The sequence below is a fragment of the Bradyrhizobium sp. AUGA SZCCT0160 genome (assembly GCF_018130105.1).
GTDB lineage: Bacteria > Pseudomonadota > Alphaproteobacteria > Rhizobiales > Xanthobacteraceae > Bradyrhizobium.
This window is the reverse complement of sequence record NZ_JAFCMD010000001.1, coordinates 338,487-452,690: the sequence shown is the minus strand read 5'-3', so window position 1 is coordinate 452,690 and position 114,204 is coordinate 338,487. Positions and strand designations below refer to the sequence as shown.

The 114,204-nt window shown below is 62.9% G+C and carries 108 protein-coding genes and 1 pseudogene (2 of these 109 running past the window's edge); 53 read left to right on the top strand and 56 right to left on the bottom strand.

Annotated elements, in window-relative coordinates:
- Positions 1–62 carry the 5' portion of a DUF1491 family protein gene (locus JQ558_RS02210; RefSeq protein ID WP_192737438.1) on the bottom strand. The gene continues 283 nt to the left of window position 1, outside the view, so only the first 62 of its 345 coding nucleotides appear in the window; it begins with the start codon at positions 60–62; its stop codon lies beyond the left edge, outside the window.
- 271 nt (positions 63–333) lie between these two features.
- Between JQ558_RS02210 and JQ558_RS02205 the strand changes: the two genes are divergently transcribed.
- From JQ558_RS02205 to JQ558_RS02190, 4 genes are all read left to right on the top strand, one after another.
- Positions 334–957, top strand: coding sequence for a TetR/AcrR family transcriptional regulator (locus JQ558_RS02205; protein ID WP_212205401.1), 624 nt, complete (start codon positions 334–336; stop codon positions 955–957).
- A gap of 9 nt (positions 958–966) precedes the next feature.
- Complete coding sequence (locus tag JQ558_RS02200) at positions 967–3,078, top strand: alpha/beta hydrolase (RefSeq protein WP_212292709.1); 2,112 nt, start codon at positions 967–969, stop codon at positions 3,076–3,078.
- Positions 3,079–3,106: 28 nt separating this feature from the next.
- Complete coding sequence (locus tag JQ558_RS02195; RefSeq protein WP_212205391.1) at positions 3,107–4,189, top strand: class I SAM-dependent methyltransferase; 1,083 nt, start codon at positions 3,107–3,109, stop codon at positions 4,187–4,189.
- Positions 4,190–4,424: 235 nt separating this feature from the next.
- Positions 4,425–6,065, top strand: coding sequence for a hypothetical protein (locus tag JQ558_RS02190; RefSeq protein WP_212292708.1), 1,641 nt, complete (start codon positions 4,425–4,427; stop codon positions 6,063–6,065).
- A 9-nt stretch (positions 6,066–6,074) separates the two neighbouring features.
- Here JQ558_RS02190 and JQ558_RS02185 read toward each other — a convergent pair whose 3' ends face one another.
- Together JQ558_RS02185 and JQ558_RS02180 are read right to left on the bottom strand one after the other, a co-directional pair.
- On the bottom strand, positions 6,075–6,827 hold the full coding sequence (locus JQ558_RS02185) for a peptidoglycan-binding domain-containing protein (protein ID WP_212292707.1): 753 nt from the start codon (positions 6,825–6,827) through the stop codon (positions 6,075–6,077).
- On the bottom strand, positions 6,820–8,664 hold the full coding sequence (locus tag JQ558_RS02180; RefSeq protein ID WP_212292706.1) for a PAS domain-containing sensor histidine kinase: 1,845 nt from the start codon (positions 8,662–8,664) through the stop codon (positions 6,820–6,822). Before JQ558_RS02180 ends, JQ558_RS02185 begins: the two co-directional genes overlap by 8 nt.
- A 427-nt stretch (positions 8,665–9,091) precedes the next feature.
- On the opposite strand from JQ558_RS02180, the gene JQ558_RS02175 reads away from it, so the two are divergent.
- The gene (locus tag JQ558_RS02175; protein WP_212292705.1) at positions 9,092–9,514 is read left to right on the top strand and encodes a DUF5330 domain-containing protein; all 423 of its coding nucleotides are present in this window, start codon (positions 9,092–9,094) and stop codon (positions 9,512–9,514) included.
- Positions 9,515–9,618: 104 nt separating this feature from the next.
- Positions 9,619–10,047 (top strand): SufE family protein, encoded by a 429-nt coding sequence (locus JQ558_RS02170; RefSeq protein WP_212205381.1) that lies wholly within the window; start codon positions 9,619–9,621, stop codon positions 10,045–10,047.
- Between the two features lie 49 nt (positions 10,048–10,096).
- On the opposite strand, the gene JQ558_RS02165 is transcribed toward JQ558_RS02170, so the two are convergent.
- Both JQ558_RS02165 and JQ558_RS02160 read right to left on the bottom strand, forming a co-directional pair.
- On the bottom strand, positions 10,097–10,510 hold the full coding sequence (locus JQ558_RS02165; RefSeq protein WP_192737430.1) for a MucR family transcriptional regulator: 414 nt from the start codon (positions 10,508–10,510) through the stop codon (positions 10,097–10,099).
- Positions 10,511–10,709: 199 nt separating this feature from the next.
- Positions 10,710–11,591, bottom strand: a complete 882-nt coding sequence (locus JQ558_RS02160; protein WP_312014941.1) for a DUF308 domain-containing protein — start codon at positions 11,589–11,591, stop codon at positions 10,710–10,712.
- Positions 11,592–11,970: 379 nt separating this feature from the next.
- Here JQ558_RS02160 and JQ558_RS02155 point away from each other — a divergent pair, with 379 nt between their 5' ends.
- From JQ558_RS02155 to JQ558_RS02145, 3 genes are all read left to right on the top strand, one after another.
- On the top strand, positions 11,971–13,620 hold the full coding sequence (locus tag JQ558_RS02155) for a glycosyltransferase family 39 protein (protein WP_212271978.1): 1,650 nt from the start codon (positions 11,971–11,973) through the stop codon (positions 13,618–13,620).
- A 111-nt stretch (positions 13,621–13,731) separates the two neighbouring features.
- Positions 13,732–14,511 carry a class II aldolase/adducin family protein gene (locus JQ558_RS02150; protein WP_212292703.1) on the top strand — a complete coding sequence of 260 codons (780 nt, stop codon included), beginning with the start codon at positions 13,732–13,734 and terminating at the stop codon, positions 14,509–14,511.
- A gap of 39 nt (positions 14,512–14,550) precedes the next feature.
- Positions 14,551–15,534, top strand: coding sequence for an NAD(P)-dependent oxidoreductase (locus JQ558_RS02145; RefSeq protein WP_212292702.1), 984 nt, complete (start codon positions 14,551–14,553; stop codon positions 15,532–15,534).
- 156 nt (positions 15,535–15,690) lie between these two features.
- Here the strand turns inward: JQ558_RS02145 and JQ558_RS02140 are convergent, their stop codons facing one another.
- From JQ558_RS02140 to JQ558_RS02120, 5 genes are all read right to left on the bottom strand, one after another.
- Positions 15,691–17,172 (bottom strand): aldehyde dehydrogenase, encoded by a 1,482-nt coding sequence (locus JQ558_RS02140; protein WP_212292701.1) that lies wholly within the window; start codon positions 17,170–17,172, stop codon positions 15,691–15,693.
- Between the two features lie 23 nt (positions 17,173–17,195).
- Positions 17,196–18,599, bottom strand: coding sequence for a M20/M25/M40 family metallo-hydrolase (locus JQ558_RS02135; protein WP_212292700.1), 1,404 nt, complete (start codon positions 18,597–18,599; stop codon positions 17,196–17,198).
- The gene (locus JQ558_RS02130; protein WP_212292883.1) at positions 18,599–19,876 is read right to left on the bottom strand and encodes a glycosyltransferase family 87 protein; all 1,278 of its coding nucleotides are present in this window, start codon (positions 19,874–19,876) and stop codon (positions 18,599–18,601) included. The genes JQ558_RS02135 and JQ558_RS02130 overlap by 1 nt, the downstream gene beginning before the upstream one ends.
- Positions 19,877–20,058: 182 nt before the next feature.
- A complete protein-coding gene (locus JQ558_RS02125; protein WP_212292699.1) occupies positions 20,059–21,486 on the bottom strand; it encodes a glycosyltransferase family 39 protein in 1,428 nt (475 codons plus the stop codon).
- A gap of 160 nt (positions 21,487–21,646) precedes the next feature.
- A complete protein-coding gene (locus tag JQ558_RS02120; RefSeq protein WP_212292698.1) occupies positions 21,647–23,272 on the bottom strand; it encodes a helicase HerA-like domain-containing protein in 1,626 nt (541 codons plus the stop codon).
- 340 nt (positions 23,273–23,612) lie between these two features.
- Between JQ558_RS02120 and JQ558_RS02115 the strand changes: the two genes are divergently transcribed.
- The 8 genes from JQ558_RS02115 (at position 23,613) to scpA (ending at position 30,876) form a co-directional block, all read left to right on the top strand.
- A complete protein-coding gene (locus tag JQ558_RS02115; protein WP_212205350.1) occupies positions 23,613–23,978 on the top strand; it encodes a DUF2267 domain-containing protein in 366 nt (121 codons plus the stop codon).
- A 42-nt stretch (positions 23,979–24,020) separates the two neighbouring features.
- Complete coding sequence (locus JQ558_RS02110) at positions 24,021–24,428, top strand: DUF4332 domain-containing protein (protein ID WP_212271972.1); 408 nt, start codon at positions 24,021–24,023, stop codon at positions 24,426–24,428.
- Between the two features lie 74 nt (positions 24,429–24,502).
- Positions 24,503–25,363, top strand: a complete 861-nt coding sequence (folP, locus tag JQ558_RS02105; RefSeq protein ID WP_212292697.1) for a dihydropteroate synthase — start codon at positions 24,503–24,505, stop codon at positions 25,361–25,363.
- Positions 25,360–25,731 (top strand): dihydroneopterin aldolase, encoded by a 372-nt coding sequence (gene folB / locus JQ558_RS02100; protein WP_212205344.1) that lies wholly within the window; start codon positions 25,360–25,362, stop codon positions 25,729–25,731. Before folP ends, folB begins: the two co-directional genes overlap by 4 nt.
- A 1-nt stretch (position 25,732) precedes the next feature.
- Positions 25,733–26,230 carry a 2-amino-4-hydroxy-6-hydroxymethyldihydropteridine diphosphokinase gene (folK, locus tag JQ558_RS02095; RefSeq protein ID WP_212292696.1) on the top strand — a complete coding sequence of 166 codons (498 nt, stop codon included), beginning with the start codon at positions 25,733–25,735 and terminating at the stop codon, positions 26,228–26,230.
- 111 nt (positions 26,231–26,341) lie between these two features.
- Positions 26,342–28,207, top strand: a complete 1,866-nt coding sequence (locus JQ558_RS02090) for a methylmalonyl-CoA mutase family protein (RefSeq protein WP_212292695.1) — start codon at positions 26,342–26,344, stop codon at positions 28,205–28,207.
- 2 nt (positions 28,208–28,209) lie between these two features.
- Positions 28,210–28,674 carry a GFA family protein gene (locus JQ558_RS02085; RefSeq protein WP_212271968.1) on the top strand — a complete coding sequence of 155 codons (465 nt, stop codon included), beginning with the start codon at positions 28,210–28,212 and terminating at the stop codon, positions 28,672–28,674.
- A 45-nt stretch (positions 28,675–28,719) separates the two neighbouring features.
- Positions 28,720–30,876: a methylmalonyl-CoA mutase gene (gene scpA / locus JQ558_RS02080; protein WP_212271967.1), complete on the top strand. Its 2,157-nt coding sequence runs from the start codon at positions 28,720–28,722 to the stop codon at positions 30,874–30,876.
- Positions 30,877–30,878: 2 nt separating this feature from the next.
- On the opposite strand, the gene JQ558_RS02075 is transcribed toward scpA, so the two are convergent.
- Complete coding sequence (locus JQ558_RS02075; RefSeq protein WP_212292694.1) at positions 30,879–31,349, bottom strand: SRPBCC family protein; 471 nt, start codon at positions 31,347–31,349, stop codon at positions 30,879–30,881.
- A gap of 217 nt (positions 31,350–31,566) precedes the next feature.
- Here JQ558_RS02075 and JQ558_RS02070 point away from each other — a divergent pair, with 217 nt between their 5' ends.
- The 6 genes from JQ558_RS02070 (at position 31,567) to JQ558_RS02045 (ending at position 37,892) form a co-directional block, all read left to right on the top strand.
- The gene (locus JQ558_RS02070) at positions 31,567–32,559 is read left to right on the top strand and encodes a tripartite tricarboxylate transporter substrate binding protein (RefSeq protein ID WP_212271965.1); all 993 of its coding nucleotides are present in this window, start codon (positions 31,567–31,569) and stop codon (positions 32,557–32,559) included.
- 46 nt (positions 32,560–32,605) lie between these two features.
- Entirely contained in the window at positions 32,606–33,091 is a 486-nt protein-coding gene (locus tag JQ558_RS02065; protein WP_212205330.1) for a tripartite tricarboxylate transporter TctB family protein, read from the top strand.
- A 3-nt stretch (positions 33,092–33,094) separates the two neighbouring features.
- Positions 33,095–34,603, top strand: coding sequence for a tripartite tricarboxylate transporter permease (locus JQ558_RS02060; RefSeq protein ID WP_212205328.1), 1,509 nt, complete (start codon positions 33,095–33,097; stop codon positions 34,601–34,603).
- A gap of 51 nt (positions 34,604–34,654) precedes the next feature.
- Positions 34,655–35,644 carry a methylmalonyl Co-A mutase-associated GTPase MeaB gene (gene meaB / locus JQ558_RS02055; RefSeq protein ID WP_212292693.1) on the top strand — a complete coding sequence of 330 codons (990 nt, stop codon included), beginning with the start codon at positions 34,655–34,657 and terminating at the stop codon, positions 35,642–35,644.
- Entirely contained in the window at positions 35,641–36,294 is a 654-nt protein-coding gene (locus JQ558_RS02050; RefSeq protein ID WP_212292692.1) for a pyroglutamyl-peptidase I, read from the top strand. The genes meaB and JQ558_RS02050 overlap by 4 nt, the downstream gene beginning before the upstream one ends.
- Before the next feature lie 227 nt (positions 36,295–36,521).
- Positions 36,522–37,892, top strand: a complete 1,371-nt coding sequence (locus tag JQ558_RS02045; protein ID WP_212292691.1) for a TIGR03808 family TAT-translocated repetitive protein — start codon at positions 36,522–36,524, stop codon at positions 37,890–37,892.
- Positions 37,893–37,979: 87 nt separating this feature from the next.
- Here JQ558_RS02045 and JQ558_RS02040 read toward each other — a convergent pair whose 3' ends face one another.
- The gene (locus JQ558_RS02040; protein WP_212292690.1) at positions 37,980–38,474 is read right to left on the bottom strand and encodes a TIGR03809 family protein; all 495 of its coding nucleotides are present in this window, start codon (positions 38,472–38,474) and stop codon (positions 37,980–37,982) included.
- Positions 38,475–38,613: 139 nt separating this feature from the next.
- Here JQ558_RS02040 and JQ558_RS02035 point away from each other — a divergent pair, with 139 nt between their 5' ends.
- Complete coding sequence (locus tag JQ558_RS02035) at positions 38,614–38,949, top strand: hypothetical protein (RefSeq protein WP_212205318.1); 336 nt, start codon at positions 38,614–38,616, stop codon at positions 38,947–38,949.
- Here the strand turns inward: JQ558_RS02035 and JQ558_RS02030 are convergent.
- The 3 genes from JQ558_RS02030 to JQ558_RS02020 are packed head-to-tail and all read right to left on the bottom strand — an operon-like array spanning position 38,939 to position 42,112.
- A complete protein-coding gene (locus JQ558_RS02030; protein WP_409410480.1) occupies positions 38,939–40,807 on the bottom strand; it encodes a S8 family serine peptidase in 1,869 nt (622 codons plus the stop codon). The two genes, JQ558_RS02035 and JQ558_RS02030, sit on opposite strands and share 11 nt — an antisense overlap.
- 31 nt (positions 40,808–40,838) lie before the next feature.
- Positions 40,839–41,546 carry a hypothetical protein gene (locus JQ558_RS02025; protein ID WP_212205316.1) on the bottom strand — a complete coding sequence of 236 codons (708 nt, stop codon included), beginning with the start codon at positions 41,544–41,546 and terminating at the stop codon, positions 40,839–40,841.
- A complete protein-coding gene (locus JQ558_RS02020) occupies positions 41,543–42,112 on the bottom strand; it encodes a sigma-70 family RNA polymerase sigma factor (RefSeq protein ID WP_212205314.1) in 570 nt (189 codons plus the stop codon). The genes JQ558_RS02025 and JQ558_RS02020 overlap by 4 nt, the downstream gene beginning before the upstream one ends.
- A gap of 419 nt (positions 42,113–42,531) precedes the next feature.
- Between JQ558_RS02020 and JQ558_RS02015 the strand changes: the two genes are divergently transcribed.
- Positions 42,532–43,674: a GGDEF domain-containing protein gene (locus JQ558_RS02015; protein ID WP_212292689.1), complete on the top strand. Its 1,143-nt coding sequence runs from the start codon at positions 42,532–42,534 to the stop codon at positions 43,672–43,674.
- Positions 43,675–43,742: 68 nt separating this feature from the next.
- Positions 43,743–44,849: a DUF2336 domain-containing protein gene (locus JQ558_RS02010; protein ID WP_212292688.1), complete on the top strand. Its 1,107-nt coding sequence runs from the start codon at positions 43,743–43,745 to the stop codon at positions 44,847–44,849.
- A gap of 79 nt (positions 44,850–44,928) precedes the next feature.
- On the opposite strand, the gene JQ558_RS02005 is transcribed toward JQ558_RS02010, so the two are convergent.
- Together JQ558_RS02005 and JQ558_RS02000 are read right to left on the bottom strand one after the other, a co-directional pair.
- Positions 44,929–45,567 (bottom strand): NrsF family protein, encoded by a 639-nt coding sequence (locus JQ558_RS02005; protein WP_212205310.1) that lies wholly within the window; start codon positions 45,565–45,567, stop codon positions 44,929–44,931.
- Positions 45,568–45,569: 2 nt separating this feature from the next.
- A complete protein-coding gene (locus tag JQ558_RS02000; protein ID WP_212205301.1) occupies positions 45,570–46,115 on the bottom strand; it encodes a sigma-70 family RNA polymerase sigma factor in 546 nt (181 codons plus the stop codon).
- 307 nt (positions 46,116–46,422) lie between these two features.
- Between JQ558_RS02000 and JQ558_RS01995 the strand changes: the two genes are divergently transcribed.
- Together JQ558_RS01995 and JQ558_RS01990 are read left to right on the top strand one after the other, a co-directional pair.
- Positions 46,423–47,055: a hypothetical protein gene (locus tag JQ558_RS01995; protein WP_249119640.1), complete on the top strand. Its 633-nt coding sequence runs from the start codon at positions 46,423–46,425 to the stop codon at positions 47,053–47,055.
- Between the two features lie 143 nt (positions 47,056–47,198).
- Positions 47,199–47,978 carry an enoyl-CoA hydratase gene (locus JQ558_RS01990; protein WP_192737398.1) on the top strand — a complete coding sequence of 260 codons (780 nt, stop codon included), beginning with the start codon at positions 47,199–47,201 and terminating at the stop codon, positions 47,976–47,978.
- A 147-nt stretch (positions 47,979–48,125) separates the two neighbouring features.
- On the opposite strand, the gene JQ558_RS01985 is transcribed toward JQ558_RS01990, so the two are convergent.
- Positions 48,126–49,976: an acetyl-CoA hydrolase/transferase C-terminal domain-containing protein gene (locus JQ558_RS01985; RefSeq protein WP_212292687.1), complete on the bottom strand. Its 1,851-nt coding sequence runs from the start codon at positions 49,974–49,976 to the stop codon at positions 48,126–48,128.
- Between the two features lie 238 nt (positions 49,977–50,214).
- On the opposite strand from JQ558_RS01985, the gene JQ558_RS01980 reads away from it, so the two are divergent.
- From JQ558_RS01980 to JQ558_RS01960, 5 genes are all read left to right on the top strand, one after another.
- Positions 50,215–51,633, top strand: a complete 1,419-nt coding sequence (locus JQ558_RS01980; protein ID WP_212271953.1) for a TolC family outer membrane protein — start codon at positions 50,215–50,217, stop codon at positions 51,631–51,633.
- A gap of 136 nt (positions 51,634–51,769) precedes the next feature.
- Positions 51,770–52,741: an alpha/beta fold hydrolase gene (locus JQ558_RS01975; protein WP_212292686.1), complete on the top strand. Its 972-nt coding sequence runs from the start codon at positions 51,770–51,772 to the stop codon at positions 52,739–52,741.
- 34 nt (positions 52,742–52,775) lie between these two features.
- Positions 52,776–53,198: a hypothetical protein gene (locus tag JQ558_RS01970; RefSeq protein WP_212205293.1), complete on the top strand. Its 423-nt coding sequence runs from the start codon at positions 52,776–52,778 to the stop codon at positions 53,196–53,198.
- Positions 53,191–54,291 (top strand): hypothetical protein, encoded by a 1,101-nt coding sequence (locus tag JQ558_RS01965; RefSeq protein ID WP_212292685.1) that lies wholly within the window; start codon positions 53,191–53,193, stop codon positions 54,289–54,291. The genes JQ558_RS01970 and JQ558_RS01965 overlap by 8 nt, the downstream gene beginning before the upstream one ends.
- A gap of 82 nt (positions 54,292–54,373) precedes the next feature.
- Positions 54,374–54,625 (top strand): hypothetical protein, encoded by a 252-nt coding sequence (locus JQ558_RS01960; protein WP_212205289.1) that lies wholly within the window; start codon positions 54,374–54,376, stop codon positions 54,623–54,625.
- Here the strand turns inward: JQ558_RS01960 and JQ558_RS01955 are convergent.
- The 4 genes from JQ558_RS01955 to JQ558_RS01940 all read right to left on the bottom strand — a co-directional run bounded on the left by JQ558_RS01955 (position 54,620) and on the right by JQ558_RS01940 (position 62,264).
- Positions 54,620–56,218, bottom strand: a complete 1,599-nt coding sequence (locus tag JQ558_RS01955) for an FAD-binding protein (RefSeq protein WP_212292684.1) — start codon at positions 56,216–56,218, stop codon at positions 54,620–54,622. The two genes, JQ558_RS01960 and JQ558_RS01955, sit on opposite strands and share 6 nt — an antisense overlap.
- A 107-nt stretch (positions 56,219–56,325) precedes the next feature.
- Positions 56,326–59,448: an efflux RND transporter permease subunit gene (locus JQ558_RS01950; protein WP_212292683.1), complete on the bottom strand. Its 3,123-nt coding sequence runs from the start codon at positions 59,446–59,448 to the stop codon at positions 56,326–56,328.
- A 34-nt stretch (positions 59,449–59,482) separates the two neighbouring features.
- Positions 59,483–60,730 carry an efflux RND transporter periplasmic adaptor subunit gene (locus tag JQ558_RS01945; protein WP_212292682.1) on the bottom strand — a complete coding sequence of 416 codons (1,248 nt, stop codon included), beginning with the start codon at positions 60,728–60,730 and terminating at the stop codon, positions 59,483–59,485.
- Between the two features lie 139 nt (positions 60,731–60,869).
- On the bottom strand, positions 60,870–62,264 hold the full coding sequence (locus JQ558_RS01940) for a CoA transferase (RefSeq protein ID WP_212292681.1): 1,395 nt from the start codon (positions 62,262–62,264) through the stop codon (positions 60,870–60,872).
- A gap of 1,094 nt (positions 62,265–63,358) precedes the next feature.
- Between JQ558_RS01940 and JQ558_RS01935 the strand changes: the two genes are divergently transcribed.
- From JQ558_RS01935 to JQ558_RS01920, 4 genes are read left to right on the top strand one after another with little or no spacing between them, the layout of a single operon-like run.
- On the top strand, positions 63,359–64,120 hold the full coding sequence (locus JQ558_RS01935; RefSeq protein WP_212292680.1) for a carboxymuconolactone decarboxylase family protein: 762 nt from the start codon (positions 63,359–63,361) through the stop codon (positions 64,118–64,120).
- Positions 64,121–64,140: 20 nt separating this feature from the next.
- Positions 64,141–64,533 (top strand): DUF1330 domain-containing protein, encoded by a 393-nt coding sequence (locus JQ558_RS01930; RefSeq protein WP_212271945.1) that lies wholly within the window; start codon positions 64,141–64,143, stop codon positions 64,531–64,533.
- Positions 64,530–64,907, top strand: coding sequence for a cyclophilin-like fold protein (locus JQ558_RS01925; protein WP_212206915.1), 378 nt, complete (start codon positions 64,530–64,532; stop codon positions 64,905–64,907). Before JQ558_RS01930 ends, JQ558_RS01925 begins: the two co-directional genes overlap by 4 nt.
- A 25-nt stretch (positions 64,908–64,932) precedes the next feature.
- A complete protein-coding gene (locus JQ558_RS01920; RefSeq protein WP_249119351.1) occupies positions 64,933–65,328 on the top strand; it encodes a putative quinol monooxygenase in 396 nt (131 codons plus the stop codon).
- Positions 65,329–65,346: 18 nt separating this feature from the next.
- Here JQ558_RS01920 and JQ558_RS01915 read toward each other — a convergent pair whose 3' ends face one another.
- Positions 65,347–66,240 carry a LysR family transcriptional regulator gene (locus JQ558_RS01915; protein ID WP_212292679.1) on the bottom strand — a complete coding sequence of 298 codons (894 nt, stop codon included), beginning with the start codon at positions 66,238–66,240 and terminating at the stop codon, positions 65,347–65,349.
- A 253-nt stretch (positions 66,241–66,493) separates the two neighbouring features.
- Between JQ558_RS01915 and JQ558_RS01910 the strand changes: the two are divergent.
- The 4 genes and pseudogenes from JQ558_RS01910 (at position 66,494) to JQ558_RS01895 (ending at position 69,669) form a co-directional block, all read left to right on the top strand.
- Positions 66,494–66,888, top strand: a pseudogene (locus JQ558_RS01910) (cupin domain-containing protein).
- Positions 66,889–67,029: 141 nt separating this feature from the next.
- On the top strand, positions 67,030–67,440 hold the full coding sequence (locus JQ558_RS01905; protein WP_212292678.1) for a cyclophilin-like fold protein: 411 nt from the start codon (positions 67,030–67,032) through the stop codon (positions 67,438–67,440).
- Positions 67,441–67,526: 86 nt separating this feature from the next.
- Positions 67,527–68,243: a dihydrofolate reductase family protein gene (locus tag JQ558_RS01900; RefSeq protein ID WP_212292677.1), complete on the top strand. Its 717-nt coding sequence runs from the start codon at positions 67,527–67,529 to the stop codon at positions 68,241–68,243.
- Between the two features lie 214 nt (positions 68,244–68,457).
- The gene (locus tag JQ558_RS01895; protein ID WP_212292676.1) at positions 68,458–69,669 is read left to right on the top strand and encodes an NAD(P)/FAD-dependent oxidoreductase; all 1,212 of its coding nucleotides are present in this window, start codon (positions 68,458–68,460) and stop codon (positions 69,667–69,669) included.
- On the opposite strand, the gene JQ558_RS01890 is transcribed toward JQ558_RS01895, so the two are convergent.
- On the bottom strand, positions 69,666–71,330 hold the full coding sequence (locus tag JQ558_RS01890) for a thiamine pyrophosphate-binding protein (RefSeq protein ID WP_212292675.1): 1,665 nt from the start codon (positions 71,328–71,330) through the stop codon (positions 69,666–69,668). The two genes, JQ558_RS01895 and JQ558_RS01890, sit on opposite strands and share 4 nt — an antisense overlap.
- A 157-nt stretch (positions 71,331–71,487) precedes the next feature.
- Between JQ558_RS01890 and JQ558_RS01885 the strand changes: the two genes are divergently transcribed.
- Complete coding sequence (locus JQ558_RS01885) at positions 71,488–71,742, top strand: hypothetical protein (RefSeq protein ID WP_212206922.1); 255 nt, start codon at positions 71,488–71,490, stop codon at positions 71,740–71,742.
- Positions 71,743–71,863: 121 nt separating this feature from the next.
- Here JQ558_RS01885 and JQ558_RS01880 read toward each other — a convergent pair whose 3' ends face one another.
- The 7 genes from JQ558_RS01880 to JQ558_RS01850 all read right to left on the bottom strand — a co-directional run bounded on the left by JQ558_RS01880 (position 71,864) and on the right by JQ558_RS01850 (position 78,527).
- Positions 71,864–72,421 (bottom strand): hypothetical protein, encoded by a 558-nt coding sequence (locus JQ558_RS01880; protein ID WP_212271940.1) that lies wholly within the window; start codon positions 72,419–72,421, stop codon positions 71,864–71,866.
- 19 nt (positions 72,422–72,440) lie between these two features.
- On the bottom strand, positions 72,441–74,030 hold the full coding sequence (locus JQ558_RS01875) for a M48 family metallopeptidase (protein ID WP_212292674.1): 1,590 nt from the start codon (positions 74,028–74,030) through the stop codon (positions 72,441–72,443).
- A 167-nt stretch (positions 74,031–74,197) separates the two neighbouring features.
- Positions 74,198–75,181 (bottom strand): ABC transporter substrate-binding protein, encoded by a 984-nt coding sequence (locus JQ558_RS01870; protein WP_212292673.1) that lies wholly within the window; start codon positions 75,179–75,181, stop codon positions 74,198–74,200.
- A gap of 87 nt (positions 75,182–75,268) precedes the next feature.
- The gene (locus JQ558_RS01865) at positions 75,269–76,081 is read right to left on the bottom strand and encodes a lytic transglycosylase domain-containing protein (protein WP_312014940.1); all 813 of its coding nucleotides are present in this window, start codon (positions 76,079–76,081) and stop codon (positions 75,269–75,271) included.
- Between the two features lie 738 nt (positions 76,082–76,819).
- The gene (locus JQ558_RS01860; protein WP_212206927.1) at positions 76,820–77,305 is read right to left on the bottom strand and encodes a hypothetical protein; all 486 of its coding nucleotides are present in this window, start codon (positions 77,303–77,305) and stop codon (positions 76,820–76,822) included.
- 574 nt (positions 77,306–77,879) lie between these two features.
- Entirely contained in the window at positions 77,880–78,299 is a 420-nt protein-coding gene (locus tag JQ558_RS01855; protein WP_249119352.1) for a hypothetical protein, read from the bottom strand.
- A gap of 6 nt (positions 78,300–78,305) precedes the next feature.
- Positions 78,306–78,527: a hypothetical protein gene (locus tag JQ558_RS01850; RefSeq protein WP_212206928.1), complete on the bottom strand. Its 222-nt coding sequence runs from the start codon at positions 78,525–78,527 to the stop codon at positions 78,306–78,308.
- A gap of 372 nt (positions 78,528–78,899) precedes the next feature.
- Between JQ558_RS01850 and JQ558_RS01845 the strand changes: the two genes are divergently transcribed.
- Entirely contained in the window at positions 78,900–79,532 is a 633-nt protein-coding gene (locus tag JQ558_RS01845; protein ID WP_212292672.1) for a LysE family translocator, read from the top strand.
- Between the two features lie 24 nt (positions 79,533–79,556).
- On the opposite strand, the gene JQ558_RS01840 is transcribed toward JQ558_RS01845, so the two are convergent.
- Both JQ558_RS01840 and JQ558_RS01835 read right to left on the bottom strand, forming a co-directional pair.
- A complete protein-coding gene (locus JQ558_RS01840; RefSeq protein ID WP_212292671.1) occupies positions 79,557–80,714 on the bottom strand; it encodes a patatin-like phospholipase family protein in 1,158 nt (385 codons plus the stop codon).
- Between the two features lie 33 nt (positions 80,715–80,747).
- The gene (locus JQ558_RS01835; protein WP_212292670.1) at positions 80,748–81,572 is read right to left on the bottom strand and encodes a 3-hydroxybutyrate dehydrogenase; all 825 of its coding nucleotides are present in this window, start codon (positions 81,570–81,572) and stop codon (positions 80,748–80,750) included.
- 168 nt (positions 81,573–81,740) lie between these two features.
- Here JQ558_RS01835 and JQ558_RS01830 point away from each other — a divergent pair, with 168 nt between their 5' ends.
- A complete protein-coding gene (locus tag JQ558_RS01830) occupies positions 81,741–82,637 on the top strand; it encodes a LysR family transcriptional regulator (RefSeq protein WP_212206932.1) in 897 nt (298 codons plus the stop codon).
- 13 nt (positions 82,638–82,650) lie between these two features.
- Here JQ558_RS01830 and JQ558_RS01825 read toward each other — a convergent pair whose 3' ends face one another.
- Positions 82,651–83,367: a peroxiredoxin-like family protein gene (locus JQ558_RS01825; RefSeq protein ID WP_212206933.1), complete on the bottom strand. Its 717-nt coding sequence runs from the start codon at positions 83,365–83,367 to the stop codon at positions 82,651–82,653.
- Between the two features lie 297 nt (positions 83,368–83,664).
- Here JQ558_RS01825 and JQ558_RS01820 point away from each other — a divergent pair, with 297 nt between their 5' ends.
- The 3 genes from JQ558_RS01820 to JQ558_RS01810 all read left to right on the top strand — a co-directional run bounded on the left by JQ558_RS01820 (position 83,665) and on the right by JQ558_RS01810 (position 85,865).
- Positions 83,665–84,156: a cupin domain-containing protein gene (locus tag JQ558_RS01820; protein ID WP_212206934.1), complete on the top strand. Its 492-nt coding sequence runs from the start codon at positions 83,665–83,667 to the stop codon at positions 84,154–84,156.
- A 113-nt stretch (positions 84,157–84,269) separates the two neighbouring features.
- A complete protein-coding gene (locus tag JQ558_RS01815; RefSeq protein WP_212292669.1) occupies positions 84,270–85,520 on the top strand; it encodes an MFS transporter in 1,251 nt (416 codons plus the stop codon).
- Between the two features lie 111 nt (positions 85,521–85,631).
- Positions 85,632–85,865, top strand: a complete 234-nt coding sequence (locus JQ558_RS01810; protein ID WP_212292668.1) for a pentapeptide MXKDX repeat protein — start codon at positions 85,632–85,634, stop codon at positions 85,863–85,865.
- Positions 85,866–85,913: 48 nt separating this feature from the next.
- On the opposite strand, the gene JQ558_RS01805 is transcribed toward JQ558_RS01810, so the two are convergent.
- From JQ558_RS01805 to JQ558_RS01780, 7 genes are all read right to left on the bottom strand, one after another.
- Complete coding sequence (locus JQ558_RS01805) at positions 85,914–86,144, bottom strand: DUF2798 domain-containing protein (protein WP_212292667.1); 231 nt, start codon at positions 86,142–86,144, stop codon at positions 85,914–85,916.
- Between the two features lie 104 nt (positions 86,145–86,248).
- Positions 86,249–86,722 carry a VOC family protein gene (locus JQ558_RS01800; protein ID WP_212292880.1) on the bottom strand — a complete coding sequence of 158 codons (474 nt, stop codon included), beginning with the start codon at positions 86,720–86,722 and terminating at the stop codon, positions 86,249–86,251.
- A gap of 211 nt (positions 86,723–86,933) precedes the next feature.
- Positions 86,934–88,427, bottom strand: a complete 1,494-nt coding sequence (locus tag JQ558_RS01795) for a UbiA family prenyltransferase (protein ID WP_212292666.1) — start codon at positions 88,425–88,427, stop codon at positions 86,934–86,936.
- A gap of 10 nt (positions 88,428–88,437) precedes the next feature.
- Entirely contained in the window at positions 88,438–90,117 is a 1,680-nt protein-coding gene (locus tag JQ558_RS01790; protein WP_212292665.1) for a hypothetical protein, read from the bottom strand.
- Between the two features lie 187 nt (positions 90,118–90,304).
- Positions 90,305–92,206, bottom strand: coding sequence for a Spy/CpxP family protein refolding chaperone (locus JQ558_RS01785; RefSeq protein WP_249142277.1), 1,902 nt, complete (start codon positions 92,204–92,206; stop codon positions 90,305–90,307).
- Between the two features lie 302 nt (positions 92,207–92,508).
- Positions 92,509–92,643: a hypothetical protein gene (locus JQ558_RS37805; protein WP_283813732.1), complete on the bottom strand. Its 135-nt coding sequence runs from the start codon at positions 92,641–92,643 to the stop codon at positions 92,509–92,511.
- A 139-nt stretch (positions 92,644–92,782) separates the two neighbouring features.
- Complete coding sequence (locus tag JQ558_RS01780) at positions 92,783–92,992, bottom strand: hypothetical protein (RefSeq protein ID WP_212206942.1); 210 nt, start codon at positions 92,990–92,992, stop codon at positions 92,783–92,785.
- Between the two features lie 187 nt (positions 92,993–93,179).
- On the opposite strand from JQ558_RS01780, the gene JQ558_RS01775 reads away from it, so the two are divergent.
- Positions 93,180–93,407 carry a cysteine rich repeat-containing protein gene (locus JQ558_RS01775; RefSeq protein WP_212206943.1) on the top strand — a complete coding sequence of 76 codons (228 nt, stop codon included), beginning with the start codon at positions 93,180–93,182 and terminating at the stop codon, positions 93,405–93,407.
- A gap of 242 nt (positions 93,408–93,649) precedes the next feature.
- On the opposite strand, the gene JQ558_RS01770 is transcribed toward JQ558_RS01775, so the two are convergent.
- Complete coding sequence (locus JQ558_RS01770; protein ID WP_212292664.1) at positions 93,650–94,645, bottom strand: ABC transporter substrate-binding protein; 996 nt, start codon at positions 94,643–94,645, stop codon at positions 93,650–93,652.
- A gap of 372 nt (positions 94,646–95,017) precedes the next feature.
- On the opposite strand from JQ558_RS01770, the gene JQ558_RS01765 reads away from it, so the two are divergent.
- Entirely contained in the window at positions 95,018–95,749 is a 732-nt protein-coding gene (locus JQ558_RS01765) for a protein-L-isoaspartate(D-aspartate) O-methyltransferase (RefSeq protein ID WP_212206945.1), read from the top strand.
- A 55-nt stretch (positions 95,750–95,804) separates the two neighbouring features.
- Positions 95,805–97,409: an FAD-binding oxidoreductase gene (locus tag JQ558_RS01760; RefSeq protein ID WP_212292663.1), complete on the top strand. Its 1,605-nt coding sequence runs from the start codon at positions 95,805–95,807 to the stop codon at positions 97,407–97,409.
- Between the two features lie 160 nt (positions 97,410–97,569).
- On the opposite strand, the gene JQ558_RS01755 is transcribed toward JQ558_RS01760, so the two are convergent.
- From JQ558_RS01755 to JQ558_RS01730, 6 genes are all read right to left on the bottom strand, one after another.
- Positions 97,570–98,598, bottom strand: coding sequence for an ABC transporter ATP-binding protein (locus JQ558_RS01755; RefSeq protein ID WP_212292662.1), 1,029 nt, complete (start codon positions 98,596–98,598; stop codon positions 97,570–97,572).
- The gene (locus JQ558_RS01750; protein ID WP_212292661.1) at positions 98,591–99,571 is read right to left on the bottom strand and encodes an ABC transporter ATP-binding protein; all 981 of its coding nucleotides are present in this window, start codon (positions 99,569–99,571) and stop codon (positions 98,591–98,593) included. Before JQ558_RS01750 ends, JQ558_RS01755 begins: the two co-directional genes overlap by 8 nt.
- Positions 99,568–100,389 carry an ABC transporter permease gene (locus tag JQ558_RS01745; protein WP_212206948.1) on the bottom strand — a complete coding sequence of 274 codons (822 nt, stop codon included), beginning with the start codon at positions 100,387–100,389 and terminating at the stop codon, positions 99,568–99,570. The genes JQ558_RS01750 and JQ558_RS01745 overlap by 4 nt, the downstream gene beginning before the upstream one ends.
- Complete coding sequence (locus JQ558_RS01740) at positions 100,386–101,321, bottom strand: ABC transporter permease (protein WP_212292660.1); 936 nt, start codon at positions 101,319–101,321, stop codon at positions 100,386–100,388. Before JQ558_RS01740 ends, JQ558_RS01745 begins: the two co-directional genes overlap by 4 nt.
- 95 nt (positions 101,322–101,416) lie before the next feature.
- Complete coding sequence (locus JQ558_RS01735) at positions 101,417–103,006, bottom strand: ABC transporter substrate-binding protein (RefSeq protein ID WP_212292659.1); 1,590 nt, start codon at positions 103,004–103,006, stop codon at positions 101,417–101,419.
- Between the two features lie 382 nt (positions 103,007–103,388).
- Positions 103,389–106,007 (bottom strand): ATP-dependent helicase, encoded by a 2,619-nt coding sequence (locus tag JQ558_RS01730; RefSeq protein ID WP_212292658.1) that lies wholly within the window; start codon positions 106,005–106,007, stop codon positions 103,389–103,391.
- A gap of 280 nt (positions 106,008–106,287) precedes the next feature.
- Between JQ558_RS01730 and JQ558_RS01725 the strand changes: the two genes are divergently transcribed.
- Positions 106,288–106,461 (top strand): DUF1328 domain-containing protein, encoded by a 174-nt coding sequence (locus JQ558_RS01725; protein ID WP_212292657.1) that lies wholly within the window; start codon positions 106,288–106,290, stop codon positions 106,459–106,461.
- Between the two features lie 44 nt (positions 106,462–106,505).
- Here JQ558_RS01725 and JQ558_RS01720 read toward each other — a convergent pair whose 3' ends face one another.
- Entirely contained in the window at positions 106,506–106,991 is a 486-nt protein-coding gene (locus tag JQ558_RS01720; RefSeq protein ID WP_212206952.1) for a thioesterase family protein, read from the bottom strand.
- 127 nt (positions 106,992–107,118) lie between these two features.
- Between JQ558_RS01720 and JQ558_RS01715 the strand changes: the two genes are divergently transcribed.
- Together JQ558_RS01715 and JQ558_RS01710 are read left to right on the top strand one after the other, a co-directional pair.
- Entirely contained in the window at positions 107,119–108,531 is a 1,413-nt protein-coding gene (locus tag JQ558_RS01715) for an FAD-linked oxidase C-terminal domain-containing protein (protein ID WP_249142314.1), read from the top strand.
- A gap of 327 nt (positions 108,532–108,858) precedes the next feature.
- Positions 108,859–109,245 (top strand): hypothetical protein, encoded by a 387-nt coding sequence (locus JQ558_RS01710; protein ID WP_212206954.1) that lies wholly within the window; start codon positions 108,859–108,861, stop codon positions 109,243–109,245.
- Between the two features lie 8 nt (positions 109,246–109,253).
- Here the strand turns inward: JQ558_RS01710 and JQ558_RS01705 are convergent, their stop codons facing one another.
- The 7 genes from JQ558_RS01705 to JQ558_RS01675 all read right to left on the bottom strand — a co-directional run.
- Positions 109,254–110,243: a hypothetical protein gene (locus tag JQ558_RS01705; RefSeq protein ID WP_249142313.1), complete on the bottom strand. Its 990-nt coding sequence runs from the start codon at positions 110,241–110,243 to the stop codon at positions 109,254–109,256.
- Entirely contained in the window at positions 110,243–111,031 is a 789-nt protein-coding gene (locus JQ558_RS01700) for a creatininase family protein (protein ID WP_212292655.1), read from the bottom strand. The genes JQ558_RS01705 and JQ558_RS01700 overlap by 1 nt, the downstream gene beginning before the upstream one ends.
- A 17-nt stretch (positions 111,032–111,048) precedes the next feature.
- On the bottom strand, positions 111,049–111,828 hold the full coding sequence (locus JQ558_RS01695; RefSeq protein ID WP_212292654.1) for a DNA-binding domain-containing protein: 780 nt from the start codon (positions 111,826–111,828) through the stop codon (positions 111,049–111,051).
- Positions 111,825–112,739 (bottom strand): DUF692 domain-containing protein, encoded by a 915-nt coding sequence (locus JQ558_RS01690; protein WP_212292653.1) that lies wholly within the window; start codon positions 112,737–112,739, stop codon positions 111,825–111,827. Before JQ558_RS01690 ends, JQ558_RS01695 begins: the two co-directional genes overlap by 4 nt.
- A 105-nt stretch (positions 112,740–112,844) precedes the next feature.
- The gene (locus JQ558_RS01685) at positions 112,845–113,102 is read right to left on the bottom strand and encodes a hypothetical protein (RefSeq protein WP_192738016.1); all 258 of its coding nucleotides are present in this window, start codon (positions 113,100–113,102) and stop codon (positions 112,845–112,847) included.
- A 190-nt stretch (positions 113,103–113,292) separates the two neighbouring features.
- A complete protein-coding gene (locus JQ558_RS01680; protein ID WP_212001595.1) occupies positions 113,293–113,556 on the bottom strand; it encodes a hypothetical protein in 264 nt (87 codons plus the stop codon).
- A gap of 409 nt (positions 113,557–113,965) precedes the next feature.
- Positions 113,966–114,204 carry the 3' end of a tetratricopeptide repeat protein gene (locus JQ558_RS01675; protein ID WP_212292652.1) on the bottom strand. It continues 640 nt past the right edge of the window, so only the last 239 of its 879 coding nucleotides appear in the window; the start codon falls outside the window, past its right edge — the gene reads right to left on this strand; the stop codon is at positions 113,966–113,968.

The following is a 114,204-nucleotide window of genomic DNA, read 5'->3' as shown; positions in this document are numbered from 1 at the left end:
ACGCCTTCGGTTTGGCAACGGCGCAAATAGGCCGCCACCCAGATAGATGATTTCAATCGCATGGCCGGACGATAGGCCAGCGTCCAGGCTGACGCCAGAGGCCATGGCCAGGCGCGATCCCTTGCGCACGCAGTCGGCAGAGTTATCCGCAACGCGATCGTAACAAACACTTGTCAAAGCCGGCACGATTTCCAAAGTCGCGGTTCCCGACCAGTCATGGATTGATCAACGCAATCTCGGTCCATGTCGCAAGTCCGCGCGCACAAGATTGTGAGCAATCGGACTTGATTCGGTCGGTCGACCGAATTATGATTACGCGAAGGAGTTTTCATCGTGGCGCGCGCCGCAGCCAAGAAAATTGAGAAAAAGGCAGAGACCAGCACCACGCTGCTCGAAGCCGCCAAGAAAGTATTGCGCCAGAACGGCTACGCGGGCTTGTCGACCCGCGACGTCGCGGCGGCTGCCGGCGTTCCGTTGAGCCAGATCCATTATCATTTCGGATCCAAGCAAGGGATGGTGCTGGCGCTGTTCGAGTACTTGAACGCGCAGCTCCTGGATCGCCAGAACGCGATGTTCGGCGACACCAGTCTCAAACTGTCGGAGCAATGGGACCGGGCCTGCGATTATCTCGATGACGACATCGCCTCCGGCTATGTGCGCGTGCTGCAGGAACTGATCGCTGCGAGCTGGTCCGACCCGGCGGTCGCGCAGGTCGTTCGCACCGCGATCATGGGATGGGTCGATCTCATCGTCGGCGCGGCACGCAAGGCTGAACGTGAATTTGGCGGCCTCGGCCCGCTGACGCCCGAGGAGGTCGGAGCCTTTGCTGCCAATGCGTTCATCGGCGCAGAAAGCCTCTATCTGCTTGGTTTCGAGAAGAAAGGCTCGCCGATACGCCAGTCCTTGCGACGGGTCGGTGATCTCGTTCGCAGCGTCGAAGGTGCAGCCAATCGATGAGGTGATGCGATGCGTGCGAAACTGCCCGACGAAAGTGGTTTTATCGATCGCGACGGCGTCAGGATCTATTACGAGATCTACGGCACTGGCCCGGAAACCATGCTGTTCGTGCCGCCCTGGTGCATCGTCCATTCGCGGATCTACAAGGCGCAATTGCCGTATTTCAGCGAGCGCTTCCGCTGCATCACCTATGACGGCCGCGGCAACGGCAAGTCGGACCGTCCTGAGGATGTGGCGGCCTACTCGCGGGACAACTACGTAGCGGATCTGCTTGCCGTCATGGACGCCACCGACGCGGGAAAGGCAATCCTCGTTGGGCTGTCCTTTGGCGGCATGCTCGCCAGCGTGCTGGCCGCGCATCATCCTGATCGTGTGAAGGCCGCGATCCTGGTCGGGACGGTATCGAGTATCGGACCTGATAACTACGCCTACCTGGCGAACCAGCATTTCGACACCAAACAGGAGCGCTTCGACGGCTGGAATAAATACAACCGCGAGCACTGGCTGGCGGATTATCCCGACTTCGCCGACCACTTCATTCGCAACATCCATACCGAACCGCACTCGACCAAGCAGATCGAGGACGGCATCGGCTGGGCCAGTGACACCACCGGCCCGGTGCTGGTCAACACCGTCGACGCACGGCTGATCCCGCCGCGCTTCGATGTCAGCGAAGCGATGTACCGCAAGATCTGCTGTCCCGTGCTGCTCATTCACGGCGACAACGACCAGATCCAGCGCCATGCACGCGCGAAATCGCTGGCCGAGGTCATGAATGCGGAGCTGGTGACCATTCCGGGCGGCGGTCACAACCCGCTCGGCCGCATCCCCGCAAAGACCAACACCCTGATTGTCGATTTCCTCGCTCGCAGGCTCGCCATCGCCTCCCCCGCAAGCCGATCGAACCGCACGACAAGGAAGGCCAAACGCGCACTCTATCTCTCCTCGCCGATCGGCCTCGGGCATGGGCGGCGCGATATCGCGATCGCCCGCGAGCTGCGCAAGCTGCACCCGGATATGGAGGTCGATTGGCTGGCACAGGATCCCGTGACACGCCTCTTGGAGGCGAACGGCGAACGCGTTCATCCGCTGAGTGCGCGGCTGGCCAGCGAGTCCAGGCATATCGAGATGGAGTCGGGCGAGCACGACCTGCATTGTTTCCAGGCTCTTCGCCACATGGACGAGGTGCTGATCGCGAACTTCATGACCTTCCAGGATGCCGTCGACGAGGGCAATTACGATCTCGTCATCGCCGACGAGGCCTGGGACATCGATCATTACTGGCACGAGCACCCCGAGCTGAAGAAAGCCGCACTCGCCTGGTTCACCGACTTCGTCGGCTATGTGCCGATGCCGTCGGGCGGCGAGCATGAGGCGTTTCTGACCACCGACTACAACGCCGAAATGATCGAACACATCGAGCGGCATCCCGGCGTGCGCGACCGCGCCATTTTCGTCGGAAGCCTGGAGGACATCATCCCGTTGTCGTTCGGCAAGGACCTGCCGGCGATGCGCGACTGGGTGCCGCGGCATTTCGATTTCGCCGGCTACATCATCGGCGAACATCCGCATATTTTCGGCAGCCGCGCGGAGTTGCGCGAGCGGCTCGGCTACCGGCCGGACGAGCGCGTCTGCATCGTCACGGTCGGCGGATCCGCCGTCGGCACCCACCTGATCAAACGCATCCTGCAGAGCTATCCGATGGCACGGGCCAGACTGCCCGAATTGCGCATGATCGTGGTGGCGGGCCCGCGGATCGATCCGGCCTCGCTCGGCGCGCCCGACGGCGTCGAGATGCGCGCCTTCGTACCCGACCTCGACCGTCATCTCGCCGCATGCGATCTCGCGCTCGTGCAGGGCGGCCTTACCACCTGCATGGAGTTGACCGCGGCCGGAACACCGTTCCTCTATTTCCCGCTTCAGAACCACTTCGAGCAGAATTTCCACGTCGCCCATCGTCTTGATCGCTACGGCGCCGGCACGCGCATGGCATTCGCGACGTCGACGCCGGACATGATCGCGGAAGCGATGGTTGGTGCGTTGCGCGCGCCGGCCAAATTCAAATCCGTCGAAGTCGACGGTGCCGTCCGTGCCGCCCGCATGCTGGCGGATCTGGTCTAACCGCAATCAATTGTCAGTGGAGGTAGCTATGTCGAGCGTTAATCAAGCGACCCGGATTGATGAAGGCAAACTCAACGCATTCGTCGGCCAGATGCTGGGCGACCTCGGGGGCGCGTCCAGCGTCGCCATGGTACGGATGGGCGATGCGCTCGGATTGTACAAGGCGCTACACACCAATGGGCCGATGACCTCAGACGAACTCGCCGGCACCGCGAAGGTCGATCCGCGATACCTTCGCGAGTGGCTGTCCAATCAGGCGAGTTCCAACTATTTGTCCTACGATCCTGCCTCGGCGAAATTCGCGCTGCCGCCCGAGCAGGCGATGGTGTTCGCCATTCCCGACAGCCCGGTCTATCTGATGGGCGGCTTCGATCTGATGGCGGCGATGCTCGAGAACCAGCCGAAAGTTCAGGCCGCGTTCAAGTCCGGCGGCGGTGTCGCCTGGGGCGATCAGGCCGGCTGCATGTTCTGCGCGGTGGCCCGCTTCTTCCGGCCCGGCTATCACAACAACATCGTGTCGACGTGGCTTCCTGCTCTCGGAGGTGACGTGATGAAGAAGCTGGAGGCCGGCGCCAATGTCGCGGACGTCGGCTGCGGCCACGGTTGGTCGACGGTCCTGATGGCCAAGGCTTTCCCCAAATCCCGATTCGTCGGCTACGACTTCCATCCCGGCTCGATTGCGGATGCAAAGGCGCATGCCGAAACCCATGGCACTTCCGCCAACACGCGCTTCGAGGTCGGACTCGCCAAGGACTATCCCGGCACGGACTACGATCTCGTGACCTGTTTCGACTGCTTGCACGACATGGGCGACCCGGCGGGAGCCGCCGCCCACATCCGCCAATCCCTGAAGGACGATGGGACATGGATGATCTGCGAGCCGATAGCGGGCGATCGTCTCGAGCAGAACCTCAACCCGGTCGGGCGCTTGTACTATGCCGCATCGACCATGATCTGCGTGCCGACCTCGCTCTCGCAGGAAGTCGGCACGGCGCTGGGCGCGCAGGCCGGCGAAGCACGGCTCCGCGAAGTCATCCTGAAGGGTGGCTTCAAGAGCGTGCGTCGCGCCACCGAGACGCCGTTCAACATGATCCTCGAAGCAAGGCCGTAGTTTCCCGCATGGCGGCTGCAAGCCTGGCCAAGTTCACCGGCGCAGGAATCCCTGCGGCCGGCATACGGCGGGTTGACCGTCGCGCGGACCAACCATATTCTCAAAACTGCGGTGCAAGCCGCGCCCGGGTCCGCGGGAAGGGTCGAACCCACTTGCAGCTTCCAAGCAGCACCTAGAGCCTTTGTGCAGCAGCCGGTATTGCGGACCATCGGCGATCCATGCACGGAGGTTTCCAATGGAACGATCGCCTGATCGACTAAATCTCGACCATCTCAAGAAGCAAGCCAAGGATTTGCTCCGTCTCTACCGGCAGCGTGATGGCGACGCTTTTGCCCGCTTTCGCCGCGCCCTTCCGGCAGCCGCAGGGCACAGCGACGACCAGATCGCATCCTTGAATCTCCGGCTCCATGACGCTCAATCGTGTGTGGCGCGCGACTACGGCTTCGCTTCCTGGCAGGACCTGAGACGCTATCTCGAAGCGCAATCGGCCATCGGCAGCGAGCGCGACGAACGTGTCCTGCGCTGGCTCCAACTGATTTATGCCGGCGACATCAATGGCACGGCAAATCGCGCCAATCCGCGCGTTGCCATCAGGATGCTGGCCGAAAGCCCCGACCTCGCCGCCGGAAACCCCTATCTGGCATGTGCGATCGGCGCGGAAGACGCGTTGCGACAGGCTACGCAGCAGGATGCAGCATGGGTCAATCGCCCGGGTGGACCACTGAAACTGCCTCCACTTGTCGCCGTTACGCATTCCAGCCTGTTGTCCGTTCCGGAATTCCGCGCGCGTCTGCATCGCTGTGCCCGTTTGCTGCTGGGCGCAGGCGCCGATCCCAATCAGCGTATCGGCAATCGTTGGCCGCCGGCATCGGTCAGCGAACCTGACGACGGCAATCCGTTGTCGGCGCTTTACGGCGCCGCCGGAACCAACCATGACCCCGAACTCACGAAACTGCTGCTCGACGCCGGCGCCGATCCAAACGACGGCGAGTCCCTCTATCACTCGCTGGAGACGTTTGTTTGTACCCGCCTGCTGCTGGAGCGTGGCGCGCGTGTCGCGGGCAGTAACGTGATCTACCATGCGCTCGACTTCGACAATGTCGTCGCACTTCAACTTCTGCTCCAGAACGGCGGCGATCCGAATGAGCCGGCGCGCAATTCACCCTTGACCGATTGGGGATCGCCACTGCTGTGGGCGATCCGGCGGCGGCGATCCCGCCGTTGTATCGAGACGCTGCTGGAAGCAGGCGCAAACCCGTTGGCAGCGACGCCTGATGGCGTCAGCGCCTACCGGCTCGCCTTGCAGTTTGGCCTTCGCGAGGTCGCCGATCTCTTGGCCGCGAGCGCTGCGGACGAGCCCATTCCGGATGAGGAAGCATTCATTGCGGCCTGCGCCTGCGGCGATGAGGCCGAGGCCCGGCGCATCCGCGCCAGGCGGCCCGACCTTCCCGAAACGCTTCCGGCCTCGCAGTTGCGGCTGCTGCCCGATCTTGCCGCCGAGGGCAACGATGTGGGGGTAAGGCTGATGGTCAGGCTTGGCTGGCCGATCGCGGTGCGCGGCGGCGACTGGAATGCGTCCGCGCTCAATCTTGCGGTGTTTCGCGGCGATGCCGGATTGACCCGGTTCCTGCTCGAACATGGGGCCAGCTGGACCGAGCAACATGGCTTTGGCGACAATGCCTGCGGCTCGCTTTCCTGGGCGTCTTGCAACGAGCCGGTCGAAGGCGGCGACTGGTCGGGCTGTGCGCGCGCCCTGCTCGACCATGGCATGCCGCGCGCGAAGCCGGATCAGGACGGCTCGGAATGGATTTTGATCCACGGGCGGAGAAAACAATTCTCCGACGAGGTCACCGAGATCCTGCTGGGTGGGTCGTAAGGCCCGTCCCTACTCGATCGGACGGCCGGTCATCGCGGTGAGCTCCTTCACCAGGCGGTCGGACATCTGTCCGGTCACCGGCAGTTTGCGGTCGCGCTCGAATTTCGTGATCGCCGCCTGCGTGTCGGCACCGACGGCGCCGGTCGGCTTCAACTGGCCGTAGCCGTATTCGGTCAGCGCGCGCTGCACCGACGCCACGCGGCGCGCGCCCGCGGATTGCGCGGAAGCCGGAATCGGCGCCGGCGGCCGCAAGACCTGGGGCGCCGCAGCCGGCACGGACCCGTTCGGTTTGGCCACCGGAGTAGCAGTGCTGGAAGCTGCGGCGGCGGGAGCCGAACCGGTCGACCTGACCACCAGATTGGTCATGGGGTCAGTGTTTTTGGGGTCAGCGCTCTTGGGGTCGGTGGTTTTGGGATCGGCGTTTCTGCTCTCGACGGGTTTCGGTTCCGGGGGCTCAGCGGAACGCACCAGTTCTACCGGGCGCGGACGGGGCAGCGGGTTCGCAGCCACCGGCGCCGGCGCCGGCAGTTTCACGACCGAACCGAACATCGGCGACGGATGACGACCGGCTTGCAGAAACAACGCGTTGGTGAGGATGGCGCCGATGGCGGCAACGGCCAGCGCGCCGGCCAGCATGTCCTTCGGACTGCGCAAGAGCATGCGCATCACAAATCCACGCTCTTCTTCCGCGTCGACTGCAACCGCTTTCGCGCCGCGGCGGCGGCGCGGCATCTCGTCGTCATCGATCGTTCGCTTAGGCACTTTTCTTCACCTGATGGGCTTGGTCTTGTAATCCTGATCGCAGCGCCGGCTTCAGCGTCGCGACATTGCTCGAAGGTGCTTGGCTCGAAGGGCTCGAAGGCGAATTCAATTCCACCGCCGACGGCATGAAGGCAAGCGGCAAGACCACGGTTACCGTGGTTCCCTCATCGACCTTGCTCTGAACATTCACCTCGCCATGGTGCAATCCGACCAGGCCCTTCACGATCGACAGCCCGAGGCCGGTGCCTTCGTGCTTGCGCTGATAGGTCTTGCCGGCCTGGAAGAACGGATCGCCGATCCGCTTGAGATCGTCGGGTGCGATGCCGACCCCGGTATCGGTCACGCGAAGCATCAGGCGCGAGCCCTCGACCGCAGCCGAGACGGTGACATGGCCGCCGCGCTCGGTGAATTTGACGGCGTTGGCGACCAGGTTCAGCACGATCTGTTTGAAGGCGCGTGGGTCTCCCGTCATCATGGGCAGATCTTCCGGCGCACGGGTGACGAGATCGACGCCGTTGTCGCGCGCTTTCAGGGCCAGCAGGTTGCAGCAATGCAGCAATGCGGCACGCGGCGCGAATGGCTCCGGCGAAATCTCGAAATTGCCGGACTCCATCTTCGACATGTCGAGAATGCCGTTGACGACCGACAGCAGATGCTGCCCGGAATCGTTGATCAGCTGCGCGTATTCCTTGCGCCGCGCCGCGTCGATCATCAGCAGATCTTCCTGAACGATCATCTCGGAGAACCCGATGATGGCGTTGAGCGGCGTGCGCAGTTCATGGCTCATGGTGGCGAGGAAACGCGTCTTGGACGCATCCGCCCGTTCGGCGGCGGTACGCGCCAACTCCAGGGCATGCTCCTGCACCTTGCGGTCGGTGACGTCGCGCATCACGGCGACGACTTCGGCCTCGGGCGAGGCATGCTCGAGCGGCCGGCAGCGCATCTCGACCCAGATGAAATCGGAGTTGCTCTGGCCGCGGACGACATCGCGCCGCAGCCGGAACTCGACGCTGCGCGCCTCGCCGCCACGCGCGGCGTCCGACAATGCGGTCAGATAGGCAGGACGATCGGCCACATGGACGCGGTCGAACAGGCCGTGACCCGCAAGCCGCGTGACTGAAGTGCCCAGCATGGTTTCCGCGGCGGGCGAGATGAACTGCACCGCGCCGTTGCGGCTGTGGCGTGAAATCACGTCGCTCATGTTGAGCGCCAGCAGGCGGTAGCGGTCTTCCTCGACACTGAGCAGTGCGACGCTGGTACGCGCCAGCGATTCCGAGCCAAAGGCGAGACCGACGGCATAGAGCGTCGCCGCCGCGATTCCAACCGCCATCAGGAGGCTACGCAACGCCGCGTTCGGCTCCACCACCGGCAACAGGTCGAAATGCCCGAGGGCGATCAAGAGCGCGGCGCAGGACAACGCCAGCGCCGAGGCAAACGCGACGACGCGGCGCGAGGCCGAGAGCGCGGCCTCAAGCGGCACCACGACCAGCCCGACCGCGGCAAAGGACTCAATGCCTCCGGTGTTCGCGGCGACCATCATGACGAGACCGGCCAGCGCCAGCGACGACAGAATATGTGCGCCGTCGTAACGACCGGTGCGCGACAAGAACCATGACAGCAGGATGGGTGCGATCAGCCAGGCAAAAGCCGCAACCTCGATAGCCGTGGGCGCACCGCGCATCGCCAGGTAGACCGGGAATGCCGCAAAGGCGGCGAGGCTGCCGAGCAGCCGCGGCGCCATGAAGGCGCGATGGCGCGCGCGCGTCAGCGCATCATATCGTGCGGACGGATGCAGCAGCGCATCGAGACAATCGCGGATGATACTCAAAACACTCACGGCTTTTGCGCTTCGGCTTGTTCGTCTGTTGGCTTGCAGACGCGCCGGAACGCCCCCTTATCTTTGGCCCACCGTGTCAGAGCGAACTTAAGCGAACGCTAAGGCACGACGGCCGGGCGGCAAACACCGTGCATTCGCGGAGCTTTAACCCGTTACGGAACGCTCATTCGACGCGGATGGTGAACGACAGGTTTCCGGCGCGATCAATCTATGGTTTCGAAATGGTGGACGGCCCCGGCACGCCCACTTTTTTGTGTTCGCGAATATCAATCGAAAATTTACGTCGAATCAAATCATTGGAATTTTCAGCGAATTTTCGGCGAATTTACTTCAATGCAAACACTTGCGATTTATCGACGGCTGATATCAGGAGCAAACCTGCGGACATAACCGCAACAAGACCAAAAGAAACGACCGGGGTCGCGAGATGTTCTTTCTGCTTCGCATGGTGTTCTGGCTCGGACTGGTGCTCGTGCTGCTGCCCAGAGAAAAGACGCCTGAATCGGACAAGCTGCCGCAGATCGGCGCCTCCGAAGCCGTATCGGCTGCGACCGCGGCCGTCTCCGACATGGGGCAGTTCTGCAAGCGCCAGCCCACGGCCTGTGAAGTCGGCGGCCAGGCCGCGACCGTGATCGGCCAGCGCGCTCAGGACGGCGCGCGCAAGCTGTATCAGATCATCACCGACAAGCCCGACAAGTCCGATAAACCCGACAAGAAAGCCCCCGATCACACCGGCTCGATCGACGGCGCGGGCGACGACGAAGCCACGCCGGCGGCCACCGCGCGGGGCGACACGCTCACGCAAGACGATCTCGTAACCGAGTGGCGCGGCACGACGTCTATGCATTGAAGGATTAAATGGCGGAAAAATAGGCCCGGAACCGGTTCCATTTTCGTCGCTTTCGCTCCACCCGCATCCTATATAGACGGTGGGAGCATGGAACACGGGCCACGATGACGATCGACGAGATCAGGGAAAATTTTGAGCTGCTGGACGAGTGGGACGACCGCTACCGGTACGTCATCGAACTCGGCCGCACACTGGCGCCGATGCCGGACGCCGAGCATTCAGCGGCCAACAAGGTCAACGGCTGCGCCAGCCAGGTCTGGCTCTCGAAGCAGCTCGACCGCAGCGGCAACAGCGAACCGCGCCTGAATTACCTCGGCGACAGCGACGCCCACATCGTGCGCGGCCTGATCGCTATCCTGCTGACGCTCTATTCCGGGCACACGCCGCAACAGATCCTGTCGACGGATGCGATTGCCCTGTTCGACGAACTCGGATTTCGCGAGCATCTGACGCCGCAGCGCTCCAACGGTCTGCGCTCGATGGTCGAGCGCATCCGCTCCGATGCGCGCGAGGCGCTTGCCACGGCTTCCTGACGCGTTTTCTTAACGCGACCCGGTATCCACTTCGCGCGAAAACGCTTTGCTATTTCCGCTTCCGCGCCTGCTGGCCGAGGCCCATTTTCTTGGCGAGCTGCGAACGGGCCACCGCATAATTCGGCGCGACCATCGGATAGTCGGGCGGAAGGCCCCATTTGTCGCGATATTGCTCCGGCGTCATGTTGTATTGCGTGCGCAGATGGCGCTTCAGCGACTTGAAGCGTTTGCCGTCCTCGAGACAGATCAGATACTCCGGGGTCATCGATTTCTTGACGGACACGGCCGGCTTTGCCGGTTCGAGCGGCGTCTCGATCCGGCCGGTCGATACCCGCAGCAACGCGGCGTGAACCTGGCTGATCAGGCTCGGGATTTCGGAGGCCTGCGTCGGATTGTTGCTGAGATAGGCCGATACAATATTGGCGGTCAGTTCGACGGGCGTCTTGCCGGCGGAATCGGTCATGGCTCAACCTTCCTGGGAATCGCAATCGCGATCCTGGGATCGCGAACGCGCGAGCGCGTAGGGTGCTGAAAGTATCCGGCCGCGCCTATACGCAAAGGGAATTTATTACGACTTGGCGAATATGACCGAATTACCGGGAATCTGACAAGAACAGCGGCGTTTTATTTTCACGCCGGCTTGCCGGCCAAGTATTGGCGCTTCAGGGCCGCTGATCGAGGTGCGTGCGCAGTTCGTCGATGGAAGCAAAGCGCATCATGCCCTCGGGCATCTGGGCCTCGATCGATCCGTCCGAATAGAGCGAATAGGCCATGCCGTCGACGACGCCCGATTTCAGCACCGTTACGGCCGGCTGCTGGTCATTGCGCGGCGGGACGCCGTTTGGTTCGTCAAATGCAGGGGGTGTCCGGCCCGCGCGACGCGGCGGCGGGGTCTCACCAGGCCGCGATCGCTCCGGTTTCGGCCAGGCATCATCGAACGATGGCGGTTGCGCTTCGGCGGGAACTGGCGGCGGCGGCGCGGCTGGCGGATTGGGGCGAAGGTCCGGCGACAACAGATCCGGCGGCAGCGGCTCGCTGGTCCTTGCCTGCGCGCGCTCGCGCTCCTTTCGCGACGTCGAGGAAAACAACAGATTGCGCTTTGGCTTCGGCGCAGCCTCGGCGGGCTCGGATTCCGGCGGCAGATCGCCACGCGGGCGCTCGCGCGTGGCGACCTCACCCTGCCATGGCGGCGGAGACGGCGAGGCGGCAGCAGGTGCGGCGGGCTCGCTGCCGGCACTCTCGGCGGTCTTCAGCTTGAACGGAACAAGGCCGTCGCCTGAACCAGCCTCCGGTGACATACCCGGTGGAAGCACCGGCCGTACCATGGCCTCGCCGCGCGGCTGGGATACGCTCGCACCGAGCTGCCGCCCGATGTTCCTCAGTTCCCGCACCGCCACCCAGAGCCCGAGCATGATCGCGCCCGTGCAAAACCCGGTCACGCCGGAGAGGATCAGCGTGTTGCCGGTGCTGAATTCGTTGATCGTGATCCCGTAGCCAATCGCCAGCAGGCCCGCCAAAACAAGGCCGGTACCCGCGACCAACATGCCAACCATCATCGAACTAACCCCCCGGCTGCGCCCGAAATGCTCGCAAACCGCCTATGCCACGATACCGTCATAATGTGCGCACCGCCAACCAGCAATTCTGCACAGAGTTCCTCAAAAAACGGTTCCTCAAAAATCCCGGCGGCGGAAACCTTCCCTCTGCAAAATTCAGGCGCCGATCGCGGCATTCAGCTGCCATTCAGACGCCTCCCGTATATCTACTGCCTACTAATTACCGCCAATTTGTTGCATTGCATCAGGGAATTAGACCACAATTCCCGATTACTTGAAAATGGAACTGCGCTATATGGATGCCGGGGAAAAGAGGCTCAAAAGCGCAAACGCTGGGCCAAAGGGGACACCGGGTTAGCCAATAGCCATGTCAGCCATCACGACATCTGCCGTCGATACGCCCGAGCGGCGCTCGATGGAGCGGACTTGGGACGACCTAGCCATGGTCGTGCTGGCCGCTGTCACCCTGGTCGCAGGTTTGACCTTCCGTGATTACGGACTGGGCTGGGACGATTACACCCACGCCGAATATGCCGAGCTGTTGCTGCGCATGTACGGTTCCGGTTTCAAGGATATCGGCGCGCTGTCGTTCGCCAATCTCTACATGTATGGCGGCGGCTTCGACATGGCGGCGGCACTGCTGCACAAGGTCATCCCGCTCGAACTGTTCGAAACACGCCGCCTGCTCGGCGCCGTCGTCGGTGTCATCGGACTTGCCGTGACGTGGCGGCTGGCGCGGCGGGTCGGCGGTCCGCTGGCCGGGCTCGCGACACTGTTGCTGCTGGCGCTGTGCCCGACCTTCTACGGCCACATGTTCATGAACCCGAAGGACGCACCATTCGCGGTCTCGATGGTGATCCTGATCCTGGGTCTGGTCCGCCTCGCCGAGGAATATCCGCAGCCTTCGCCGCGAACCATCCTGATCGTCGGCCTGGGTGCCGGCCTTGCGATCGGTTGCCGGATCCTCGGCGGCCTGGCGTTGGTCTATGCCGTCGTCGGTTTCATTCCCTTGTTGATCGAGGAATATCGCACGCAGGGGCTGCGCGAAGCCGTGCATCGCTTTGGTCATGTGGTCTACGTGCTGCTGCCGGGCCTCGTGTTCGGCTACCTGCTGATGGGCCTGGTGTGGCCGTGGGCAATCATGGAGCCGGACCATCCTTTCAAGGCTCTGACCTATTTCTCGCATTTCTTCGAAAAGCCCTGGAAGGAAATGTTCGACGGCGCCCTGGTATCGGTGCCGGACATGCCGTGGTCGTATCTGCCGACGCTGTTCGCGCTGCAGCTCCCCGAAGTACTGCTGGCGCTGTTGTTCGCCGGCATCATCGGCACCTTCATGTCGCTGTCGCGCACCGACGTGCCGGCCCGCCGCAAGACCATTATGCTGATGCTCACGATGGCGGCGACGCTGCCGCTGGTGATCGCGATGGTGAAGCGGCCCGCGCTCTACAACGGCATCCGGCATTTCGTGTTCGTGATCCCGCCGATGGCGGTGCTGGCCGGCGTCGCCTTCGGCCGGGGCATGACCTGGCTGAAGGAAAACCGCCGCAGCTGGCAGCCCGCAGCCCTTGCGGCGTTCGCTTTCGGGCTGTTGCTGCCGCTCAGCGAAATGATCCGCCTGCATCCTTACGAATACACCCACTTCAACCACATCGCCGGCACGGTCCGCTCCGCCGACAATTTCTTTATGCTGGATTATTGGGGCCTGGCGCTGAAGCAGGCTTCCGACGGTCTGCGCGAGGAACTGGTCGAGCGGCAGGAAGTCGCGCCGAGCGGGCGCAAGTGGAAGGTTGCGGTGTGCGGCCCGCAACGTCCGGCGCAGGTCGCGCTCGGTCCGGATTTCACCATCGGCTGGGACAGCAACGCCGCCGACTTCGCGATGACGCTGGGCGAATTCTATTGCAAGGGCCTCACCGCGCCGGTGATGGTGGAAATCAAGCGCGACGATGTCGTGTTCGCGCGCGTCTACGACATCCGCGGCCGGGCCATTTCCTCCCTGCTGGCCATTCCGGCGCCGTAGCCCTTATCAAGCGCACAAAGGCATAACAGCCAGCCCTGGCCGCGCCTTGCTGTGGTGCGGGCGCAGGGCTAGCTTGCGCACCAAATCAGCAACACACGGGAGAAACCGGTCATGTCGCCAGCCGAAGCTCGCCTCAAGGAAGTACCGTCCGGGATGACCGATGCCGAGTGGAACCAGCGCGTCGATCTCGCCGCCGCCTATCGCCTGGTCGCACTGTATGGCTGGGACGATCTCGTCGACACCCACATTTCCGCGCGGGTACCCGGTCCGGAGCATCACTTCCTGATTAATCCTTACGGCCTGATGTTCGACGAGATCACAGCTTCCAGCCTTGTGAAGGTCGACCTCAATGGCAACCAGCTCACCCAGAGCGACTACAGCATCAACCCGGCCGGCTTCACCATCCATTCGGCGATCCACGAGGTCCGCGAGGACGCCGGCTGCGTGCTGCATCTGCACACGCCCGACGGCACGGCGGTGGCGAGCTGCATGGAAGGGCTGCTGCCGATGAACCAGACCGCGCAACTGGTCACCCATGACCTCGCCTATCACGACTACGAAGGCATTGCGCTGGACCATGACGAGCGCCCGCGGCTGCAAAAGGACCTCGGCAACAAGAACCACATGCTGCTGCGCAATCACGGCACGCTCACCGTCGGCCGCTCGGTCGCCTCCGCCTTCGAGCGCATGTACCATCTGGAGCGGGCCTGCACGATGCAGGTGCGCACCCGCATGCTCGGGCCGACCGCCTACCCGGTCGAAGCGGCCGTGGTCGACAAGAACGCCGCATTGTTCAGCAATCCCGACCGTGCGGAAATGCGCTCGACCAACCTGGTGTGGCCGCCGCTGCTGCGCAAGCTCGATCGCATCGACCCGAGCTACCGGACCTGACGCCCGCACGCGGGTGAACAGTGCGAAAGGCCTGGCGAAGTGACTATTCTGGTGACCGGCAGTTCCGGACATCTCGGCGAGGCACTGGTCCGTACCCTGCAGGCTGAGCGGCGTGAAGTCCTCGGCATCGACGTTCTTCCGGGCGCGTTCACGCAGCTCGTGGGCTCGATCACGGACCGCGGCGTTGTGCGACAATGCATGAAGGGCGTCACGGCCGTGCTGCACGCAGCGACGCTGCACAAGCCGCATGTGGCGACCCACAGCCTTCAGGACTTTGTCGACGTCAACATCACAGGCACGCTCAATCTGCTTGAGGAAGCCACGGCTGCCGGCGTCACGGCGTTCGTCTATACCAGCACCACGAGCGTGTTCGGTGACGCGCTGGTGCCGCCACCGGGCGAGCCCGCGGCCTGGGTGACGGAAGACGTCATCCCGGTGCCGAAGAACATCTACGGCGTCACCAAGGCGGCCGCCGAGGATCTGTGCCAGCTGTTTGCCCGCAACCATTCACTTGGCGCCATCGTCCTGCGCACCTCGCGTTTCTTTCCCGAGGAAGACGACAACCGCGCCGTCCGCGAGGGCTATGCCGACGCCAACCTCAAGGCCAACGAATTTCTCCATCGCCGCGTCGATCTCGAGGACGTGGTCAGCGCGCATCTGCTGGCCATCAGCCACGCGCCATCAGCAGGTTTCGCGAAATACATCATCAGCGCCACGACGCCGTTCTCGCGCGATGATACCGCGGACTTGCGCAGCGATTTGCCGCTTGTGCTGCGCCGTTACGTGCCCGGCTTTGAGGCGGCATATGCACGGCGCGGCTGGACGATGGCGTCCGGCATCGACCGGGTTTACGTCAACGCCAAAGCGCGCGCTGAACTCGGCTGGCAACCGCGCCATGATTTCCACACCCTGCTGGCGCGGCTGCAAACCGGTGACGACATCCGCAGCCCGCTCGCGCGGCAGGTCGGCAGCAAGGGCTATCACGACCGCGTCTTCCACGACGGGCCCTATCCGCTGGAGTGATTCGCCCGGGTTATCGGAATTGAAAATCTTGGGAATTGCGTGTAAGGTGTTTTCCAACGACCTCTGCACTACCGAATCAAAACGCCGCCCAATTCCGGGCGGCGTTTTTGTTTTGGCGAGCCCGTCACACAATCGTGGCCGTAGACCGCGCCTCGTTCAACGCATGACAAATGGATTGGCTGGCGCGCCCTTTGCCGTCGATATCCAAACGCTCTTGGTTTCCAGATATTCTCCCACCGCGTGAATGCCACTCTCGCGGCCGAGACCCGAATGCTTCATCCCGCCGAACGGCATCATGTAACTGATCGCCCGGTAAGTATTCACCCAAACGGTACCGGCACGCAGAAGCTTTGGTACCCGCACCGCGCGTCCCAGATCCTGAGTCCATATGCCGGCGGCAAGACCGTAGATCGTGTCGTTCGCAATGCGGATCGCGTCTCCCTCAGTGTCGAAGCCGATGATCGAGAGCACCGGCCCGAACACTTCCTCCCGCGCAATCCGCATGGAATTGTCGACGTCGGTGAAGATGGTCGGTTCAACGAACTGGCCGCCCTTGATGCCGGCGCCCGAGGCGGGCTTTCCGCCGAGCAGACAGCGGGCACCCTCCGCTTTCGCTACGTCAATGTAATCGAGCACCTTCTTGTATTGGGCTGGGGTGGTGATGGGACCAATATTGGTATCCGATTGCATCGGATCGCCGATCTTGGCGGACCTTGCGAGCTCCAGCAAACGCTCCACGAACTTGTCCTTGATCGAATTCTGAACAAGAAGGCGCGATCCCGCAATACAGGTCTGCCCTGTCGCCGCAAAGATGCCGGAGACCGCGCCCGAGGCAGCGGCGGTCAGATCGGCATCCTCGAAGACAATGTTGGGTGATTTCCCGCCGAGTTCGAGCGAAACTCGCTTCAAGCTGCGCGCAGCGGTCTCGTACACCTTCGCGCCGGTCGCGTCCGAACCGGTGAAGGTGATCTTGGCGACGCCAGGATGTGAGATCAGTTCCGTTCCGACCTCGGGGCCGAAGCCCGTCACCACGTTGAAGATACCATCTGGAATGCCGGCCTCCTTCGTGAGCGCGGCGAATTCCAGCGTGCTGGCGGACGTGAACTCCGACGGCTTGACGATGACGGCACAGCCCGCGGCAAGGGCCGCGGCGCACTTCCAGGCGACAAAGAGAAGCGGCGAATTCCAGGCCGTCAGCGCCGCGACCACACCGACCGGCTCGTGCGTCGTGTAGGCGAAGGTGTCCGGCTTATCGATCGGCACAAGGCCGCCTTCGAGCTTGTCGACGAGTCCGCCGAAATACCACCACCATTCCGGATGGTACCGAAGCTGGCCAAGCATCTCCGCCAAGAGCTTGCCGTTGTCGCGCACCTCGATCTCCGCGAGGCGTTCGGCATTTTCCGCCACGAGGTCGCCAAGCTTCCGCATCGCCTTTCCGCGTGCGGACGCCGTCATCGTCGACCAGGGGCCGCGCCACATCGCGTCGTTGGCGGCCTTTACCGCCTTGTCGACATCGGCCTTGTTGCCGCGAGGGATCTTCGCCCAGGGCTCGCCGCGGTAGGGATCGACCGACTCGAACCACTCACCACCGACAGGATTCACGTACTCGCCGCCAATGAAATGCTGATAGGTCTTCATCTGACCCTCCTATTTATGGAACGTTATTTCCCCGCTTCCGCGAACGCCGCCAGGATCCGCGCCCAGGAGCGGATACCTTTGTGGAAACTCTTCAGGTCGTACTTCTCGTTCGGCGAATGGATGTTGTCGTCGTCGAGGCCGAAGCCGACCAGCACGGTATCGAGGCCGAGCGTGCGCTTGAAGTCCGCGACGATCGGGATCGAGGCGCCGGAGCCGATCAGCAGCGCTTCCTTGCCCCATTCGTCGGTCAGGGCGCGCTTGGCGGCCGCCAGCGGCTTCATGTTCCAGTCGAGCGCGATCGCCGGCGCGTTGGAGTGATCGATGAATTCGGCCTTGCAATCGCCGGGCAGCCGCGCTGTCACATAATCGCGGAAGGCCTTGCGGATCTTGTCCGGGTTCTGTCCCTCCACCAGGCGGAACGAAATTTTTGCGGAGGCTTCCGCCGCGATCACGGTCTTGGAGCCCTCGCCGGTGTAGCCGCCGACGATGCCGTTGATGTCGCAGGTCGGGCGCGAGGACACCTGTTCGATCAGGAGGCGGTCCTTTTCGCCGGCCGGGATCGAAAGGCCGATCGGCTTTAGGAATGATTCCGGCGTCAGATTGAGATTCTTCCATTGCCCGAGGATGTCCGGCGGCAGGTCCTTCACGCCGTCGTAGAACCCGGGAATGGTGATGCGGCCGTTGTCGTCAAACAGGCCGCCGAGAATTTTGGTGAGCACCCGGATCGGGTTCTGCGCACCGCCGCCGAAGATGCCGGAATGCAGATCGCGGTTGGCGGCCTTGATCTTGACCTCGTCATAGACGAGCCCGCGCAATGACGTCGTGATCGCCGGCGTATTCTGGTCCCACATGCCGGTGTCGCAGACCAGCGCGAAGTCCGCTTTCAGGTCAGCCTTGTTGTGTTCGAGGAACGGCACGAAGTTTTTTGAGCCGACCTCTTCCTCGCCCTCGATGACGATGGTGACGTCGACCGGCAGCGATCCGGTCACCGATTTCCAGGCGCGGCAGGCTTCGACGAAGGTCATCAGCTGTCCCTTGTCGTCCTCCGCCCCGCGCGCAACGATGATCTTGCGGCCGTCGGCATGGTCGGTCACGACCGGCTCGAACGGCGGGCGGTGCCACAGGTTCAGGGGGTCGACCGGCTGCACATCATAATGCCCGTAGAACAGCACGTGCGGCCGCCCGCCCTTGCCGCCATTCATCTTGGCGACGATCGCAGGATGCCCCGCCGTCGGCCGCACCTCCGCCGCAAAACCGAGCGTCGCGATGTCCTTGGCCAGGTGATCGGCGGCCGCCTTGCAATCGCCGGCAAAGGCGGGATCGGCCGAGACCGACTTGATCCGCAGCAGCGCAAACAGCCGTTCGAGGCTGTTGTCGAAATCGGCATCGATGCGGTCGAGGACCGGCTGAAGCTGTGCGTTGGCCATCACGGTTTTCCCTTGGCTGTGGGCATTGTTGTTGCGTCGATTTGTAGCCCGCTTGTGGACCGAGGCAAAGTGGCGGAAGCGTCCGCATTCGGCGGGTGCAGCATGTGCCAGACCAGCCCCGCCACCAGCAGCGCGGTCGAGGCCAGATTGTTCCCGTAAGCCTGCAGGTCGGTCGGAAAGATCGGCAGCGACAGGCACAAGAGCAAGCCTGCGACGGCCAGAAGCGTCCAGGTGCCGGCCTTCACCGCAGGCCGCGGGTCATACGCGGCGCGATGGATGAGAACTGTCATCGGGAAGAACAGCCACATGAAATAGTACTGACGGGCCAGCGGTGAGGCGACCGTCATCAGGCAGAACAGGATGCCGAGTTCCTCGGCGTCGGAGCGTTCGGTGCGACGCGACGCCGGCGGCATCACCGCAATGTAACCGAGCCCGATCGCCAGCGAGACCGCCAGCACGATCCAGTTCGCCGTCTTGAAGTCGAGGTTGGCGATATTCATGGTGCGAACCGGTTTGGCCGGATCTTCCTGATTGTGGTTCACCGGCCGCGCCAGGCGGTGTGTCACCGCGATGATGGACTGATTGACCCACGACCAGTTCTGCTCGTCACGCTGGCCGAACCCCTTTTCCGAGCTCGATCCCACCATGCCCTGATACCAGGTCTTCAATTCGGCAACGTTGTGCTGGAAGCCGCGGAACGGCGCCGGCAGCACGAACAGAAACACGATCAGGAAGACCAGCATGCTGGCGGCGGCCGCCCACTGCCTGCGCCAGACCAGATAGGGGAACACCGCCACCGGAAACACCTTGATCGCGGTGGCGAGCGCAAACATGCTTCCCGCCATCCATCCGCGCTGATCGCGCAGCAGCCAGAATCCGTACAGCATCAGTGCCAGCAGCACGAGGTTGGGCTGCCCGAGGTCGAACATGTCGAACACGAAGGTAACCGTGACAATGCCCGGCAGCGCTTCCAGCCAGGGACCGGGCTTTTGACCCGACCCCGCCATCGCGTGCGAATACTGCGCCGTCATCCACCACGCGACGATGTTGAGGAACGACAGGCACAGATAAAGCGGGATCTTGCCGAAGTAGCTCGGAATCGCCAACAGCAGCGCCGACAGCGGCGGATAGATGAAGTCGAGGGTCCCTCGCGTCACCCGCAGGTAAAGATCGCCACCGTGAAGCACCTGCTGGCCCGCCCAATACCAGAGCGCGTAGTCCTTCGTCTTGCCGTTGCCCCAGATTTCGGGAACCAGAACGTCTGCGGTCAAGGCGATGCAGACAACGATAAAGAGGACATCCAGCGGACGTCGCAAAGATGGCCATCTAAGCACGGGGATTACTCACTTTCACGGAGGGAGACGGTGCACGGCGGCTGCATTCAGTAGCAACCAGGTTCACGTGCGGACCAGTCGATGCGAGGCTTACTTGCACAATCTGGGACGTCAGTTCGGGACGATCATGGCTCTTGCTTACCCCTGATCTCGAAAATCCTGGTAAGCAGACCCTTGTTCAGTGTGGCGTGGGCAATGGCCGCAAAATCGGGTTTTTGCGCGATGATCTCAGCGACCTCCGAACCCCTCAGGATCGCAAAGGCGGGCGGCTTCAGGTTGGCTATATCCGTGAGCCCTACCATGCGAATAGGTGCGGCAACATACGCCAGCGTGTTCAAATCGGCACTGGTGGTGACATAGAGCGTACCCTGCATCGCATCCCTGACCGCGGCTATCGTCTGCGCCGACGTCTTCGACTGACTAAACGCGATCGGAGCGGCCGGGATAACAATCCAGCCGAGAACGATCAAGGCAGTTGATATCCCGGTTACAACCGTGTTGCTGACGGCAATCAACCAGGGTCGCGTGGCCCACCACCGGTCGAACAGGATCCCTCCCACTACGGCGAGCGCCAAATTGGCAGGCATCGCATAGCGCGTCGCCACACCCCCGGGCCAGATCAGCAGCAGCATGGACGCGACCGTCGCATAAAGCACGGCAGCAAGCATGAGATCGCGCTCTCGACCGAAGGCGTTCCGTGCGAGGACGACGATTGCCGGAAACAGCAGCACCGAACCCGGCAACCATTCCACCAGGAAAAGGCTGAGGACAAAATCCAGGTGATCCCTCACCCATTGCATCAGCGTCATTCCCTCGGACAAACGCGAATGGAGGATCCAGCCCTTTACGTCGCCTGGAATCATGACCATCCAATACCAGGCCGCAACGGTCAGCCCGGCCATTGCGTTGGCGAAGACAAAACCCGGAATATCGCTCCAACGCCGCTTCACCAGCAGGTACGCACCAACGCCCAGCGCAAAATAGGCAATGGGCTGGGGACCCTTGGCGAGGCCCGCCGCCGCCAGCAGAACACCGATGGCGAGCCACCGGAAAATTGACGTGGATCCGCTGGAAACGCCCTTCCACCACAAGAAGAAACCGCCGAACAGCAGCACCGACAAGGTAACATCAGGCTCGGCAGTGACAAACTTCTGACTGACCATCGGACACGCAAACCAGCAGAGCGCGCCAAACACCGCAGGCGCCTTGCGGGTGTGCGGCAACACCAGATGGAAGACCATCAACCCGCCGGCGAGCAGAAACAGCAAATGCGGTATGCGCGCCGACCAAACCGAAACGCCACCCGAGAGCTTGCCGATTGCCGCGGCAATCCACGACAGCAGAACCGGACGCTCGATATACCGAACGCCGTACAGATGGGGCGTAAGCCATTGCCCGTCCTCGACGGCGCCTCGCGCGAGTCCGATGACCGTTCCCTCTTCGAAATGGGTGCCCCGCAGCGAGACCGCCGGAAAGGCCATGAGCGCCCAAAGCAACACGACCCAAACCCAGCCTGGAATATTGGCGCCGCGGACGTACGCGACCTGACGCAAGAACCACGCCCATACGTATTCCGTGACGGCCGTCGAGCCGTCAGCCTGGTCCGCCCTTCGCTCCATCCAGTCCCCTAACCGGCAATCAATCGCGTCGCCGAACCCATCAAATCCGGCGGGCCGTGCAAAATTGCGTTTCGGCGTCCCGTGAGCCCCAGACTTATCGGCGCAGCAATCCGCCAAGTGCGCCGCGCACAATTGAGCGGCCGATCGAACTGCCAAGCGAGCCGCCGACCGATTTGCCGAGATCGGCGACAACACCACCGATCACCTTGTTAGTGACGGATCGCGTGACATCCCGCGCAATGACCTGGCCGGTCGACAACCGGCCGCGCTTGTTGTTGGTGCCGAAGATGGTGCCGACGATCCCGCCGATCTGTCCGAGGATTCCACCGCCACCACCGCCGTCATCCGATCCATCCGCCGGCGCGGCCGTTCCTGCCACGCGCTTCAGCAGCATCTCATAAGCGGAGTCAGCATCGACCGCAGTGTCGTATTTGCCCTTCACCGGGCTCTTGTTCATGAGCGCCTTGCGTTCATCCGGCGTGATCGGGCCGATCCGTCCCGTCGGCGGCCGGATCATCACCCGCTCGACCATCGTCGGCGTGCCGCCGCCTTCGAGGAACGACACCAGCGCCTCGCCCTTGGCGAGCTCCATGATCACCCGTACGGTGTCGAGCTTCGGATTGGGCCGGAACGTCTGCGCCGCAGCCGCCACCGCCTTCTGGTCGCGCGGCGTGAACGCGCGCAACGCGTGCTGCACGCGGTTGCCCAATTGCGCGAGCACCTTGTCCGGCACGTCGATCGGATTTTGCGTGACGAAATATACACCGACGCCCTTGGAGCGGATCAGCCGCACCACCTGCTCGATCTTGTCCATCAGCGCCTTCGGCGCATCGGTGAACAACAGATGCGCCTCGTCGAAGAAGAACACCAGTTTCGGCTTCGGCAGGTCGCCGGCCTCAGGCAATTCCTCGAACAGTTCCGACAGCATCCACAACAGGAAGGTTGAGTAGAGTCGCGGGCTCTGCATCAGCTTGTCCGCGACGAGGATATTGACCATGCCGCGGCCATCGCTGTCGGTCTTCATGAAATCCTTCAGCGTCAGCGCCGGTTCGCCGAAGAATTTCGCTGCGCCCTGGTTCTCCAGCACCAGCAGCTGGCGCTGAATCGTGCCGACCGTCGCCTTTGAGACGTTGCCGAAGCCCTGCGCGGCCTTGCGGATCGGCGCCAACGGGTCTTCTTCCGCATCGGCAGCCTTCTTGCCGCCAGCCGGCACGATGGCATCGAGCAGCGCGCGGAGATCCTTCAAATCAATCAGCGTCAGTCCGTTCTCATCCGCGACACGGAACGCAACATTGAGGACGCCCTCCTGGACGTCGTTCAAATCGAGCATCCGGGACAGCAGCAACGGTCCCATTTCCGTGACGGTGGCCCGGACTGGATGGCCCTGCTCGCCAAACACGTCCCAGAATACGGTCGAGAACTGATCGGGTTGGAAGTTGAGCCCCATCTCGCCCGCGCGCTTCAGGATAAAGTCCTTGGCTTCGCCGACTTCGGAGATCCCGGACAGATCACCCTTGATATCGGCTGCGAAAACCGGAACACCGGCGCGGGCAAACCCTTCCGCCATCACCTGCAGCGACACGGTCTTGCCGGTCCCGGTCGCGCCGGTAACGAGGCCGTGCCGATTGGCGAGTGCGAGCGTCAGCCACGCTGTCTGCTCGCCCTTGCCGATGAAAATCTTCTCATTGGTATCGGCTGTCTTGTTGTCGGGGGTCGCCATCACATCGCCTCTTCGCGCGCATCGGGAAAGTTTGGTCGCCAAGCAATGCCATCATATCGCATCCTGCCGGTCGATTGAAACCGTCCATGGACAAGGACATAGCCCGGGCCTTGCACACCCTGCCTCATACTTTTCTCTAACTCCGGTAGAAATACGTGGGCCGCAGTGCGGTAACATGGCGTGAATCCCGCATTCACTCTTGCATTGCTGCAACACTCGACGAGCGATCTAGGACGAAATCGCCTTCGTGCGCGCGGATCGCTTGTATTTCAGGTCGCAGACGCTCAAGATAAATTCACAAGGTACGACCCGGTAACAAACCGGCTGAGGGCGGGGCAATATGGACGAATTGATTGGACAGCTGGCCAGCAAGGCCGGCATCGATAGCGTTGTCGCTGAAAAAACCATCGGCATCGTTCTGGGTTTTCTCCGTAACGAGGGGCCTTCCGACAAGGTTCAGGCTCTGATCGATCAAATTCCAGGCGCCGAGGCTGCGATCGCGGCCTCGAACAGCAGCAGCGGGCTCTCCAGGTTGATGGGCGGCGGGCTGATGGCGCTCGGCACCAAGCTGATGGCGCTTGGTCTGGGCATGAACGAGATTCAGAACGTGGCGCGTGAACTTTTCAAGTTCGGCCGCGACAAAATCGGAGCGGACAAAATGGGCGAAATCATTTCGGGGACACCGGGGCTAAGCCAGTTCGCTTGAATCGCCCCCTTCGGCCGCGCACATTCTCTTGCATCGAGTATCATGACATATCCCCTATCCGAGATCGAAGGCTTGACCGCCTATTCTGCCTCGAAACTCAAATCGCTTGGCATTCGCACGACCGAAGCGCTGCTTGAAGCCGCCCGCACCGTCAAAGGACGCAAGGCGCTCGCCGCGAAGACCGGGATCAGTGAACAGCAACTGCTCGAATGGGCCAATTTCTCCGACTACATGCGGATTCCCGGGATGGGCAAGGCGAAGGTCGGGCTGGTGCGCGCTGCCGGCGTGCCGACGGTTCGCGAACTCGCACTGCGTAACCCGGCGCGGCTCGCCCAGAACATGAAAGACGTGAATACCAAGCGTAAGCTGGTCCGCGTCATGCCCTCGGAGAAGTCGGTCGAGCAACTGATCGCCCAGGCGCGCAAGCTTCAGCCGAAAATCAGCTACTAAAAGTCGGCCAACCGACATACGCTGGCGGGGTCCCGCGTCTTGACTCGCTGGCGCGGACCGCGCAAAGCGACCGCATGATCGCAACCATGTCCAGACCCGCCACCGCGGCCGGCCCGGCCGGTCATTTTGACCTGACGGCGCTGTTGTCACGGCCCTGCCCGGCCGTGATGGGCGTGCTGAACGTGACCCCCGACTCATTTTCCGATGGCGGACAGTTCGCTGCCCCCGAAAGCGCGCTTGCGCAGGCCCGCCGGATGGTCGCCGAAGGTGCCGACATCATCGACATCGGTGCGGAATCGACCCGACCCTACGGATCAGAACCGATCTCGGTAGAAGAAGAGTTGAAGCGATTGCAATCGGTGCTACCGGAGGTTGTTTCGCTTGGGGTTCCCGTCTCGATCGACAGCATGAAGTCGGCCGTCGTCGCCTGGACGCTCGACCATGGCGCCGTCATCGCCAACGATGTCTGGGGGCTGCAGCGCGATGCCGGCATGGCCGGCCTGATCGCGGCGCGCCAAGTGCCCGTCGTCATCATGCACAACCGCGACAGCGCCGATCCCGCCATCGACATCATGAAGGATATCGTCTCCTTCTTCGCGCGATCGCTAGACATCGCCGCGAAGGCCGGTATTTCGTCCGGCAAGATCGTGCTCGACCCCGGCATCGGCTTTGGCAAGACACCGGAACAGAGCATGACGGCCCTGGCGCGGCTGCATGAGCTGCAATCCTTCGGCCTGCCGCTGCTGGTCGGGGCCTCGCGCAAGCGCTTCATCAGCGTGGTGACGCCGTCGGAACCGCATCAGCGCCTTGGCGGTTCGATCGCCGCCCATCTGATTGCGGCGAAGGGTGGCGCGCGCATCATCCGCGCCCATGATGTTGCGGAAACCGTTCAAGCGCTGCGCGTCGCAACCGCCATTGGGGAACTGCAGAGATGACCGATACGATCTTCATCACCGGCGTCGTCATCCATGCCCGCCATGGCGTGATGGAACACGAGACCGAAGTCGGCCAGCGCTTCGTGATCGATCTCGAACTTTCCGTCGACCTGTCGGAATCCTCGCGCACCGATCGCCTGTCCGACACCGTGTCCTATTCCAACGTGGTCGCGACCGCGACGGCGGCGTTCAAGAACACCAATTACAAACTGCTGGAACGTGCGGCCGGCGCCGTGGCCGATGCCATCCTGGCCGCGTTTCCGCGCATCAACGCGGTCGAGGTCACCGTCCACAAGCCGCACGCGCCGATCGCCGCGATCTTCGACGATGTCGGCGTGGTCTTGATGCGCACACGGCAGTCGCCCTGACATGGCTGATGTGCTGATCGCGCTCGGCGGCAATGTCGGCGACGTACGCGCGACATTCCGCAAAGCCATCTCCAACATCTGCGGCATGACGCAGGCGGCATTGCTGGCGCGGTCGTCGGATTACGCCACGCCGCCCTGGGGCAACGAAGCGCAGGCGCCCTTCATCAACGCCTGCATCGAAATCGACACCAGTCTCGATCCGCATGCGCTGCTGTTCACGCTGCACAAGATCGAGAAGAAATTCGGCCGCGACCGCGCCAACGAACAGCATTGGGGCCCGCGCACCCTCGACCTCGACCTGATCGCCTATGACGACGTCAGGATCGACAAGCCGGAGCTGACGCTACCGCATCCCCGGCTGTTCGAGCGCGCCTTCGTGCTGGTGCCGCTCGCCGAGATCGTGCCCGACCGTATCATCGCGGGACGCCGTGTCAGGGACGCGCTGACGAGGCTTTCGACCGACGGTATTTTGCGACTACCCGACCTCGACCAGCCCTGACCAGGCCCCGGGTGGCCTAAAACAACCGTTTGGCTTGGCGGCCGCCCCGTGGCAATTTCCGGCCAAATCAAGAGGCTACCCAAGGAAACTATTCAAGGAACCACTTTCTCGATGACCACGACCACTGACGAGCTGCGATTGGCCGCGGATTTTGCCCCCGCGCATTACGATGACTGGCGCAAGCTGGTCGACGGGGTGCTGAAGGGCGCGCCGTTCGAAAAACTGGTCGGCAAGACATCCGATGGATTGAAGATCGATCCGATCTACCCGCGCGCGCAAGGCGCCGCCCCGGTCGCAGGCCGCCCTGCGGCCGCGCCCTGGCAGATCATGCAGCGGGCCGATCATCCCGACGCCAAGGCGGCCAACGCGCAGGCGCTGCACGACCTCGAAAATGGCGCGACCGGGCTCACCCTCGTGTTCGCCGGCGCCAATGGTGCTTACGGCTTCGGGCTGGATCCTTCGCCGGAGGCTGTGGCGCAGATCCTCGACGGCATCTATCTCGATGCCGGCATCGGCGTTGAGCTTCAGATCGGCCCGCAGTCGCGGATGGCGGCCATCCATGTCGCGGAATATATCAAGGGCAAGGGGCTCGATCCTGCGTCCTGCGATATCCGTTTCGGGCTCGACCCGCTCGGCGCCGGCGCGGTGTGGGGATCCAGCCCCTATAGCTGGTCCGAGATCGTGCCCGCGGTCACCACCGCCATCAAAGGCCTTGCCGCACTCGGCTTCAAAGGTCCGCTGGCGGCGGCCGACGGGCGCGTGATCCACGATGCCGGCGGATCGGAAGTTCAGGAACTGGCGTTTGTGCTGGCCTCTGGCGTCGCCTATCTGCGCGCGATCGAAACCGCCGGCATCCCGCTCGAAGACGCGCAGGGCATGGTCTATGCGCGGCTTTCCGCCGACGCCGATCAGTTCCTGACGCTGGCGAAATTCCGCGCCATCAGGCTGTTGTGGGCGCGGGTCGAACAGGCCTGCGGCCTCACGCCCAAACCATTGTTCGTCGCGGCCGATACCGCCTGGCGCATGCTGACGCAGCGCGACCCGTACGTGAACATGCTGCGGGCGACGATGGCAACCTTCTCCGCCGGCCTCGGCGGCGCCAACGCCATCACCGTGCTACCGCATACGCTGGCGCTGGGCTTGCCCGATCCGTTCGCGCGCCGCGCCGCGCGCAACACGCAGCTGGTGCTGCTGGAAGAATCCAACCTCGCCAAGGTGTCCGATCCCGCCGCCGGCTCCGGCGGCATCGAAACACTGACAAAACAGCTTTGCGAAGCCGCCTGGTCGCTGTTCCAGGAGATCGAGAAGGTCGGCGGGCTGTTCGCTGCGCTCGAGCAGAACCTGATCCAGCGCAAGGTCGCGGCGACGCGGACGGTGCGCGAGACCAACATCGCCAAGCGCCGCGACGTGCTGACCGGCGCCAGCGAATTTCCGAACCTGCACGAGGCCGAGATCGCGGTGCTGGACGCAAAACCGATTGCGCTGGCGCCCTATGGCGAAGCCAGGTTCAAATTCGATGCGCTGCCGCCGATGCGGCTGGCCGCACCGTTCGAAGTGTTGCGCGACAAATCGGACGCGAAGCTCAAGAGCGCGAGCGCACGGCCCAAGATTTTCCTCGCCAATCTCGGCACTCCGGCCGATTTCACCGCGCGGGCGACATTTGCAAAAAGCTTCTTCGAGACCGGCGGCATCGAGGCCATCGATACGCAGGGCTTTGCCGATCCGGCGACGCTTGCCGCCGCATTCAAGGCCTCCGGCGCCGACGTGGCGTGCCTTTGTTCCGCCGACAGGGTCTATGCCGCCCACGCGCTAGCGGCCGCACAGGCCCTTCAAGCCGCCGGTGCAAAGCATATCTATCTGGCAGGCCGGCCCGGCGAGCAGGAAGCAGCACTACGGGCCGCCGGCGTCGGCGACTTCATTTTTGCCGGCGGCGATGCGCTCGCAATGTTGCAGGACGCCTGGAAGCGAATGGAGTGAGCATGGCATCGGAGAGAAAAGCTGTTTTGAGCGGCGGCTGCCAGTGTGGCGCCGTGCGTTTCGCGGTTTATGCGGGCCCGGTGAAAATCGGATTGTGCCACTGCCGCATGTGCCAGAAGGCCGTGGGCGGCCCTTTCATTTCGCTCGCCGAAGTCAAGCACGGCGACTTTGCGTGGACCCGCGGCAAGCCGGCAAGCTTTCGCTCGTCGACGATTGCCGAGCGCGACTTCTGCGCGGCGTGCGGGACGCCGCTCAGCTATCGAGCCGTCGACGCCGACGTCATTGAGCTGACCACCGGCAGCTTCGACCGGCCGGACCTCGTGGTTCCAACCTACGCCTCGGGAACCGAGTCCCATTTGGCCTGGGTCGGCAGGATCGGCGATCTGCCCGGCAAAAGCACGCGAGAGGGTATCGGCAGCGAAGTGCTCAGCCGTATCGTCAGCCACCAGCATCCGGACCGCGATTGAGGGGTGGCGTCCCCCCACGCTTCACAAGTGCTATATTGGTAACCCATGACCCGCATACCGAACTTCGCGAATATCGCTTTTGAATCCACCGCCGCAGCGCAGCCCGCCGGCGGCGCCGAGCCGTGGCTGACGCCCGAGGGCATCCTCGTCAAGCCCGCCTACAGCGAGGCCGATCTCGAAGGCATCGACTTCCTCGAGACCTGGCCCGGCATCGCGCCCTATCTGCGCGGCCCCTACCCGACCATGTATGTCAACCAGCCCTGGACGATCAGGCAATATGCCGGGTTCTCAACGGCGGAAGATTCCAACGCGTTCTACCGCCGCAACCTCGCGGCCGGACAAAAGGGTCTTTCGGTCGCATTCGATCTGGCGACGCACCGCGGTTATGACAGCGATCATCCGCGCGTCTCCGGCGACGTCGGCATGGCCGGCGTCGCGATCGATTCGATCTATGATATGCGCACGCTGTTTGCCGGCATCCCGCTCGACCAGATGAGCGTGTCGATGACCATGAACGGCGCGGTGCTGCCGATCCTGGCGCTGTTCGTTGCCGCCGCCGAGGAACAGGGCGTACCGCCGGAGAAGCTGTCGGGCACCATTCAGAACGACATTCTCAAAGAGTTCATGGTGCGCAACACCTACATCTATCCGCCCGCGCCCTCGATGCGGATCATCTCCGACATCTTCGCTTACACCTCGCAAAAGATGCCGAAATACAATTCGATTTCGATCTCCGGCTATCACATGCAGGAAGCCGGCGCGACGCAGGACCTCGAACTCGCCTACACGCTGGCCGACGGCGTCGAATATCTCCGCGCCGGACTGGCGGCGGGCCTCGACGTCGACCGCTTTGCGCCGCGGCTGTCGTTCTTCTGGGCCATCGGCATGAACTTCTTCATGGAAGTGGCAAAGATGCGCGCGGCGCGCCTCTTGTGGGCCAAGCTGCTGACGCAGTTCAACCCGAAAGACCCGCGCTCACTGTCGCTGCGTACGCATTGCCAGACCTCGGGCTGGTCGCTGACCGCGCAGGACGTCTTCAACAATGTGATGCGCACCACCATCGAGGCGATGGCGGCAACGCAAGGCCACACGCAGTCGCTGCACACCAACGCGCTCGACGAGGCGCTCGCGCTGCCGACCGATTTCTCGGCGCGCATTGCCCGCAACACGCAATTATTCCTGCAACAGGAAAGCGGCACCAACCGCATCATCGATCCCTGGGGCGGCTCCTATTATGTCGAACGGCTAACCCGCGATCTCGCCGCCAAGGCCTGGGGCCATATCCAGGAAGTCGAGGCGCTCGGCGGCATGGCGAAGGCGATCGAGGCCGGCGTGCCCAAGCTGCGGATCGAGGAAGCTTCCGCCAAGACGCAGGCGCGGATCGACGCCGGACGGCAGGCGGTGATCGGCGTCAACAAGTTCAAGCCGGTCAACGAGGCCGCCATCGACGTGCTGAAGGTGGAAAACTCCACCGTGCGCCGCCTGCAGATCGACAAGCTCAAGCGGCTGCGCTCCGAGCGCAGCCAGAAGGACGTGGACCAGGCCTTGGCGGCATTGACGCGCTCGGCCGGCGAAGGCAACGGCAACCTTTTGGCGCTCGCGATCGATGCGGCGCGCGCCAAGGCCACCGTCGGCGAAATCTCGGACGCGATGGAGAAGGTGTTCGGACGGCATCGCGCGGAAATCAAATCCATCACCGGCGTCTACAAGCGGGAGGCGTCCACCATGTCCAATCGGGTCGAAAAAGTGCAGGCGCTGATCGATGCGTTCGAGGATGCCGAGGGCCGCCGCCCGCGTATTCTCGTCGCCAAGATCGGCCAGGACGGCCACGACCGCGGCCAGAAGGTGATCGCGTCAGCCTTTGCCGACGTCGGCTTCGACGTCGATATCGGGCCGCTGTTTGCCACCGCCGACGAAGCCGCGCGGCAGGCGGTCGAGAACGACGTGCATATCCTCGGCGTCTCCTCGCTGGCGGCCGCCCATCTCACCGCGGTGCCCGAATTGAAGGCCGCGCTGAAGAAGCAAGGCCGCGAGGATATCATGATCATCATCGGCGGCGTGGTGCCGCCGCAGGATTACGAGGCGCTCTACAAGGCCGGCGCCGAAGCAATCTTCCCGCCGGGCACCGTGATCGCCGACGCCGCCGAAGAGCTGATCCACAAGCTCAATGCAAGGCTGGGGCACAGCGAGGCGGCGGAGTAGCCTCACCCAGCGCGGCGCTCCAATGCCCGCTCCAGCGAATGGGTCCACTCCGGTATCCAGGACTGAAACAGCGCCCGCCAGCGATCGGCATCCTCTGGCGCGGTGTCGAGCACGACGTCCCATTCAATGAAGGTCCGGTCGCCCTCGACGATTGGCGACAGGTGCATGGTTCCCTCGTAGCGCGTCGGTCCTGGCGCTTCCGGCAGAAGACCTGATGGAAACGGGAACGGTTCGATGCCGGCATAGGTCAGGCTGTGCTGCGCGTCGGAATGGCGAGCCAGGCGTTGCCGGATCCAGCTGCCGAGATAGCAGAAGCGCCTGATGGCGCCGACCTCGTCGCCGCCCTTGTCGTCCTCGATGACGCTTTCGCTCACGCCATCGATATAGGCCGGATAATTGTTGAAATCGCGGATCAGCGACCACACGGTAGCAAGCGGATAATCCAGCACGGTGCTGTAATAGGCTGTCGTCATGTTACCTCCGCAGTCGATCGCGGCTGTCCTGTGACGCCGCGTATGGACACCTATCCGCGCCTCCTGATCGCCACCACCCGATTTCCGGATGTGTTGTGATCTCCCACCGGCGATCATCCGGCATCATCGCGTAACGCCTTGCGAGCGCAGCGCAAAGCCGCCTAGAATGCCGCATCACAAGAGCGCCCGCTGTCAGGGACGCCGCAGGGAGGATTACATGACCAAAATTACGCGCCGCGCATTTGCGGCTTCAACCGCCGCAGCAGCGGCCGTCGCGGGTTTTGGATTCAAGCCGGCGCTGGCGCAGGCTTATCCGGCACGGCCGGTGACCGTGATCGTGCCATGGGGCGCCGGCGGCGGCACCGATGCGACCGCGCGTATCGTGGCGGCGCTCTTGGAGAAGGATCTCGGGCAGCCGTTCAACGTGGTCAATCGCACCGGCGGCTCCGGCGTGGTCGGCCATTCCGCCATCGCAACCGCGCCGCCCGACGGCTACACCATCGGCATGCTGACGGTGGAGATCTCGATGATGCACTGGCAGGGACTGACGGAACTGGCGCCAAAGAGCTACACGCCGCTGGCTCTGATGAACGAGGACCCGCCCGGCATCCAGGTCCCTTCAGCGTCGCCCTACAAGACCGTGAAGGAACTCGCCGACGCCATCAAGGCAGCGCCCGTCGGCAAGTTCAAAGCCTCGGGCACCGGTCAGGGTGGCATCTGGCATCTGGCGCTGGTCGGCTGGATGCAGGCGCTCGGACTTCCTGCAAATCAGGTGGCCTGGGTGCCGTCGAACGGTGCCGCGCCCGCGATGCAGGATCTCGCGGCAGGCGGTCTCGACCTGACCACCTGCTCGGTGCCGGAAGCGCGCGCGATCATCGAAGCCGGCAAGGCGCGCAGCCTCGCCATCATGGCGCCCAAGCGCAACCCGTCTTTCCCTGACGTGCCGACGCTGAAGGAGTCGATGGGCATCGACTATGCAACAGGCGCGTGGCGCGGCATTGCGGGTCCGAAGGGCCTGCCTGCGGATATCGCGACCAAGCTCACGGCTTCACTGAAGAAGGTCTACGACTCCAAGGACTTCAAGGACTTCATGAGCAATCGCGGTTTTGGAACGGTGTGGGGCGACGCGACGGAATTCGCGGCATTCATGGACAAGGGCGACGCCCAAATGGGCGAGGCGATGAAGGCTGCCGGCCTCTCCAAGGCCTGATCGATCCCACCGGTTCACTTGCTCGGAAATCCGTGGGGCTCGTTTCATGCGTCTTCCCGATCAAGTCACGGGATTGTTTCTTGTTGGCCTCGGAGCGGCGGCTGCCTATGGCGGCTGGCTGCTGCCGCCCGTGCCCGGTCAGCCGGTGGGCCCCAATATCTTTCCGCTGGTGATCGGATCGGGTCTCGCGCTTTGCGGGCTTGCGATCGCTCTCGGCATCGGCCGTACCTTCGAAGAGGAAGAAGAGATTGTTCCGCTCGAGGCTGGTCAAGCGCGGCCGCCCACCGGCAGGCTTTACGGCCTGCGCGCACTGTTGCCGCCGGCACTCCTGTTGTTCTACGTGGCGGTCGCAGACCGATTGGGTTTCATCATCACGGCCGCGCTGATCGTGTTCGTGACGTCGAGCGCGCTCGGCGCGCGCTGGAAACTTTCGCTGCCGCTCGCGGTGATGGCACCGATTTTCATCCATCTGATTTTCAGCAAGCTGCTGCGCGTGCCGCTCCCGGCCGGGCTGTTGCCGATGCCGTGGTGACCCATGCTTAACACCCTGATTGAAGCGTTCGCACTCATTTCCACCTGGGAAGTCATCATCGCGATGCTTGCGGCATCGGTCTATGGCCTTGTCATCGGGTCGCTACCCGGCCTGTCCGCGACGATGGCGACCGCCCTGCTGGTCCCGGTTACGTTCTATCTGTCACCGATCGCCGCGATTGCGACCATCGTGGCGGCGTCCACGATGGCGATCTTCTCCGGCGACATCCCCGGCGCGTTGCTTCGCATTCCGGGTACTCCCGCCTCGGCAGCGTACGCGGACGAAGCCTATGCCATGACCCGCAAGGGAGAAGCCGAACTGGCGCTTGGCGCCGGCGTATGGTTCTCCGCCGTTGGCGGTATCGCGGGCACGCTCTCGCTGATGATCCTCGCGCCGCCGCTTGCCGAGATCGCGCTGTCGTTCTCGACCTTCGAATACTTCTGGCTCGCATTCCTGGGCCTGATGTGCGCGACGCTGGTCGCGCGCTCTTCGCCCGTAAAGGCCATCGCGGGCATGTTCATCGGTCTGCTTGTCGCCTGCATCGGGATCGAAAATCCCGGCGGCGTGCCTCGCTTCACGTTTGGAATGACCAATCTGTTCGGCGGCATCGAGCCGATCCCGGCACTGGTTGGGGTATTTGCCGTGGCGCAAGTCATGCGTGCCATGCTGACGCCGGAACCGCCGCCAATCCCAAAGCGCAAGTTCGGAAGCATCATGGCGGGCCAGTGGAGGCTCACCAAGAAGTATCGCTGGCAGATGACACGCGGGAACATCATCGGCATCATCATCGGGGTGCTGCCGGGCGCCGGTGCCGACATGGCCGCGTGGGTCAGCTACGCGATGTCCAAGCGCTTCTCGAAGGAGCCCGAGAAGTTCGGAACAGGCCACGTTGAGGGCCTGGTCGAAGCCGGCGCCAGCAACAACGCCAGCATCGCGTCGGGTTGGGTGCCGTCGCTGCTGTTCGGCATTCCCGGCGACACCATCGCGGCCATCGCCATCGGCGTGCTCTACATGAAGGGATTGAACCCCGGCCCGACGCTGTTCACCGAGAAGGCGTCGAGCATGTATGCGATTTATCTCATGTTCATCATCGCCAACATCATCATGATTCCGCTGGGCATCGTCATGATCCGTCTGGCGACTTACGTGTTGCGCGCGCCCCGTTCCTCCGTCATGCCCTTCATCATGCTGTGCTGCGCGGTCGGTTCGTTCGCCATCGGCAACAACATGTTCGGCGTCGTGACCGTCGCGGCTTTCGGAATCATTGGTTACGTCATGGAAGCCAACGGTTATCCGGTCGCCGCCATGGTGCTCGGTATCGTGATGGGCACCATGATCGAGCAGAGTTTCGTGACTTCGCTGATCAAGTCCGACGGCAGCGTGTTGCCGTTCTTCGAGCGACCGATTTCCGCGATCCTCGCCGCCTTGGCGATCGGTGCGTTGATTTGGCCGGTGCTGATCTGGGGGTGGCGACGGCTCAAGGCGGCTTCGCCCGCCGCCGCGCCCCGCTGACGCTCCACACGATCCCCTCGCCTGCACCGCGCAGCCGTTGTAAACCAAGGCATGAACCGGCCGATTGCTCCCCCCGATATCGACAAGCTCGCCACGGACCTGCGTGCCGGCAGCCGCGCCGCGCTGGCGCGCGCGATCACCCTGATCGAGAGCCGCCGCGCCGACCATCAAGCCGCCGCGCGCGATCTGGTGCAGGCGCTGCTGCCCGACACCGGCAAGGCGGTGCGGGTCGGCATCACCGGTTCCCCTGGGGTCGGCAAGTCAACTACCATCGATGCGCTCGGCATGTTTCTGATCGAGGGCGGCCACAAGGTCGCGGTGCTGGCGGTGGACCCGTCCTCGGCGCGGACCGGCGGCTCCATTCTCGGCGACAAGACGCGGATGGCGCGATTGTCCGCCTCCGACGACGCCTTCATCCGGCCCTCGCCTGCGTCAGGCACGCTCGGCGGGGTCGCCGCGAAAACCCGCGAGGCGATGTTGTTGTGCGAAGCGGCCGGCTTTGACGTGGTGCTGGTGGAGACGGTCGGCATCGGCCAGTCCGAGACCGCGGTCTGCGACATGACCGACTTCTTCCTGGCGCTGATGCTGCCCGGCGCCGGCGACGAATTGCAGGGCATCAAGAAGGGCCTGGTCGAACTCGCCGACATGATCGCGGTCAACAAGGCCGATGGCGACAATATCAAGCGCGCCAATCTCGCCGCCGCAGAATATCGCGGCGCGCTGCATATTCTAACGCCCCGTTCGGAGCACTGGCATCCGCCGGTGCTGACCTATTCGGCGCTGACCGGCACCGGCATGGACACGCTGTGGCAGAAGATCCTCGATCACCGCACCGCCATGAATGCCTCGGGCGAATTCGCAGGCCGGCGGCGCGAGCAGCAGGTGAAATGGATGTGGTCGATGCTGGAGCAACGGATGATGGCGCGGCTGCGCGCCGACCCCGCGATTCGCGCCCGGGTGAAAAAGACCGAGGCGGAGGTCGCCGACGGGCGCATCACGCCGGCGCTTGCGGCCGAACAGATCGCGGAGATGCTGCGGTGAACGACAGGCTTCGCATTCTCGTCACCGGCTTCGGTCCGTTTCCGGGCGCGCCGTATAATCCAACGCAGGCGCTGGTCGAGCGGCTGTTGCGGCTGCGCCGTCCGGCCTTCGCCGACGTGGAAGTATCGAGTCACATCTTTCCCGTGACCTACAAGGCGGTCGATCTCGAATTGCCGCAAGCGCTCGCAAAACACCGGCCGCAGGCAATACTGATGTTTGGCCTCGCGGGCCGCACCAAGCATGTCAGGATCGAGACCCGCGCGCGCAACGCCGTCACGTTGCTGTGGCCCGATGCGGCGCAAACCCGCGTCCGCAAGGGATCGATTGGGCTCGGCCCGGATGCGATGCGGTTCGGCCCGCATACGCTGCGGCTGCTGCACGCCGCGCAGGCGACCGGCATCGACGCACGGCCGTCGCGCGATGCCGGGAGTTATCTTTGCAACTATCTGAGCTGGCGCGCGATCGAGGCCGCCGCCACCAACGACTATCTCCGCCTGGCGTCGTTCGTGCATATTCCGCCGCTCGCACGCGGCGGCGCATTGCGGCGCAAGGGCAACGCACGCATCACGCTCGATGAACTGGTCGATGCGGGCGAGGCGATGCTGCTGGAGATGGTGGTGCTGGCGCGACAGGCAGTGCTGAATTCGTAGGGCGGGCAAAGCGTAAGCGTGCCTACCATTCGTTTCGCGTAAGAAATGGTGGGCACGGCGCTGGCGCGCCTTTGCCCGCCCTACGGCCTACGACTGATCTACCCAGGATTAACCCTACCCCCAACAATGGCCCTGTTCCGCCCTCGCGTTCATCATGCGCCGGCCCATTTTCGCGCTAGCTTTGGCCTGCGAATGCCATGACCTGCATTGCGCGAGGATATCGAATCATGGACGCAAAACGCCGCCAGTTCATGGGCGTTTCCGCCGCCGGCATTGCCGGCGCGTTGGCGATGTCGCCGGACGCTGCGCGCGCGGCGCCGCCGGCCTCGACGTTCGGGCGCGACGCCACGCAATATGGCGTGCGTCCCGGCAGTCCCGAGGATCAAACCAAGGTATTGCAGCGCGCGATCGATGAAGCCGCGCGGGCGCAGGTGCCGCTGTCGCTGCCGCCGGGCGTCTACCGCACCGGCCTGCTCCGTCTGCAAAACGGCTCGCAACTGGTCGGCGTGCGCGGCGCGACCAAACTTGTCTTCAGTGGCGGCGCATCGATGCTGCAGAGCGAGGGCGCCGGCGGCATCGGGCTATCAGGCATCACGTTCGACGGCGGTGCCATTCCGCTGCCGACGCGGCGTGGCCTTGTCCATTGCGCGGGCGGTCGCGATGTCCGCATCACCGATTGCGAAATCACCGCCAGCGGCGGCAACGGCATCTGGCTCGAGCAGGTCTCGGGCGACATCAGCGGCAACATCTTCACCAGGATCGCGACCACGGCGGTGGTGTCGTTTGATGCAAAGGGCCTGATCGTCTCGCGCAACACCATCATCGACACCAACGACAACGGCATCGAGATCCTGCGGACGGCGATCGGCGATGACGGCACGCTGGTCCTGGACAACCGTATCGAGGACATCAAGGCCGGGCCCGGCGGTTCCGGCCAGTACGGCAACGCCATCAACGCCTTCCGCGCCGGCAACGTGATCGTGCGCGGCAACCGCATCCGCAATTGCGACTATTCGGCGGTGCGCGGCAATTCGGCGTCCAACATCCACATCACGGATAACAGCGTCAGCGATGTCCGCGAGGTCGCGCTGTATTCGGAATTCTCGTTCGAAGGTGCTGTGATCGCCAACAACACCGTCGACGGCGCCGCCGTCGGCGTCTCCGTCTGCAATTTCAACGAGGGCGGCCGCATCGCGGTCGTCCAGGGCAACGTCATCCGCAATCTGTTGCCGAAGCGGCCGGTCGGCACCATTCCGGACGATGACGCGGGCATCGGCATTTATGTCGAGGCGGACAGTTCCGTGACCGGCAATGTGATCGAGAACGCCCCCTCCTTCGGGATCATCGCCGGCTGGGGCAAATATCTGCGCGATGTCGCCATCACGGGCAATGTGATCCGCAAGGCCTTTGTCGGGGTCGGCGTCTCGGTCGTGCCGGGCGCCGGCACGGCGCTAGTCAACAACAACATGATTTCGGAAACCCCGCGCGGCGCCGTGGTCGGCCTCGACCACGCCCGCGCCATCACGACCGACCTGTCCGCCGAAGGCGCCCAGCGTTACGCCCAGGTGGTGATCGGGACCAATGCGGTGCGCAGGTAGTCTTTGTTTGACGCGTTTTCTTGACGCGAACCGGTATCCACCCCGGATCAAGTCCGGGGCAGGCTTTCGCTTGAAAACGCTATGTCGCTACAGCGCGTTGCGCAGCAGCGGGTAGCGATCCCTGATCGCGTCAAGATCCAGCGTCGGGGGTGAGAGATCGTCCAACGCCGGCGCGTCGGGCACCGAGGGCGCTTCGGCGGAATCGGCAAGCACGCTTTCCAGCGCGACCAGGACATCGCCCGGGACATCGCGGGGTGGCAATTCGGCTGCGACTTGCATCGGCCGCGGCGCCGGCGGAAGCCGATCGCGCAGCAACCTGTGTTCAGTCGAGTGGCGACGTCCGAGCCAGGACAAATCGACGGCGGTGTTATCGAGCGAGGCCTCGCGCGTCTCCAGTTTGCGCCAGAGTTCGACCGCTTCCTTGGCTTCCCGGATATTTTCGAGAAAGGCGTCTTCGGTATGAAAGCGCCGCCAGCGCCCGGTCTCGAACAGTTCGGTGAGGTAATCCAGCCGCTGCTCCGCAAGATTGCACCAGCGCGCAACGATATCGCGGCCCCGTGCCACGTCTGCATGATGTGTCATAAACCTGCCCGTAAGGAGAAGAACGGACGCAGACGCAACAGAGGCGAATCAACTGGACGTGGTGGGGATATTCTGTGGAAAACTTCTTGATTGTCCAGTACGTGACATTACGGGACACACCCCGGTGCAAGAAACCCGCATGAATGCAGGGTTACTCGCGCTATCGACCGTCAAGCCGTTCAACGGCATGGCCGCATTGCGTGGACTCGCGGTGATTTCACGGACGGCAACGCGGGTCGATGAGCTCTCGCTCAGAAACGGGGTGCTGAAAAGAAAAGACCCGTCCGGGGGGACAACCGGACGGGTCAAGCCATATGGGCGCTTGGGGTGGATGGGCGCTCGCGCCGAATACAGCCGATGGGGAGGGATAACCGCTCCCACATTCATTAGTCGCAGCAGCTTTGCGGGACGTTCAAAAGGCCGATCGATTTTTTTAACTTTTTATTCGGGCGAGCCGGCCGAAATCACCGCGTAGCGGGGCGATTAACGGTGTTTGCGGCCGATTTCTCGGACGCCATCGACGGCGCCGAGCCGTTCATCGCTCTGCTCACGGAAGCGTTATCGGCGGGAGCCGGCGCCTTCTGAGATCCCGGCGCCTCCGAAACCGCAGCGAGCGGTACCGCAGGCGCGGCCGTCGAGGCGGTGACGGCAGCGAAAGCATCGACCTCGCCCGCCCCGAACATATCGTCACGGCCGGGCGCGCCAAGGTCGCGGGCGGTCTTCGTCAGGATCGCGCGCAGATCGTTCGGCTTCAACGCAGGATTGCGCTCCAGCATCAGGGCGGCAACGCCGCTGACAAAGGCGGCGGAAAACGAGGTACCCGAGGTGATCTGGTATTTATCGTCCGGCGCCGGCAGGAAGATATCCGCGCCGGGCGCTGCGATGGCGATATGGACACCGCGGTTCGATGCCGCAAACAGCTTTGCCTGCGAGTCGGTTCCGCTCACCGCAATGACGTTCGGATTGGCGGCGGGATAGAGCGCCGGCGATTTGGCTCCGGCATTGCCGGCGGCGGCCACCATCAGGATCCCCCTGGAAGCGGTCGCGGCAACGCCGCGCTCGATCAAGGGATCCTTCGGTCCTGCAAAACTCATGTTGATGATCTGCGCACCGTGCTCGGCCGCATAGTCCAGCCCCTTGAGGATCACATAGGAGGTGCTCTCAGCACCATTTGCGCCGCTGCCGAACGCACGGATCGCCAATAGCCGCGCCTCCGGCGCGCTTCCCATCAGCTTGCCATGCGCCACGATCGCGCCCGCAATGCCGGTACCGTGGACGTGCGGGCCTTCCTTGCTGCCGAGCGCATCGAAACTGTCGGCAACCGAATTGACGAGTTCGGGATGTTTGACGTCAACGCCTGAATCGATCACCGCAATGGTGACGTTCATGCCGCGGACCAGCTTGTGCGCCTGTGGCAACCGAAGCTGGGCGACCGCGTATTGCGCGGCGTCGCCCTCGCTCATCGAGCGCTTCTGATCCTGCAGCATATAGCGGAAATTGAGCTGCACCGACTTCACGCCGCCGGCGCTGTCAGCGGCGAACTCACGGCGGACGACGTCCACCGGGCGCTGATCGATGATCCGGAACAGGCCGATGGTGCCGCCGATCAGCGGGAATTCCTGCGAGGAGAGCCGCTCGAGGCCGTGACGCCGGGCCAGTTCGTCGGCCTGCGCCGGCGATAGCGCACTGTCGATCTCGGCCACCAGTTCGTTCGGGATCGCGCGCGTGTCGATCGCGGCCGCCTGCGGCGGCGCGTTGTTGCGCGGACCGTTATTGCCCTTCTTGGCCGAGCCGCCGCTGCCGCCGCCATCGACCGAAAGGACCGGGCGGTCGAAGCATTCGCCGTCAGGACCGCGATTGGCGTACTGGCAGACCGGATAGAGGTTGGGTGAAAAACGCAGCGGAAGCGTCGGATCCACACCGACACGGGAAATCTCGGGACGCCCGTTCGGTGTCCGCCCTACCAACGTCCCACCTCCGCCTCCGCCGTGCGTGGTCGGCGGAACGCGCGCGATGACCCCGGGACCGGGCCGGGTCGTGACGACAGGCCGGTTCACAATGACGGGGCGGTTCGTGATAGCCGGCCGGTTCGTGATGACAGGACGGCCCGTGATGACCGGATTGACCCGCGCCCCGACGGTTGGGTTGATTCTGGTCGTTGCGGACGGATTGATTGTCGGCACCCGGGAACTAACGTTCAGGCTCGGCGTGCGCATGATGGCTTGCGCGTCGGCGACCGAACCGCCGAACAGCACAAGCGGCAGCGCCATCGCCGACAAAGCCCATGCCGCGCGCTGCGCCCTTATCCGCCAATTCACGCGAGCATCGACCATGGGACCTCGGCTTGGTCAGGCGACCGACGCCTTACGGCGTCGGCACCGCAAGATTGACGATCTTCTCACCTTGCAACTTGTTCATCAGGTTCGTGACTTCATCCTTGCCCAGCGCACGGTTGCCGAACTGCAGCCGGAACATGCCGCCCTTGGCGCCATCGACGATCGAAGCCTGATAATTGTCCAGGAGCGCGTTGATGTCGGCGATGCGCGCGTCAGGGTTAAACCGCACCAGCGCGCGCGGTGGCACCGCGGCACCAAGTTCGCGGGTAAGGGGCGCCGCCGTCTGATTCAGGCTCAGCGAAGCCGTTTGAAAGGAAGCAGTCTGGTTCTTCATCAGCACCGCGCCGATCACCCCGGCCTGCAACAGCAGCGCAACAGCGCCGAGGCTCGCCGACCAGGCCAGCGTCCGCGGCGAAAGCTTTGTGAAGAATTCCGCGATCCGCGTCGAGAGATTGATCGACACCGACGGCTTGCGCTCGGGCTCGCCGTCGATCGCCGCGAACAGCTTCTGCATGGCGCGCGCGGACGGCGCACCCAGGCTTTCGTTGAGATGAATGGTCTCGGCATATTCTTCCTGGATCACGGCATATTGCCGGGCCAGGTCGGGATCGCCGGCGAGCGCCTCATCGACGCGACGCGCATCGCGCGCGTTCAACGTGCCGGCCGCATGGAATGGCAGCAGCATCTCGATTTCGCCGGGCTCTTGATCCAGCATTTTCTTGCTCATCGCCATCATGGCCAACCTCGCTCAATGCCGGCTGCCTTGAGCAGTTCGGCCAATTTCTTGCGCGCATAAAACAGACGCGTCTTGACGGTGTTTTCCGGAATTCCGACGATTTCGGCCACCTCTTCCACGGACTTCTCGTGGTAGTAGACGAGATCGACGATCTCCCGATGCTCAGGCGAAAGTGATGTCAGGCACTTGCGCAACGCATCACTGGTATCTTTCTTCTGAACCACCACTTCCGGATCATCGGACGTATCCTCGATCGCGTTCGCGGTCTCATCGTCCAGTCCAACATCCTTCCGGCGCCTAAGTGCCGACAGGGCCTTGAACCGCGTAATCGCCAGCAGCCAGGTGGTAACAGCGGATCGGCCTTCGAACTTGCCAGCCTGGCGCCACACATCGAGAAACACCTCACTGATGAGGTCTTCCGCAACCTGTTCGTCCCTGACGAGCCGAAGCCCGAAACGGAACACCCTGACATGGTGCCTTCCGTAAAGCACCTGCATGGCGAGCCGGTCGCCTTGAGCGATCCGAGCGATCAGAATTTCGTCTGAAGCCGCCTGTGCCGCACTCAATTGCCGTCTCGCAAGGTTGGTCGGGGGGAGATGGCGGAGGGTTCGATGGCCGAGGCAAGATTCTTCACATTACGGCAATGACCGGACTGCATGTGTGATCTACCCCACAGAGGATCGCCGGACGACCGAGATGATGCCGACGAGAACGAACGAAGGCCCGGAATTGGTACCATAATACGGAATTGCTTTCCTAGAGGTTGCACCACCCGTTGCGACCTTACCAAGGCTCGGTCCGCAAGGCAGCATCTGCGTACAAGTTGAGCTGCCACGCAACGGTCGCGGCCGCCCGAATCCGCCAAATTTCCGTTGCGAAACAGGACAATGGAGGTGTTTTAACGGACCAGATTCGGTTCCAAAAGATACCAAACCTAAAGGCTTTCCCACTTAGATTTTTGCCGAGTTCCATCAACGGCGAGTCCATGGGCACCGCGGCCTCCTCATTCGTGAATCCGGCCGATCTGGATGGCGTCGGTCCCCAGCCGGCGGCGAAGGCGCTTGCCCGGCGCGCCAAGCAGCGTCGCCAGATCCTGATCATGATCGGGGCCAGCTACATCATCGACGCCGGGGTCTTGCTGCTGTATGCGCAAGCCGGTTCGACGCCCCTCATGATCGCCCCGGCCTATGCCGCTTCCGGCCTGACCCTGGTGATTTTCAGCCTCATCCTTTCGGAATTCGGGTTCAACGAGCGCTTCAAGGATCATTATCTGGTCGCCCCGCAGGCGACCATCTGCATGCTGATTGCCCTGGCGTTCACCTATCTGGCGCCCGAAGTCGGCGGCATGTTCCTCTGCACCCTGTTCATCGTGTTCAGCTTCAGTTCGCTGCGCTCGATCCCTGCGCAGACCATGATGATCTGGACGGCGATGACGATCGGCCTCGCCGGGCTGTTCCTGTTGACCGACAAGCCGATCTCGATGCCGCATGGCAGTCACCTCGAGCGCTTTGCCACCTTGCTGGTGTTCGTCCTGACCATCGGACGCTGCATGTTCTTAGGCATCTTCTCCAGCTCGCTGAAGCAATCGCTGTATCAGAGCGGGCTGAAACTCAAGGAAGCCTACAAACGGATCGAGGAGCTCGCCGAACTCGACGAACTCACGGGATCGTATAACCGCCGCTGCATCATGCGGATGCTGGATGAAGAGATCGCCCGCGCCGGCCGCAATGACGCACCCTGCTCGATCGCATTGATCGATCTCGACTGGTTCAAGCGCATCAACGACGCCTTTGGTCATCCGACCGGCGACGAGGTGCTGCGGACTTTCGCCATCACCATGTTCGCCAACATCCGTGGCATCGACCGCTTTGGCCGCTACGGCGGCGAGGAATTCCTGCTGGTGCTGCCCGGCATGAGCACCGACAATGCCGTGCGTGCACTCGACCGGCTGCGCGGGATCATTGCGGGGCTCGACTGGAGCGCATTCTCGCCCGACATGAGCGTGACCATTTCCGGAGGCGTCGCGACGCTGAAGCCGGAGGAAACCCCGGACCTGTTTCTCGCCCGCGCCGACAGCGCGCTTTACGCAGCCAAGGCACAGGGACGCAACCGCATCGCCAGCGCCTGAACCGGCCATTTCAGTTGTTCCGGCGACGGAGAATCCATCGCCGGGCTTTTGCTCCAGGATAGAGTCATATGAGTTCGAAGTCCGCTATCGCCCCCATCAGCCTGCTCGACGAACTGCAGACCACGCTCGCGCACGGGACTGTCGCCCGCCGGGTCGAAACCTTGCGCCGGGTGACCGACCTTTTCATCAACGGCGCGGTGGACTTTTCGGACGAACAGGTTGGGCTGTTCGACGATGTCTTCCAGTGCCTGATCGATCACATCGAGACCTCAGCCAAGACATTGCTGGCCAACCGCCTCGCGCCGGTCGACACCGCGCCGCCGCTGACGATCCGGGCATTGGCGTTCGACGACGTGATCGAGGTTGCCGGACCCGTGCTGTCGCAATCGGCGCGGCTCGACGACGAGACCCTGATCGAGAATGCGCGCAGCAAAAGCCAGGCGCATTTGATGGCGATCTCGACACGAAAAGTGTTGAGCGGCGCGGTCACCGACGTGCTGGTCCAGCGCGGCAATGATGCGGTGGTCCAGAGCACCGTCAACAATCCGGGCGCCGAATTCACCGAGCGCGGCTTCACGCGGCTGGTCAACCGCGCCGAGGGAGACGACAATCTTGCGACCTGCGTCGGCCTGCGTCCGACGATTCCGCGACATCTGTATTTGAAGCTGCTGGCCAAGGCGTCGGACGCGGTCCGGCAGCGGCTGGAGGCGGCCAACCCGCAAATGGCGGCGCAGGTGCCGACCGCCGTCAAGGAGGCGACGCGGCGCGCGCGCTCCGCACCGTCGGCGCTCACCAGAAACACCGAGATTGCCCACGCGCTGGTCAAATCGCTGTACCAGGACGGCCGGCTCGACGAATTCCAGGTGGCGTCATTTGCCGAGGCCGGCAAATTCGACGAAGCCAACGCCTCCATCGCAGCGCTGGCCAACGTGCCGGTGGCGATCGCCGAGAACATGATGATCGAAACCCGCGCCGAAGGCGTGATGATCCTTGCGAAGGTGGCAAGCCTGTCATGGTCCACCGTCCGGGCCATCATCAACATGCGCGACGAACTGTCGGGCGGGGAGCCGACCGACATCGCGGCGTGCAAGGACACCTACGAGCGGCTGCGGCCGTCGACCGCCCAGCAGGTGCTGCGCTTCCACCGCATGCAGCAACACGCGCCCGCGAAGTGAGCCACAAAGTTGGCGGTCGTCCGAGCCCGGTGCGCGATTGGGCATCAGGCGCCGGGACGACAACGGGACGACAAAAGAATCAGAACCTGAGCAGTTTCGATCCGGCGAGCGCGCCGATCGCCGTGACCAACGCGGTCGAGAGCGTGTACCAGGTCGCGACGAACAGCGGTGAATCATCGGTGCAATGCGACGCGTAGAGGGTCGCAGCCAATCCCGCCGACAACATTCCGGCGATGGCGCCGGCCACAGCAGGCCGCGCCGGCGCGCCGTGACGCAGGCCAATCAGCGCGCCTGCCAGGATCGGCAATGACAGCAGCGGGATCGCCGTCATGCACATGCGCGAATTGTTGCCCATCAGCCGCGTCATCATCGGCAGCCGCTGCGGCATCATCATCTCGCCGCCGATGCCTGCGGTCAGAAGCCCGGCCGGAATCAACAGCAGCCAGCCGAAGCCGCGCAGTGAGGCTTCCGGCCGCGACAGATGCAGGCTGACGGCGATGGCCGCGGCGGCCAATGCCAGCGTCACCGCGAATTTCAGGTCGAAGAATGGATTGCGCATCGCGGTCATCACGTCGGGCCGGATGCCAAGCTCGGTGAAGAACATCAAAAGCGAGACGGGAGCCGCCGCCAGCAGCGCCAGCATCAGCGCAAATCCGACCGGCCGCGCGCGATGCGCGTTGTCGGCCGCCAGGGTTTTGATGAGCTGATCGGTATCCATTCTCATTGTTCCCGTAACTTCGCGGTCAGGCTGGCAAGCCCCCGATGCAGCGCGACCCGCACCGCACCCTCGCTCATCGCCAGTTTGGCCGCGGTATCCTTGATCGACGCACTCTCGACGGCGATCGACTGCAGGACGTCGCGCTGGCGCGCCGGCAGCGACGCCAACTGGGCGGCGACCTCGCCTGCCGACGCCGTCTCAACCGGGGCCTCGCCCGGGAGCACCTCGGCGAAATCTTCGATGTTGACGAACACCCGCCGCCCCCGGCGCCGCAGCGCGTCGATCAGCTTGTTGCGGGCGATCGCAAACAGCCATGGGGCAAACGGGGCGCTGACGTCCCAGGTGTGCCGCTTCAAATGCACCGCCAGCAAAATGTCCTGCACGATATCCTCGGACTGATCGACCGGTTGCCCTGCACGCGCGAGCCCGCGGCGCGCCGCGGCCCGGAGCACCGGCGTGACGGCCTTGAGCAGGCGATGATACGCCGTACTGTCGCCTGAAATGGCCGACCGCATCAGGCCGGTCCATTCGTCCTCACGTTCGCGCACGCGCGCTCCCACCTTGCAATTCGGTCGCTTTTTCAATTTGTTACGTCGAGGCGTCAAGATCACGAAGTCGTGATCGACATGCCCCAGCGTATTTCTTCGCGCATCCTCATTCGGGAATCGGGCAGCCGGTTCCTTGCCGGCTGGCTCATACCATCGATCGGCCCGGCTCGCACTCGCGCCGGCTGCCGCAACGCGGCTGCCCTGCTTTTGCCGTTCTTGCCCGAAGATTCCCTTTTTTTGCCCCGCTGTGGACACGGGGCGAGGTCTCATTTCGCCTTGGGGGCGGGGCAAATGGGGAGATTGCCACATGATCGTCAAAGCCAGCGGGCGCTCGGCCTTGATTGTTGCAACAGGACTCTTCGTATATTTCGCGGGGCCGACGCCGATAACGGCCACCAATACGGCCCTCGCGGCTACGACGTCGAAATCGGATAGCGCGACGTCTGGAAAGTCCGTCCGGCCGAGCACCCGCCACTGGAAACGTTACACGCGTCGGTCGGGCAAGATCGCGTCGAAACCTGCCGAGACCAGGAAGGACGTCGGCGACGCCTCGACCAACAGCGCGCTCACGATCCCGGCGTCGGTCGCCAACGCCAATGCGCAACTGGCATCCGCCGATTTCCCCGCCGGCAGCGCCCAGGCGATGACGGCAAAGGCCCACATCCTGCTGGCGTCAGCCGACAAGCCGGGGGAAGCGCAGTCCACCACCGACGCCGTGGTCTCATCCGATCAGCTCAATGATGTCGATCGCGCCCTGCAGCAGAACCCGGCCACGCAGACCGTCGCGATGGCCGCTGCCAAGCCCACCCCCGCGGCGCCGGTTCTGGCTTCCAGCCATGACAGTTCGACCTGGGATCAGACCTCGTTGATCGGGAAAATCTTCATCGCCTTTGGCGCATTGCTGACGATGGCCTCGGCGGCGCGCATGTTCATGGCGTGAGGTATTCGGCACCGGACGCGGCGAAATGCGTCCGGGCCGCCTCTTCAGCCCACTTGAAGCCCAGCCTACTTGAAGCCCAGCCTACTTGAAGCCTTGGCCGCCAGCGGGCACATTGCCCGCCAAATCAGGCACCGGGGTGAACCATGGCTACGTTCGAACACATCATTGTCGAAAGCAAAGGCGCGGTTGGCATTATCACGCTGAACCGCCCGAAAATGCTCAACGCGCTGTCGTTCGGCGTGTTCCGCGAGATCGCCGCGGCCGTCGACGACCTCGAAGCCGACGACGCGATTGGATGCATACTGGTGACCGGCAGCGAAAAGGCCTTTGCGGCCGGCGCCGACATCAAGGAAATGCAGCCAAAAACCTTCATCGACATGTTCTCCAGCGATTTCGCCGCCATCGGTGGCGACCGCATCGCCACCTGCCGCAAGCCGACGATCGCGGCTGTCAGCGGCTATGCACTCGGCGGCGGCTGCGAACTTGCGATGATGTGCGATATCATCATTGCCTCCGACACCGCCAAATTCGGCCAGCCGGAAATCACGCTCGGCACCATCCCCGGCATCGGCGGGACCCAACGGCTGACGCGCGCGATCGGCAAGTCTAAGGCGATGGATCTCTGTCTTACGGGACGGATGATGGACGCCGCGGAAGCCGAGCGTTCGGGCCTGGTCAGCCGCGTCGTGCCGGCTTCCAGCCTGATGGACGAAGCGCTGGCAGCGGCGGAAAAAATCGCCTCGATGTCGCGCCCGGCCGCCGCGATGGCCAAGGAAGCCATCAACCGGGCGTTCGAGACGCCGCTGTCGGAAGGCATGAACGTCGAGCGCAATCTGTTCCACTCGACCTTTGCGCTGGAAGACCGCTCCGAAGGCATGGCCGCGTTCATCGAGAAGCGCAAGCCGGTGAACAAGAACCGATAGGAGCGCGAGGTCTCTCCTATGTCGTCCCGGCCTTGAGCCGGGACCCATAGCCACTGTTGTGTGTTTTGCGAAGGCTGGAGCTACAGCCAGGCACAATAATCAGCATCGGTGGTTATGGCCCGGCTCAAGGCCGGGACGACGTAGAGATTATTCGTGGCTCCTTGCCAGCGCCGCATTCACCAGCGCGCGATAGGCCCGCTCGACAAATGTCGTCGGGCGGTCGAGGCCTAGTCGAGCCAGGCATTCGAGACGCGCGGTGTCGGGCGGCTGCGTCATTCCCTGCCAGAGCAGCCCGGGTAACCGCAGCGGCGTGCGCTGCGCTTCCCGCAACAATTGCAAGGCCGGGATCAGCCGCTGTTCGGTCTCCGTAAAATCGCTGCCGAACGGGAACGACGGCAGCAGGCCCGCCTCGCGCGCGGGCTTCAACGCTGCCGCGATTGCTTCCGGAAAATTCCGGCGATGCGCGGGCGGAATTTCAAAATCCTTCGGCAGCTTGCCGGCATCCTTGGCGACCTTTGCGAGTTCGGCCTGGAAGCGGGAGTCGGTCACGGCAAGCATCGCAGCGATGGTTTCGGCATCGGATTTTCCTCTGACGTCGGCGACGCCATATTCGGTGACGAAGACATCGCGCAGATGCCGCGGAATGGTCTGATGGCCGTAGTTCCAGAGGATGTTGGATTGCGCCTTAGCACCGGCCTGCCGGGTCGATTCCAGAGCCAGGACGGATCGCGCGCCCTGCAATGCGAACGCCTGCGCCACGAAATTATACTGCCCCCCAACACCGCTCACGACCTGACCGTTTTCGAGGCCGTCGGAAATCGCAGCGCCCATCAGGGTTGCCATCATCGCATTGTTGACGAAACGGGCATCGATGCGCGCGCGGCGTTTGATTTCCTCGTCGCCATAAAGCTGGTTGGTGAACGACACCGGCATCATCTGGATGCGCGCGATCTGTTCCGCCGGCATTTCGCGCAGCGTGCGATAAAACGCTTTCGGCCCGAGGAAAAACGCGCCGTGCAGCGTCACGCCATCGACTTCGCGCTTGAGTACGCCGGCGTCGATCAGGCCGAGAAACGCCTCGAGCAGCATTTCACTGACGCCGTACAGCCCCTTCTCGAACGGTCCGGCCTGCGGCACCGCTTGGTCCGGCGCGAGCCGCTTCATGACCGCGTGGAATTGCGCATTGTCGCGGTGACGAACGATCAGGCCCTGCGCCAGCGCGTCGCCGACCTGCCCGATGCCGATCTGTAGCGTGCCGCCATCGGGCACGAGACCCGCGGCATGCAGGCCGATGGCGTATTTGGTGTCGCTGATCGGCTCGGCCGGCGGCGCGAACAGCGGGAAGTCCGTCTCGGGGCTGTCGAGCACCGCGCTGAATTCGTCGCCCGCGAGATCGCCGGCGCCGGGCATGAACGGCAGTTCGGAATTGACCTGGCCCACCAGCCTGAACGACGCCCGGCCCTCGGCGCGGGCGCGCAAAATGTCGAGCGTGGTGTCGGTGTTGCAGCTCAGGCTGTAGCGCGCGACGCCACCCTCCACGCGCTTCGCCACCAATTGGGTGACGACATTGAGCCCGCGCGCCAGCAGATAGGACGCGGCATGCGTGTAGTTTGCAGAAATGTAATGCTGCTGCGGATACGGTACATGCAGCCACTTTCCGGCGAGGAAGAAAAATTCAATTACCTGGATGTTGAGCGGCAGCGCGCCGGCATGCAGCGCGGCGGCGTAGGTCAAATCGGGATAGCCGCCGAACAGCCGGTCGATGACAGGACCGATGAAGCGCTTTTCAAGCAGGCTGCCCGGCCTCGGCTTTTCCAGCGTCAGCGCGGAAAACAAGGTCAGCTTGATCGAGCGATCGGCCGCGGCACGCGCATAGAGCGCATTGATGATGTGGTTGGCCTTGCCGAGCCCAAGCGGCAATCCGACCACGAGGTTGGTTCCGACATCGCGGATGATATCTTCCGCGATCGCTTCGGGGTCGGAAAACAGTTTCGGCATCAAAATGCGGATCCGGCGTCATGAAACGCCGACAGCCCTGGAATAGGACGCCGGCTGCTCCGAGCTATAACGCATTTGTTACCGAACTTCGTCTGTGACGAACCTGCAACAGCCGAGCGCCGAATTCCTGTGATGATGTCGCGCGACCGTTTGCCAGTGGCGGCACCGCCCCCTAAACAGGTAGATGTGACGTGGCCGTCGGCGGGGGCGGATGGGCCTTGGGTAGTTGCGGGATCAAATGGTTGGGCGTGCCGCTAGAGTTGGCCACGTTGCAAGGCGCGTGCTTCGATCGGGCATTTGCCTTGGCGTCGTGATTTGCGTGGCGTTTGCCGCGGCAGGCGCCCAGGCCGAAAACCTCCCGGATGCGCTGGCCAAGGCCTATCAGACCAATCCGCAGCTCAACGCCGAACGCGCGCGCCAGCGGGCCACCGACGAAGGCGTGCCGCAGGCGCTGGCGGGATACCGGCCGCAGATCGTCGCCAGCCTCACCGCCGGCCTGCAGGCGGTCCGCAATCTCCTGCCCGACAACACCGTGCAGTCGGCGAGCTTGAAACCCTGGACCATCGGGGTGACGGTGACTCAGACCCTGTTCAACGGCTTCAAGACCGCCAACAGCGTCCGCGTCGCGGAACTGCAGGTATCGTCCGGCCGCGAGGCCCTGCGCAATGTCGGCCAGGGCGTGCTGCTCGATGCCGTCACCGTCTACACCAACGTGCTGGCCAATCAGTCGCTGGTGTCAGCGCAGCGTTCCAACGTCGCGTTCCTGCGGGAAACGCTGGGCATCACCCAGAAGCGCCTCAATGCCGGTGACGTGACGCCGACCGACACTGCCCAGGCTGAAGCCCGCCTCAACCGTGGCCTCGCCGACCTCAACGCCGCCGAGGTTGCGTTGGCCATCAGCCAGGCCACCTATACCCAGGTGATTGGCAACGCGCCGACGCAGTTGAGCCTCGCCGAAACCGTCGACCGCTATCTGCCGCGCAGCCGCGATGACGCCACCGGTCTCGCCTTCCAACAGCATCCGGCGGTCATGGCGGCCGCCTTTGACGTCGACGTCGCCTCGACCAGCATTCGCGTCGCCGAAAGCAGCCTGATGCCGACCATCACGATGCAAGGCAGCGTCAGCCGCAGCAAACAGTCGGATCCCACGCTCGGCACCTTCGGGACCGACCAGGCTTCGATAGCCGGCCAGCTCAACCAGCCAATCTACGATGGCGGCATGGCGGCCTCGCAGACCCGGCAGGCCAAGGAAATCTCAGCCCAAAGCCGGCTGGTGCTCGACCAGGTCCGCAACCAGGCGCGCACCGCGGCGGTCGGCGCCTGGGTTGCCAATGAAGGCGCCAAGGTCGCGGTGTCCGCTTCCGAATCCGAAGTGCGGGCTGCAACGGTCGCCTTGCAGGGCGTGCAGCGCGAGGCGGCGGGCGGCCAGCGCACCACCGTCGACGTGCTGAACTCGCAGCAGGATCTGATCCTGGCGAAGGCGCGTTTGATCGGCGCACAACGCGACCGCGTGATCGCCTCCTACACCCTGCTCAGCGCCATCGGCCGGCTCGACGTCAAGACGCTGGGGCTCAACACGCCGGATTATCTGCCGGAAGTGCATTACCATCAGGTGCGCGACGCCTGGCATGGCCTGCGCACGCCGTCGGGGCAGTAATTCGCAACTTTGTCGCCGGTGTTAACTGCCCGCTGTTCATGTCCGCGATTTTTCATCGCCGGGAATCTACACTAGCTTAAAATTCGAGCTGATTTGACTGCACCCGATTTTAATCGATCCATTTCTGCGAGGCCTCGTGATCTCAAACATACTGCGCTGGTCGGGCAAGACGCTGCTGGCGTTCCTGGTCCTGATCGTGATCGCGATAACGGCGTTCCGGATGGCGGCATCGATCCGCGAAACCCACACCCGCGCCGAACTGGCGCCGCCATCGGGCCGTCTGGTGCCGACCAGCACCGGTGGCGTGTTCGTGCAGGAAAAGGGCCCGGCGGATGGAATTCCCGTCGTGCTGTTTCACGGCACGGCGGCGTGGAGCGAGCTCTGGCGCCACACGACCGGCGTGCTCGCCGCCGCCGGCTTTCGCGTCATCGCGCTCGACCTGCCGCCGTTTGGATTTTCGGATCGTCCGGGCAGCTACACAAGGGAGGATCAGGCTGCACGCATCAACGATGTTCTCGTCCATCTGAAATCCAGGCCAGCAATTATCGTCGGCCATTCCTTTGGCGCCGGTGCAGCGACCGAACTGGTGATGCGCTATCCGGACCGGGCGCGGGGCCTCGTACTGGTAGATGCGGCGCTGGGACTGACGGCCCCGCCGTCAGACGCGCCATGGATCGTCCAGCCGAAATGGATCCGCGAAATACTGGTTTCGCTGACCATCACCAATCCGGTGGCAACCAAGACGCTGCTCGAATCCCTGATCGAGAAAAAGGAACGCGCGCTGCCCGAATTCGTCGCGATCCTGCAACGGCCGACGACGCAGCGCGACACCACCCCTGACATCGCCGACTGGCTATATTACTTCCTCGGCGCCGACCGCAACGCCGTGAGTGCCGATCGCACCGCATATGCACGGGTGAAGCTCCCCGTCGCCATCCTGTGGGGTGACAAGGACAACACGACGCCGGTTGAGCAGGCGCTTGATCTGCGAACGCTGTTGCCGCCGGATACCACCCTCACCCTGCTGCCGGGTCTTGGCCATATTCCGCAAATCGAGGACCCCGCTTTGTTCAACGACGCCCTGCTCAAGGCGCTCGGAAAGCTCTAGACTTGAGGACAGATTCGAGCAGGCCGGAGGGATCATGGATATCATCAGATTGTGCGCCTGGGGCTACGCCGCCCTGCTCGGCTTCGTGATCCTGACCGGATACATCCCTGCCTTCATCGATCAGAACGACATGATCTTCGGCCTGTTCCGCCGCACCTGGTATGCCGACGGGCTGCATCTGGTTTCCGCGCTGTGGGCGCTCGCGGCAGCGCTGACCTCTCGCCGCGCCTCGGAACTGTTCTTCCAATTGTTCGGCGCGTTCTACTTTGCCGACGGCTTGCTCGGCCTCTTCACCGGCTCGGGCTATCTCGACTTCGGCATCCTGATCAACGGCGTGCTCAACCTTCCGCTGGCGACGCGCTTTTTCGCCAATGCGCCGCATCTCACCCTCGGCGGCGTTGCGATCCTGATCGGCTATCTGCTGGCGCCGCGGACGCGAGCGGCCGTTCATGCTTAAATGGCTGCGGCGCATTGCTGTCGTCATCGCGATCCTGATCGCGGTGTTCGTGCTTGCGCCGCTCGCCTATATCGAGGGCACCTGCCGCCCGTCTTCGTCAGCTTCGGCGTCACCTGCGCCGTCGGTGCCGCTGCCTGCGATCAACGAGCCGCGCTACCAGCGCAAGCAGAACAACACGTTCTTCACCTTTCCCGAATGGTACATCGTCTATTCGTTCGAGGATTTCGGCCGCTTCCTCGACCGCTCCAGCGAAAGCCATTTCAATTATCTCGGACACATTTTCGGATTCTGGCGCAGCTTCTGCACCATCAATCAGGCGGTGCCGCCGACCGGTGAATCGCTCACCGAAGTCAAGACCATGATCTATGTCATCGGCGTCAGCTACTCAATCGAATACGCGATCAAGGGATTTTACGAGAACACCATCGGCCGTGTGTTCGAATGGATTCGGGGCGAGGAACGGACCCCGCAAGACCTGTACGCGCGCAAGGTACTGCAGGACTACGCGGCGTTTCTTTACACCGTCCCCTGGTTCAAATTTCCGTTCCGCGAGAAGCTCGATGGCTTGATGGTGATCTCGGCGCGGACCGATAGCCCGCTGCGAACATGGGAGCGCAGCTTCGCGCTCGGCACCGAATACTACCTCAAGGTTGGTTACGCCGCGCTGATCCAGAAGGCGCTCGATGCCGGTGGCGACGACGAGCCGCGCGACATCATGTTCGCGGTCGCAACGTTGCCGCCGGCGGTGCTGGCGAAGGAGCCGCGTATCAAACCGATCCGCGCGCTGACGCCGCAATGGCAGCTGGTGCAGACGCCGCGCTACAAGGATTTCACCGAAATCCTGCAGAGCCTCCTGGATCAGGGATATGCCCTTGCCGAGATCGCCGGTAACCATGAAATCCTGATTACCGTGATCGCACCGGATGCCGCCAAGCTTGACGTCAAAGGGACCACGGAACTGTTTTCACTGGAGCTTGACGGCAAACCCGGCTTTCGCAGGGCCGGCCTGAAGGCTAGGATCGACCGTCTCGTCGATATCAACCGCGACCTCAAGGCCAGGGGCGTGAGCATCGAGCATTTCTATGATTACTGAAACGCCACATCATCGCACGTTGCGGCCATTACGCCGGATCGCGGGCGCTTGCGCACTCGTGGTATGCGGTTGGCTTGTGATTGTGGTCGCTCTCACCTTCGGATCGGCGCCGGGCAAGTCCATGGCCATCATCGGCCCGCCGGCGCAGGCGCTGGCCATCATCGCCAAGGCCAACGGCCGCGTGCTGGCGGCGAGCGACTATGTCACCTTCGCGCGCTCCGACGATGCCGGCTTCGTCGCCCGCCTCTATGCCGCGGGCGCGCTATTGGTGCTGGATGCGGAGCAAGCCGGCGGCTGCAGCGGCCTGCCGCCCAGGCGCGTCGCGCAATTATGACGCATACTTCTGATAGAACGTATTCGTAAACAGCTCCGTCGGATCGTATTTCTTCTTCGCAGCGAAGAAGTCGTTGATCTCCGGATAGGACCGCTGCAACTGATCCTTCGAATAATAGAGCTGGTAGGGCAGGAAAAACCGGCCCTTGTGCGCGATCGTGAGATCGATCAGCTCTTCGGTCGCCTTCTTCATCCGCTTGTTGCCTTCATCATCCGTGGTCTGGTTGATGTAGAGCACCAGCGAGAATGCCGGCTCCGGAGAATAGGTCAGGAAGTTGTCTTCCTGATGCACGATGCGCACCGAGGCATTCAGCAAATTGGTCTTGTTGTCGGTCAGCACCTTGCGCATGCCGTCGACAAAGGAGACGAACTGGCTGCGCGGGATGAAATATTCATGCAGGATGTCGGTGTCGTTGGGCAGCGCGTTGCGCAAATACGGCACCGAGTCATGCATCGGGTCGTTGCGGTTGACGAGACAGGCTTCCGCCGAGCCGATCGCCTGCGCCCGCGTCACCGTGCAGGTTTCCATCCGGTGCTCGATGTGCTTCTCGGACAGCCACTTCATTTCCTGGAACAGCGGGCCCTGCTTGGACAGGTTGATCGTCAGCCGCCGCAGCTTGGTGCCCGAGACCTCGCCAAGCGGTTCGCGCTTGAAATCTGATCCGTCGACCTTGGTGTAGGTATAGAGCAGCAATTCCTGCAGGAAGCTGCTCGGCGCGGTCGAGAGGTGGCCGTACATCAGGCCGATACTGGCATCCTTCTCGATCTCCCTGGCGAACAGCCCCGGAAACTCCTTGTAGTCCATGATGCGGCGTCCGGTCTGGTAAACCAGATTGTCGGCGATATCGAGTTCGGCCTCGACGATCACGCCGAACAGGCCATAGCCGCCGACCACGAGGTTGAACAACTCCTTGTTCTCGGTTTCCGACACCGTGCGCAACGTGCCATCCGCCAGCATCACGCGCATCGACTTGATCGATTTGCGGAGCGCACCGGCCTGATGGTCCATGCCGTGGGCATTGACCGAGATCGAACCGCCGACGCTGAAAATATCGGTCGACTGCATCGCGCGCACCGCAAAGCGCGGGTGCAGCAGGTTCTGGATGTCGTGCCAGGTCGCGCCCGGCTGCACGGTGATGGATCGCCGGTTCGCGTTGAGCACGACCTTGTTGAAGCCGCGCATGTCCAGCACGATGCCGCCCTTGCGGAACGCCTGCCCGCCCATGCTGTGGCGCACGCCGGCGGTCGTGACCGAGAGCTTGTTGTCGCGCGCAAACGTCAGCGTTTTGGTGATGTCGTCGACGCTGCGCACGTCAACCACGCCGTAGATTTCGGTCTTGTTGAGACAGCTGGCATCATTGATGCTGCCACCGAGCTGCGACCATTTTACGTCTTTCAGCGGTGCGATCGCCTTGATCCGCTCCAGATCGATTTTGGCCTGCTCGCCACCCCCCACCGCCGGTCCGCAATCCTTTTCGCCGCTGGGATCGGCGGCAAGAGCCTGCAGTTTGCGGTAGCCGTAAACCCCAAACAGCACCACGACCACCGCGGCGACGGACGCCCCGGTTTTGAACTTCTGTGAAAATTTTCGCATGAATTGATTCCAGGTGATGTCCGATAGTCCCGGCAGGTGGATAATTAGTCAAATGGCCGAGCTTATGGTTCGATAACGTACTGATTTTACGGAACGACAAATCCGTTTTAACGCGCCCTCCTTGAGAACACCGAGATGAGCACCGGCAGCGTGATCAGGATGACGATTGGCGCCAGCATCATGCCGGTGACGACCACCACCGCCAGCGGCTTTTGCACCTGCGAGCCGATCCCCGCCGACAGCGCCGCCGGCAGCAGCCCGACGCCGGCCACGACGCAGGTCATCAGCACCGGCCGCAATTGCAATTCGCCGGTGCGGATCACGGCACGCATCCGCTCATAGCCTTCGTCGATCAATTGATTGTACTGCGACAGGATGATGATGCCGTCCATGACAGCGATGCCGAACAGCGCGATGAAGCCGATCGCCGCCGACACGCTGAACGGAATCCCTGAGATCAAGAGCCCGAGCACGCCGCCGAAGATCGCCATCGGGATCACGCTCATCGCCAATAGTGTGTCGACCATCGAACCGAAATTGAAGAACAGCAGCACCGCGATCAGCGCCAGGCTGATCGGGACCACGATCGACAGCCGCTTGATGGCGTCCTGCAGATTGCCGAATTCGCCGACCCACTCGACCCGCGATCCCGGCGGCAGCTGCACCTGCGCGGCGACCTTGTCCTGCGCTTCCCGGATCGCGCTGCCGAGGTCGCGCTCGCGGACCGAGAACTTGATCGGAAGATAGCGCTCCTGCCCTTCGCGGTAGATATAGGCGGCGCCCGAGATCAGATTGATCGAGGCGACCTCGCTGAGCGGGATCTGCGTGATGGTGCCATTCGGGCCCGGGGCGCCGATCCGCAAATTATGAATCGCCTCGGCGCTCTTGCGATATTCCGGGGCGAGACGAACGATGATCGGGAAATGCCGGTCGCTGCCGGGTTCATAGATGTCGCCGGCGCTGTCGCCGCCGACCGCGACCTTGATGGTGGCGTTGATATCGCCGGGCGACAGGCCGTAGCGCGCCGCCCGCGCGCGATCGACATCGATCTGGATCGTGGGCTGACCGAGCGAGGTGAATACCGCCAGATCCGTCACGCCCTGCACGGTGGCGAGGACGGACTTGATCTTGTTGGCGGTGTCGGTCAGCGCCTGCAGATCGTTGCCATATAGCTTGATCGAGTTCTCGCCCTTGACGCCCGACACCGCCTCCGAGACGTTATCCTGCAGATATTGCGAGAAGTTGAACTCGACGCCGGGGAATTTTTCCTGCAACTGCGCCAGCAATTGCGCGGTCAGTTCGTCCTTGTCATGGGTGTTGGGCCATTCTCTGGCGGGCTTCAACGGCGCGAAGAATTCGGCATTGAACAGGCCCGCGGCGTCGGTGCCGTCGTCGGGGCGGCCGTGCTGCGAGACCACCGATTCCACTTCGGGGCGGCTGCGGATCAGCTTCCGCATCTCGTTGACGTAGGTATTGCCTTCCTGCAGCGAGATGGTCGGCGGCAGCGTGGCTCTGATCCACAGATTGCCCTCTTCCAGCTTGGGCAGGAATTCCAGCCCGAGCAGCCGCGCGAACACGATGGTCGTGATCGCGAGGACCGCAGCGCCGGCCATCACGATCCGGCGGTTGGCGACCGCCCATCGCAGCACCGGCAGATAGAGCCGGTCGAGTTGCCGCATGATCCAGGTTTCGGTGTGCTCCATATGCGAGGGCAGGATGATGGCACTCAGCGCCGGCGTGACGGTGAAGGTCGCCAGCAAGCCGCCCGCCAATGCATAGGCATAGGTCCGTGCCATCGGCCCGAAGATGTTGCCTTCGACGCCGCTCAGCGTGAACAGCGGCAGGAAGGCGGCGATGATGATGGCGGCGGCGAAGAAGATCGAACGCGACACGTCGGCGGATGCGGACAGGATGGCGTGGCTCTTCATTCCCATCGTGGTGTCGAAGGAGATCTGGCTGCGCTCGGCTTCCGACAACGCCGTGGTCTGCGACAGCCGGCGGAAGATCGCCTCCACCATGATCACGGTGGCGTCGACGATCAGCCCGAAATCGATCGCACCGACCGAGAGCAGATTGGCGGATTCGCCGCGCAGCACCAGGATGATGACGGCGAAGAACAGCGCGAATGGGATCGTCGCCCCGACGATCAGCGCGCTTCTGATATCGCCGAGGAACAGCCATTGCAGCAGCACGATCAGGATGATCCCGACCACCATGTTGTGCAGCACGGTGTGGGTGGTGATGTCGATCAGGTCCTTGCGGTCGTAGATCCGCTCGATCTTGACCCCCGGCGGCAGGATGCTGGAATTGTTGATGGACGCGACCAGCTGCTCGACGCGGGTGATGGTCGGCGCACTCTGTTCGCCGCGCCGCATCAGCACGATGCCCTGCACGATGTCGTCGTCCTGGTCGAGGCCGGCAATGCCAAGCCGCGGCTTCTCCCCTATCGTGACATGCGCGATGTCGCTGACCAGCACCGGATTGCCGCCGGATTGCGACACCATGGTGTTGTTGAGGTCGTCGATCGAGCGGATCAGTCCGACGCCGCGCACCACGGCGGATTGCGCGCCGATATTGACGGTGTTGCCGCCGACATTGATGTTGGCGTTGCTGACCGCCTGCAGCACCTGCGGCAGCGTCAGGCCGTTGGCGACCAGCTTGTTGAAATCGACCTGCAGCTCATAGGTCTTGGTCTTGCCGCCCCAGCCGGTGACGTCGATCACGCCGGGCACGGCGCGGAAGCGGCGCTGCAACACCCAGTCCTGCAGCGTCTTCAGATCGAGCACGCTGTAGTTCGGCGGGCCCTTCAGCCGGTAGCGGTAGATTTCGCCGATCGGGCTGAGCGGCGAAATGCCGGGCTGCACGTTACCCGGCAGGGGCGCGAGCTGCGACAGCCGGTTCAACACCTGCTGCAGCGCTTCATCATAGGTGTAGTCGAACGAGAACTGCAGTTTGACGTCGGACAGGCCGTACAGCGAGATGGTGCGGATGGTGCGCAGGTTCTTGATGCCGGCGACCTGGGTCTCGATCGGGATCGTGATGTAGCGTTCGATCTCTTCCGACGACAGGCCCGGACTTTGCGTCACGATGTCGACCATCGGCGGGGTCGGGTCGGGATAGGCCTCGATGTTGAGCTGCCTGAACGCGATCAGGCCGCCGACCATCACCGCGACGAACATGCCGACCATTAAATAGCGGCGGTTGACGGCAAGGGCGACGAGGCGATCCATCCAGATCGAAGCTTTCAGTGAGTAGAGCGGGAGATCAGCTGCCGGACGCGGCCCGGTCGATGAACAGCGCGCCCTTTGTCACGATCAGCTCGCCGGGCTTCAGATTGCCGATCACTTCGACGAGATCGCCGTTGGCAAGGCCCGCCTTGATCTGGCGGAGTTCGATCGTGTGGTCCTCATGCGCGACCCAGATCCGGACCTGGTCCCCCTCGTAGATCAGCGCCGTTTTCGGCACCCCGACCGCCGGGTGATCGCCCGCCGAATAGATCGTCACATTGGCGAACATTTCCGGCTTGAGCACGCCGTTGGTGTTGTCGACGGTGGCGCGCACCAAGAGCCGGCGCGTCGCCGGATCGATCGCGGTGGAAACGTAATTGACGCGCGCCGACAGCGCCTGTTTCGGCAACGCCAGCACGTTGAACGTGACGTCCTGCCCGACCGCAACATTGGCGGCGTCGGTCTCGCGCACGAAGGCGACCATCCAGACGGTGGAGAGATCGCCAATGACATAGACCGGATCGCTGGCGCCGGAATTCACATACTGGCCGGGGCCGATCTTGCGCTGGACCACGGTGCCGGCGATCGGCGCGAAGATGGTGGTTTCCGGATTGATGCGGCCCTTTTCCTGGAAGGTCGCGATGTCCTCGTCGGTGAGGCCGAGAATGCGCAGCTTGTTGCGCGCCGCTTCCATCGCCGTCTGCGAGGAGCGCATGTCGTTCTGCGCCTGGATCAGCGTCGCCTGGCTCTGCTGATAATCCTTGAGCGGAACGGCCTTGCCTTCGAACAGATCCTTGGCGCGCTGGCCCTGCAGTTGCGCCAGATCGAGCGCGGACTTGGCCTTGTTCATGGCGCTCATTGCGCCGATGAAATCGTTCTGCGCCTGCACGTTGTCGGCAGCCTCGATCACGAACAGCGGCTGACCCTTGACGACATTATCGCCGGGCCGGACCAGAAGCCGGGTGACCCGGCCGGCATAGGGCGAGAACACCGGCGTCGAGCGATCCTCATCGATCGCAATCTTGCCTTCGGTGACGTGCTCGGCCCGGAAGCCCCGCGTGGCAACGGGCTGGATGGTCAGGCTGGCCCATTCGGCCGGCGACAGCTTGTAGCGCTGCTGTCCTCCCTTGCGGGACTGGCTCGACACCTCGGAATGCCTGGGCGCGGTTCCGTTGAACTGCACGAATCCATAGACGCCCGCGCCTGCAAGCAGGAGCGCGGCGATCAATACCGCCGGTCGTCGTCGGCTAAATAGCTGTAATTGCTCAATCAATTTGTTACGCATGCGGTCTGTTCAACTCAGCAATGGCGACAATTTGCCTCACCCTGCGCTAATAGTGCCTAATCGGAGTTCCAAACAAGCGAAAAAACGAAGACAGCCGTTAAAATTTGGGGAGGTCGGCCTGAACGCCGGCTGAAAATATCTACTCGCGCGCCGGCCATTGCGGCGGGTGGCTGCCGAGCGGCATCGCCGGGCGAGCCCAGAACGCCGGGGTTTTCGACAACAGCGCCGCGTGCCGGACCGACCGCAGGGCACCAAAGCCGGAAGCCACCTTCTCGAAAGGCATCACGGTTTCCCCATTCAAATCCCCGGTCTTGAAGCCATCGGCAACGCGACCGAGATTCCACAGCCACCGACCGGTCTGCGCCAGCGACACCCGAACGTGCCAGCTGCCGCCTTCGCGCGACTGCCGCGCCTTGGCCATCATGGCGCCGAACGCCATGAGGTAACCGGTGGCGTGGTCCAGTATCTGCGCCGGCAGTTCTTTCGGCCCGTCGATTCCGGCCGCCTGCCCTTCGGCATGGTTGAAGCCCGTGGACGTCTGCACCAGCGAGTCGAAACCGCGGCGCTCCGCCCAGGGACCTTCATGACCATAGGCGGACAGCGTCACATAGACGATCCCCGGACGAATACGGGCCGCCTCTTCCGGTGCAAAGCCGAGGCCGGCGATCGCGCGCGGCCGATAGCCCTGCGAAACAGTATCGGCCTGCGTCAATAGATTGCGAAACACCTCGCGGCCTTGTTCGCTTTTGAGTTCGACAAAACTCGTCAGCTTGCCGCGCCCGGTATCGATGGTGAGCCAGGGAATCGCCGGCAGATTTGGACCTGAGATCAACAGCACGTCGGCGCCGTGGGCGGCGAGCGTGCGGCCCGCGACGGGACCTGCGATCACGCGCGACAGATCGAGCACGCGAATGCCGGCAAGCGGCCGATTGCCTTTCGGCCACGGTTTTGGTGCGGCATCGCCGATCTTCTCGATTGTGATCAGAGGCAATCCGGCAAGCGCCCTGGCGTGCGGCGTGGCGGACCATTCGTCATGCGAACGCATCATCGACACCACGCCGCCAGCGGCATAGGCCGCGGTCTCGAACGCCTCGCCATCCCATTGCATCAGCGCGGCCTGCACCTCGTCGCGCTCCGGCTTGCAGTTCAACACCTTGCAGACGGCGTCGCGGTGATGCGGGAAATTGGTGTGCAGCCTCACGAAGCGCGCATTGCCTGTTTTGTAGACGCCGGCGATCGCGTCCCAGGCCGGCGGCGGCGGCTTGTCGTCGACGCGCAGATAACGTTCGGAGCGGCATTCGACCACGGCGTGGCGCATGTCGATGGTAACGTCCTGCGATTGCCCGCTGCGCAACTTCCAGATTTCGGCAGCGGCAAGGCCGGTCGCGGCAACGCTGGCCTGCGCCGCGGCGCCGACGCGAAACGACGACGGCAGTTGCGGCTCTTCGCCGGTCAGCTTGACGGCATCGAGCGCGGAAGCTTCGCCGCCGGCCGACGTCCAGATATCGCCGAGAATTTCACGCGGGCTTTGCATGGCCGTCTCTCTTCCCTACGTTTCAAAAGCTCTGCCCGACCTCAAAAGGAGTTGCAATGGCCGCCTTAAACTGGAAGGCCGGGTGGCCGCTGGTCGGTGCGGTGCCGGAGTAGTCTGTCGTCCCGGCCTTGAGCCGGGACCCATACCGCGTGATGCTCATTGTTGCAGAAGGCATTTGACACCAGCGTTTTACCGATGGGCCGCGGCGTATGGGTCCCGGCTCAAGGCCGGGACGACAGCGGTATGTGTTGTGCGACCATCATCCAAACGCAGTTTCGCATTCTCGCGGCGCATTGCGCCCGAGCTTTGCCATTCATTTCCTTGCCCTAAATACAGAGGGCGCAGGGAAGACCGGGTGCGCGCTGCACCCGCGGTCTCGTGTGCGAATAGTGCAAAGAAAGCTGCACACGAGCATACAGGGCAGCGGAGGACACCCGACATTCCCCGCGCAATGGCTTTACGGCTTATGCCGTGCTCTCCCCGGAGACGAGTTCTTGGTTGACTCCGTCACTGCCGTTTCCGCTCACGCTTCTCCGACAGCTTGACGCCTGCAACGGGCGCCAGGACCACACGGTTTTGCCGTACGCTTAATCCACGCCGTCGTCAGACGTGAACCAGGCGTCCACCGCGACCCGCCCCTCGTTGTGACGATGGCCAACGCGCCCCTCTGAGTGGGACGGGATGGCGAGAATGTGCCGGTGATTTGGGTGGAAGGAAAGCGAAATATTTTTGATTTTCGTAAATTTTCGACTTGACATGATTTCCGTAAATCAGAACTGATTTGCCCGTCGGGTTGATTTGTCGCACCCACCGCATCCATATCGTGGTTGCGCGCGAGGCGACTCAGTTCGCGGCGCGAAGGAACAGAGACAGGCATCCTCAGCCTATGCTGATTATTGCGCTGGACCGATAAGTCCATGCACATTTAGCAGGCTAATCGCATGGTGTCGGAAGCCCTAGATTGGGTCCATGCTTCATCACACAGCCATCACCGCTCGCGCGATGGTTGTTCTCTGCGCGGCGGGCCGCCGCCATGCTTCTTCGTAATTCAACGTGCGTGAACGCACGAAATCCCGACAACCACAGGAGATCATATGAAGGTTCTTGCCATGACACTTGCGTCACTGTCCTTATTTGCGTCATCCATGGCAGTAGCTGACCCGACCAAAGCGCGTGCTGATGTGGCGTCTGTAGCGCCTGCGCTTGAAAAATACCGGCAGGAAACGCTATTCGGCGATCTGTGGAAGCGTCCCGGCCTCAGCGTCCGTGATCGCAGTATCGCAACGCTTGCCGCACTGATTGCGCGCAATCAAACCACCGAGATGCCGGAGTATCTCAGCTTCGCGCTCGATAACGGCGTCAAGCCATCTGAAATCTCCGAAATCGTGACCCATCTGGCATTCTACGCGGGCTGGGGCAACGCGATGCAGGCGGTCGCGGTCGCCAGGGAAGTGTTTGCCGTTCGGAAAATCGCAGCAGAGCAGCTTTCCCCGGCAATGCCAAAACTACTTGCCCTCAACGAAACTGCCGAAGCGGATCGCGCGAAACGCGTTGGCGAGCTTTATGGCGCGGTCTTCCCGGGTGTTACGCAGTACACCACCGATGTCCTCTTCCGCGATCTGTGGCTGCGGCCGGGGCTTGCGCCGCGCGACCGGAGCCTTGTCACGATCAGCTCGCTGGTTGCCTCCGGACAGGTCGCCCAGCTCACCGGCCACGTCACCATAGGGATAAACAACGGGCTGACACAGGCCGAGATCGCAGAAGCCATGACGCATCTCGCCTTTTATGCGGGCTGGCCCAACGTGTTCTCTGCGATGCCGGTGGCCAAGGACGTGTTTGAAAAGCGAGCGCGCTGACGCGTTGCAAGAGAGCTGACATGACAACGACAACAACTGCGCTGCTTGCGGCCGTCGCTTCCGTAGCGATCGGCACATTCGGAGCGGTCTTTGCTCAAACGCAAAGCCAGCCCAAGCGACCTGCCTTTTACATTTCCGAATTCGAGCTCAGCGATCCCGAAGGCATCAAACCCTACAGCCAGCAGGTAGAAGCGACGTTTGCGCCGTTTACTGGCCGCTATATCGTGCGCGGCGGACAAACCGCGTCCCTGGAAGGCGATCAGCCCAAACGCATTGTCATGATCGCCTTCGACAGCATGGCACTGGCACAAGCCTGGTATGACTCGCCGGCCTATCGTGCGATCAGGCCGATCCGTCTTCAATCGGCGAAATCCCGTGTCTATATCGTTGAGGGTGCGCCGGAGGTGCGATGAGCAAAGATACAAGCGCAGAAGCCTGCGTGCGCATCATCATTGGCGACACGTCGATTGAGGCAACCCTGGCCGACAGCGACGCGGCGCGGGATTTCGCATCCCTGTTGCCGCTCACGCTTTCCATGAACGATCTTTTCCGGCGCGAGAAGTTTGCAGCGTTGCCAAGGGCGATTTCCGAACGAGGCAAGCGCACACATGATTACGCGGTGGGGACCATTGGCTATTGGCCTCCCGGGCCGGACGTGGCGATCTTCTATCGCCATGATGGAGAACGCATTCCGGCGCCCGGCCTGATCGTTATTGGCAAGGTCAAGGCGGGAGTGGAAGCTCTCTCTGTGCGAGGCGCGATAAGTGCCACCATCAAACGGTCATGAGTGAAGCGTGTGGGAGGGGTGAACAATGAGCGTCAAGCAATCCCTGATCTTTGGTGTGACGGCCCTGCTGTTGGTGCTGTCGGGAGCGTCCGCCATGAGTGAGGAAAAATCAAAGCAACATATCCAGATCGCCGAAATCGTCGTCGATCCGGCCCAGCTCGATAGCTACAAATCTGCCGTGGCCGAACAGATCGAAGCCGCCATCCGGCTGGAGCCGGGTGTGCTTGTTCTCTATTCGGTATCCAACAAGGATAATCCCAGCCAGATCACGGTGTTCGAGATTTACCGGGACCGCGAAGCTTATCTTGCTCACCTGCAAGCACCTCACTTCCTGAAGTACAAGGCGACCGTCGAGAAGATGGTCAAATCGCTGAAGTTGATCCCGGTGGACCCGGTCGTGCTCGGCAGCCAGGCGAAGTAACAGGCGATGGCTTGCGACTCAGCTTCGGTGCCGTAACGCATCCACTACAAGGTTGAAGGCTGCGGACGACTGTCGGCGGCTGGGATAGAACAGGTGATAACCCGAATATGGTTGGCACCAATCGCCAAGGACGCGCTTCAGGCGGCGGTTCGCCAGATACGTCTCCGCCATCTCTTCGGGAATGTAGGCCAGGCCGTGCCCCGCCAGAGCGGCATTCAGCGTTTGGATTGCGCCGTTGCAGGTCATTTGGCCGTCCACGCGCACCTTCAGCTCCCGGCCGCCTTTCTCAAACTCCCATGCGTACAACCCGCCATGTGAAGGAAGACGCAGATTGATGCAATTGTGGCTGATGAGATCCTGCGGTTTCTTCGGCTCGGGCCGCTTGCGGAAGTAAGACGGCGTTCCGACGACCGCCATGCGCAAATCCGGCCCGATGCGCACCGCGATCATGTCCTTGGCAACCTGCTCGCCGCTTCGTACGCCAGCATCGTAACCATCGGCAACGATATTGCTTAAGCCGTAGTCAACAACGATCTCGACTTTGATGTCGGGATACTTCGGTAGAAGCGAAGCGAGTTTTGGCAACAGGATCGCGTCGGCGGCATATTCCGTCGCGGTGATTCGGATGGTGCCAGCCGGCTTTTCACGCAACTCACGCACCGCTGAGAGCTCGGCGTCGATCTCTTCGAAGCGGGGACCAATGCTTTTCAGCAGGCGCTCACCTGCCTCTGTCGGGGCTACACTGCGGGTGGTGCGGGTAAGAAGCCGCACGCCAAGGCGCGCCTCAAGCTCGCGAATGGTGTGGCTGAGAGAGGATTGCGACACGCCCAACTGCAAGGCGGCCCTCGTGAAGCTGCGTTCCCTGCCAACGACCGAGAAGGCGAGAAGGTCATCGAGGTAGCCGCGCTGCATTTATCGCTCCTCATCATAAGTCCTTTCGGATTATAGCGGCTAGTCGAAAGACACGCACGGCTTATATCCGTGGACGAAACGACGCGTATTCGCGTGGCTGAGCGGGGATGAGCAAATGGAACGGGATTCAACCGGCTTGGAGTTAACGCGCAGGCATCTGCTTCGCCTCGTCGGCGGGTTGGCAGTGCTGGTCGGGTATCCGCCCGCCCTTGCCCAACAGCCAATGCAGCAATCGATGGAAAGGAAAACGGCAATGAAGATTGAGCGCAATGGTTCGCGTCCATCGACAAGAGGGCGCAGGAATATTTCAGCGGCTCGGTCCGCGTCGAACCGGTTTTTCAAGTCGGTGATCCGATGCGGTTGAACGCCGGTAGCGTGACGTTCGAGCCCGGCGCGCGTACCGCATGGCATACGCATCCGCTCGGCCAAACCCTCATCATCACGGCCGGTCTCGGCTGGGTGCAAACCGAGGGCAGCCCGATCGAGGAAGTCCGGCCGGGTGACGTGGTGTGGTTTCCGCCCGGTGAGAAACACTGGCATGGCGCGACGCCCAACACCGCTATGACGCACATTGCCGTTCAGGAAGCTCTCAACGGCATGAATGTCGATTGGATGGAAAAGGTGAGTGACACGCAATACGGAAAATAGCGGTGCCAGGCACGTTGATCTTTATTGCCGCGTGAAACGTATTCCGTGGGAGAAGCTTCAGGCGTTCTTCGATCGGTATCTCGTGGCCGGGGAAGCGCCAACCAAGTGGAGGAGCCGCCGATGATCACAAGAGCACACCCCATGATCGTGGCGACCCTGGCAACGATCGTCGCCATCCTCGGACTGACAGGACCTCTAATGGCAAAGGAGCGCATTCTGATTTCCTCTGAGTGGGGCAAAGTCACTGCCGATCTGGCCGACAACGACGCTGCCAGATCGCTCGTCCGCATGTTGCCGGTTACGATCCAGATGCGCGATCATTTGCGCCAGGAGAAGACCGGCAATCTGCCTGCGCCCCTACAGGAGTCGGTGCGCCAAACACGGTTCTCCAAGGGGACGCTTGGGCTTTGGACTTCGGATCACTTCGTCATCTACTATAGCGATGGTCAGGTTCCTCAGCCCGGGATCATCATCCTTGGACAAGTGGCCGGCGACGTTTCGATGTTCGACCAACCCGGATCCGTCACTGTTCGGATTGAGCGTGCGCAATAGAAGCGGCCCTGCGAGGCTCGATGGGAGCGCGAACATACCGGCTATGTCTATCTCGGCGTTGGTACCCTTCAACAGGAAAGCGATTCATGCGACCGTACATCATCTGCCACATGAGCACGTCGATTGATGGACGCCTGCATCCCAGCCGGTTCACCCGGGCGGCGCCGGGCATTTCGTGGGATGTTCTGCGCGCGTACCACGAGAAGATGCATGAACGCTTCGAGGCTGATGGATGGATCGTTGGCCGCAAAACCATGAGTGAAATGGCCAAGGGAGCCGAACGGAGCATTGCCGAAGCGTCGAAGGTGCAACGTGAAGCGCATCTCGCCGAACGCCATGGCCGCAAGCTCGCCGTCGCTATCGACCCATCGGGCCATGTCCACTACGGCAAGGACAATGTCGGCGGCGACCACGTCGTTGCGGTACTCGGTGAGCAGGTCTCCGACGGTTACCTCGCCGAACTTCGTGAAGATGGTGTTTCATATGTCTTCGCTGGCGAAAAAGGCGATGAGCTGTCACGGGCGATGGAGCAGCTGGCCTCCCTTTTCGGCGCGAGGAGGCTGCTGCTCGAAGGCGGTGGCAGGATCAATGGTGCATTCCTCAAGCACAAGCTTATCGATGAGTTCAGCACACTGATCTTTCCCGCGGTAGATGGCGTTGCCGGCACGCAAAGCATTGTCGATTACAGCGGGCCGGAGGGCGACCGTCCCGGTGCCGGGCAGGCGTTGCGGTTGACTCACTGCGAGGCGCTTGATGGCGGAATGGTCTGGCTACGTCACGCAGTGGAACGCGCGCCCGGGTAATGGATTGCTTCGCTGCGCTTGCAATGACAGCGAGATCGCAGGGTGGGTTAGCCATGGGTCGCGCGAATGCGCGTCCGATGATATATTCCACGTAACCTACCGCCTGGTGAACGAAGATGGTGGGTTACGCTGCGCTAACCCACCCTACGAGTTTTGGCCCTTGATTCCGCTTCTCTCACGCGATTAGCTCCCGCCGAACGTCCGGGAGAATCACATGCCGCGCATTGTTGTTCTTGGTGCTGGATTTGCGGGGCTGTGGGCCGCTCTGGGTGCTGCGCGCAAGCGCGACGAGATCGGTGCGCCGGCGGCGGATGTCGAGATACTGGTCGTCGACCGCAACCCCTACCACAACATCAGGGTTCGCAATTACGAGGTCGACATCGGCGAGGCGGCGATACCGCTTGCCGAAGTGCTCGACCCGGCTGGCGTCGATCACAGGGTTGCCGATGTGAGGGCGGTCGATCCCGCCCGGCAGCAGGTGAGCGTCACGACGAATAGCGGCAGCGAGGTCATCGCATACGATCGGCTGGTACTGACGCTGGGCAGCCAACTCGTGCGCCCGGCGATACCGGGACTGGCGGCCTGTGGCTTCGATGTGGATAGTTATGCGGCGGCCGTCCGGCTGGAGGCGCACCTCGCCGCGTTGGGCGGGCAGGCGGATTCCGAAGGTCGCGCGACGGTGGTCGTCGTCGGCGCGGGCTTTACCGGCATCGAAGTCGCGACCGAGATGCCAGGCAAGCTTGAGAAGGCGGGCCTCACCGGCGAGCGGCGCATTATTCTCGTCGATCCCAATCCCGTTGTTGGTGTGACACTCGGAGAACAAGCGCGCCCGATCGTCGGTGAAGCGCTGGCGGCGCTGGGTGTGGAAACGCGGCTCAACGCAAGGGTCAGGGCGATCGATGCGAATACCGTCACGCTGAGTTCGGGCGAAGTCATCCCGGCGCAGACAGTGGTGTGGTGCGGAGGGATGAAGGCAAGCCCGGTGGCTCAAACGATTGATGTCGAGCGCGATCGGCTGGGCCGCCTCCATGTGGATCAGTTCATGCGCCTCACCGGTGCGACAAACATCTTTGCCGCCGGCGATGTGGCTTCCTGCGTCGTGGACGGCGAACATGCCACCGTGATGTCCTGCCAGTTCGCGAGGCCGATGGGCCGCTTTGCCGGAAACAACGTCGTCGCCGATCTGCTTGGGCAGCCGATGCTTGCCCTTGACATCGATTGGTATGTCACCGTGCTCGATCTCGGCGCCTGGGGCGCGCTGCATACCGTCGGATGGGATCGCCAGCTTCATGCCTCCGGCGCCGCCGCCAAGGCGACCAAGCAGATTATCAACCGGCAGCGGATCTATCCGCCGCGGAGCGGTGTTCGCGCGGATATTCTGGCTGCCGCCGCACCGACGGTGCAGAAGCCTCCGGCCGTGCGCTAGCGCTTTCCTTCGATGGCGATCTCGACCAGATAAGGCCGATTGCTCGCCAAGGCACGCTCCATAACCGCGGCTATGTCACCGGCCTTTTCGACCCTGACGCCTTCGACGCCCATGCCGGCCGCCAGATGCACAAAATCGAGGTCCGGTCCCGTCAGGTCCATCTGCTGATAGGGATGCTGCGTGTCCGCCTCGAAGTTTTGACGCCAGACGTCCACATTGTGCTTGAGGATGCGATACTGCCGGTTTGAAAGAATGACGAACACGATCGCCAGCTTGTGGTGTGCCGCGGTCCATAGCGCCTGAATGCTGTACATCGCTGAGCCGTCGCCGGAGACGGCGACCACCGGGCGATCCGGCATCGCGACCTTCACCCCGATCGCACCGGAAAATCCCTGACCAATGCCGCCGCCGCGCCCGCCGAAATAATCACCGAAGCCGCGATAATCGAACGACCGCGCCAGGTCGAGACTGGCGGTGATGCTTTCATCCACGATGACGACATTGTCAGGCAGGCCGCGCCGGAGTTCGGCCGTCACCCGCGCCATCGAACTCGGCTCGCGGTTCCAGGCTTTCTCCAGCCGCGCCCGGTGCGCCTCCCGGTCGCGGGCGCTCAACTCGGCCAGCGCCTGGTTGCGACGCGCTGCGGCAAGCTTGAATTCGGCGCTTTGCCGCGCGCTCACAATCTTTGCCAGCGAGGCGATGCTGGCCGCCATGTCGCCGACGATGCCGCCATCGAGGCGATGATTGAACGCCAGGCGCTCGGACGATTCCTCGATCTGGACGACGACGGCGCCATCAGGGAAATGGCTGCCTTCCGCATACCAGATGTCCTCGAAGAACGGACCTCCCAGCAGCAAGACGAGATCGGCATCCGACAAGGCTTTGCGAACCTGCGCGGCGTCGGCCGGGAGCGATTGGCGATAGTTCGGATGGCTGGTCGGAAACGGCGCATGGGCGCGCAACCCTTCGAACCAAACCGGCGCGCCGATCGCCTCCGCCAGCGCGACCAGCGCTTGGGAGGCCCCTGATCGGGCGACGTCATCGCCGGCGACGATGGTGGGCCGCCCTGATTTCAAAAGAAGCGAGGCGAATTCCTCGATCCCGGCGGGGTCCGGTTGTGACGAACGCCACAATTTATCTGGTGCGATCGCCTCGACGTCGGTTTCCTGCTCCAGCACGTTGATCGGAAGCGAGACGAAGACCGGTCCCCTGGGTGCATCGGTCGCAACCTTGAAAGCGCGGCGCAGCACGGGCGCGAGCTCATCCGCACGCTCCACCTGCACGCTCCATTTGGTGACCGGCGCCGCCATGGCGACGAGGTCGTGGCCCAGCACCGGGTTGGCCAGTCGCATGCGCGTATCCTGCTGGCCGGCGGTCACGACAACAGGCGAATTGGCCTTGAGCGCGCCGTAGATCGCGCCGATGGCGTTGCCGAGCCCGGGAGCTACGTGGAGATTGGCCACAGCCGCGCGGCCGGTGGCCTGCGCATGGAAACTCGCCGCGCCGACCGCCACGCCCTCATGGAGGGTCATGACATATTCGATCTGCGGATAGCTCACCAGACTGTCCAGCAACGGCGTTTCTGTCGTCCCGGGATTGCCGAAGATGTGGCTCACGCCATTCGACACCAGCGAATCCATCACTACACGCCGTCCGCGCATTACTTGCTCCCTTTCAGGTTCATTTTTCTGGACGATAACACGCAGGCAGCATCGTGAGCGAGCTCCCGGGCGCACATGTGGGTTCGTCGTGGCGCGCTTGTTTTTGGAACTAACCTGGGTCAGGCTGGTTTCGTTTTCTCAACTGGAGAACGCACCGATGAAGCTGTTCGTGACGGCGTTCGCTGCTGCACTTGCAAGCAGCACCTTTGCACTTGCTGACACCCCCGTGACACCGGCCGAGGCCGAGAAAATCAAGGCTGTCCTGGAAGGCCTTGGCTGCACGGGCGGCAAGATGGAAAAGGAAACCGAGGCCAGCAGCTATTTTGAAGTCGATGACGCCAAATGCAGGGATGGGCAGTACGACATCAAGCTCGACAAGGACTTCAAGCTGATCGCAATGACTCGCGACTAAGCCAGGACCAGTCCGCAGCATGTAGGATGGGTTGAGCTCTTCGCGAAACCCATCATTTGCTGCCCGCGAAGAAAAGATGGGTTTCGCGAAGGGCTCAACCCATCCTACGTACTATCTCGCATCAAAGGCCAAGCGTGACCTCGGCCCAGCGCATCACCCTATCGCCGTTGAGAAACTCGATCACGCTGGGCTCGGTCGCCGCCGGCCGGTCGTGGCCGAGCACGGCGGTTGCGGCGATCATGTCGCAGCGTTCGTTGAAGACGACCGATATTGCGGTTTTGCCGGGCGGATTGCGGGCGTTGAGCGTGTAGGCGCGGCTGCGGCCTTTCATCCACGCAATGTTGACCGGACGACCGGCACCGAGCGGCGCAACGTCGCCGACGAGAACAAGATCGCCCATGCGGTCCAGATCTTCATCATCGGCGACGCCGGTCGTGCAATTGCAGAACCCGATCTTGGCACGCAGATAGAGGCTCACCTCGGCGCCGCAGTCAGCCGCCTTGCAGCGGAACGCCTTTCCCTTGCCCCACTGATCGATGGGGAACGGCCAGGCCACCTCGGTCCATACCGGCGCGGTCGCAGTTGCGGCGGCGTGCCGTGGCAGACCGGACCACGCCAACGCCGCCGCGAGTACGCACCCCAGCGAGGCTGCTGCGACGGCGATAGCTACCCTTCTCATTGCACCACCGTTCTGCTCGCTAGTTGCCGGCGAGATAGGTCTTTGCCGCCGCTACCTCGCGCCGCTCCGTGTCGGCGTTCGCCGCGAGCGCCATGAGCTGCTGATAGTTCTGCCGCGCCGCCGCCTTGTCACCGAGCGTGTCGGCCGCCTTGGCAGCCCCGGCGTAGCCCTGGAAGCGGTTCGGCTCCTTGGCCTTGGTGGCCTCGAATGCCACAAGCGCCTCCTTGGCCATGCCGCGATCGAGCAGCATGAAGCCATAGAGCTCGCGCGCCGGTGCCAGCGGACCTGGCGTCACCACATGCTTCTCGGTCAGGTCCTCGGCGTCCGCTGCCGCACTCATGGCCTTGAGAGCCTCGTCGTATTTGCCCTCCGCGTGAAGCACCCAGGCAACGGCGACCTGATGCTGGATGTCGACGATCTGCGACCAGTAATTGTCCTTGGCGTCGCGCAATTTGTCGCGCAATTCCGCGAGCTTCTGGACGTCGGCCTTGGCCGCTTCCGGCTTGCCGGAGCGCGCCGCGCCGATTGCGCGCGCGAAATGCGAGATCGCCATCGCGTAGTTCAGGCCGCTCGGCCTGACCGATAGTTGCGAGGCCGCGTCCCAGTCGCCGCGGTCGATCGCATAGCGGGCTGGCGAGGCCGCCAGCGCGTAGTCGGCGGCCGCGACCGTCGCCTTGAAGTCGGTCTCCTTGATCATGTCGTCTATGACGGCGCGCGCCTGCTGGTCCTGGGCCAGCTGAAGATGGGCATAAACCATGTAATCCTGCGCGTGCAGGTAATTGCCCACCGACTTCTCGGACTTCGCGGCTTTCACGGAGGCGGCGTTGGAGGCGATCGATTCCTTCCAATAGCCGACGCGGGTGTAGATGTGCGACGGCATGTGCTGGGCGTGCGGCGCGGCCGGCGCGATCTTGGCGTAGCGGTTGGCGGCGTCGAGGCCTTTTTGCGCGGTCGCCGGATAGTCGTAGAGGTGGATCAAATAGTGCGTCACGCCCGGATGCTGCGGCAGCCGTACCGACATCGGCTCCAGGATTGCGGCGCCCTTGGACTGCTGCGCGTAGGTCTTGTCCTTCAAATCCGCCGACGTGTTGAGCGTGATGGCGTAGGCAATCTGGGCCTCGTCATCGTCAGGATATTTCGCCGCGATGTCGGCCTGCTTGTCGCGCAGCGCGCGCATGCGCTGGGCATGGGGGATCGTTTCGTGGTCCGCATACATCACCATCATCGCATCGATGTAGTCGCGTTCGCGCTCGGTCTTGGCCCCGATCTCCTTCGCTTTGGTGATCGCGGCGAGGCCGGGCGCAAGATTCGGCCGCGGAATTGCGGCGTGCGGATTGTCCATCATCGTGAGCGCGATGCCCCAATAGGCCATGGCGCATGACGGATCAGCCTTGATGGCCTCCTCGAAGATCTCCTTGGCGTTGGTGTACCAGAACGAGTGCTGATATCGCATCGCGCGATCGAAGCGACGCTGCGCAACATCGTTGCAGGATGTTTTGAAGTTCACGTTGCCGAGCTGCTGATCGACGTCGTCTTGCGCGGCGACCAGCGGCTGAGACGTTGAAAGCATAAGAGCCGCGACGGCGATACCGAATGGAGACTTCCGCATGGATTTCCTCCCCTGGCTCATCTGGCAAGAATGGCTGTACTATACGACTTTCATCCCTTTGCCGTAACACTTTGCCGTAACCACCGCATCATGGCAGCGCAATTGACCTTTCGGGCCCCCTCCCGGGCAATGGGCCTGGATGGGCCTCGGCGAGACGCTGTTGGGCTTCACTCGATCAGCTGATCCGCGAGCACAAGGATTGTCGGCGGGAATGTGAGCCCGAGCGTCCGGGCGACCCTGACGTTGACGATCAGCTCGAACCTCGTCGGCAACTGGATCGGCATCTCCGCCGGCTTCTGGCCCTTGAGAATGTTGTCGACATAGCTTGCAGCGCGACGGAACAGGTCGGCGAGATCGGCGCCATAGCTGAAAAGCGCGCCGGCCCGCGCGATTTCGGCATGTTCGCCGATCACGGCAATGCTCAGGTCTGCCGCGATCCGGCAGATGTCCGCCATCATGGCCACCGTCAGGAAATCGCGGATGATGATCATGGCTGTGCCGCCGTCGTCGGCGAGCTTCTTGATCTGCTCGGTGAGTTGCACGGCGGACGGCGCACTGAGCCCGAGGCGTACCGGCTCGATACCGGCGCTCCTCGCATCCGCCATGGTCTGCGAGCCCCAGGCGCTGAAGGTGGGATCGGTGGCGTTGTGCATCACGCCGAGTTTCTTCAGGCCGGGCAGGATCTCCTTCAGCATTTCGATGCGCTTGGCCGAAATCTCCTCGCCGAACGCCGAGAAGCCGGTCACGGTGCCGCCGGGCCGGGCCAGACTCTGGAACAGTTCGGGGTCGCTCTGCACCGCCGGCAACGCCACCGCGACCACGGGAATATTCGTCTTGCGCACGATGGCCCGCGCCGCGGCCTGGCCCGGCGAAAGAAACACATTCACCGGCAGCGCCACCAGCTCGTCGATCATGGCGTGCCCTCGCGCGACGTCGCCGTTGGCGCTGCGCGCATTGACGATGATGGTGCGTCCTTCGACGTGGCCGAGCCCAACCAGCGCCTTGCGAAAAGCGCCGACCGTCACGTCGTCGACGTCGGCATTGGCAAATCCGACAAAGCCCACGATCGGAATGCGCTGCTGTGCCCGCGCTGCCAGCGGCCAAGAGGCCGCCACGCCGCCGACCAGCCGGATGAACTCGCGTCGCTTCATGGCCGGCCCCGCGCTCGATGGTTTCACCCGATGGTAAGCACTTTTCGGCGGGGGTCCAAGAGCGGCCGGAGCTATCGGGAAAGCGATCTAGATGCCGCGCATCTTGTGATCGGCCCAGTTCTTGAGATCGCGTACCGTCAGTACCTCGAGGAACGGGTTAGCCCTGACAAGTTTCTGGCGCGTGGTTCGACCGGTCGCGTCAGCGGCGGCCATGACGGATGCGGCGTCGGCATGTTCGGCGCCGGACAGCAGAGCCACGGCGCCAGCCGGTCCGGCAAAATAGGCCAGATAAAGCGAACCGGAGGTGAGGGGCAGGCCGCGTTTATTCAGTGTCCTGGCATATTGCTCGAGCAGCCGCGCAATGATCTCCCGCGTAAGTTCGACGTCCTGCCGCAGCTCCAGCAGTTCTTTGTCGCTGCGGCCCTTGATCAGATCGCCGCGATGCTTTCGGATGGCTTCGAGCCAGGTGTCATCGAGAAACTGACCAGCCCCTGTGGCGCTGGAAAGCTTGTTCTTCTTAGTCGCAATTCCCGCCGATTCGACCTTGATGATGCGTTCCACCAGAGCCTTGACGTCGATTGACTCGATTGTCTGCCGGTTTGAATGCGCACTGCGAAAAATGTAGGGGCCTGCGACTGCGGCCAACGCAATCGCCACCGCTAACAAGATGGCGATGATTGCCAAGTTGAACGAATCTCGCGATCTGTCAGGAGCGCCCCGCTCGTCCGGGCGCGGCGGCCTGATTTCGTCCACACGCGCTACCCTCGTTGGCGTAGGAGCGAGGTCGGCCGGTTCGGCGCCGGCCAACACGACATTGAACGAAGGCCATTGCGCTAGGTCTGGCATCGGGAAGACAAGTTCAATGCTTGCAGCAGACCATCGAAAGCGTTCGGACGACACGGCCTGGCCTCGCCGATCGGTTTCGGCCGGGCCATCCTTGCCGCCTTGTTGGGATTTGTGGATTGAGGCCTGGGTCTGTCAGGCTCCGTGTATTTGGGTCGAGGTCGCAACTTTCCGGCAACGTGCTTCTTGCCGCCTGCAGCGCTCCCAACGGTGCCCGGATTGGTTTCTGGAGTTAAGGCCGCCGTCGTAGCCGGCGGCGGTGTTGGTTCGACCGATGAGATCGGCTGAACCGGTGCTTCATGCTGCAAACGGTGGATCTCGCGCCGGTCAGCCGTCTCCAGGGTGTCGCCTGTTACGCTGACGTGGATGGTCACTTGCTCGAACCGATCTGGCGCACTTGTCTTCGTGCGTCGCGGTGTCCCCAGCTCCATGATGGTCAGTGCGCTGAGGCCAACAACGATGAGACCTGCCCTCATCATGATCTACTGTTCCAGGACGAAGATGCTTGCCCCGAGCCGGGGAAATAATCTGCCCAACGTCGCAGAATGATTTCTAAGGTCCAATGCGGCGGGTTAGCGGCAGAATTGACTTGCGCGCAGCAGCGGCGAAGTAAGTCTGACAACAGGGTTAATACGCGGAGGCGCGAGTAGACGCGCGATCGATCCATTGGCCGTGGCAATGATCCAGCCGTTGCCCGGCGTAGATCACCGCGTTCATCTTGGGAACTTAGAGGCGCCGGGGGCGGGCCCGTGTGCTCGGCATGGGGGCACGGCGATGGTGTCGCTGCGCTGAGGCTCAATGAAGGTTGAACAGCTCTCTCACCAGCTGCCCGGAAATGATATTCGCGAACGACAACCTGGTAGGCGGTGCGGCCGGTGCCGGGCTGCTACTCGGGGCCACAGGCGTGTTGGTTTGCGTATGGGGCGACGACGGCTGTCTGGCTGCAGCCTCCTTCACCAGCCTCTTCGTGGCCTTTGGCTTGGTTTTTTCCACGCCGGTAACCGACGCATGAGAAGTTATCGGCGCGTATGATTGTGCTTGCGGGGGCGGCGCGTCCGGTATGGCTTCGGCGGCCGGCGCTGGCGGCGGAACGATCGTCGGAAGGTTGGTATCGATGACGATCCGTTCCGGCGGCTGCTGCAGAGAAGCGATCCGGATGACCGGCCTGTTAACTTCGTCACCGGCCGGCTCCGCCAAAGGTTGCGGAAAGAACCAGTTGGCCACGAACAGCAACACAAGCAACGATGCGCCGACCCAGGCTATGTATCGTCCGAGAGGCATAACCATCTCCGCCACAGAACCTGACGGAGAGCAAACGCCGTAATTCCTGACAGTCCGTAACTGAACGTGGTTACTGCCGGAATTGCTGTTGCCGAGTTCGATCACAAACTTCTGTGATCTACTCGGTGTAGATTTGATGGGAGTTCGGCAGGTCCGGGAATTGACTGCCTGCTACCGATGAACCGGCATACGCGCATACCGCGATGACGAGCGCCCTGATGATCGTGAACATTTGCTGCCTCTTTCTTGTTGGAGGCAGCCTAGGACGGATTCGTTTCGGACGGCTTAGGGAAGGTGGTTTTCACGTCCTTGATCGACTTGGTAAACAGTCTGCTTGCATCGATTTTCCGTTCGCCCAGCCACATCAGGTCGGCGCGGCCTTGATAAGGGGCAAGGCTGCCACAATCGCGACAAAGCTCGATCGCAGTGCACATCATGCCGCCGCAGTGCAGCGGCGCCGCCCGCGCTGCGCCGCATCAGGATCGCTGGCGCTTCTCCTGTCGCGGCGCAGTGGACCGTGGGCCAAGGACTTAGGCCAAGGAGGACTTAGGCCAAGGACTTGGGGCAAATCTGTTCAATGCCAGGTCGGCCTGAACGATTTAGCCACCGCCAGCGCAGCCCACTCGTCGGTTTCCAAAGCAATTTTCTGTGCCAGCATGACGTCGCCGGGCACCAGTGGCTGGTTTGGCACAAAACACCAACCGGCTTTCGGGCGCCCATATTGGTCTAGTTCATGAATATTTGTCGCGGTGCCATAACAGATCCGGTATCGCTTGCCGCTTTGGCAGCCCGTGACCTCGAAATACCCGTATTTGTTGAACTGAACCAGTTGTTCAGGCGATAGCCATGCTTGCAGCAACCTTATGCCGCGCACCTCCCTTTGAGGGCAGCCCAATTCCCGATATTGAGCCCGCAGCAATTGCCAGCGGTTCGCGCTATCCGCCAGCAATTGCCTGATGTTACGGACCGCGTTACGTAGCGTTGTCTGCAACATGAGACGCTAACCGCCGACCAGCCTTGGATAAAACAGGGTTTCTTCGGCTTTCGGATCGAACCTGCGGGTTATCGTCGGATCGCCAGAGGAAGTTCTGATTGCCGCTGTGAAGCCGGCGCCTGTGAGCTGTTCGAAGCGCCTTTCCGCTTCAAGCAACGCCTTCGCGTCGTTCGCATCAAATTCATGGCGGGTATCGCCGGTGTGGTCCATAACGATTTGGGTTGCCATTGCAAACACTCCTTGGGGTTCGCACCATCAGCAAATCTGCAATGGCAGAAGTTCCGAAAAGTTCCAAAGGCTCGCCAAAATACAATTGTCGCCCGCCGGCCGGTTCAGAAATGGGCGATTCATTTTCGAAATGCGGGCAGGGAGCAATTTTCCGCTGCGCTGGTCGAAATTGTTCACATTCCGAACGGGGAGCGGGCCCTCAGGGTAATTCGCGTCGCTTTTGGTGCAAGTAGAGGCTGGGTGGGCGGCTACCCAACTGCTAATGAAATGGGCCTGCCTCCGTCATAGCCATCACCGGCTGGCACACCCGACAGGGTGTCGCTTGACCTCACTACGCACGCTTGAACCTCACTACGCATATGGATGCGAATAATGACCTTGACGACCTATTTGCTGTACCTGGCCGCCGTGGCCGTGTTGGTGCTGTCACCCGGCCCAACCATGCTCACCTGCATGACGACGGCCCTGAACGAAGGCAAGTCAGGCGCGCTGGCGGCCGCGGCTGGCAGCATCAGCGCCGTCCTCGGCGTCATGGCGCTTTCGGCGCTGGGCCTCGGTGCATTGCTCGCGGCATCGGAGCTTGCCTTCACCGTGGTCAAGGTGATCGGGGCGATCTATCTCATTTGGCTCGGCATCAAGACGTTCGGCAACACCGCGGAAGCCGTCGATATCAAGAGCGCTCCGGCGGACAGCGGCCGGCGCTTGCGCTCGCACTATGTCAGGGGCCTCCTGGTCGGGTCGAGCAATCCCAAGGCCATCCTGTTCTTCACCGCGTTCTTCCCGCAGTTCCTCAACCCGGCCGAGCCGTTCGCCGCGCAATATTCCATCCTCGCCCTTACCTTCATCGCATGCGAATTCAGCGTGCTGGCGATGTGCGCCTTCGGCGTTTCCGCGATCGCGCCCGTCCTGCGCTCCAGCTGGCACATGCGCTGGATCAACAAGGTAACAGGTGGGCTGTTCGCGACGATGGGTGGCCTGTTGTTATTCAGCCGGCGTCACGCCTGACAACGAAAATTCGGTGTCAGGCCGTCACTCGGCCGCCTCCGCCAACAGTTCCGTCTGCTCGTGCAGGACAACGCCCGACAGCGGATCGAATTCGCCGAGCCACGGCTTGTGTTCGAGCACCGCCCTTGTGTGGCGATAGCCGGCGTCCCAGCGTTGCAGGATGCCGGATGGGCTGAAGTCGATGTCCTTGGTGTGGTCTTCGCGGGCGAGCTGCGGAGCGAGCAGCCGCACCACATGCATCCGGGTCGGGCAACCATAGCTCGCCAGTTCCTTTGCCGCTTCGCTGTTGCGCTCGGACTCCGGCAGGCGCGCGGCGAGCTGATTGATGACGTGGCGCAGCCGATGCGCCTGCTGCTGGCGCGCGACGTGGCTGGCGATCCGGCTGGAATACTGCACGTCCTTGTGCCGATTCAACACCTCCGCCATCGTGGTCGGCTCGCTACCTGTCGGATTCCAGAGGTGTACGGCGAAGATCAGGGAATTCCGGCGCGGGTTGTCGTCGAACACGGCCTCCGTCGGCGTGTTCGATAGAATGCCGCCGTCCCAATATAACTCACCGTCGATGCGAACGGCCGGGAACGCCGGCGGCAACGCGCCGGACGCCATGATGTGCTTGACGCCGAGCTTGCCATCGCGGCTGTCGAAATAACGCATCTGGCTGGTGCGGACATGCGCCGCGCCGACCGTCAGCCGCGGCCTGCACTGATTGACGAGGTCGAAATCGACCAGTTCGGTCAGCGTGCGCTCCAGCGGCGCGGTCGAGTAATAGCCGGCCTGATCGGCTCCGAGCGGATAGAGGTCGCCGGCATGCGCCAGCGGGTTCGGCCTGAAGAAGCCGGGAATGCCATGGGTCACGGTCGACCAATAGGACAGCTTTTCGTTGAAGCCCGGAAAGATGTCGCGAAGAGGCCAGAGCGTGTTCTGCTCCATCTCCTTCCAGAATTCGCGCAGCCGCGGCAACCGCTTCTGCGGTGAATTGCCGGCGATCAGGCCGGCATTGATGGCGCCGATCGAGGTCCCGATGATCCAGTCCGGCTCGATGCCGGCTTCGTGCAGCGCCTGATAGACGCCGGCCTGATAGGAGCCGAGCGCGCCGCCGCCCTGCAACACCAGCACGACCTGGCCGGGCTCGGATTTCGCGAGCGACTTCAGCGTTGAGAAACCGGCCCGGACGTCGTTCATGTCACGCTCCTTTGCTTGGTTATGTTCGGCACGTCAGTGCGCGGTCCAGCCGCCATCAACCGGCAGCGCGATGCCGGTGATCGATGCCGCGGCGTCGCTGGCGAGGAAGACGGCCAACGCACCCAACTCCTCGACTGTCGCGAAGCGCTTGTTTGGTTGCTGTGCCAGCAGCACGTCATGGATTACCTGATCGCGGGAGATGCCGTGCGCCCTGGCCTGGCCGTCGATCTGCGCTTCAACCAGCGGCGTATAGACGTAGCCCGGACAGATCGCGTTGCATGTGATGCCTTCTTCGGAGGTCTCCAGCGCGGCGACCTTGGTCAGCCCGACGATGCCATGCTTGGCGGCGACATAGGCCGCCTTGAAGGGTGATCCGACCAGTCCATGGGCGGAGGCGATGTTGATGATGCGACCGAACCTGTTCCGACGCATCGCCGGCAGGGCGAGCCGAATGGCGTGAAACGCGGATGACAGATTGATCGACAGGATCGTGTCCCATTTCTCGACCGGAAACCGGTCGATTGGCGCGACATGTTGGATACCGGCATTGTTGACGAGCACATCGAGCCGGCCGTGCCTGGCGATGACAGCCGCGATCATCTCGGCGATCGCCTCCGGCCGAGTCATGTCGGCGGCGGAATAGCTGACCTGGACGCCAAAATCCGCCTCGATCTGGTCTTTGGTCCTGGCGACCTCCGAGGCGACCCCCAGACCGTTCAGCATCACCTCAGATCCGGCCTCGGCGAGTGCCCGCGCTATCCCGAGGCCAATACCGCTGGTTGACCCCGTGACCAGCGAGACCTTCCCGGCGAGCGGCCGCGTGGCCCTGGTATCCCGCGCCTTTACCTGAATGTTCATGACGGTCCCTTTCCTGCGGCCTGATGGGCTGAAACCTGCAGGATGGGCGCCGTATTTTGAAATGCCCTTTGGCTTCCTACACCATAGGCTCCCGCTATCGCGGTTTGAGTGTCATTGGGGGCCTTGATCGGCTAGTCTGCGTGCCAGATAGATCGGGGCAGCACGATCATGGAAATGCATCAGGTACGATACTTCCTCGCCGTCACGCGGACGCTGAATTTCACGCGCGCCGCCGACGAGTGCAACGTCACGCAGCCATCGCTGACGCGGGCGATCAAGCAGCTCGAGGCCGAATTGGGCGGCGACCTGTTCCGCCGGGAACGGCCGGCCGCGCAATTGACCGAGCTCGGCCTGCGGATGCACCCGCTGCTACAGCAATGCTATGACGCCGCCAGCGGCGCGCGCATGCTGGCGTCGTCGTTCAAGAGCGGTGAAATCGGGGCGCTTCGGATTGCGCTCAGCCACTCGGTCGATTTGTCGATTCTGGTGCCGTTTCTCGACCAGATCAGGCGGCAGTTCAGCCAACTCGAATTTCGTTTCTTGCGCGGCAACAGCGAGGAAGTAGGCGAGTATCTGAAGAAGGGCGACGCCGAACTCGGCATCGCTGCCGAACTCGGCGGCGACTGGGACCGGCTGGATACCTGGCCGCTGTTCACCGAGGATTTCGATCTTGTCGTCAGCCGGCGGCATCCGCTGGCGGAGCGCGACACAATCAGTTTCAACGACCTGCGGGCAGAGCAATGGTTGTCGCGAAATTACTGCGAACATTCCGCTTCGCTAAGCCGGTCGCTTCGCGAGCATGGGGTTGCGGTTGATCGCAACCACGAGATTTCGTCGGAGCGCGACCTGATTGAACTCCTGGAAGCCGATATCGGCGTCGCCGTGGTTCCTCACACCGCTTCGCTTCCAACCACGTTGAAACGCGCTCCGGTCGAGGGACTGGAATCGCGCCGCACGGTTCATCTCTATGGTGTCGCCGGGCGTGAGCGCACGGCGGTGGCGTCCGCCGTCATGAGGATGCTGCGCGGTTCGGACTGGCAGCAATTCCTGAGCAGGATCGCCTAAGCTTAGCGATGTCTTAGCGATCCTCGCTGGCGGTTCGAACCGCAACCAGCAGTTCGTCGATCTCCATTCGCTTGCGGAAATCGGGATCGACGAAGCGGGCCTTCACCAGCCCGTCGCGGCCGACCACGAAGGTCGCGGGAATCGGCAGCATGCAGCCGTCATTGCCGTGAAAATCCGACAGGTCCAGATAGGAGAGCAGTTGCTGGATCTCCGTTCCAAGCCAGATCGCAAGATTGAGCGACAATGCATAGCCGTTGTCGAGGTCGGTCAGCACCGGGAAGGGGGCGCCGGCCTCGGATTTGAAGCGCTCGGCGTACTTCTGCGTTTCCGGCATAATCGCGACAATCTGTCCGCCCAGCGCGCTGATCTCGTCCTGAGCCTGCATGATCGCCATCACGTTCAGCCGGCAGTAGGGACACCAATGGCCGCGATAGAACATGACGATGACCGGCCCGTTGCCGATCAGCGATGTCAGGCTGACAAGCCGGCCGGTCTCGTCCGGCAGCATGAACGGCGGCATCACCTCGCCCGGCTGCGGCGCGTTCTCGCCGCCGCCGTTCTCGTGGATTCGCGCGACCAGACGATCGACCGCCTCGCTGTAGGCAGGAAAGAAATCGCGACCGGCGGCGGCATAGGCTTGCAATCGGTTACCGAGCGAACCCTCCATGTCGCGGCAGCGCTGAAAGGCCTGCCGGAGGCGTTCGGCGTTGGCAGGCGAAAGCTGGGTCATGTCGTACTCCGGCCGGTCGGTTTGACTTGATACTATTTTCCAGCGCGGGCTGCCCGCAAGGGGTGGCGCTGACCCATCAGAGGGTGGATTGCCCCGCGTATGAAATGCCGTCGCCCAATGGGTTTGATAGCGGCGGCGTATCGAGCCGGGCACGCATAGCGCCGCGCTATCGAGTCGAGAGCCAACCGGCATTTCATTCCTCAAGTGGTTTCAACGAATGTCGTGACGTAGCCGGCCAGATCATCCGGGCCCCAGGCAACGTAAAGGCAACGTAAAGGCAAACGAGGAGACAACGACATGTCCACATCCAACGTCACATCCCGCACGCGCTGGCACGGCCTCGCGCTTGCCGGCATTTTCGCGGGCTCGCTCGCGACCGCACCGGCGGCTTTCGCCGGCGAATGTCCTGCCGGCAAGATGCAGGCCAATGTCCGCGACAAGGTCGACCACAAGGCGGTCGGCGTCACCGACGTCACGCTCGGCGCGATCAACCTCGAGAAACAGCCGGCCAACATCAGGGATCGCGAACTGCGCTTCCGCAAGCTGACGATCGAGCCCGGCGGCATCGTGCCGTGGCACAGCCATGACGACCGTCCGGCGCTGATCTTCGTGCAGCAGGGCGAAATCGTCGAATACGCCAGCAACTGCGCCGAACCGATCGTGCACAAGGCCGGCGAGATCAGACCCGAAGTCGCCGGCGTGTCGCACTGGTGGAAGAATCTCGGCAAAGAGACGGTCATTCTCTATGTCGGCGACGTTCGCAAGGATCCGCATGACCACCACATGTAACCGGATGTAACGCGCGCTTCCGGCGCCCGTTGCCGATGTGACGTCCTGGGATCCCCCGTGTTGCCCCGCACGCCCAGGCGTCACATCCCTTCCATCACCCAGCGAGACGCGCCATGGCCGATACCTCCGTGCCAATGAAGACGCACGCCATAAACATGCGCGACCCCTCGCCGGGCGTGGTGCTGCGCTCGCTCGTCATCGGCCTCACGGCCTTTCTCACCGTGGTCGACCTGTTCGCGACACAGGCCATCCTGCCCTCCCTGACGAAGCATTATGATGTAACCCCGGCCGCGATGGGTGTTGCGGTCAATGCCAGCACCCTGGGCATGGCAGTCGCAAGTATCGTGGTCGGCTCCCTTAGCCGGTATATCGACCGTCGGTTCGGCATCCTCGTGAGCCTCGTTCTGCTCGCGGTTCCCACGACGCTGCTGGCGGGCGCACCCGATCTTACCGCGTTCACCATCCTGCGTGTGTTGCAGGGACTTTGCATGGCGTCGGCCTTTGCCTTGACGCTGGCCTATCTCGGCGAGCAATGCAGCTCGATGGACGCCGGCGGCGCGTTCGCGGCCTATATCGCCGGCAATGTCGCCAGCAATCTGATCGGCCGGTTGTTGTCGGCCGCGCTGGTCGATACGTTCGGGCTGGCGTCGAATTTCTATTTCTTCGCACTGCTCAATCTGGCCGGTGCGGCGCTGGTGTATTTCACGGTGTCGCGCGCCAGGCCGATGCATGCGATGCCGGCGGCGCTGTCTCCGTTCGAGGCAAGCATCGCCCATTGGCGCAACCGGTCGCTGCGCGCCGCCTACGCGATCGGATTCTGCATCCTGTTCGCTTTCATCGGCACCTTCACTTTCGTCAACTTCGTTCTGGTTCGCGAGCCGCTGTCGCTCGGACGAATGGACCTCGGGCTCGTCTATCTCGTCTTTGCACCCTCCGTGATCACGACGCCGTTTGCCGGAAAAGCCGTCGCACGGTTTGGCTCCCGGCAGGTGATCTCTGGTGCGCTCGCGCTCGCCGCGATCGGCCTGCCCATGATGTTGTCATCGCATCTTCCGTACGTACTCGCCGGCATGGTGCTGGTCGGCGTCGGCACTTTCTTTGCGCAGGCCGCGGCGACGGGTTTCGTCGGTCAGGCCGCGCAGGACAACCGCGGCGTCGCCAGTGGGACCTATCTCGCCTGTTACTTCTTCGGCGGCATGGCGGGTAGCGCCGTGCTCGGCCAGCTGTTCGACCGTTTTGGCTGGAGCGCCTGCGTCGCGGGCGTCGGAGCGTCGCTCGCGATCGCGGCAATGATGACCACACAACTCAAACTTCCATCTAACAGAGGAGAGACGCCAATGATGCCGGCAATGACGGCCGATTGATCACAGCGATTTGTTCACCACCGTTCGATCGTCATTCGTAACGAAGGCCGATCGATCAACGTAATCGAAACAGCGGCTCACCGCTAACACGCACAACAAAGGGTACTGAACATGACAACCAAGAATCTGCGCACCTTGCTCTCGATTTCCGCTCTCGCTCTCTCGGTCGGGCTTGCCTCCGCGCCCGCTGCCTACGCGCAGGACAAGGTGGGCAAGGACGGGATGGCGAAAGATGCGATGTCCAAGGACGGCATGAAAAAGGACGATGCGATGTCCAAGGACGCGATGAAGAAGCACGACGGCATGTCGAAGGATGCGATGTCGAAAGACGGCATGAAGAAGTAAGGTCCGGTCGCCAGAAAGCTGCAGGCTCGGTTCAATGAAGCGAGCCTGCTATTCTTCCCTTGTCATGGCATGGGCGAGGCGCCGGATGACGGGCGCCGCGAACAGCACGACCGGCAGCATCAGCATCCAGGCGAACAGCCAGGCTTGCAGCCAGTGCATCACGAAATGGCCGGACCCGACCAGCGGAAAGCTGGCGATCGCCGCCGCTATCGCGCAGGTCAACCCCGACTGGATGAAACCATAGACAAAATGGCTATAGCGCCGCGGGATTCCCAACATACGAGCCTCGACAGGGATAGTTCCCTGTCAGGAAGCAAGAGCTATGCCTAACATGGTTGCCGCGATTGCGTCCCCGCCGGACCAGCCACTCTATCCGGCGAGCATCAGCCGCGCCGCGCGGCTTCGATCTTGGCGACGTCGATTTTCTTCATGGTCATCATGACATCGAAGGCGCGCTTGGCTTCAGCGCCGCCGGCCGCCATCGCCTCCAGCAGCACGCGCGGCGTGATCTGCCAGGAGACGCCCCATTTGTCCTTGCACCAGCCGCACGCACTCTCCTGGCCGCCATTGCCGACGATGGCGTTCCAGTAGCGATCGGTCTCTTCCTGGTTTTCGGTGGTGATCATAAACGAGAATGCTTCGGTCTGCTTGAACGCGGGGCCGCCGTTGAGGCCGATACAGGAGACGCCGGCAACCGTGAAATCGACCGTCAGCACGTCGCCCTTTTTGCCGGACGGGTAGTCACCGGGGGCATGGTGGACGGCGTGCACGGCGCTGTCGGGAAAGACTCCGGCGTAGAAGCGGGCGGCCGCCTCGGCGTCCTTGTCGTACCAGACGCAAATCGTGTTTTTCGCAATCTTCTTGGCCATTTCACATCCTTTCGGTTCGCTTGGCTGCCGCTTGCGGTATCCAGCCGGCCTGATCGGCCCGGCGAAACGACGAACGGGGTCGGCCGAATCCGACATCGTCCTACGGCTTTTTTTTGGTTGATTTGCAGGGCGCCAACCTGTGTCTTCTACGTCCGACGACGCGGAACCTCCGCGGCATCGATGCGCAGGTGGCGCCGTGTCAGCCGAACACGCCCGACCATGCCAGTCCGAAGCACACCATCAGGGCGCCGCCGAGCGCCAGGCTCGGCCGATCGGTGACGGCAAAAGCCACGGGATCGTCGTGCAGCTCGCTGCGGCCGCATTTCAGCCAGATCCGGCACACGAACAGGAACAGGATGGCCGGAAAGGCCCAGAGCCAGGCGGTGTTGCCGTAAAAACTCTGCCGGAAGGCGTCGTTGATGATGTAGAGCACCATGATGAGCACGGCGGCCACCCCGGTCGCCATGCCGATGCCCATGATGAGCGGCAGGTCGATGGACTTATAGCCGCGGCCGCGGACTTCGGTTCCGCCGCGCTCGATGACGCGGGCGACCTCGGTGTGGCGTTTGGCGAAGCTGAGCGAGGCGAACAGGAACATCGCGAACACCAAGAGCCAGGGCGACGGCGGCGCCCCTGACGCCACGATGCCCGCGCCGAGGCGCAGCGTGAACAATCCGGCGAGAACAAAACCGTCGAGAATGGGGATGCGCTTCACCGCGAACGAATAGAGCAGGGTTACGGCCAGATACAGCAGCACGACGGCAACGGTGGCCGGCCCGGCCAGCGCCGCCACGGCGATGCCGGCGAACAGTCCGATCGGAACGGCGGCGATCGCCGTTGCAAGCGGCAGGCGTCCGCTCGCCAGCGGCCGGTTTCGCTTCGACCAGTGGCTGCGGTCATCGGTCAGGTCCCAGATATCGTTGACGAGATAGGTGGATGAGGCGACCAGACCGAGCGCAAGGAACGCGCATGTCGTCGCGTAGACCGCGTCGACGTGGGAGACCAGTCCAGCGAGAACCAGCGGCACGAAAACCAGCGCGTTCTTCGCCCATTGGTGCGGGCGCATGCTGCGCACCAATGCACGGATCCGGGACGGCCGCGGGAACACCCTGGCGACGGTCGCGACGCTGGCGGCGGCGTGCTCTACCGAACTTGCCGCTTCTACAACGATGGCATTGTTGGCGCGGCGCCAGATCGGAATATCGGCGCGGGCATCGCCGGCATAGTCGAATCCATCAGGGAATCTTTCAGCGAGAACCTGTGCCTTCGCTTCGCCCTTCAGGTTGCGCAGGCCGTCGCTGCCGATGACGCCGCGAATGAAAGCAATCCGCCGCACAACCTTTTCCGCGACCTTGGCGTCGGCGGCGGTGGCGACATAGACCGGCCGTCCGCTCGCCGCGATATCGGCCGCGTAGGCGAGCAGTTCTTCATTGAACGGCAGAACTTCCGGTTCGATGTTCGTCTCTTCGGCGAGACGGCGCTTGAGATAGGCGCGGCCACGCAGCATCCACAGGCCGATCTCGAACAACCGCCACGGCGCGGCTCGAAGCAGCGCGAGCACGGTCTCGAGCAGCATGTCCGCGCGGACCAGCGTGCCATCGAGATCGAGGATCAGCGGCCGCGGTTGCGGTGCCTCGCGCGGATCGGAGAGTGGCGAATCGGAGAGTGCAAGCGGCAGGGGTAAGGTAGACATGCGGGCCCTTTCAGCGGGTACGGCTGTAGAAATCCCAGCAGGGATGCAGCTTGTGTCGCGTGAACTCCCGTTCCAGCACGGTGCGGAAGGTCGCAGGATTGGTGTCGGTCGCGCCCGGGAGAATGCAGGTGCGGAAAAACACACCGTCCGCGTCCGCCAGATAGGCTGACGCGTCGGCTACGGAGAAGGCCGGCACGGTTCGGCGGAAATCCATCGCCAGCGTGGTGCCGCGCGCGGGTGTCAGGCCGAGAAGCCGCGGAAAGGATTCGGCGAAATCGATGGTCGTATAGCGCTGCGCCTTGGTCGCGTAGCCAAGCCGCTGGAAGTTCACGCCGGCCTCGGCAACGCTGATGGCCCATGCCGCGCGCGTGGCCGGGCTGGTGCTGCCGGGATCGCCGTCGAGATCGAAGCCGTTGTTGGCGGTCTCGTCGAGGAAAGGCAGCCATTCGGATTGCAGGCGCGTCATCAGCCGGGAGCCGGCGAGGGTGGCTGTTGGTACGCGCATGCCCGGAAGGAACGTCGCAAAGCCGTGGTCGGTCGTGCCCTGCTTTTCCCTTACAAAGGTCGAAACGACGCGCTTTTCGACGACATCGGCCACTGGCAGCACCAGCGTCGCGCCGAGGACCGCCGCGGCGATCAGACGCCAGCCACGGGTCGTGCGCAGGCTCGGGTGGAAAAGGACGGCCGCGGCGGCCATCAAGCCGACGCCGCCGGTGTTCTGACTCTCCGCGGCCAGTGCGACCGCGACCAGCAGCGCTGCGTCCACGACGAAGGCTTCGCGGGCGAGGGTGTCGCGCACGAAATTGAGCGGACGCCGAACCGCCGCGGTGAAATCGAGTTCGCGGGCCGCGAGCACGACGATCGTGATCGTGACCACAAGCGGCAGCCAATTGCGAGCCGCGGAGGCGGCGAGCCGGAAAGCGGCGCCGCCCCGGTTCAAAGCACTCATGGAGACGATGTCGTGCAGGTAGCCGGAGACGAGCCCTCCGGTCGCCAGTTCGACCAGTCCCGCCAACGCTGCGGCAACGAACAGCATGGCGAACAGCGCGGCGGCTCGCGCGCGACCGAGCAGCACGGCCGTAACGACGAGGCCGAGCATTGCGATAGCGGCGGTGATCTTGATGAAGATCAGGGCGGTCAGCAGGTAACCCAGCAACACGCCGTCGCCACGGGCCTTTGGCAGCACATACCACAATGCTGCCAGGAACAGGATCGCGGTGGCGAAACGGTTATAGGTGGCAAAATAGCTGATCTCGGAGAGCATGGTGGAGTCGAGCGTGTAGGGCACCAGAACCACCACGGCGAGAACCGCGAAGCTGGCGGCGAAACCCCAGGGCGATTGAATGCGCGATGCGATGACGGCGAACGGCGGCACCACCATCAGCCACGCCAGCGCGTGCAGGCCGATGAACGGCTGCCCGCCGGGAAACAGACGTTCGGCAAAATGGGTCAGATAAAGCGTGAGCGCGCCGATCGGCGAAGAAAAATCGACGTGCGGAATTTGGCCGTGGCCGATGCGATAGGCGCCATCGAGGATGAAGACGAAATCCCACACCGCGCGGCCGTAGGGAACGACGTGGACCATGGCCGCAACTGCCACGACCAGGACCGTGAAGGCTGCAATCGCGGCGATCCGCCAATTGAAAGGTGCTGCCCGGGACCTGATGAGGTCATAAATTGCTTCCGACATATCGAACCCTCAGCTATCGCGCTTCGGTCGATATGGTCTTTTGGAGCGGGAGCAAACTCGATTTAAGAATTACGGTAACTATTTAAGATGAACGTTCATCGCACTGCTTTGCGGCGTCTCAGAGTGACGCTGTTGACACAACAATGTCGATCATTGGCACACAATTTCGGCGATCGATCGCTTGCAATCAGCGGCCCGCGAACCGTCCCAGCGTGTTGAAGCGCGCCTTCTGCTCGCTGGCCAGCGTGGCATAGAAATCGTCGAGCGCCGGCTGCACCAGCTTGGCTGACTGCAGCATGGCCTCGAGCCGCTTCTCCATCGCCTCCAGGCGTCCGACCGGCGTGAGCGGCACGTCCACCGGACAAGCCGCCTGCAGCGTCTGAACGGCCTTCTCCGTCGCGTCGCGCAGGCGGTCGAGCGCTTCCTTTTGCTTGCCCGCCGGACGTATCACCGTCTCGATCCGTTCGATCGGCAGGTTGGTCAGGCTGGGCTTCGGCTCGCCGCAAGTATCCTGCGCGTTTGCTTCCTGCTGCGGCTGCGGTTTCGAGCGATCGCCGATATCAGGACCGAGCGCGTTGAAGCGAGCCTGTTGCTCGTCACTGAGCGCGCCATAGAATTTCTCCAGGGCCGGCCGCACGGTCCGCACCGCCTCGAGCGTGGCGCTGATGCGCTTCGTCATCGACCGCAAGCGGCCGGGCGGAGTCATCGCATACTGATCGCCGCAGGATTCCTTGAACGCGGCAGCGGCCATTGCAGCTGCGTCCTTCAACTCGTCGAGCAATGCGCGCTGCTCGGACGTCGGCCGCACCGCTTCCTCGATTGAAGCAATCGGCCATGCGGTGATGCCCTTTTCAGGCGCTTCGCACAGTTGCCTGAGAGCCTGTTGGCTCATGCCCGAGCTGTCGCGCGGCCGGGAGCCGCCGATCACGCCGTCGCTCTCCTGGCGCCCGGTCGGGCTGAGCCTGGCGTAGGCGGAATACGGACTGTCCGCGCCCCAGAACACGGTATCGACGAAGTCATCATAGGCGTAGGCCCAATAACCGACGTCGTAGCCGGAGGGCCAGAACGTGTATTCGAAAATGTCGGAATAGGCATAGGGCCAGAACACGTGGCCGGCCCACGGCACGAATGCCGCGCGCAGGCCGCGCTTCCAGGCGTGGCGGGGAGCCCAGCCATGCCGCCCGCCCTCGAGCGCCGCCTGGACCTGCGGATCAGGATTGCTGCGGAAGCGTTCGGCAAACCGCCCGCGGGCGGCGGCCTGCACGGCTGCACCGACGGTCTCGGCCTGCCTGCCGGAAGGCGGCGGCATTCCCAATTCCTGCCGGCGCGCCACATCACGTTGCTGGAGGCGCTGCTCGCGCTGGAGCTGCCGCTGTTCGGTTTGCAGCAATCGTTGCTGCACGCGTTGCGCCCGCACGCCATCCGGCTGGCGCGCCTGCAGCTCCTGCACGCGCTTCTGCAAGCGGTCGATGCGCTGCTCGCGTTGCGCGCTCTCCCGGTTGAGCGTGTCGCGCTGCCGTTCCTGCGCGGTTTGCTGGAGCCGCTGCAGTCGCTCCTCGCGCTGGAGCTGCCGCTGTTCCGTCTGCAGCAAGCGTTGCTGGGCGCGCTGGGCGCGCTGGTCTTGCGGTTGTTGAGATTTCAGGTCCTGCACGCGCTGCTGCAGCCGGTCGATGCGCTCCTGGCGCTGCGCGTTGCGGGGCGAAAGCCCGTCGCGCTGCCGCTCCTGAATCGCCTGCTGTGGCGGCTGAATGCGCTGCTCGCGCTGGCCGATCCGATCCTGCCGGGATGGAACCGCGGCAGCTGGTGCGCTTGGGCGCGGTGGTGCCGCGATCCTCGGAGCGGCCGGGCGCGGTGGCGCCGCGATCTGCGGCGCCGGACGCGGCGCCATGGCCGGACGCTGTTGCGGCGGAGCCGGACGCATTGCCGGCGCGGCGGGCCGCGCCATGGCAGGCGGCGGTGCAGGGCGGGCCATTGCAGGAGGTGGGGCGGGCCGCGCCATGGCGGGTGGCGGGGCGGCGGGCCGCGCCATGGCGGGGGGCGGGGCGGCAGGACGGGCCATGGCGGGTGGCGGGGCGGCAGGCCGCGCCATGCCGGGCGGCGGACCCGCGGGCCCGCCCGCGCCCGCAGGCGGACCATGCCTTTTCTCCTGAGCCGCGGATGAGCCGACGCTCGCCGCGACCATCGAAACGCCGAGAAGAAATGCTGAAAGGCGAAGGCTGGGTGCAAGCATGATCGTCGCTACCTGGCAGCTCGTTAGTCGCCCGTCACGCTCAACGCGCGAGCGCGGCAATCGGTCTATGACCGCCATTGCGGCTTTGCGACGCAGGCTGGCGGCGCGCAAGCCTGACGAAACTCAAGACCGGACGAAACTCAAAATCGGCGCAGGACTTTTTACGGTTGGCGGGTCGATTGCACGTCGAGCCGCTCGGCCTCAGCGGTCGCAACCACCGCCGCTGTTGCAGTGACGGCCAGGGCCACGATTGCGAAGGCAAGTCCGATGAATCTCAAGCCGCGCGTATCCGCCATCGGTCAGACCCTTATCCAAACGCATATCGAAGCGACGTCGCGACGCCGGCTGCCATGAGACTTGCAATGGCGGCCAGCGTCCAATCCGGTCGCGCGCTTTGTATTGCGAGTCCGGTCAGGGCCTTTGCAAAGCTTGCCATCACCAACTCTCGGATCCCAGGCGATCCAGATACGAAAGGCCGGAGCATGTCAGTTCTTCGGGATCGCTTTCACCAGCCTGCCATTTTCCGCTCAGGTACCTCTCAAGCGAGCAACGACGCGGATCGGCCGCGTCCACATCATCGTGCGTGGCCAAGTGCACTGTCCAGGCTCGATCGACAGCAGTCTTCAGCGGAAAATCGTCGTCCATTTCGAACTCCAAAATCTGTCGCGCTTACATTCAATTCGATCGGGCGACAAAAGTTGCCACTTTTTCCCGAGAATATGTTTCATCCCGGCGGATCGGATCGAAGGCCGGCGCTGCCACGGGGCTATGTCGATCGAGGAACCGCAGACCGGGAGCAACGTTTATTCCGGTCAACATAGGGAGCATCGTTATGCGTTCAATCGTCCTGGTTCTGGTCATTCTGCTGACCGAGACCTCGCTGTCTTTTGCACAGGGTCACAAGGGTACACCGCAAGAACAGCAGGCCTGCACACGAGATGCACAGCGCTTTTGCCGAAAGCAATTGGGCGATGATGGAGCGGTTCAAACATGCCTGCAACAGAACAGGGCCAAGCTGAGCTCGAGCTGCCAAAAGGTATTTGCCAGCCGCGGCATGTGAGGCGCTCTTTTCTTGAGTCAGCGCGTTGCAACGCGCCGGATTCCGAACGCGATGGTGAGCTTGTTGCCGTCGATCTCCACGGCGTGCCGTAGCCGAATTTCTGATGAAACACGCGATCGTCCCGAGAACTCCGAACCGTGCCGGTGGATTTGGCGGGCCAGTTCGCCCTCGATCAGCATCGTTGCCGAAAAGCGGACGTTCGAGCCCGATTATTCTGACGAACAACGGAAGTCACAATCCGCTTACTCGATTACTTCGTCGGCGCGAGCGAGCAACGGCTCTGGAAGCAGTAACCCAATGTTGGTCGCAGCCTTGCGGTTAATGACGAGTTCGAATTTCGTAGGTTGTTGGAACGGAATATCACCGGGTTGCGCACCCTTGAGGATTTGATCAATCGTACGGGCGACTTGGCGAAAAATCTCCAGAAAGTCGATGCCATAGGCCATGAGCCCGCCGGCCTCCACAAATGAACGAAATGGATAAATGGCCGGCAGCCGGTACTTCTCAGCCAGTTCGCCGATTAGTTGTCGCTTCGTAATGTGTTCCGGACTGCCATCGACAAAGAGCGCGTCGGCGCCTTCCTGTGACATGAGGGCGAAGACACGACGATATTCTGGCTCGCTCCCACTATCGAGAAAAGAGGAGCCCACTACACTGATGCCTGCTTTCTCCGCCGTCGCCTGCATTGCAGCTCCTTCGGGGTTTCGTCGCAAAGCCAGAATTCCCAGCTTCGATATTGCTGGGGCGACCTCCCGGAAAAGCTGAAGCCTCTTGCCCCAAATCTCCAGTCCGGCATCGACGCTGACACCTGTGATATTGCCACCCGGCCGTGCCATGCTTGAGACAAGGCCCAGATCGACCGGATCGCTGGTCATCGCAACGATCGGGGTGGTGCGGGTCGAATCTTTGAGAGGGGCCACCATCCACACCGTGATCGCAAAAATCAGATCGAGACTGCGAGTTGAGACATCACGGGCGAGTTTAGGATAGCTCTCGACACGCCCTTCGCCGGAATAGCGCTCGATTGTCAGGTTCTGTCCCTCGACATAGCCGTGCCGGCGAAGCTCCTGGAAGAATTCGCGCCAGTACCGGAAACTGCTGACTTCGGTCAGCTCAGCTACCGGATGCGATGGATGCAATATCGCGATCCGGTATACTTTCTTCGATTGTTGCGCCCGTGCCATCAACGGGAGCAGAGCGACCGTACCAATGGTTCCAATGAACTCGCGCCGTTTCATTCGATGACCTCTCACTGGATCTGAGCCGGCCGCTGAAGATCTCTTCACGAGCGAACTTACCGGACGCGACCAGCTGTGACGAATCGCCTATTGGGCTGCACCGCGCTTGCGGACCTTGAATCCGATGAGGGGCGTTAGTTCGGTCAGGTCCTCTGTCATACTTGATCGCAACAAGCGACGTTGCTTTGCGCGCATTTCCGCGGCGATGTGTGCGGAGAAGTCAACTTACCGGCCAAATGCAGTCATGGTATCAGGGCTTGCCGAATTACGGTCAGTCGCTGGACGCCGTGTTTTCGCGGCTGATGGGTCGAATCCACTCGTTGCCCTCAAGCGGTCGACGCGAATCGTGGACCGACTGGAGACCGCACCATCATGAAGAACTTGCTGCTGCTCGTGCTTTCCATGGTTGCCGTCGCGCGGGAAGCGACCGCACAGGACACCGAATGTGTCCGCGAACGCGCCGCCATGGTCGAAACCATCCGGGCCCACGCCCGGTCCTACGCCAGTGGTTTGGGACAGCAGGCCCTGTCGGAGAGGGTCCTCGAGGCCATGGGGCAAACGAAACGCCATCTGTTCATCCCTGAGCGATCTTGCTCCATCGCATACGCAGACAGGCCGCTTCCGATCGGCCTCGGCCAGACCATATCGCAGCCGTTCGTCGTCACCTTGATGACTGAGTTAGCCCGCATCGCTCCGGATTATGTCGTGCTCGAAGTCGGTACGGGCTCGGGCTATCAGGCCGCCATCCTTGCGCACCTGGCGCGAAAGGTCTGCACAATCGAGATTATCCCGGCATTGGCCGAGACGGCTGCGAAAACACTGAGAAACCTCGCGTATGAAAACGTAAGCGTCAGGCTTGGCGACGGTTATGGTGGCTGGCCCGAATGCGGTCCGTTTGACGCCATCGTCGTGACCGCCGCGCTCGGGCAGCCACCACCGCCGCTGATTGAGCAGCTTAAAGTGGGTGGTCGGCTCGTCATGCCGGTCGGGCCCGCTTACACCACTCAGCACCTCACGGTCGTCGAAAAAATTGCCCCCGACAAGACGACAACGCGCGCCGTCGCTCTCGTGCGCTTTGTGCCCTTTACGCGTTCACATGATTAAGAGCCGGTATGGCGGCTAACTCCAAACTCACAGTTGAAAACAGAACGAGGAAGCCATGAGCGATGCGAGGCTAAAACATTACGGTTGGGGCCGCGAAGACGAAGGCATGACTGCTGAGGAGCAGGCCTTTGTGCTCGGCCGTTACCGCGCAAAATTTGCACGCGATGCATTCGAGACAAAAGCTGTCCCGCGTCTCGAGGACCTGGCGCTGCGCGCGCCGCGCGTGGCGCCGCCGGCCTCACTTGCCGCTTTCTGCACGAGCGAACGCTACGATCGCGTCGCGCACGCGTATGGCAAATCCTATCCGGACTACGTGCGAGCCATGCTCGGCGACTACGACAGCGCGCCCGACGTGGTCGCCTATCCACGCAACGAAGCAGAGATTTCCGCTGTGATGGATTGGGCCGGTGGTGCCAGCGCCTCGCTTACGCCATTCGGGGGCGGGTCGAGCGTCTGCGGCGGTGTCGAGCCGCGAGTCGACGGGCTTCGCTATAAGGCAGCGATCACTCTTGACCTCCGTAATCTCGGTAAGGTTATCGAGGTGGATCAGATATCGCGCGCCGCACTGATCGAAGGTGGTGCCTATGGTCCCTCCCTGGAGAGCCAGCTTAAGCCGCATGGGCTCACGTTGCGGCATTTTCCACAAAGTTTCGAGTATTCAACCCTTGGCGGGTGGATCGCGACGCGATCGGGCGGCCATTTCGCTAGTCTCTACACGCATATTGACGATTTCGTCGAAAGCCTGCGCGTCGTAACCCCGCGCGGCGTGCTGGAAACGCGCCGCTTGCCGGGATCGGGTGCCGGACCGAGCCCCGACCGCATGTTCATCGGCTCGGAAGGCACGCTCGGGGTGATTTCGCGCGCCTGGATGCGATTGCAGCCACGCCCGAAATTCCGTGCCGGCGCATCGGTTCGTTTCCATTCGTTCTTCGGTGCGGCGCGCGCGCTGCGCGCCGTCGCACAGGCCGGCCTCTATCCATCGAACTGCCGCATCCTTGACGCGCAAGAGGCATTCAACACCGGCGCCGCCGATGGCAGCGTCGCGATCATGGTGCTGGGCTTTGAATCCGGCGACCATTCACCGGACGCCTGGATGGCACGCGCGCTCGAATGCTGCGCCGACCATGGCGGGACGCCGGAGGTCGCAAAGGCCGGCGATGCACATCTCGAAGGCACGGCAGGAATCTGGCGCAATGCATTCATTCGTATGCCCTATGCGCGCGAGTTTCTGACGCCGGCCGGTCTCATCAATGACACCTTTGAGACCGCTATCACCTGGGATCGGTTCGAAAGTTTCCACGATGAAGTGAAGGCGGCGACGGAGCGTGCGATCCTCCAGGCGACTGGCGTAAAAGGCGAGGTCACATGCCGCTTCACCCATGTCTATCCGGACGGGCCCGCACCGTATTTCTCCTTCCACGCACTCGGCCGCCACGGTGCTCTTCTGGAGCAGTGGCAGGCGATCAAGAATGCGGCCAGCGATGCGCTGATTGAGGCGGGTGGTACTATTACGCATCATCACGCTGTTGGCCGTGATCATCGGCCCTGGTACGATCGGCAGCGCCCGGGACTTTTCGCGGCCGCGTTTAGGGCAGCAAAAAGAGAACTCGATCCGCAAGGCATGCTTAACCCGGGAGTGCTCATCGATCCGCAAGGCTGATCGACGCGCCAGCGGGGTTTGGCTGCGAGGGTGTGTCGAATGATTGTGCCATCCGCTGCGGTGCACGAGTCCGTTGTTGGCAAATAACCGACATGGCTGGTTTTCCGGTAAAGTCCCGTTTTTGGACTCATAGCGTCACGTGCCCACCGTCCTGGGTATTTCAGTTTTCCGTCACGGCCAGCGCCGTCTCACCGGCAATCTCGTCGGCTCGCCAGCAGCGGACCGCGTGTCCGTCGGGGCGCGTTTCGAGCGATGGCCGGGGCTCGCGACGACACACGGCTTCGGCGTAACGACAGCGCGGACTGAACGCACAGCCGTCCGGCGGATTGAGCGGATTGGGAAGCTCACCCGGTATCGTAGCAAGCGGCGCGCGGCGCAGCGGATCGGGAATGGCGGATATCAGGGTCTGCGTATACGGGTGCGCCGGCCGTTCGAAGATCTCGCGCCAGTGGCCGCTCTCCACAATGCGGCCTAGATACATGACGGCGACCCGGTCGCTCATGTGCTCGACCACGCCGAGGTCGTGGCTGATCATGATGTAGGAGAGGCCGAGCGTTTCCTTCAGTTCCAGCAGCAGATTGATGATCTGGGCGCGGATCGAGACATCCAGCGCCGATACGGGTTCGTCACAGATGACGATCCTGGGATTGAGGATCAGCGCGCGGGCGATGCCGATGCGCTGACGCTGGCCGCCCGAGAATTCATGCGGGTAGCGGCCGGCCTGTTCGGGCCGCAGGCCGACATGCCGGAGCATCGTGGCGACACGGTCGTCGACCTCGCTCTTGGCCGTCACGCCGTGCAGGCGCAGCGGGTCTTCCAGCGTGCGGCGAACGGTCTGGCGCGGATTGAGCGAGGCATAGGGATCCTGAAACACGAATTGCACGATACGGGCCAGCGCCTTTCGATCGCCCGATCGCCCTCCCGTTACGACCTGTCCGTCCAGCACGATGCGGCCCCGTGTCGGTGCCTGCAGGCCCAGTATCGAAAGCGCCAATGTCGACTTGCCGCATCCGGATTCGCCGACAAGACCGAGGCACTCGCCGCGCTTCAGTTCGAGATCGACGCCGTCGACCGCACGGAGCAGCCGCCGGCCGCCGCCCAGCAAGCCGCCACCAACGGGAAAATGGACCGCGAGATCCTCTACGCTGAGGATGACATCGTCGCCGGGTCTTACCGCCGGTTCATGCATGGTGATGGCACCTGACCAGCCCGCCTGCACCGAGCAACGTCGTCGCCGGCTCGGTGGTCCGGCAAACGTCGGTCGCCCGCGCGCAGCGTGGATTGAACCGGCAGCCGTCCGGGAAATCCGTGATCGCCGGCACGACGCCCGCAATCTCCGTCAGCCGTGTCCGGCCAAGCGCCGCGCGGCTCCCGAGCCGCGGAAGCGAGTCGACCAGGCCTTGCGTGTAGGGATGCGCGCTGGCGCGGAAGATGTCGTCCGAGCCGCGCTCCTCGACGATGCGGCCGGCATACATGACGGCGACGCGGCGGCACACATTGGCGACCAGGCCGAGATCATGGCTGATCATCAAGATGGCGGTGCCTCGCTCGGCGCATAGATTGCGCATCAGCTCGATGATCTCCGCCTGTACGGTGACGTCGAGCGCGGTGGTCGGCTCGTCGGCGATCAGAAGATCCGGCCCGCATGCGAGAGCGATGGCGATCATCACGCGCTGGCGCATGCCACCCGAAAGCTGGTGCGGGTAATCCTTCACCCGCCGCTCGGGTGCGGGGACGCGGACGCTCGCCAGCGCTTCCACCGCAAGTCGGTTGGCTTCCCGCCAGTCCTTGCCCTGATGCAGCACGAACATCTCGGCGATCTGCCGGCCCACGGGCGAGACCGGATTGAGCGCCGTCATCGGCTCCTGGAAGATCATGGCGATGCGGTTGCCGCGCAGTGCGCGTTGCTCGGCCGCCGAAAGGCTCTGGATTTCCCGGCCGTCAAATCGGATGGCGCCGGCGCCGATCGAAAGCGGCTGGCGCAACAGGCCGATCAAGGCGAGCGCGGTAATACTCTTGCCGCAGCCGGATTCACCGACGAGTCCAAAAGTCTCGCCACGGTCGATGCGGAACGAAACGCCCTCGACCGCCGCAACATGGCTGGATCGATAGTTGAGATCGATGCGCAGATCCTCGACTTCGAGCAGAGGGGGCCCCGTCATGTGCGCCGGCTCCGCGACTGCGGATCGAGAACGTCACGCAAGCCGTCGCCGAGCAGATTGAGACCGAGCACCGTCAGGAAGATGGCGAGGCCGGGGAAGATCGACAGCCACGGCGCCGTCGTGATCTGGTCGCGGGCTTCCGAGAGCATGCTGCCCCAGCTTGGATAGGGCGGGCGGACCCCGAGGCCGAGGAACGAAAGGGCGGCTTCGGCCAGTATTGCGCCGCCCATGCCCAGCGTGCCGATGACGATGATCGGGCCGACCATGTTCGGCAGCAGCTGGGTGATCATGATACGCAAATCGCCGTAGCCGAGCACTTTTGCGGCCTGCACATAGCCCTGGCTCTTGAGCGAGAGCGTCGACGCCCGTGCGATCCGGCAGGTGAAGGACCAGTTGGTCAAGCCGAGCGCGATGAGCAGGCTGGTCAGGCCGGGTCCAAGGACCGCCATGATGGCCAGCGCAAAGATCAGCGACGGGATCGCGAGCATGAGATTGGTCAGGCCATTGACGAAATCGTCCCACCAGCCGCCCCAATAGCCCGCGGTCAGGCCCAGTGTCACGCCGATGACGCTGTTGACGAGCTGCGAGACGATGCCGACCGTCAGCGAGATGCGCGCGCCGTGCACGACGCGGGAATAAATGTCGCGGCCCTGCGCATCGGTGCCGAACCACCAGATCCAGCTCGGTGGCTCCTCGGCATTCAAGAGGTTGGCATCCATGACGGGATCGGTATGCGCCAGCCAGGGCGCGAGCAGGCCGACGAAGATCGCAAGCGCGAACAATGCCCCGCCGATAACGAGATTGGCCCCTAACCTCATGCGTATCTGATCCTGGGATCGATCACGGCATAGAGCAGGTCGATCATCGTATTGATGGTCAGAAAGAACAGTACCACCACGAGGATGGAGCCCTGGACGGCAGGAAGGTCGCGCTGCAGCACACTGTCGACCAGCAGCGAGCCGATGCCCGGCCAGGAGAACAGTTTCTCGACAACGACCGCCTGTCCCATCAACGCGCCGAACTGCAGGCCGATCGTGGTGAGAATGAGGACGAGCGCATTGCGCATCACATGCCATTTCACCACCCGGGTCTCGCTCATGCCCTTCGAGCGCGCGGTACGGACAAAATCCGCGGTCATGATCTCGAGAACCGCGGCGCGCGTCGTTCGCGCCAGCAGCGCCATCGGCGAGACGCCGAGGGTCACGGCAGGCAGGATCAGATATTTGAGCCCGCCATCGCCATAGCCGAAACTCGGCAGCCAGCCGAGTTTCAACGCAAACAGGTACATCAGCAGCAGCCCGAGCCAGAATTTGGCCATTGAAAGGCCCGACACCGCCAGGACCATCGAGAGCGTGTCGACGAAGCTGCCCGGCCGCAGCGCCGCGATGAACCCCAGCGGTACGCCGATTACGATCGCAAACGTCATGGACGCGAAGATCAATTGCAGCGTCGGCCACATCCGTTTGGCGAGCATGGTCGTGACCGGCTCGCGGGTCCGGAACGACGTCCCGAAATCGCCGGTTGCGAGCTTGGCAATGTAGGAGCTGAAGCGGATGTAGACGGGCTCGTCGAGGCCGAGCTGCTTCTTCATGCGCTCGACGACCTGCGGGTCCGTCGGGCCGCGGCCGTCATCGTTCATGCTCGATATGATGCTGCCCGGCACGACGCTGAACAGCACAAAGATCACCAGCACGACGGCCAGCACGGTCGGAACGGTTTGCAGGATTCGACGGATCGCGAACGAAAGCATCAGACCTGTTCCTCCCTCCCTCTATCGTTTTTTGCGTTTTTACGATGGTGGGAGGGCGAGAGCGCGTGTCACTTGTAGGTCACTTGTAGGTCAAGTCACTTGGCGGGCGAGGTCTCGGCGACCCAGAGGTCTTCGGCGTTCTGGTGCGTCAGTTCGGTCGCGTTCAACTGGATCCCCTTCAGCCACGGCTGTACCGCCATGACCGCCTTGTTGTAGTTGAAGAACCAGACCGGCGCTTCGTCATAAAGCAGGGCATTGGCTTTCTCCATCAGCTGGACGCGCTTGGCGGCGTCGTCGGTCTGCCCGGCCTCATCGAGCAGCTTGTCGAAATCCGCGTTCTTGAAAGCCGTGTAGTTGCAGGCCGATTGCGGCGTCGACGAGTGGAAGCATTTCAGCGCGGCCTGAGGGTCCGGGCCGGTGGCCTGGGAATAGATGAAGGCCTGGAATTCGCCCTTGCGAGCGACCTCCGCCAGCACCGCGGTCTCGACCTGCTTGACCTTCACCTTGATGCCCACCCGGTCCAGCATCGGGATGATGGCCTCGACGATCGGCAGGCCCCAGCTTTCATTCTGGCTCGCCGTCCATTCGAATTCAAAGCCGGTGGGATAGCCCGCGTCCGCGAGCAACTGCTTTGCTTTCGCGGGATCGAAGGCGTAGGGCTTCATGGTCTTGTCGTAGGCGGGGGAGGTCAGCGGCAGCCAGCTGGTGGCGCGATAGGCCTTGTTCTTGACCAGCTTGCTGATGATCAGATCGGCATCGATCGCATGGTTGATGGCCTGCCGCACCCGCTTGTCGGAGAACGGTTTGAACGAAGGATTGATGCCCATGTAGCGCGTGAAGACCTCGGCGACTTCGACGATGGTACCCTTGAGGGCGGGGTCGGCCTGATAGGCGACGTACTGCGCGGGCCCGAGCACCGAGGTGTCGATTTCCTTGTTGCGGAACGCGACATCGCGCGCCGCGGCTTCGCCCATGATCGACACGATCATTTTGTCAGCGTACGGCTTGCCGGGCTTGTAGAACTTGTCAAACCGCTCCAGCACGACGCGCGATCCCGGCACGTGCTCGACAAACTTGAACGGCCCAAGGCCGATCGGCTTCTGGATGAAGCTGTCCTTGGCGCCCTCGTCGGCCGGATAGATCGAAGTCAGCGCGGTGAAGAAGTAGAAACCTGGATCGACCTTCTCGGTCAGCTTCATTTCGAGCGTGAAGTCGTCGATTTTCTTCAGACCGGAGATTTCCTTGGCTTTGCCCTTCTCGACCTCGGAGGCGCCCTCGATCATTCGGACAAAACGCGCGCCGGGATAGGCCTTGGCGCCGTCCATGATGCGGTTGTAGCTCCAGATCACGTCGTCGGCCGTCATCTTGCGACCATGGTGGAAATAAGCGTCGTCGCGCAACTTGAAGGTATAAACAAGACCGCCGCCCGAGACGATGGCCTCCTTGGCAAGCTCAGGAACCGGCTTACCCTCGGCGGAGTCCCAAATGTAGAGCGACCGATGCAGGCCCTTGGCGACGATCTCGTCCTGGGCGCGCTGCGTCGTATGAATGTCCATGCTGGTGAAACTCGAGCCATAGGGCGCCGTCATCCGAATGGTGCCGCCCTTGCGCGGTGTCTGGGCCTCCGCCGTGACTGATAGCGCCAGTCCCAAACCAGCCACGATCGCAATCTTCTTGAACATCATGTTTTCTCCAACCGTGCAGGAGCATTCCGGTTCGAGAGTTGATCACTCGCGGCCTATCGAGCGCAAGGTCTTCGTTTCGTGCTGATGGGCGGTCGGCGAACAATACTTGTGCGGTGCGCTATCCGGTCCGAGTGTCGTCGGGGGATGATCAGGATGCGCGTCACACGAAGTGGGCAGGCGCGCGAAATCTGAAAGCTCTACTCGCAGTTGCGGGTAGGTAAGCGTTTGCATTTGAACGGGTTTCAGCGGAGTCGTAACCCGGATGAGCGAAGCGATATCCGGGATCTTTCTGCTGGTTCCCCGCATGTCGCTTTCGCTCTTGCGGGCCACCGGCGGCAATCCTCTCCTCTCCCACAAGTGGAGAAGGGAAAGGATCGTTCTTTCACACCCGTTCCACGAAACTATCGACCACCTTCTTCTCGCCGGCCTTCTCGAAGGCGATGGTGAGCTTGTTGCCGTCGATCTTGACGACGTTGCCGTAGCCGAATTTCTGGTGGAAGACGCGGTCGTCGAGCGAGAATTCCGAAACGGTGCCGGTGGATTTAGCGACCAGTTCGCCCTCGATCACCATCGGCCCGCGCTTGGTGCGCGAGAAGCCGCTGGCAGTTTCGCCGCGCAAATCTGAAAACGGCGACTGGCTTTCCTCAAATCCGCCGCGGCCGTGACGGCCGCCCTGGTTGTTGCGCGCGCGATTGGCCTGCGCGCGCTGCCAGCCCGGCGTGGTGTAGCTGGAGCCGAAGGATTCGACGTTGTCGAAGCGCGAGGCGCCGTAGCCGCCAGCGCCGCCCCAGCCGGAGCCGCCCTTGGATTCCGTGATCTCGACATTGTCAGCCGGCAATTCGTCGAGGAAGCGCGACGGGATCGTGGTCGACCAGGTGCCGTGAATGCGGCGGTTGGTGGCGAAGTACAGTTTGGCGCGACGGCGCGCCCGTGTGAGCCCGACATGGGCGAGGCGACGCTCTTCTTCGAGGCCGGCGCGGCCCTGTTCGTCGAGCGTGCGCTGGCTCGGAAACAGGCCTTCCTCCCAGCCGGGCAGGAACACGTTGTCGAATTCGAGGCCTTTGGCCGAATGCAGCGTCATCAGCGACACGGCCTCGTCCTCGGCGCCGCCGTCGCGGTCCATCACCAGCGAGATGTGTTCGAGGAAACCCTGCAGGTTCTCGAACTCCTCCATCGAGCGCACCAGCTCTTTGAGGTTATCGAGCCGTCCGGCGGCATCCGCGGAGCGGTCCTTCTGCCACATCTCAGTATAGCCGCTCTCGTCGAGCACGATTTCGGCGAGCTCCGTATGCGCGGTCACCTCGCGCTGGGCGCGCCAGCGGTCGAAATGCAGGATGAGATCGCGCAAGGAGCCGCGCGCCTTCGGCTTCAGCTCATCGGTCTCGACCACGGCGCGGGCGGCCTCGAACAGCGGAATGCGGCGCTTGCGGGCGTGGTCGTGCAGCATCTGCACGGTGGCATCGCCGAGCCCGCGCTTGGGCACATTGACGATGCGCTCGAAGGCGAGATCGTCGGCCGGCGAGTTGATCACGCGCAAATACGCCAGCGCGTCGCGGATCTCGGCGCGCTCGTAAAACCTTGGACCGCCGATCACGCGATAGGGCAGGCCGAGGGTGACGAAGCGATCTTCGAACTCGCGCATCTGGAACGAGGCCCGCACCAGGATCGCGACCTCGTTGAGGTTGTCGCCGGCGCGCTGCAGTTCCTCGATCTCCTCGCCGATGGCGCGGGCTTCCTCTTCGGAATCCCAGGACCCGGTTACGGTCACCTTCTCGCCGTCGACATCCTCGGTGCGCAGCGTCTTGCCGAGCCGGCCTTCATTATGCGCGATCAGATGCGAGGCGGCGGCGAGGATATGACCGGTGGAGCGGTAATTGCGTTCGAGCCTGATAACCTTGGCGCCGGGAAAATCGTGCTCGAAGCGCAGGATGTTGTCGACCTCGGCACCGCGCCAGCCATAGATCGACTGGTCGTCGTCGCCGACGCAGCAGATGTTTTTCGGCGCGGCCATCGCGGGCAGGGCAGTCCCCTCGTCATTCCGGGGCGCACCGCTAGGTGCGAACCCGGAATCTCGAGGTGAGTCCACTTTATTTCCAGGTTCCGGGTTCGCATCTTCGATGCGCCCCGGAACGACGGCTGGATCAAGCGGCCCCGGAATAACGGAAGAAAGCGGCACGCTTGGCTTGCTCGGCGCCTGCGACAGCAGCCGCAGCCACAGATATTGCGCGACGTTGGTGTCCTGATATTCGTCGACCAGGATGAACTTGAAACGGGTCTGGTATTGCCGGAGCACATCGGGGTGCTCGCGGAACAGGCGGATGTTCTCCAGCAGCAGATCGCCGAAATCGGCGGCGTTGAGGATCTTCAGCCGCTCCTGATAGCTGGCGTAGAGCTTGCCGCCCTTGCCATTGCCGAACACGGCGGCTTCGCCCGCAGGCACCTGCGCCGGCGTCAGGCCGCGGTTCTTCCAGCCGTCGATCAGCCCGGCCAGCATCCGCGCCGGCCAGCGCTTGTCGTCGATGTTCTCGGCCTGCAGCAATTGCTTCAGCAAGCGGACCTGGTCGTCGACGTCGAGCACGGTGAAATTGGATTTCAGCTGCACCAGTTCGGCGTGGTAGCGCAGGATGCGTCCGCCGATCGAGTGGAAGGTACCAAGCCACGGCATACCCTCGACGGCCTGGCCGAGCATCTGGCCGAGCCGCAGCTTCATCTCGCGCGCGGCCTTGTTGGTGAAGGTCACGGAGAGGATTTCGTGCGGCCGCGCCCGGCCCTGGCTCAGGATATGGGCGATGCGGGTGGTCAGCACGCGCGTCTTGCCAGTGCCGGCGCCGGCCAATACCAGCACCGGGCCGTCCAGCGTCACGACAGCGTCGCGCTGCTCCGGATTGAGCCCGCTGAGATATTGCGGGGCCGCCGTGGCGCGCGCACGCGCGGCGATGCCGCCAGCTGCGGGCTGGTGCTCGGGAACGCCGTGATGGGGCAGCTTGCTCGGCTCTGTCATGCGAATCGTCTTGTCCCCACGATGGCACCGTGAGGCGGTGAAGGGGAGCCTTCTTAGCAGGGATTAAGCGCCATATAGGGCCTGTCCGGCTGTTTTGACAGGTTTAATCCGGCGTTATCCCTGCGCCTTATTTCGCAGGCGCCCGCGATTTTGTTCCGCATTGCTGGCAAATATTCCCGGTTTCGCACCCAGGAACCATCGCTGCCGGGGCGGATTGTTTTGGCATGAGCAGGCGCGATCCTCTTAGCCGCGCCGATCGCAACCAAACAGAGGTGGTGTCATGCTGAGCTGGGTCGTTACGTTTCTGGTCGTCGCATTGATCGCGGGTATTTTGGGCTTCGGCGGCATCGCCGGCGCCTCCGTCGAAATTGCCAAGACGATCTTCTTCATCGCCATCATCCTGTTCCTGGTCTCGGCGGTGGTTGGCCTCGTGCGCGGACGGGGACAGGTTTAGCGCTCCGTCGTCCTGACAGGATGACGCCTGCATAATAGCAAAAGCTATTTCGAGGGCATCGCCACCTTCCGGCCGGTGCCCTCGGGACGTGGAACGGCCGCATGGCTATCCACCACCGCTTGGATGCGGGCGCGGATATCGGGCGGAAACGGCGCGGCCTTGCGCGTGTTCATGTCGATGTGAATGGTCATGTTCTCCGAAGTCGCGGAGATCCAGCCCTCGGTGGCGTGGCGCAGCTCTTCAAAGGTGTGAATGCGCTTCTCGTCGGCCGCGAGCAGATAGACCGTAACCTGCACGGGATCGCCGAGGTGAATCTCGCGCAAATACCGCACATGGCATTCGGCGGTGAAGGTCGAGCCGTGGCGCTCTTTCAAATAGCCGGGGCCGATCCCGAGATGCAGCCACATCTGGTCGATCGCGCGATCCATCATCACGTTGTAATAGGCCATGTTGAGATGGCCGTTGTAATCGATCCATTGCGGCTCGATCTGCATCACCGACGACAGGAACGGTGCTGAAGGCAGGGGCATATCGGATAGTTTGTTTTTGGCGGCTGAAGCTGACGTCATCATCCATCCCTGTTTGGCCAATCTCTCTTGACCCCTCATATATCCTTTGCCACGGTCCGCTCAAAGCCGGGAGGAATTTTGCGTGGCGATGACGATATCGGGCAATGAGAAGCGGCCGGAACCGCAGGCGCTGGCAAGCGCCGTTGAGGCGCTGGCGGCACGGTTCGGCAACCGGCTGATCACCTCGCAGGCGGTGCGCGAACAGCATGCCCATACCACCACCTGGCTGCCGACCCAGCCGCCCGATGCCGTGGTGATGGCGCAGGAAACCGCCGATATCCAGGATGTGGTCCGGATCTGCGCCAGGCATACCGTTCCCGTCATCGCGTTCGGCACCGGCACCTCGCTGGAGGGGCAGGTCAACGCGCCGGCCGGCGGCATCTGCATCGATCTGCACGACATGAACAAGGTGCTGGCAGTCCATGCCGACGACCTTGATTGCGTGATCCAGCCCGGCGTGACCCGCAAGGCGCTGAACGAGCATTTGCGCGACCAGGGCGTGTTCTTCCCGATCGACCCCGGCGCCGACGCCTCGCTCGGCGGCATGGCCTCGACTCGCGCCTCCGGCACCAACGCGGTGCGTTATGGCACCATGCGCGACAACGTGCTGGCGCTGAAGGTCGTGCGCGGCGACGGCGAGATCATCACCACGGGCACGCGGGCCAAGAAATCCTCCGCCGGTTACGACCTGACGCATCTCTTCGTCGGCGCCGAGGGCACGCTCGGCATCATCTCCGAACTCACCATCAAGCTGCGCGGCATTCCGGAGACGATCGCGGCCGCCGCCTGTTCGTTCGAGACGGTGCGCGGTGCCTGCCAGGCGACGATCCTTGCAATTCAAACCGGCATTCCCGTCGCGCGCATCGAGCTGCTCAACGCCGAGCAGGTGCGCGCCTGCAATTCCTATTCGAAATTGACCCTGCCGGAGACGCCCTTGTTGCTGCTGGAATTCCACGGCAGCGCCAATGAGGTCGCGGAGCAGTCGAAGAATTTCAAGGAGATCGCTGGTGAATGCGGCGGCGGCGATTTCACCTGGACCACCAAGCCGGAGGACCGCACCAAACTCTGGCAGGCGCGGCACGACGCCTATTGGTCGGTGAAGGCGCTGCGTCCCGGCGCCGGCGTGGTTGCGACGGATGTGTGCGTGCCGATTTCGCGGCTGGCCGATTGCGTCACCGAGACTGAAGAAGATCTGAAGCGGCTCAACCTGCTGTCGCCAATCGTCGGCCATGTCGGCGACGGCAATTTCCACTGCTCGCTGGTCTGCGACGTCGACAATGCCGACGAGATGGCCCGCGGCGAAGATTTCATGCACCGCCTGGTCGAACGCGCGCAGGCGATGGGCGGCACCTGCACCGGCGAACACGGCATCGGGCAGGGCAAGCAGAAATACCTGAAGGCCGAACTCGGTGATGAGGCGATCGACGCCATGCGCGCGCTGAAGAAGGCGCTCGATCCGCAAAACATCTTCAACCCGGGGAAGATCGTGCCGACGGTTTAGGGCCGGGCACAAATTCTCCCGCGAATTCCCCGAAGGCCCGTGCACTCCCCGCTTCGCGAGTGGAACTTTTGCTCCCTGTCGACGTCTGGGCGGCCCTACCTTCGAGTGTAGCGATCGGCAAGCGTGGAGGTCACGGCGGAGGCCATGGGCATTTCGTAGATGGCCGCCCGAGCTCATGGAGGCCGGCCGCACGCCAAGAGCAACGATCCGGATTTGCAAACCTCTGTTGCCGGAATGTCACCATCGATTGATTTTCCCGGATGAGAATGCGGCCGCTGATCGCACGATCGCATTGTTTGTCTTGCAAACGCGCTGGCTGCTGATTCCATGCAATGGTTCAAAAAGGACGTACCCGCACCCAAGGATATCTGGGACGAGCCCATCGAGGGGCCGATCGGAGATCTCCAGGCTGCGAACAAGATACGGGAAATCTGCCGTTCTGCGGCCAGCAGTGCGGAAAAGATCAGCGGTGCTGCCGACCGTTCGAAAATCAAGTCCGAAATCGAACGTTATGAGCGCGCGGCGAAAGCCGCTATGCAAATTGCCATGAAGATTTCCGATGGTCTGTTGCGAGACACCGCCGTGCGGCAGATCCTCGAACTCTGCCTCCAAGCCAATCACACCACGACCGCGCGAACGCTGTTTCGCGCCATCCAGTCCAAATCGATCAGTGACGACGTGCTGAAGCAGCATCCCTCGCTGGGCACGGCGTAGCCGCAGCGCTATTTCGCGCGCGGCGCAGTGATCGCTTTGCGGATCGCCGCCAGCGGCGCAGCGTCGTCGAACTCGAGGCTTTCGCCCTGCGGCTTCAGGCCGAGGTCGCGCCACAGGCCCGCGAGATCGGGCGTCATGGGCTTTGAACCCATCTCGCCATGAAGCGTCGTCAGCACGTCGACGCCGACGGCCTTGTCGGCGGTGGAGAGAAGACGATCGAGCGACCAATCCTTTTCATGATTGCCGCCCGCGGCGAGGACGCCGCGCATGGCGTCCTGCAGGCCGAGGCGATTATTCGTTCGCTTTCGGATTTCGATGTCCGCGAGCAGGCAGAACAGCGCGCCGCCCCAATATCTCCGGCCCCAGGTGTCGGTGTTGTCGAGACCCTGATCGCCGGCCTGCGGCAGGCCCTTCGGCATGTCGCGCATCATTGCCTGCCAGATTTCCGCTGCCGTGAGGTCGCCGGCCTGCACCCGCGCCACCGGCTCGATATAGACGGCAAGACCTTCCGACAGCCACGTGTGGCGATGGTTCAGATCGGGCAGGGCGGTGTGCACCATCTCGTGCACCATCACCCAGTCGCGCCGCAAAACCTCCTCGGTGGAATCGCGGCCGAGCGGAATGCGGATCGCGGCGCCGCGATAGCCCCACGTCGTGCCGCCGCGAATGCGGGCGCCGTCGACCGGCACCAGCAGCAGCCGCAGTTGTTCGACGGGAAACCGGCCATAATAGGTGGCGACGGCCTTCGCCGACATCCGGACCCAGTCGAGCACCTTTTCTCTCGGCAGCGCCATCTCGCCGGGCGCGAAGCCGACATGGATGGTGCCGCCTTCGATTTCGAGGTCGGTCTTGGGCATCCGGTCGAACGCGTCATACGGCATCCGGTCGCCGCGCATATAGTCCGACTGCGCATCGGCGCGGAACGAAATCAGGCTCGCCGGCATGGCGGTGAGGACGGCGGTCAACACGATCCAGCTGATGCCGCCGAGGGTTTTCATCACGACACGCTTCTGGTCGTGCCGGGCCGCTGCTGCGCGACGGTTCGGTCTGTCACGAACGCCGCGACCTTTTCCCTGAGATCGTCGAGCATCGTGGCGAGCAGGATTTCGCCCTTGGCCGACGTCGCCAAGGTCGGGTCGCCATAGCTGCCGCAGCGGCTGTAATTCGGTGAGTTCGTATCCACCGGTGTCAGGGGGCCGGGCGCCTCCTTTCCGATGGCCGGGCTCGGCTCGGCGCGTGCCATATCGACGAGGTGTGGCACCAGCGCCAGCATCAACGACGTCTCGAGTTCGTCGGCATGGCTGCCATGGCTCTGTTCGGCCAGCCGTTCGGCGGCCTGGCGATAGCGCGGGCCTTCATGGATGCGCAGATGCATGACCTTGCCGGCATCAAGCCGCGCCAAAGCGCGCTCGACCGGTGCCAGCGTACTGATCCCGGTGTTGAGAACGAACAGCTTTCGGCACCCGCTGCCGAGAATGCCTTCCGCGATCTCATGCACGACGGCTTCGAAGGTCGCGCTCGAAAGACTGCAGCTGCCCGCATAGGCGACGAAGGCGGGATAGTATCCGTAAGCCAGCGTCGGCCAGATCAATGCGTCGATCCGTTCGGCGAGTTGGCTCGCAAGCCATTCGGCCTGGATGCGGTCGGTATTGAGAGGGAGGTGGAAACCATGCTCCTTGGCGGCCGCGCCAACGGGCAGTATCGCCGCAGCACCATTAGCGATGTGCCGCGCGACTTCGTCCCATGTCATACGCTCGATAAAATGGTGATCGGTATCGGTGCCCATGTCTCGGGCCTCTGGTATCAGGTGGAAACCGCCGTCAGGTTACCCGAAGTAATCCAGCCATGCAGATAGCCCGCGCCGCGTGCCGCCGCGCCATCGGGATCGTCATAGGTAGCCAACATCTCGCAGAGCACGCCGAACGGAATGCCGCTCGCGGCCTCGTCCCACATCATCGCTTCTTCAGGGGCAAGTTCGCGGAACATTGGCGTGGTGTCCTGGCGCCAGACCAGGATGCGCGCCGGTTCTTCCAGCGTGGCCGCGTCCGGCGGCGTCTCGTTGTTCTTGAGCGCCAGCCAGACCGCGGAGGCGTTGGTCGACAAATCGAGCCTGGCCGCACTGGGGTGCGGCTGGAACTTGAGATCGTTCCATTGCTCTGGCGCAAACGAAGCCATGGCGGTCAGTTCAAGCACCGGACCTTCCGCGGCGTCGAAGGCGTCGTTGAGCGCCTTCTCCAGCGCTGCGAGATCAGCAAGAACAGGATGGTTGCAATAGGGTTCTGCCGATCTCAAAAACTCCGGCAGGCCTTGCGAGAACCAGCGCAGGTTCGGATGTTCTGAGGGGCGCGCCTTGACAAAGGCATGGCCCATCTCGTCGAACGCCTCATCGCCGAGATACGAGTGCAGCAACGCGTGGTCGTTACGAAGCGCCTCCACCAGCCGCGAGCCGTAGGCGTAGCGATAGACGCCGTACAGCGTCTCGCGTTTCTCGCGGGGGCTGTCGAGGATTTCGGTGAGCACCGTGTCGTCGCCGGTCAGGATGCCGCGCTGGAAATCCGCCTGTTGCCGCGCGAAGTCGCTCATCCCGCCTGCTTGCCCAATTTCTTGTCCAATTGGGCTAAGACCTTCTCCGCGATCTCGCGGGTGCGGTTCACTTCCACGAGCAGTTCGTCGAGCGGCGGGATGTTGTCGTCGCGCTCGATCATGGTCGAGACCCGGCCGAAGCGCTTGATGGCCGCGACATAGAGATCCCAGACGTCTTCGCAGACGGGATGATCATGGGTGTCGATGATGTGGGTGCCCATGTGGCTGTGGCCGGCCATGTGGAACTGCACGACGCGGTCCGCTGGAATCCCGTTCAGGAAGGTCATGGGGTCATAGCCGTGGTTGAAGGCGCTGACATAGACGTTGTTGATGTCGAACAGCAGCCAGCAACCGGAACGGCGCGACAATTCGGCGAGGAATTCCCATTCCGTCATTTCTGAATTGTTGAACTGGACATAGGTCGAGACGTTCTCGAGCACGATGGCGCGGCCGAGGAAATCTTGCACCAGCTGAACGCGGCTGACCACGTGGTCGAGCGCCTCTGACGTGTAGGGGATCGGCAGCAGATCGTGCAGGTTCTTGCCGTGGACGCCGGTCCAGCACAAATGGTCGGAGATCCATTTTGGCTCGACTCGCACAGCGAGATCTTTCAGGCCCTGCAGATATTCGAAATTCGGCGGCGCGGTCGATGCGATCGACAGCGACACGCCGTGCATCACGACGGGATAGCGTTCGCAAATCCGGTCAAGTACGCGCAGCGGCTGGCCGCCGGGCAGCATGTAGTTTTCGCTGATGACTTCGAACCAGTCGATCGGCGGGTTTCCGCTCAGGATCTCGTCGTAGTGTTGTGCGCGCAGGCCGAGCCCGAAGCCAAGGAAGGGTGGCTTATCCGACTGCAACGGACGCCCAAGCGCCGCCGGGGAGTTGGGCAATCTGCTCGCGACGTTCATGTCGTCTCCGCTTCGCGCATCGCGATCGGGCGATGGGTATTGCCTCAAATTATCATGGAAAGGGGGCCCGGCATACACCGGCCCCCCCTTTCCGGATAGCCTCGATCAGGCGGGCGAATACTTGCCCTTGGCGGCGTCGCACTTCTCCTTGGTCATGGCCGAAAAGCCCTGACCCTTGCAGGCGTTCTGACCCTTGCAGGCGCTCGCGCCGCTCTTGCAGGCGCTCTGGCCCTTGCAGGCGTTGGCGCCGACGCATTTGCCTTCGCCGGCGGCGTAGGTGACGGTCGACATCGTCGCGCCAGCCAGGAACAGCGTGGCTGCAGCGGCGGCAATCGTGGCGCCGGATTTGGAAGTCATCTTCATGGACGTCTCCTCGAGATAGAAGTGTGAAGGTGCACCACCCGCAAGCCACTGACATCAGGACCGACAGATGGTACCCGGGGATAGATACGCGGTGGGTTTGGCATGGTTACACGGCGAACGAAATTTATTTCAATGATCGGGCGGGCTTAAGTGAAACATTCCCGGGCTGGAATGAACCGTGAAGGCCCGATCAGGCCTTGACGAACTTGCCGCCCATGGCGGTGCACGCCTTCTCGGTGGTCATCGAGAAGCCCTGACCCTTGCAGGCATTCTGGCCCTTGCAGGCGCTCGAGCCGCCCTTGCAGGCGCTCTGGCCCTTGCAGGCGTTGCCGACCATGCACTTGCCGGCGGCGGCGTTTGCAGATGTCGACCCGGTCGACACAACCGCGCCGGCGAGGAACAAAGTGGCAGCGGCGGCCGCGAGCGTCGCACCGGATTTCGTATTCAACTTCATGACGTTCTCCTCGATGATTGCTTGACGATAACAGGACGCCGTGAGCGTTCGATGACCTTGATATCATCGACCCGCACAACGCTAGGGAAGCAGCGGATGCCAATCAGATCGCGGCGGCTCGCGAAAGCCGTTAGCCTCCGCGATTTGAGTGCTCATCCGGATCCAGCTACGGGGCATCGGGTGATTTGGTTACAGAGTTTCGAAAGAAATTTTTCTTTTTTTGGATTTGGACGACCCGTCCATGTCTAAGCCCGATGCATGGGAGTATTTGGTTGCGCTGCAGAATGGCAACAGATGCCGTCCGCGCGGGATAATCGGGAAGCTTCAATGACCGGTTGCGTTGCACAACGGGAGTGTTGGCTGCTGCGCGAGCGTGTGCTCCGTAAGACGCCGGCGTGTAGCCACGGCCTCAGACGGCGGCGCCGAGCTGAGCCAGCAGTTCTCCGATCAGCTTGCGCCCGTCGGCATCCTGCGTCATCGCGAGCGCGTTGCGATAGTCCGCGATCGCAAGGTCGAACCGCCGCATCATCCGGTAGGTCAGCGCGCGGTTGCGCAGAAAGGCAGGATTTGCGGGATTGATCTCGATCGCTTGCGTGAAGTCGGCGATGGCAAGGTCGTATCTGCGCAAGATATGATGTAGCTGGCCGC

Coding starts and splice junctions, on each gene's coding strand:
- JQ558_RS02200 (WP_212292709.1), top strand. CDS start 967: ATGCGTGCGAAACTGCCCGACGAAAGTGGTTTTATCGATCGCGACGGC.
- JQ558_RS02195 (WP_212205391.1), top strand. CDS start 3,107: ATGTCGAGCGTTAATCAAGCGACCCGGATTGATGAAGGCAAACTCAAC.
- JQ558_RS02190 (WP_212292708.1), top strand. CDS start 4,425: ATGGAACGATCGCCTGATCGACTAAATCTCGACCATCTCAAGAAGCAA.
- JQ558_RS02175 (WP_212292705.1), top strand. CDS start 9,092: ATGTTCTTTCTGCTTCGCATGGTGTTCTGGCTCGGACTGGTGCTCGTG.
- JQ558_RS02170 (WP_212205381.1), top strand. CDS start 9,619: ATGACGATCGACGAGATCAGGGAAAATTTTGAGCTGCTGGACGAGTGG.
- JQ558_RS02165 (WP_192737430.1), bottom strand. CDS start 10,510: ATGACCGATTCCGCCGGCAAGACGCCCGTCGAACTGACCGCCAATATT.
- JQ558_RS02160 (WP_312014941.1), bottom strand. CDS start 11,591: ATGTTGGTCGCGGGTACCGGCCTTGTTTTGGCGGGCCTGCTGGCGATT.
- JQ558_RS02155 (WP_212271978.1), top strand. CDS start 11,971: ATGTCAGCCATCACGACATCTGCCGTCGATACGCCCGAGCGGCGCTCG.
- JQ558_RS02150 (WP_212292703.1), top strand. CDS start 13,732: ATGTCGCCAGCCGAAGCTCGCCTCAAGGAAGTACCGTCCGGGATGACC.
- JQ558_RS02140 (WP_212292701.1), bottom strand. CDS start 17,172: ATGAAGACCTATCAGCATTTCATTGGCGGCGAGTACGTGAATCCTGTC.
- JQ558_RS02135 (WP_212292700.1), bottom strand. CDS start 18,599: ATGGCCAACGCACAGCTTCAGCCGGTCCTCGACCGCATCGATGCCGAT.
- JQ558_RS02120 (WP_212292698.1), bottom strand. CDS start 23,272: ATGGCGACCCCCGACAACAAGACAGCCGATACCAATGAGAAGATTTTC.
- JQ558_RS02115 (WP_212205350.1), top strand. CDS start 23,613: ATGGACGAATTGATTGGACAGCTGGCCAGCAAGGCCGGCATCGATAGC.
- JQ558_RS02110 (WP_212271972.1), top strand. CDS start 24,021: ATGACATATCCCCTATCCGAGATCGAAGGCTTGACCGCCTATTCTGCC.
- folP (WP_212292697.1), top strand. CDS start 24,503: ATGATCGCAACCATGTCCAGACCCGCCACCGCGGCCGGCCCGGCCGGT.
- folB (WP_212205344.1), top strand. CDS start 25,360: ATGACCGATACGATCTTCATCACCGGCGTCGTCATCCATGCCCGCCAT.
- folK (WP_212292696.1), top strand. CDS start 25,733: ATGGCTGATGTGCTGATCGCGCTCGGCGGCAATGTCGGCGACGTACGC.
- JQ558_RS02090 (WP_212292695.1), top strand. CDS start 26,342: ATGACCACGACCACTGACGAGCTGCGATTGGCCGCGGATTTTGCCCCC.
- JQ558_RS02085 (WP_212271968.1), top strand. CDS start 28,210: ATGGCATCGGAGAGAAAAGCTGTTTTGAGCGGCGGCTGCCAGTGTGGC.
- scpA (WP_212271967.1), top strand. CDS start 28,720: ATGACCCGCATACCGAACTTCGCGAATATCGCTTTTGAATCCACCGCC.
- JQ558_RS02075 (WP_212292694.1), bottom strand. CDS start 31,349: ATGACGACAGCCTATTACAGCACCGTGCTGGATTATCCGCTTGCTACC.
- JQ558_RS02070 (WP_212271965.1), top strand. CDS start 31,567: ATGACCAAAATTACGCGCCGCGCATTTGCGGCTTCAACCGCCGCAGCA.
- JQ558_RS02065 (WP_212205330.1), top strand. CDS start 32,606: ATGCGTCTTCCCGATCAAGTCACGGGATTGTTTCTTGTTGGCCTCGGA.
- JQ558_RS02060 (WP_212205328.1), top strand. CDS start 33,095: ATGCTTAACACCCTGATTGAAGCGTTCGCACTCATTTCCACCTGGGAA.
- meaB (WP_212292693.1), top strand. CDS start 34,655: ATGAACCGGCCGATTGCTCCCCCCGATATCGACAAGCTCGCCACGGAC.
- JQ558_RS02045 (WP_212292691.1), top strand. CDS start 36,522: ATGGACGCAAAACGCCGCCAGTTCATGGGCGTTTCCGCCGCCGGCATT.
- JQ558_RS02040 (WP_212292690.1), bottom strand. CDS start 38,474: ATGACACATCATGCAGACGTGGCACGGGGCCGCGATATCGTTGCGCGC.
- JQ558_RS02035 (WP_212205318.1), top strand. CDS start 38,614: ATGAATGCAGGGTTACTCGCGCTATCGACCGTCAAGCCGTTCAACGGC.
- JQ558_RS02030 (WP_409410480.1), bottom strand. CDS start 40,807: ATGGTCGATGCTCGCGTGAATTGGCGGATAAGGGCGCAGCGCGCGGCA.
- JQ558_RS02025 (WP_212205316.1), bottom strand. CDS start 41,546: ATGATGGCGATGAGCAAGAAAATGCTGGATCAAGAGCCCGGCGAAATC.
- JQ558_RS02015 (WP_212292689.1), top strand. CDS start 42,532: ATGGGCACCGCGGCCTCCTCATTCGTGAATCCGGCCGATCTGGATGGC.
- JQ558_RS02010 (WP_212292688.1), top strand. CDS start 43,743: ATGAGTTCGAAGTCCGCTATCGCCCCCATCAGCCTGCTCGACGAACTG.
- JQ558_RS02005 (WP_212205310.1), bottom strand. CDS start 45,567: ATGGATACCGATCAGCTCATCAAAACCCTGGCGGCCGACAACGCGCAT.
- JQ558_RS01995 (WP_249119640.1), top strand. CDS start 46,423: ATGATCGTCAAAGCCAGCGGGCGCTCGGCCTTGATTGTTGCAACAGGA.
- JQ558_RS01990 (WP_192737398.1), top strand. CDS start 47,199: ATGGCTACGTTCGAACACATCATTGTCGAAAGCAAAGGCGCGGTTGGC.
- JQ558_RS01985 (WP_212292687.1), bottom strand. CDS start 49,976: ATGCCGAAACTGTTTTCCGACCCCGAAGCGATCGCGGAAGATATCATC.
- JQ558_RS01980 (WP_212271953.1), top strand. CDS start 50,215: ATGGTTGGGCGTGCCGCTAGAGTTGGCCACGTTGCAAGGCGCGTGCTT.
- JQ558_RS01970 (WP_212205293.1), top strand. CDS start 52,776: ATGGATATCATCAGATTGTGCGCCTGGGGCTACGCCGCCCTGCTCGGC.
- JQ558_RS01965 (WP_212292685.1), top strand. CDS start 53,191: ATGCTTAAATGGCTGCGGCGCATTGCTGTCGTCATCGCGATCCTGATC.
- JQ558_RS01955 (WP_212292684.1), bottom strand. CDS start 56,218: ATGCGAAAATTTTCACAGAAGTTCAAAACCGGGGCGTCCGTCGCCGCG.
- JQ558_RS01950 (WP_212292683.1), bottom strand. CDS start 59,448: ATGGATCGCCTCGTCGCCCTTGCCGTCAACCGCCGCTATTTAATGGTC.
- JQ558_RS01945 (WP_212292682.1), bottom strand. CDS start 60,730: ATGCGTAACAAATTGATTGAGCAATTACAGCTATTTAGCCGACGACGA.
- JQ558_RS01940 (WP_212292681.1), bottom strand. CDS start 62,264: ATGCAAAGCCCGCGTGAAATTCTCGGCGATATCTGGACGTCGGCCGGC.
- JQ558_RS01935 (WP_212292680.1), top strand. CDS start 63,359: ATGAAGGTTCTTGCCATGACACTTGCGTCACTGTCCTTATTTGCGTCA.
- JQ558_RS01930 (WP_212271945.1), top strand. CDS start 64,141: ATGACAACGACAACAACTGCGCTGCTTGCGGCCGTCGCTTCCGTAGCG.
- JQ558_RS01925 (WP_212206915.1), top strand. CDS start 64,530: ATGAGCAAAGATACAAGCGCAGAAGCCTGCGTGCGCATCATCATTGGC.
- JQ558_RS01920 (WP_249119351.1), top strand. CDS start 64,933: ATGAGCGTCAAGCAATCCCTGATCTTTGGTGTGACGGCCCTGCTGTTG.
- JQ558_RS01915 (WP_212292679.1), bottom strand. CDS start 66,240: ATGCAGCGCGGCTACCTCGATGACCTTCTCGCCTTCTCGGTCGTTGGC.
- JQ558_RS01905 (WP_212292678.1), top strand. CDS start 67,030: ATGATCGTGGCGACCCTGGCAACGATCGTCGCCATCCTCGGACTGACA.
- JQ558_RS01900 (WP_212292677.1), top strand. CDS start 67,527: ATGCGACCGTACATCATCTGCCACATGAGCACGTCGATTGATGGACGC.
- JQ558_RS01895 (WP_212292676.1), top strand. CDS start 68,458: ATGCCGCGCATTGTTGTTCTTGGTGCTGGATTTGCGGGGCTGTGGGCC.
- JQ558_RS01890 (WP_212292675.1), bottom strand. CDS start 71,330: ATGCGCGGACGGCGTGTAGTGATGGATTCGCTGGTGTCGAATGGCGTG.
- JQ558_RS01885 (WP_212206922.1), top strand. CDS start 71,488: ATGAAGCTGTTCGTGACGGCGTTCGCTGCTGCACTTGCAAGCAGCACC.
- JQ558_RS01880 (WP_212271940.1), bottom strand. CDS start 72,421: ATGAGAAGGGTAGCTATCGCCGTCGCAGCAGCCTCGCTGGGGTGCGTA.
- JQ558_RS01875 (WP_212292674.1), bottom strand. CDS start 74,030: ATGCGGAAGTCTCCATTCGGTATCGCCGTCGCGGCTCTTATGCTTTCA.
- JQ558_RS01870 (WP_212292673.1), bottom strand. CDS start 75,181: ATGAAGCGACGCGAGTTCATCCGGCTGGTCGGCGGCGTGGCGGCCTCT.
- JQ558_RS01860 (WP_212206927.1), bottom strand. CDS start 77,305: ATGCCTCTCGGACGATACATAGCCTGGGTCGGCGCATCGTTGCTTGTG.
- JQ558_RS01855 (WP_249119352.1), bottom strand. CDS start 78,299: ATGTTGCAGACAACGCTACGTAACGCGGTCCGTAACATCAGGCAATTG.
- JQ558_RS01850 (WP_212206928.1), bottom strand. CDS start 78,527: ATGGCAACCCAAATCGTTATGGACCACACCGGCGATACCCGCCATGAA.
- JQ558_RS01845 (WP_212292672.1), top strand. CDS start 78,900: ATGACCTTGACGACCTATTTGCTGTACCTGGCCGCCGTGGCCGTGTTG.
- JQ558_RS01840 (WP_212292671.1), bottom strand. CDS start 80,714: ATGAACGACGTCCGGGCCGGTTTCTCAACGCTGAAGTCGCTCGCGAAA.
- JQ558_RS01835 (WP_212292670.1), bottom strand. CDS start 81,572: ATGAACATTCAGGTAAAGGCGCGGGATACCAGGGCCACGCGGCCGCTC.
- JQ558_RS01830 (WP_212206932.1), top strand. CDS start 81,741: ATGGAAATGCATCAGGTACGATACTTCCTCGCCGTCACGCGGACGCTG.
- JQ558_RS01825 (WP_212206933.1), bottom strand. CDS start 83,367: ATGACCCAGCTTTCGCCTGCCAACGCCGAACGCCTCCGGCAGGCCTTT.
- JQ558_RS01820 (WP_212206934.1), top strand. CDS start 83,665: ATGTCCACATCCAACGTCACATCCCGCACGCGCTGGCACGGCCTCGCG.
- JQ558_RS01815 (WP_212292669.1), top strand. CDS start 84,270: ATGGCCGATACCTCCGTGCCAATGAAGACGCACGCCATAAACATGCGC.
- JQ558_RS01810 (WP_212292668.1), top strand. CDS start 85,632: ATGACAACCAAGAATCTGCGCACCTTGCTCTCGATTTCCGCTCTCGCT.
- JQ558_RS01805 (WP_212292667.1), bottom strand. CDS start 86,144: ATGTTGGGAATCCCGCGGCGCTATAGCCATTTTGTCTATGGTTTCATC.
- JQ558_RS01795 (WP_212292666.1), bottom strand. CDS start 88,427: ATGTCTACCTTACCCCTGCCGCTTGCACTCTCCGATTCGCCACTCTCC.
- JQ558_RS01790 (WP_212292665.1), bottom strand. CDS start 90,117: ATGTCGGAAGCAATTTATGACCTCATCAGGTCCCGGGCAGCACCTTTC.
- JQ558_RS01785 (WP_249142277.1), bottom strand. CDS start 92,206: ATGGCGCGGCCTGCCGCCCCGCCACCCGCCATGGCCCGTCCTGCCGCC.
- JQ558_RS37805 (WP_283813732.1), bottom strand. CDS start 92,643: ATGGCGGATACGCGCGGCTTGAGATTCATCGGACTTGCCTTCGCAATC.
- JQ558_RS01780 (WP_212206942.1), bottom strand. CDS start 92,992: ATGGACGACGATTTTCCGCTGAAGACTGCTGTCGATCGAGCCTGGACA.
- JQ558_RS01775 (WP_212206943.1), top strand. CDS start 93,180: ATGCGTTCAATCGTCCTGGTTCTGGTCATTCTGCTGACCGAGACCTCG.
- JQ558_RS01770 (WP_212292664.1), bottom strand. CDS start 94,645: ATGAAACGGCGCGAGTTCATTGGAACCATTGGTACGGTCGCTCTGCTC.
- JQ558_RS01765 (WP_212206945.1), top strand. CDS start 95,018: ATGAAGAACTTGCTGCTGCTCGTGCTTTCCATGGTTGCCGTCGCGCGG.
- JQ558_RS01760 (WP_212292663.1), top strand. CDS start 95,805: ATGAGCGATGCGAGGCTAAAACATTACGGTTGGGGCCGCGAAGACGAA.
- JQ558_RS01755 (WP_212292662.1), bottom strand. CDS start 98,598: ATGCATGAACCGGCGGTAAGACCCGGCGACGATGTCATCCTCAGCGTA.
- JQ558_RS01750 (WP_212292661.1), bottom strand. CDS start 99,571: ATGACGGGGCCCCCTCTGCTCGAAGTCGAGGATCTGCGCATCGATCTC.
- JQ558_RS01745 (WP_212206948.1), bottom strand. CDS start 100,389: ATGAGGTTAGGGGCCAATCTCGTTATCGGCGGGGCATTGTTCGCGCTT.
- JQ558_RS01740 (WP_212292660.1), bottom strand. CDS start 101,321: ATGCTTTCGTTCGCGATCCGTCGAATCCTGCAAACCGTTCCGACCGTG.
- JQ558_RS01735 (WP_212292659.1), bottom strand. CDS start 103,006: ATGATGTTCAAGAAGATTGCGATCGTGGCTGGTTTGGGACTGGCGCTA.
- JQ558_RS01730 (WP_212292658.1), bottom strand. CDS start 106,007: ATGACAGAGCCGAGCAAGCTGCCCCATCACGGCGTTCCCGAGCACCAG.
- JQ558_RS01725 (WP_212292657.1), top strand. CDS start 106,288: ATGCTGAGCTGGGTCGTTACGTTTCTGGTCGTCGCATTGATCGCGGGT.
- JQ558_RS01720 (WP_212206952.1), bottom strand. CDS start 106,991: ATGCCCCTGCCTTCAGCACCGTTCCTGTCGTCGGTGATGCAGATCGAG.
- JQ558_RS01715 (WP_249142314.1), top strand. CDS start 107,119: ATGACGATATCGGGCAATGAGAAGCGGCCGGAACCGCAGGCGCTGGCA.
- JQ558_RS01710 (WP_212206954.1), top strand. CDS start 108,859: ATGCAATGGTTCAAAAAGGACGTACCCGCACCCAAGGATATCTGGGAC.
- JQ558_RS01705 (WP_249142313.1), bottom strand. CDS start 110,243: ATGAAAACCCTCGGCGGCATCAGCTGGATCGTGTTGACCGCCGTCCTC.
- JQ558_RS01700 (WP_212292655.1), bottom strand. CDS start 111,031: ATGGGCACCGATACCGATCACCATTTTATCGAGCGTATGACATGGGAC.
- JQ558_RS01695 (WP_212292654.1), bottom strand. CDS start 111,828: ATGAGCGACTTCGCGCGGCAACAGGCGGATTTCCAGCGCGGCATCCTG.
- JQ558_RS01690 (WP_212292653.1), bottom strand. CDS start 112,739: ATGAACGTCGCGAGCAGATTGCCCAACTCCCCGGCGGCGCTTGGGCGT.
- JQ558_RS01685 (WP_192738016.1), bottom strand. CDS start 113,102: ATGAAGATGACTTCCAAATCCGGCGCCACGATTGCCGCCGCTGCAGCC.
- JQ558_RS01680 (WP_212001595.1), bottom strand. CDS start 113,556: ATGAAGTTGAATACGAAATCCGGTGCGACGCTCGCGGCCGCCGCTGCC.